We start from the raw sequence: 115343 nt of genomic DNA on the forward strand, positions 1-115343 counted from the left end.
GACGCGGTTTGGTGCGGCGGGGTTAAATTGCCGGTTCAGTAAATTTGGCAATGGCGGACTTTTGTCTTCGTTTACCCGGTAGTGATGTTTAACCGGCTGTCGACTTGTCAGCCCGCATTCCCGCATCAGTCGTCGTGCCAGCCACCGGCCTGCATCAACGCCACTCTGGCGCAACATCTGACTGATTGCCCGGCTACCGGCTGCGCCACGACTGAGAGCATGGAAAGCCCTCACCCGACTTCGTAATTCAATTCTTTGCACATTAACAGGACGCTTCACCTGCGCGTAATAAACGCTACGGTGAATACCGAATAAATGACAAAGAACCCGCACTGGCCACTTTGCTTTCAGCCGTGTGATTAGCGCGACGGCTTCCCGGGGATTTCGCTCATCAGCACGGCAGCCTGCTTTAGTATTTCTTTTTCCATCTCAAGGCGCTTTATCCGCGCTTTAAGCTGCTGAATTTCGCGTTGTTCAGGGGTAATAGCATTACCAGCGGGCTCAATACCCTGAAGTTCCTGCTTATACAACCGTATCCATTTACGCAAATGGTCAGGGTTGAGCTCGAGTGCCAGCGCGACTTCTCTGACATCACGCTGGTATTTAACCACCTGTTCGATAGCTTCAAGCTTGAACTCCGGGGAAAAGGTACGTTTAGTCCGACGAGTTTTGATCATGCATCACCTCATTTTCACTGTTTTAACATTAACAGGATTTCGAGGTGTCCTGAATTACCGATCCACTACACACCTAATAAGAGCGCATTCCCGGAGACCATCTGCGGCAGTGCGCTAAGCAGCGCTTCAATCCTGAATCTGTCATAGCACCGGACGGAATCCACAAAACGGGATCTGAACAGCGCGACGTACAGGTCCGCAATCACGCTGGCGGACATTTCTGCAAGGGGCCGGATTTCCCCGCCTGCACTTATAAAACGTTTTAGTTCACCATTTCGCTTCCGGGTCGTTTTCGTCGAAAACGACTCTTTAATTCGGTAAACCTCAGGCGCCTGGCCAAAGGCCGGAATGGAATTGAGCACGCATCCACGAAGGACCGACGAAAGTCGGTTAGTTTTCGTCGGGAGAATCACCTTATGTTCGGGAGCCGCAGGCAGAATGATTTCGTCATAGGATATGGGATAATCCTGCCAAACATTCAGGCCGGGATATTTTTTATTCGTCACGAAATATGCGGCAGTGATATCCCCATTGTTTTCGGTATGCCAGAAATCGAATGTTAGTATTTTTTCGTCCATAAAAAAGCGAACAACGTCTGGGTGCATATTCACACTGCCACCGTACTTCAGGTATGTTTCCTTGTAGAGGTCAAAATCCGAAGGTACCCATCCGCACAGCGCATGCTTTAATTTCATGTTTAATCACCCTTTATGCCGAGGTAACTATCGGTATTTTCGTCAGAAATAATCAGATAGCATCAGGTCCGTCTTTGTGTGCGCCGTCCGGGGCGATAAAAGCGAAGTAAACTGGCATTTCCATGACCGACTGCTGGTAGTAAAAAGCCGAATACTAATTCGGTAATATAGCGTTTACCAATTTACTGATCGTAGCCGGCTTAATTATGCTGTTATGAAGCTTATTCGCATAGTCAAATGTCCATGCTTCGCGGCTAAGTTCAGCTCTGAAAATAAACCATGACGTAGACCCTTATAGAAGGACGCCCCGGATAATAGGGTCACGCTATCTTTGCTGAGCGAGCGCGGTAGCGAATCCAGGACGCCTTCTTTATTCAAGGCTAATTCAATTTACTTTTATAGATCTGAACCAACTCGGTTATCATTTCGCGACACAGGATAGATGTCATCAGATGATCTTGCGCATGTACCATCACAAGCGTCATCGTAGTTTTCCCCATTCCTTCGTCTTCTTCAATCAGCTTAGTCTGTATGGCATGCGCTTCTTTACCCGCTTCAGCGGCCATCTCAAGTAATTTGCTGGCATGATCAAAATCACCTGATTTCGCATGATTTAATGCTTCATAGCATAAACTTCTTGAATGGCCGGCATTAACAATAATACCCATAACGACTTCTTCGGTATCTAACATACTATCCTCATCAAAATCCATTATTCACGGAAACTTCTGCAAACCATTCACCGCTCTGTTTCACGGTGCGAACTTGAGAATCCAGGTCCAGGCTAATGAAACCATATCGGTTTTTGTAAGCATTCATCCACGACCAGTTGTCAATAAAGGTCCATAAATGATATCCCTGGCATTGAGACCCTTCGCTAATAGCACGGTGTACCCACTTCAGGTGCTCCCGAATAAAATCAATTCGGTAATGATCTTTTACCTGCCCGTCATCAGCAATAAATCGGGTCTCGTTCTCAACACCCATGCCATTTTCAGAAATATAGCAAGGGATATTTCCATAGTTATCGCGTAGGTTGATTAAGATATCGTAAATACCCTGTTCATAAATTTCCCAGCCACGATATACGTTCATTTTACGGCCAGGCATTTCATAGTTTTCAAAAAACCAATCGGGCATGAACGGTGAATCAGGATTGATCATCGTTGCCCTGGCTTTGACTCTTCGCGGTTGGTAATAGTTAACGCCGAGGAAGTCAACCTTACCCTGCTGGATGATTTCCAGGTCTCCACTTTCGTATTCTGGCAACTGATCGTAGGTTTTTAAAATCTCTATTAGTTCGACCGGATAGATACCATTTATTGCTGGCTCCAGGAATGAACGGTTGAAGAATAGGTCAGCAATAAACGATGCTTTCAAGTCCTCTTCATTATTAGACCGAGGGTATGAAGGCGTCAGATTAAGCACTATGCCAATTTTACCGGACAGCCCCATGTCTTTATACGCTCGTACCGCTTTACTGTGTGCCAGCATGATATGAAACGCAACTTGCGCCGCGCTGCGGAAATTTACATTATTCGGGTAGTGGAAGTCGTATAAATATCCCCCTTCCACAACGACAACCGGCTCATTAAAGGTAACCCAGTGCTTAACTCTATCACCAAACAGTTCAAAACAAACTTTGGCGTAGGTTTCATAGGCTGCAACCGTTTCCCTGCTTTGCCATCCTCCTCGCTCCTGCCAGTATAGCGGCATGTCGAAATGGAAAAGCCCGAAAATCGGTTCAATGCCATTTTCGATTAAATCATCAATGACATTATTATAAAATTCGACGGCTTCCCGGTTGATTTTTTCGCCATCCGGCATCAATCGGGCCCAGGAGATAGATGTCCGGAAGCTGTTATGTCCAATACGCTTCATCAACAGAATATCTTGATGATAATTCTTGTAAAACGTGGATGTTTCAGCCGGACCAATTTGCTCATGAAATCTGTTCGGCTCAAGATTATACCAATGATCCCATATGTTTTTTGCTTTTCCATCGCCATCAACCGAACCTTCTGATTGCGTCGCAGATGAAGCGCTCCCCCACCAAAACCCATCCGGGAATTTATATTCCATACATCACCTCATGACTTAAAATATTTAAAATTAACGTATTAAACTTTTTCTGACTTTAATTCAAAACTTTCTTCATTTTTACTTTCAACGTTTGAATTATCGGCTGCCAGCAACGTTTTCTCGTATGCTTTGACGAACGGGTAATACATTAACGCGGCTATAGCCATACAGATAAAGCACAGTATTACCGGAGCAATAGCCCAGTTAGTTGCCCATGATGCGCCAATGGGGGCGGGAGTCGTCCATGCGGTCATCATAACCACTTTCTCTACCAGCCCCAGATCGATGGCATACCATGCAAGAATGGCGTTAATCACAGGGATAAACACAAACGGAATGAACAAAATCGGGTTCATGATGATCGGCGCGCCGAACAATATCGGTTCGTTGATGTTGAAAAGACCGGGTACAAAGCCCATACGGCCGATAGTCCGAAGATGAGCAGCTCTACTTCTGATCAGCAGAATTGCCAATGGTAAGGTTGAACCCACACCTCCTATAAACAGGAAATGATCCCAGAAGCCTTGTACAAAAGTATGCGGGATCGCTTCTCCTGCTGCCAATGCGGCCTGGTTAGACGCAAGGTTCGCCATCCAGAAAGGGTTCATGATCCCGGTAACAATCATCGTCCCATGTATACCCGCGAACCACAGGATTTGGCACAACAGCACGGCTAGAATCACCGCTAAAAGGCTATCCGATGCCGCGACTAAGGGCTTAAGTATCGCCATAATAGCTTCAGGTAAAATCATACCTGTAGCATGCTCAATGAAAAGATTCAGAGGATGTAAGGTAATCATAATAATAATGACCGGGATCAGCACCTCAAACGACCGGGAAACACCAGGCGGCACCTGCTCCGGTAATTTAATTGTAATATTCCGTTTTTTCAGCCAACGATAGACCTCTGTCGCATATATTGAACAAAGCAACGCGGTAAAGATACCTTGGCCAGAAAAATACTGCATTGACAGGGCGCCGTTCTTAAGGTCGGCGGCAACCAGCATAAACGACATCAGCGAAAGAAGACCCGTTGTTATAGGATCTAAAGAGTATTGTTTTCCTAAACTTGCCCCTACCCCGACTGAAATAAATATGGTCATTAACCCCATACTCATATTAAACGGTAACATCAACTGTTCGCGATAGTTTGCAGAGAAATTCAGCCAGGCTTTCGCAAATTGAAAAGTGGTATTAGTTGATATTGGAGGAAAGATAAAAACAAGCATAAAGCTGCCAACAATCATAAACGGCAGCGCGGCGATGAATCCATCACGTATTGCCAGGACATATCGTTGCTGAGCAATAACACCAGCCATCGGCGCAAGCCGTTTTTCAATGATGCCAACCAAAAAATTATAAAATGAGTTCATCTGCTGTTTCACCCTACCGTCATTTAGCCAGTTCTAATGCAATATCCAGAACCCGATCTCCGCGCAGCATCCCATAGTCCAGCATCTCGATAGGTTGGACTTTAATTCCATAAACGGACGCTTTAGACGATAAATTATTCTGCATATACTTAATTTGCGGTCCAAGCAGCACGACATGGTAGTTGGGCATGTTTTCATCAAATTCAGCCACGCCAAAAGCCTTGATTTCAACATCCAGGTTCTTCGCTTCCGCGGCTTCTTCCATTTTTTTTACCAGCAGGCTTGTAGACATACCTGCGGAGCAACAAAGCATGATCTTTTTCATTTTTAAATCTCCATATTGATAGTTCGAAGCAATATAAATCCATATCATTTTTTAGGAAATCGATTTCAAGCATAAATGCCGTAATCGTGACAGCGATCACTATCCTTATCATTAAGGCCTATATATATCAATGCGTTATAAAAATAACATTCAAATTTTATCGTTATAACCCTTTTAATTGCTCTAAGATACCGGTATCAAACACAATCTTTACCGCAGTCGTCACCGATGTAACCCACTGCGCCAGCCCGCCGTTCAGCGCAAACCTGTGGAAATTACCGATGGAGCTATCCGCTCTGCCTGCCGCTACGCCGCATGAAATCTCAAGCTGACATACCCTGACTGCTCGGTTGCTTTAGAGGTAAAACCACCAGGGTTTGAGCGCTACAGCTTAGGGAGCGAATGACTACAAGTCAGACCAATATGAAACCGATATCTAAAAATATAAAGAAAAAACCGAATTTTATGAAATGATAATATTGACGTATTTTCAATATAAAATCTATTATAATCAATATATTATCACATATTACCAAATGTGACGGAACGCACACTTCATGACAAAAGGTTAAAATTCAGTTGATCATGAAACCGATTTCTTAGAGAGTGAATGTCAACCGATGTCTAATGCTGATTTAAGGCTGCCTAAACGCCTTAAATGGAATCTAAGATGACACAAGCGAAACAGGGTCAGGTGAATACCCCTCTTATCTCATTGTGACTTTTTAATTATGCAAAACTTCGATGGAGATATGGCTCAGGAAATTAATTGATAACGGGATATCTTTGATACGCCAAAAGTGTAAATCAGCAGCAATCTCAGCGCCTGAAAACGAACGCTGTCGCAGCGTATTTAAATTCCCCTAGCATCTGGTATTAGTTTGCAGGTTAAGAATAGACAACGCGAGTCGAATTTATATAGAACAGTTATCGCTTTCACAGATACATCGCTGATGATCGGTAAAAGAATAGTCATTATTCTGTTCACTATTAAGCTATTAAGCTATTAAGCTATTAAGCTATTAACCCAAACGGTTGATCTCATCATTGATCAGCTGCGCCCCGACTTTCATTTTATTTCATGAAGCAAGGGGAGAACAGAATGCTAACAAAAAACAAAAGTAATGGGTTAATAACCCTTTGCTTTAATAGCACTACCCTCTGGATTAAAACTTTTTACTTAAAGACTTTTAACTTATCAATACATTTTGAAAAGGGATTGTTATGAAAAAGAACTACCTCGCAAGTTCAATTATGCTCTGCTGTGGAATGTTACTTTCCTCACAGGTAACGGCGAGTGAAACCATTGGTTTTCACGGCTATATAAGAGCCGGGTCCCTTTTTGATGCCAGAGATAACTTTAGCAAAGCGGGTTATGCAGATGAGATTGATAAAAACATGGGCCGTCTGGGGGCTGAAGTTGACAATAGCTGGGAAGGTCGGCTGAATAAATTATGGAATTTAAATGACGGTAAATCTGTCGATATTCATCTGACAATCGAGTCTAAAGGGGATGGTTTACAAACCCGTGCGGCACCGCGCGAAACAGGTATTTCAGAAAGCTACGTAGAACTCGGCGGCATTACCCCGACGGGTAAACTATGGGGTGGCCTGAGATACTACGATCGTGAAAACTATGTATTCACAACCGATTATTTCTATACCGATTACTCAGGTACCGGTATTGGGGTTAAAGACCTTGAATTGGGTGGTGGGAAATGGGATATGGCTTACATCGTCAGTAATGATGCTAACCATACTGAACGCCCGGATGGTAATTCGGCGATCATGCACACCGTGCACTCCAGCGCAAAATATGGCGCATGGGATTTTGAGATTGCCGCTAAACAGATGCCAGATAACTCATTTATTGGTGATGACCACAAATATGCAACTAAAGGCATAGAAGGAACCGTCATCTACTCCAGGGATGATTTCTTTACCGCCACTGGCGGTTTTTCAAAAGTCATTTTACAGGCAGGACGCGGACTGGGTTCCGGAGATCTCCTAGGCGCGACATTAACGGATACGTCGATGTATCGTAAAAGCTCTCTGTATCAGAAAACAATGCAGGATGTAAATAACGGCTATAAACCCTATCAAACTAAGGTCCAGGAGGGCGACCAGTCCTATCGTATGTTTGTATGGGGAGGCTGGTATGGTGCTAACGTCAATATTTTACCCACCTTCACCTACCAATATAATGACTATGAAGCAGGCCACCATGACTCATGGTATGCAGCATCATTACGCTCAGTTTTCCCGTTTAATGAGTTCTTCTCAATACAGACAGAAGTCGGCTACGTCGATAACGATCTTGTCGTGAATAATATGGACCAGAGCAGCCGCTCCAGTAAGATTAGCTTTGTTCCGACATTTACCGTTAACACCGGAATGGGGCCATCACCGGAGATTCGACTGCTCGCGACCTATGTCGATCGTAAATACAATGTGAGCTGGATGGACAGTCGTGGTGACTTCCTTGTAGGTGTCCAGGCCGATATGTGGTGGTAATGACGCCAGGTCGATAGTAAAGCGGATGTAACGATCCGCTTTACATCAGATGCAGCGCTCAGCCCACGATCACAATTTTACAATACGCAATCTTAAAACTTACTATCACCGAGTCTCTGTTAAGCATGAAACATAAAAAATCTTCGCTAAATCTCTCTCTGCTACTACTCAGCCTGATGGTTACTGGCTGTCATTCATTTGTAGCATCGACATCAGGCACAAGCGCTCATTCACTGCAGGAACAGGTGGCCATCGACCGGAATGCGCTTGCGGCAAAGTCAGCCATTGATAAGCTCAGCGATATTAAGTACACCCCTATCCAGGGTGATAACGTCATGGCCCAGATCAATGAAAATAGCCAGGTTTTTTCTTTTAACTCAGAGAAGAGTTATGTTGCGGCCTATTCTATCGAAGGTAAACAGGTGGGTCGGTCGGTAAAATTAAGTTCGCCACTCGATTTTAGCGTGTTCATCCCTTCCGTGATGATTTTAGATGAAAACTTTAACGTTGTTAATGTAATAAAAAGTAGCCACTTCCCCTACACCGAGGATTCATTCGGCGCCAACCTTTACAAAGGCACATTCTCATTACCGGATGGTTATACAAAACTGTATTTATTAATTTACACAACCGCTAAAGACGCTTCCGGAAGTACCGTTATTGACAATGAATTGTTACAAAATAGTATGCGTTACGACAGGGTTTCTGATGTCGGTAAATTTTCTAGGCTAGCCGTCCCCCATTCCACCACGGGACGTATAAAGCTTGAACTTATAAAAAGTGCTGATGACCGCTATGTTACAGAAGAGGCCCCGGTAAGGACGCCTGTGTGTCTGCAAAATAGGCCCAACACTGCTGCTGGTATAAGCGCACAGGAATATTATGAAAAAATAAGAAAACTATTATCTTTCAAAGACTATGAACAAGCTATTCAGTATGTTCGTGAAGCTGAGTGTTCAGGCTTTACAAAAGCCAGAGATGTTTTCTTTTCTGTGATTGAGGATAATGAAAGGAAAAATTTATAGTTGAGAACTCGCCATATCTATCGTAACCTTGCTCGATGGGTAACCATGATGATTCTATTGAACCATTAAATGTAATAGAGAGCCACGTGAAGAAAGCCAGGATGAAAAGCACGACAGTCTACGATATTGCTCGTGTCGCAGGTGTCTCTGCAAGTACTGTTTCTCGTATATTGACAGGATCGGCTAAAGTTGCTGAAGAGAAGCGTATTGCGGTCGAGCAGGCTATAAAGGAGTTAGATTTCCGGCCCAATCTCATGGCGCAATCATTAAAGAGCGGCCAGTCAATGACGCTTGGCGTGCTGACACAGCATCTTGATAGTCCGTTTTCTAATGAAATGTTGCGTGGTGTGGAAAAAACCCTTGAAGGTACCGGCTACGTACCTGTTGTCGTGAGCGGTCACTGGAAGTCGAAGCAAGAACTCGAACGTATGCAGTTACTGATTGACCGTCGCGTGGATGGAATAATTATATTAACAGGACACGTTAGCCAACAAAGTCTCATCGAGTTATCCCTTCAGGTCCCTATCGTAGCAGCCGGCCATGATATTAATACAGCGCAGGTTCGTTCATTTAATGTCAACAATAGCCTCGGCGGTTATATGGCGACGCAATACTTATTAGATCTTGGGCATCGAAAGATTGCCCATATTCTTGGCAAGATGGATCAAAAGGATGCGGTTGATCGTCTTAATGGCTACCGCCAGGCCCTGAGCATTGCAGGCATTGAGTATAATCCAGACCTCGTTGTACAAGGTGACTTCAGCGAAGAAGGTGGTCGCCAGGCGATTAAGCATCTGGTCTCCAATAATATTGATTTCAGTGCCGTATTTTGTGCCAACGATCAAACCGCATACGGTGCGATACTCGGCCTCAAAGAGGCTGATTTAGACGTGCCTGATGATATTTCCGTGATTGGCTTCGATGACCTGCCCTTTTCAACATATAGTAATCCTCCCCTTACCACCATCAAACAGCCCATTTATGAAACCGGCGTTAAGCTGGCGCAGACGCTGCTTAGCTTAATTAATGGTGGTGATGATGAAGTGACAAAAGAAAGTGAATCCCTGCTTCCTGAACTGCAGATTGTTAACCGGAAAACCGCCTTGGAATTCAAATGACTTACCCTTTATCCGTAAGCTTTTCCGAACAATATGATTTTACGGCAAGCTCACGGGAAGTTTAAATTCTCTTATTAATAATCCCGATGAAAAACCCTTGCCTTTATCGTTCGGAGGGTTTTGTCTGATGACGCCGGTCTACTCTCCTGCCCGCCTGAAAAATGAATACGGCTCTTTTCCCGGTCTGCACCCATCATTCGGTAATTGTTAAAGATATCAATTACTATAATAACCCTGTGCAATTATTATATCTTTGCAGCTACAGAGATCATGCTGTCTTTATGAAATAGCCCCGCAATACTCAGACAGCCGATATGGCGGCAATAACGGATAATCTGAATATGTGGTTTGTTGGCCAGTCGTGAGAGACCGGATCAGCGGCATTTAAGACCAGAAAAGCCGACTCGGCGCGGCTCAAGGAAATAGCGGGACTATAAACGGCGTATGGCTACCGGCGCTGCCGGCGAGGAGGTCTGAGATAGCATCCCCAGTGAACGCTCCATCGAAACGTAGTCCCGGGCGGACAAGAAAACACCAGCGGTTGGCTGACTTAAATGGCGGTGATGGTGCTGACCAATAAAACGAACAGGACATCCCCCTTCTTGCCAGAGAACGGCGAATAAGCACCCCGGTTACTGCCACCACTCAGCCCATTTCATGACCCGTCGGTCTTATTGTCAGCAATAAAAAAGGTGCGGCATATATCACAATGTCGCACCTCATATTATATCTTTAACTTTACTTATTCAGATAACCTTCATCTATATAGCTGGTTGTCCAGAAGAAAGGAGCATTCCAGTTGATAGTGACTTCATTCAGAGTCCATGCGCCAATTTCATCTTTCCAGCATGTTTGCCCGGTACAATGTCCTTTGAGACTGGCAGCGATAGGATCGCTGAAGCTGATCGAGTTTGGCCCACCGGACATCACGCCTGGCGGCACCAGCGGTGATGACGGATCGAGCTGCTGAGCCCAGAATCTATGGTGCGGATTCTTGAGCGGTCGGCTACCGTAACCCGACACATAGGATTGATCGAGCGGGTTGCGTCCAAGAACATAATCCATGGCGTCAGACATCGCCTGGACATATTTGCGGTCGCCGGTGAAATCATGCGCCAGCCCAAGGAAAATACTGCGGTTCATCAGGTTCGAGTTAGAACCCCATGGATACTCCACTGCAGAATAAGGAATCAGATACCCCTCAGTCTGTACGCTTTGCGCGTAGGCATTCGCAGTATTAATAATCGTCTGTTTGGCTTTTTTAACGTCTTCAGCAGGAAGATCGTTCGGAACCAGCGCCAGGGTAATAGTCCCGGCAGCAGAGACGTCCTGCCAGAAGAGATCGCCCGTAGCGTCTTTATCGCCTTTAGGGCTGGTTAGGTAGTAGCGTGAGTTTTTTATCGCATCGAGATATTCAGCTTTTCCTGTTGTGGTAAACAGTTCCGCCGCAGCCCAATAGAACTCATCATCCACTTTGGTATCATCATACGGGCCTGAACCGACAAAGTTGTCGTAGGCAAAAACATTTGGATGCTTATTAGCCGATTTCCATGCTTTCTCTGCCGCTGCGAGGCAGCGTTTCGCATAGGCTGCGTCCGTATCTTTCCAGACGCGCGCGCATTGCGCTGCAGTCGCCGCCAGATTTAAGGTCGCTGCAGTACTCGGCTGGCTTAAATAACGCGGCTGGGGATCTTTATGTGGCGGAAGCGGCATGCCAGTCCAGGCCTCATCGGCCACTTTATGAAACGCCATCCCTGAAGCATCGATCTCTGTCAGCTTGAGTGCCTCAAGATGACCGGACTGATCGCCGACGGGTACCCACGCCTTCTTGCCATCAGGAACCTGCATTGCCAGCATAAAGTCCATCATCCAGCGCGCTTCATCCAGAAGATCGTTCTTGCGATTGTTATTTTCGGGGATTTTTACTTTACCATCGCTAAATGCGCTTTCCTTAACGTTGCGAGAGTATTTCTCGTGTTCAAAGAAATTCATTAAGGTCCATGTGGAAATACCGCCATTCGCAACGTATTTACCCTGGTCCCCCGCATCGTACCAGCCACCGGTAACATCCAGCTTATAATCACAGCCAGGCCATTTATTGCCTTTGGCGTCGGTCTTATTAAAGCACGTTACTCGTTCTGACGGATGCCCTGCCGGACGGGCAAGATCGGGCCGTTGAACGTACTGTTTCTCGATAGGAATACCGCTACGCTGCTGATAGAAGAAAGAGAGCGCATCGTACTTCAGCTGTTGATAGAGTTTGCTGCTGATATTAAATGGGTGGCTCTTTTTATCACCCACCACCAACGTTAACTCGTCTGTTTCTTCCGTGTACTGGCTGAAATCGATAATATGCACATTTTCATTTGATGCACGGTTGATACCGAAGGGTTTAGTCTGACCCTCGGCCACTTTCGTCCCCATGCTATTGAGTAGAGTCCAGCTCAATGGCTGAGTCGAATCACTCACCATGGTTGCTCGCTTCAACGCGTGCGGCAAGTATCCGACCTGGTTTACCCTAATCGGCGCAAAGTTCGACGCGACTTTCAGCCGAGGCCCCTTCAAAGAAACGTTGCTGAGGCAAACCGTGGTCGGAGACTGAGTGCCCAGCTGTAGCTGGAACTGAGCCTTCTCGTCTGCTGATTTAGGGGTGAATTTAAAATTAAAGTCTTTCCGTGTTTCGTTTAATTCAACGTCCTGGGCGAAATAGTTCGTATATGGTGCGCCATCTTGTTGAACCAAAATTTTGGCATTAATTGGCTTCTTGGTTACCGCTGTAAAGCTAAGATTATAAGACTGGCCTTCCGCCAGAGGGATCCCGGACTGAGCAAAAATGACATCCCAGGGGTTCGCTCCACCGTTAGTGAAGGTAAAACAGCCCATATTGTCTACACGATCCAACTGGCCTCCTGCGGCCCACCAACCATCCGTCCCCGCGGCAAAACTCCCATTATTCACTAACTCCTCTGCCGGGCTGGCACTCTGTTGAGTGCTACTACCATCGCCGTTAATACAACCCTGTAAAGCAAAAAGACTTGAGAAAATGAGTGAGAACTTAACTGTTCTGCGTGTGTTCATTGAAAACTCTCCGAATTAAACACCCTAAACATAATGATTCCAAAAAATAGACAACAGAAAATAGATCACCGATGAAATAGATTGATACGGCAGCCACCATCGCCTTGTGATAAATCGACCTGTTTACGCTCTAAATGTTTTGTAGCTTATCTTGAGTGGTAAATTCTTATGCGTAGCCTATTCCAAAATAACGATCGGCGTGGTCGGTGTGACCGAAACGATAGTAACTCAATAGCGGTAAGAATAGCTGACATAGGATTTCCATCAGAAACTACATGTAATGCACCTTGGGTCATGTACGACTTCATTGCCATCATAGCCACATCACGATTCTTCTGAAATCGATTTCTAGTCAGCTGTGCGATTTTTGTGATTTCCATCTCTGTTTAGAAGATGAGCCTTGCTATTCCTTCATCAAGACATAGATCACAAAGGTTGTTCATGCTCTTATGGCTCACGGATACGGCATGCATAAAACATGAACACGTCACTAGCATGCACGTGAAATCGATTTCTATAAAACTTACTCTGGGGTTTGTGTATGAAAATCATGCTGGGGGCTAACTGCACATTGATTGCCTTATTGAGCGCAAATGTCGCGTTGGCATCTAATGAAGTTGCCGTTGCACCTTACTTTTCCGATTGGCCGGCAATACATAGCGTCATTACCAAAGACGAAACGATTGAGAATAGAGTCAAAGAGATTCTTGCAAAGATGACTCTTGATGAAAAAATTGGCCAAATGCTGCAGCCTGATTTTCGGGAAATCACCCCTGAGGAAGTGGCTCAATATAAAATTGGTTCGGTACTTAACGGTGGCGGTGGTTGGCCTGATAACAATAAACACTCTCTGGCTCGGAGCTGGGTCACTGAAGCAGATAAATACTGGATTGCAACGGATAAGGCCTTTGCTGGTCGTGGCTTCAGAATTCCCTTTATGTGGGCTACCGATGCGGTTCATGGTCATAACAACGTCTTCCAGGCCACTCTCTTCCCACATAATATTGGCCTGGGAGCCGCCCACGATCCTGATTTAATTTATAGAATTGGCCAGGCAACGGCTCTCGAAGTTGCCGCGACAGGTCTTGACTGGACCTTTGCTCCCACCGTCGCGGTGCCACGTGACGATCGTTGGGGACGCACCTATGAAGGTTATTCTGAGGATCCCTCCATCGTCTATGCCTATGCAAAAGAGATGGTCAGGGGCCTACAAGGTTCTGCATCTGATCTGAAGGGACAACATCATGTTATTTCAACCGTTAAGCACTTTGTTGGCGATGGCGGAACGCTGTACGGCGTTGATCGCGGTGATACTAATTATTCAGAGAATGACCTGCGTAATATTCACGCGGTAGGATATTTTTCAGGCCTAGACGCGGGCGCTCAGGCCGTAATGGCGTCGTTTAATAGCTGGAAAAACGATAAAAATTCCGCTATGGGAATTAAGGTCGGGAGCGAGTACAACGGCAAACTGCACGGCAGCTATTATATGCTAACGCAGGTACTTAAGGACAAAATGGGTTTTGATGGCATAGTCATATCTGACTGGAACGGCCATAGTGAAATCTCTGGTTGTAGTATGGGAGACTGTGAAGCTGCAGTGCTGGCTGGCATAGATATTTTCATGGTGACAGCAAGAAAGGACTGGATGTCATTTCGGACCAGCTTACTCGATAGTGTTAATGACAAAACCGTCCCAATGTCCAGAATTGACGACGCAGTCAGTCGCATTCTGAGAGTCAAAATGCGTGCTGGTATGTGGGACAAACCTATGCCGTCTCAGCGTACCCTTGCAGGGAAACAGAGCATTCTTGGGAATCCTGACCACCGCGCACTGGCAAGGGAGGCAGTTCGTAAGTCCCTAGTATTGCTGAAGAACAAAAATAACATTTTGCCTCTTAGCCGAGACCTCAACGTGCTGGTTGCCGGTAGCGCTGCGAATGATATCAGCAAGCAAATTGGCGGCTGGAGCCTCACCTGGCAAGGGACGGAAAATAACCTGTCTGATTTCCCTGACGCCGTTACCGTCGCAGGAGCCATTGAGAAAACCATTGGCAAACACAACGTAATGACACTCTCCTCAAGCCAGCTGGATCTTAAAGAACGGCCCGATGTGGCTATCGTCGCCATGGGCGAAGACTCATACGCAGAATGGTTAGGTGATATTCCTGATAATAAGACGCTATCCTACTCCGAGCTGAAGGCTGGCTATTCCGGAGATCTCAAGTTATTAAAACAACTAAATAAAGCCGGTATCCCGACGGTTGTTATTTTGCTTTCTGGCAGACCGCTCTACGTCAACGAAGAGATCAATCTTTCCGATGCATTCGTTGCCGCCTGGTTACCAGGCACCGAAGCAGAAGGCATTACCGATGTCATCTTCCGCGACACTAGCGGTACGATAAGTCATGATTTCCAGGGGGCTTTGTCGTTTTCATGGCCAGCACAGAAATGTGCGACCACAATCAACGCGGCACCAACCAATATCGCTGGCTGGCAGCGTCCGGAATTTGAACAGAAGCCGGATAAAGAGCATGTGTTATTTAATTTTGGTTACGGATTGACCTACAACCCGCCTTCACGAACGGCGGCTAATTATCAAGATTTGGATCGCTTACCGCTCGATAATCGTCGCCTGGGCTGCCGGGAGTTGAGCATGGAAAAATCGCCGGTGGCCACCACCCGACTCGAGCTGTTCGGTGAAAAAGCCTCCGATGAGCATCGTTTAAGAATGGGAGATGAGAGTAACTGGACCGGTACCGAGGTATCAATAAACGGTAAATCCGCGATGCAGTATATTAGCGTACGCCCTGTCGATTATAAACGTCAGCAGGATGCGCGCGAGGTAACATTTATGGGGACCAGCGAGAGTACCGGTGCATCTATCCAACTTCAGACAACCAATGTTAAAGGGATTAATCGGAATAATTATCTCAAGGCAAACAGTAACTTAATGGTGACTTTGCGCGTTAAGAAAAAACCAGATCGTAAAATGGAGATAGGTATGCAGTGCGGTTGGCCATGCGCTTCCTCTATCGCTATCAACGAGACCTTAAATACTCTCCCGTTAAATAAATGGGTCACCCTCAGCATTCCGCTAACTTGTTTCAAAGAAAATATGGATTTTTCTAAAACTAATACACCCTTTATTCTGACGACCACGGCGAATGCCAAACTCGATTTGGGATTAATTAACTGGACTCCAGCTGGCGTTAATCCGGAGATGGATAACCTCGTCCAGGTTACTTGTGATGGAACCCCGAGATAAATCCACGATGTAAATCACAGTGGCTAACCCTATTCGACAGTCTCTGTATATGGCTGTCGGATAGATAGCCTATCAGGAGCTCCTGCTATCCGCTTTCTACACCCGCAGAAATTAAGTAATGCTGGTGCGACTAATTTCTCCCTTTTCATTAAGCCCTGTAACATATTCCTTTCCCTCTTTAGCCTATTACATTATCTTGGCTATATCCTTATTTCTACCCTATATTCCAGAGCCAGAAGGCGTGCCTTGGTCAGGCTGAGAATAAAAGGTCAAGATTGTCTGAATCGCTGCTTGATTTCTGGCAGCAAGTGAGTTGCATAAGCTTCCTGGCGAATTCGCCTTATCGAGGCTATGGAAAGAATTCAGGGAGGAGATCATAGATACTTCTGAGCCGTCGATAATATTGATTTTCAAATTCCGTCGGTGGCATCTGATCACTCGAACCATGCCGACGCTTACTGTTATAAAACATTTCGATGTAATCAAAAATATCGCTGCGGGCTTCTTCCCGCGTTCCATAGATCTTTTTCTTTATCCGTTCACGCTTCAGCAACTGGAACAAGCTTTCTGCAACCGCGTTATCGTGGCAGTTACCGCGACGGCTCATGCTGCCCTCCAGGCCGTGTGATTTAAGGAACGACTGCCACTCATGGCTTGTGTACTGACTGCCCTGATCAGAGTGAACCAGCACCTGTTTTTGGGGATTACGCCGCCATACAGCCATCAGCAATGCGTTCAGGACAATGGCCTTTGTCATCCGGGATTGCATTGACCAGCCGATAATTTTGCGTGAGAACAGATCAACAACCACGGCAAGATACAGCCAGCCTTCGTGGGTCCTGATGTAGGTGATGTCCGTTACCCAACGTTCATCCGGAGCATCCGGATTGAACTGTCGCTGGAGCCTGTTGGGCGACACGATACTGGCCTCGCCTTTACGTGCTCGCGGGCTCCGGTATCCGACCTGAGCCTTTATCCCGGCACGTTTCATCAGTCGCCAGACTCTGTTGACTCCGCACTGTTGCCCGCTGTCCCGCAGATCCAGATGGATCTTGCGATAACCATAGACGCATCCCGATTCCAGTCAGAACTGTTTAATCTGTAGTGGATCACAAAATCAGGACACCGGGATAACCTGTTTCCACTTTTCTTCATGTAAGCAAGGCGGTAAACCATCGTTGTTCGTGTGAGGTCGATAAACGTTGTAATAACCATTAATCCACTGGCTTATATCGCGTACCGAATGGCTAAAATCACCATAACCACCTTTCGGAAGCCATTCACTTTTAAGGCTGCGAAAGACTCTTTCCATCGGCGAATTATCCAGGCAATTCCCTCTGCGACTCATACTTTGCATTACCCCATAACGCCAGAGTAACTTTCTGTATTTATTGCTTTTATACTGAACACCTTGATCTGAATGAAACAGCAGGCGGCCATCACGCGGTCGTGTTTCCAGTGCATTACGCAAAGCCCTACACACCAACTCAGCATCAGCGGTTAATGAGAGGGCTGAACCGATAATCCGCCGTGAATATAAATCAACAACGAGCGCGAGATAACACCATTTGTCCTGCAGGCGAATAAAACTGATGTCGCCGCACCAGACGCGGTTTGGTGCGGCGGGGTTAAATTGCCGGTTCAGTAAATTTGGCAATGGCGGACTTTTGTCTTCGTTTACCCGGTAGTGATGTTTAACCGGCTGTCGACTTGTCAGCCCGCATTCCCGCATCAGTCGTCGTGCCAGCCACCGGCCTGCATCAACGCCACTCTGGCGCAACATCTGACTGATTGCCCGGCTACCGGCTGCGCCACGACTGAGAGCATGGAAAGCCCTCACCCGACTTCGTAATTCAATTCTTTGCACATTAACAGGACGCTTCACCTGCGCGTAATAAACGCTACGGTGAATACCGAATAAATGACAAAGAACCCGCACTGGCCACTTTGCTTTCAGCCGTGTGATTAGCGCGACGGCTTCCCGGGGATTTCGCTCATCAGCACGGCAGCCTGCTTTAGTATTTCTTTTTCCATCTCAAAGCGCTTTATCCGCGCTTTAAGCTGCTGAATTTCGCGTTGTTCAGGGGTAATAGCATTACCAGCGGGCTCAATACCCTGAAGTTCCTGCTTATACAACCGTATCCATTTACGCAAATGGTCAGGGTTGAGCTCGAGTGCCAGCGCGACTTCTCTGACATCACGCTGGTATTTAACCACCTGTTCGATAGCTTCAAGCTTGAACTCCGGGGAAAAGGTACGTTTAGTCCGACGAGTTTTGATCATGCATCACCTCATTTTCACTGTTTTAACATTAACAGGATTTCGAGGTGTCCTGAATTACCGATCCACTACAATCTGTCCTGTCAGTCTCCGGTCTGCCTGATGGCGTTGTGAATGCGGCTACTGAAGCCAGGAGTAAAAGCCACTGGGATAAACATCCAGCACCCGACAGAGCAGGCGAACAGGCCAGCAACAGGTGTTGTCACGGATAAAGGCGTACCTCAGTCGGACAGCTTTGCGAAGTACTTTTAATATGTCCCGTTCGTCGGTAACCCGCTTCAGCTTTTTCTGGAGACGCGGATCTCAACCTGAGCATCTGACTGTTCTTTATTAGTGGAAGAATCCGGACCGTACTTCTTTATCCAGGCGTAAAGGCTGTGGGTGGTGATATCAAGACGTGTTGCAACGCTGGAAACAGAATAACCACGATCAACAACCTGTTTGACTGCTTCAATTTTAAACTCTTCGGGATAACGCTTACCGCTCATAGGCACCTCTCTTTAAGTCATCTTAAATGACTCCGAGGTGTCAGTTAAAACCGTGGCGATTCAAAAAATTGCAGAGCTGATTACTGTTTAGTTAATGCTCCCGTCCCATTTATCTGGTGTGCTCTTGAAGGCCAGATCTCTTTGATATCCACCCTCTTACTGACAGATTCTCATTTTTCCACATCAATTAAGGTGACATTTCTAACTGGCTGAATCAGGTGGCATTTTAAGCTTGCAATAAGGGGTCCGCTGCGTGCCAGAAGCGGACGTTATGAAAGAGTAATGCGTAATTGGTAGCTAATCGATCCTCATTATAGGCATATTCCATAAGCGGCCAAGACGTAAATCCCATTCTGCATGACTGAACTTCAGTTGACCACTTTCAGGAGTCAGCGTAATTTCACTGAAGTAGACCCTTTCGTTTTCAACCATAAGATCAACCCTGCAGTAATCAAGATCAGTAGCCAGTTTCGCTGCAATATCAAGAATGTCGTCTAGAGAGGAAGGACGATCAATGTTGTAAGGGGTGTTACCATATCCAAGCGTAAACGGCTGTAGCATCCAATTAGTGTCATAAATATTAACATATTCTCTGCCGTTCACGCAGGTAAAATCTGCTTCGATGTACATGGCTTTTTTGTGAAAACAATGTACCCGGAACATTTCTGGTGTTACATCCTGGTCTTTGCCATCAAAAACATTAAGTTTTCGCTCAACTAATATTTTAGGTTGTATATTTTTATATTGCCACTCGCGGTTTGTATAATAAGGGTTCATACGCAACCGTCGATTGAAGTGACTCACTACCCTCCTTTTATTGAGTTCACTCTTATCATGACAGATGATGGAACTTCCACTATCATGATTGCACTTAATGACAAAAGAAACTGGAAGAGCTTCAAAGTCGCGGATTTTTATTCTCTCAAAAACGGCAAGCAACGGAACCAGATGTTCATTACCTACCATCATTTCAACATAGTCCCGAACAGCAATTTTATCAGCAATAACACTCAAGAAAAGATCGCGATTAAAAACCATGCGATAGTTTATCTTCTCGTTCAGTGTTAAAGGTAGAGATAAATCCAGCTCCCGATTAAATAATTTCCTGAACTTCGTGCGTCGATAACTCTCATCGGAAACGAAAAGAGTCCGTAAGGCTCTGAACCTGTACTCAATTAACTTATATCTTTGTTTTAACATTATCATGCCCTATTGTGTTAAAGCAGTGAACATACAGGTTCAGTATCAATGAACAATCAAGTTTATATGAAGGTTATGTCGGTATGACCTTCATTTTATGTGGCATGACTCATCGTTAAGTTACAAACAAAAAAACCGCCATTAAATGGCAGGTTTTATTTTTGGCTTTCTGGTTTGACGATCAGAATGTATAGAACGCACCAATAGTGAAAGCCAGGTAGTCATCTTTTTCAACAATGGGACTATGACTTACGCGGTTTGCCAGTGTTGTATAGCGCAGGTCTGCATAACCAGACCAGTTGTCATCAAATGTGTGTTGCCAGTTGATACCGTAATCGACACTGGTTAACCCCGAGTCGGAGTTAAACTGTTTAAATCCTGTATTTGTACTTTGCTTTTCGCTCACTCCAAACCAGGTATTATTGTACCGTGCATCGCCATAATTACGAACGGTACTGACGGTAAGTGTGTCGCTGTCATTATTAAACAAAACAACATTGAGGCCGATGTTATACAGAACCCCCTGGCTTTCAGTCAGGGGGGCAATAATATTACCTTCAAATCCAATCCAGGATACCATCCACCAACCCAGCGTTGTCGTCGAGTTCAGCGCTGTTTTTATTTTACCCATTCCTTTGAGATGTCTGGAACCATCCTGTAGCCAGGAACCGTCATCATCCCTTCTCCCCCATGTATATCCCAGAGCCTGTCCCAAGTAAAAACCATTATCAAAGGAATATGTAAGCCCCGCCCCTTTTTCTGAATTCAAAAACAAGGTTCCGTCAGTCCATTCAAAGTAAGGCGCGACTGTTGAGTCAAATTTATCGGCCCCCATATATTGAGGAGCATATTGAGCTCCTATGCCAACGGTTACCTCAGATTTATGTACATCAGACGAGGCGTAGGTTGCAAACGGCAGTAAAAATATTGCCGACAGGATCGTATTTAATTCCTTCATAAAACTCCCGGAATGAATTATGCTGTCTTAACAGGTTCGGAAGTATGCCGACAAATAATCAAGAACGCTGCAAGGGTTTATCAAGGTTTAATCAAGGTGCTTATGTGAAACGTGTCTTAATCATTGAAGACGATCTGGATGCTGCGAATGTACTTGAGGCATATCTTAAAAGAGATCAGTTCAATACCTCGTTCGCCAGTGACGGGCAACACGGTCTGGATCTGGTCTTCAGCTGGAAGCCCAATATCATTCTTCTTGATGTTATGTTGCCATCCATGAGTGGTACTGATGTCCTGCTAGCGGTACGACGGCGTAGTGATATCCCGGTGATAATGATCACCGCCATCAGCGACGGGGCAGATAAAATCAGTGCGCTTCGTTACGGTGCAGATGACTATGTGGTTAAACCTTACAATCCCGAAGAAGTCGTTGCACGCGTTCATGCTGTCCTGCGTCGTTATGCCGGGCAACGTAGCGGAGATATCCTCCAGTTCAGAAATATAAAAGCCGATATGGACTCCATGATAGTCGTCGTGGAAAAAGAAGGCATACCCCCTCAGGCACTAGAGCTGACCCCAACAGAACTGTCACTTCTGATGACATTCTTGAAGTCGCCATCTAAAGCCTTTACGCGTCAGGCGCTACTGGAAGCCTGCCTTCCGGAAAGCGATGCTCTTGAGAGGGTGGTTGATACGCATATCTATAATTTGCGTAAAAAGCTGGAAGCTGCGGGTCAACCTGATCTTCTGATTAATGTCAGGGGCATTGGTTACAGGTTTGCTAACTCATGAACAGAAAATTGCGATTTCAGAAAAGTGAAAACAGCTCTCTGTGGAACTGGATATGCCGTAAGGTTATTTCGCTGGCAGTAGGCAGCATAATCCTGATTTCTTTCTGCATGTGGCTGCGCTTTTACATTGATAACAAGTGGCACGAGTACAGGATACCTGTTGAGGTCAGGGCCGAGCTCGCTGAGTTAATTAAAAACCCCTGGCTAAATATTAACCGCTATCACGCGATCATTGATCGATGGTATGGCGTGGACTACTGGAAGCCAGAATTAAGGATTACTGACTGGCTAATTCTGGCTGTACTCGTCCTAATCGTAATGCCCATCATTTTCACACTGACGCTGAGAACAGCACGCCCTCTATCAAAGCAGATAAGTGCCCTTGCTAATGCAGCTAAATCTGTTGCTCAGGGTAGCTTCGGCGCAAAAGTAAAAATCCCGGATAATCTTCCTCTGGAATTACGTAGTCTCAGCGAAAATTTTAATGGGATGTCGATGCAGCTTGAGCGTTATGAAAAGGATCTAAAAAAATCGCATGTTGCCATGGCCCATGAACTTCGTTCTCCGTTGACCGCAGCCACAGGAAGACTCCAGGGCATGATTGATGGTGTATTTGAGCCCAGCGAAACCCAGCTGAAAATGGTCATGCAGCAACTTAACGAACTGAATCGGCTGGTTGAAGACCTGCATTTGCTGAAGCTTGCTGATGCCGGTCAGTTAAATCTGAGCATGATATCCGCCGGTCTTAATGAGATTGTCAGGGAAAAAATTGCATGGATTACACCTTCTGCAGAGAAAGCGGGCGTATCCATCAGACACAACCAGAATATGATGCTGAGCGGAGTAGCAGACCCCTATCGTTTAGGACAGGTTTTCCTGATACTGATGGATAATGCATTACGCTATGCAGCTGATGGTGGCGTGCTTGATATCAGTTACGACGCCACTCCAGATACCGTTTCGGTTATTTTCAGGGACAAAGGGCCTGCCGTTCCGAATGAATTGCTTGAAGATATCTTCACACCATTTGTTCGTGAAGAGGTTTCACGCTCCAGGCATTCCGGGGGCTCTGGCTTGGGACTTTCTATTGCCCGGGCGATATGTGAAGCACATGGAGGGCAACTGGAGGTAGAGAAAAATAAAAAGGGTGGACTTGCCTTCAGGGTATCGTTGCGAAAATCTTAAATTTTTGACTATTGATGATCCCTTGACGCCAGACCAATAGAATCTTGATAATCCACTGATTAAATGCATGGTAAACGGGAGTATACCATGCAGTCATTTCTTGAGTGCGTCAGTTCTGTAGTTCATAAAATTGATGGACAAAACGCCTGCATAATAGCAGGCGCAATTTTCGGCTTTTTTATTCAGTTAATTATTATTGTTTTATGGGAGGCAAACTCGAACCGAGTCAAAAGAAAGTGAACTGGTAGATGAGTTATTAATACTTAAAAGCAGATAACTTTCCCTGTCTTCGCTGTATCGGCCCACCGTAATTTATATTCCCAGTCTTTCTCATAAAGCCCTATTGAAAATACCATTTCTTTATCCTGCGTAGTGCACAAGTCGCGCGCATCTGAAATATTGGCCCACATCAGCATGCTGCCCGGGCTGAATGCTGAATATTTAGGGTCAACACCGCCATTTGGCACGTCAAAATACACCATGTTGTCACTGTTCGCACTGAGTACCAGATCAATAGCGCAAGGCGTATCGGCATAAAACAATACGTTACCGAAAATCAGATGCGGTACAGCGGATATCAGCTCTTCAATCTTCTCTTCCTCATAGCAGCGGACAGAATCAGCAAACCGCAACTTGAACAGACGGACATACAGACTGGCTATATCTTTGGGTGACATGTCTGACAGGCGGTAACATTCCCCCCCCATGCCCATAAACTTCCTTAATTCACCGTTTCGCTTCTTGATGGTTTTACCTGAAAATGAAGTTTTAACCCGGCATATACTGCGCTTCGTTCTGTAGAAAAATGCAGAATTAAGGATGGTATCTCGGTGGCGTGATGACAAACGGTTTGTCTTATCAGGGAGCCAGATTTTTTGATCTGCAGATACCGGTAGCATGACTTCATCGAAGGATACTGGAAACTCCCGCCATACATTCAAACCCACTTCTTTATTATCAACAATGAAATAGGCAGCGACAACATCACCATTTTTACAATATTGCCAGAATGAAAATCCTCGCTGACCTTTCCTCATAAAGAACTCAACAATATCAGGATGCATATTAACGCTGCCACCAAATCTCTGGTATGTTTCAGCGTAAACGTCATAACTACAGGGCTTCCATCCTGATATTAAATGTTTCAGACTCATGGTAATAACCTGATATAAATATTAATTGTTAAATTGAATCATCCCCACCCAGGATGGTAAATACTTTCACCCCCTGAATAAGGTATTTGAGACGGGCATTAGCTTTTTGCTTACGAACAGCAAGCAGCTCATTGTTTTTTTCCAGTAGAGTTGTGTTGCTTATCTGTCCGGCGTTCCGCGTTGCTTCAGCCATTCGGTATTGTTCTTTGACAGTATCAAAGATACCGGATGTCTGGATGGTTTGCTTTTTCAGGGATGCCTGTCCGGCAAGAGCATCAGATGCATCCCTGAACGCCTGTTGTATTGCTTTCTGATAATTGACGATCTCAATTTTCTTATTCAGCTCGGCCAGACTGAGGTTGGCCTGGTTCTTACCCCCATCGAAAATGGGAAGATTGAGTGTAGGAATAAAGCTCCAGTTAGCAGTGCCACCCGCAAGCAATTTACCCATATCAGCCGTGGATGATCCGCCTTCAGCGGTGATAGAAATAGACGGGAAAAATGCCGCTCTTGCCGCGCCTATACTGGCATTGGCAGCTTTCAACTGGTACTCAGCAGCAATAATATCGGGACGTTTGAGCAGAACCTCTGATGGCGTTCCTGCTTTAATTAACGGAAAAGCCCAGTCATGCTCATGTGACACATTCAGCAGAGAGTCAGGTAGCGGGGTGCCGACAAGCAACTGAAGCGAGTTTAAATCCTGTTGTACCTGCAACTCTGTCTGGTTCAATTCTGACTGTGCGTCGTTTACCGCACTATCAGCGTCCATAAGCGCATTTTTAGTCATGTCTCCGGCATTATAGGCTTGCTGTTGCATGTGCCGGAGCTGCTGGAGATTGTCCAGTTTCTGACGGGCAATACTAATGTTTTCCTGGTCGGTGAAATAGATCAGATAGGCACTGACCACCTGCTCAATGAGGCTGATCTTCAGGGCTCTTGATGAAGCTCCCGCAGCAAGATATTCATTGAGGGATGCTTCCCTGAGGCTTCGCAAACGCCCCCAGAAGTCCACTTCCCAGGAAGCTGAGACCAGTTTAACGTTGTATTGATGATACGTTACCGAACCGGTATCAACGGTATCAAAGATCCCTGCAGGCTCATGAGCTGCGGTTTTTTCTGCGGTCAGGCTGACTGCTGGCAACCAGGATAGTCTTTCTACCCCATACTGAACACCTGATTTTTTCAGGTTCAGTGCAGAAAGTTCGAGGTCCTTGTTATTGTCGATGGTCAGTTTTATCAGTTGCTGCAGCTTGCTGTCTGTGAAAAAAGGCCCGTTTGCTGCCGTTGTATACATACCTTCAACAGAAGTGTCTTTATGTGACCAGGCTAATGGCACGGGGGCTTCCGGTCTCTGATATGCCGGTGCCATTGTGCAGCCTGAAAGTAGTAAAGAGGTCATCACCGTAATGGCTGACACACGAAGTTCTATTGATACCGGAAACACCATTTTTACTCCTGTTGCCTGTTAGGTTTTCTGCAGACCTCCAGGTGTGCCCGCCAGGATAATTATCCCGAACTCTGTCAATGAACAATCAAGGGCAATACAAGGGGGATGCAATACACCCCTGTTTTTTCGGGAAAAGAGACAGAATTGATAATTCCTTGATAATCTCTGAAATGTTCCTTGTTCTTTATGCGGTTAGATACGGTATGGAATTTACTGAGATCCCCCGTAATAACATTCCCGAATAACTCATCAAAAAGTCATCACCCTCTTTTAAACCGGTATCTGTAGTGGTCAACTAAAACTGGCCACTGTAGTGGTTTACTGAATTTGGCCACCTGAACAGAGGTGATATGCTCACCTCAGAACAACACAGGTGTCATAATGAAAAAAAGAAATTTCAGCGCAGAGTTTAAACGCGAATCCGCTCAACTGGTCGTTGACCAGAACTACACCGTGGCAGATGCAGCCAGCGCTATGGATGTCGGCCTTTCCACAATGACGCGATGGGTGAAACAATTACGTGATGAACGGCAGGGCAAAACACCAAAAGCCTCCCCCATTACCCCGGAACAAATTGAAATCCGTGAGCTCAGGAAAAAGCTACAACGTATTGAAATGGAAAATGAAATATTAAAAAAGGCTACCGCGCTCTTGATGTCAGACTCCCTGAACAGTTCTCGATAATCGGGAAACTCAGGGCGCGTTATCCTGTGGCCACTCTCTGCCATGTGTTCGGGGTTCATCGCAGCAGCTACAAATACTGGAAAAACCGTCCTGAAAAGCCAGACGGCAGACGGGCTGTATTACGCAGTCAGGTACTTGAACTGCATGGCATCAGCCACGGCTCTGCCGGAGCAAGAAGCATCGCCACAATGGCAACCCAGAGAGGTTACCAGATGGGGCGCTGGCTTGCTGGCAGACTCATGAAAGAGCTGGGGCTGGTCAGTTGCCAGCAGCCGACTCACCGGTATAAGCGTGGCGGTCATGAGCACGTTGCTATCCCGAATCATCTTGAGCGACAGTTCGCCGTAACGGAACCAAATCAGGTGTGGTGCGGTGATGTGACCTATATCTGGACGGGTAAGCGCTGGGCGTACCTCGCCGTTGTTCTCGACCTGTTCGCAAGAAAACCAGTGGGCTGGGCCATGTCGTTCTCGCCGGACAGCAGGCTCACCATGAAAGCACTGGAAATGGCATGGGAAACCCGTGGTAAGCCCGTCGGGGTGATGTTCCACAGCGATCAAGGCAGCCATTATACGAGCAGGCAGTTACTGTGGCGATACCGGATCAGGCAGAGTATGAGTCGGCGTGGAAACTGCTGGGATAACAGCCCAATGGAGCGCTTCTTCAGGAGTCTGAAGAACGAATGGGTGCCGGCGACGGGCTATGTAAGCTTCAGCGATGCAGCTCACGCAATAACGGACTATATCGTTGGATATTACAGCGCACTAAGACCGCACGAATATAATGGTGGGTTACCGCCAAACGAATCAGAAAACCGATACTGGAAAAACTCTAACGCGGTGGCCAGTTTTTGTTGACCACTTCACACATCATCCCAGGTGCGACGCACATGGATCTCTATGATGGTCAGGGTGCAACGGTTGCCGCGAGTAAGCTGGCTCCTTTCTTCAAAAAGAATCTCATTTAGGTATAACTATCCATGAAAAAACATCCACTTCTTGAAAAATTTACACTCGGTAAAGGTGTGACGCTGCGCAACCGTATTGTTATGGCACCCATGACGACGTGGGCGGGTAATGATGACGGCACAGTATCGCTTGATGAAGAAGCTTATTATCGTCGACGTGTTCAGGATATTGGGCTGGTAATTACCGGTTGTACTCATGTTCAGGAAAATGGCATCGGATTTTCAGGGGAATTTGCTGCATATGACGACAAATTTATTCCCGGTTTAAAGCGTCTTGCGGCGGCGGCAAAAAGCGGTGGAGCACCGGCAATCTTACAAATTTTCCATGCAGGTGTGAAAACCAGTCCTGAGCTGGTTTCAGATATCGTAGCTGCAAGCGCTGTTCCCGGTGATGCAGGGCCTTTCGCACCTTCCGTGACCCCTCGCGAACTTACATGCACTGAAGTTGAAACGGTTATTCAGGCTTTCGGTGAAGCAACTCGCCGTGCCATAGAAGCCGGATTTGATGGCGTTGAGTTACATGGTGCTCATGGTTTTTTACTTCAGAACTTTTTCTCACCTCATTCCAACCGAAGAGAAGATCAATGGGGCGGCTCTCTTGAAAACCGTATGCGTTTCCCACTCAGCGTCATCGAGAGTGTGCGTAAAACGATTACTGAGCATGCAACCAATCCCTTCCTGATGGGATACCGCATTTCACTGGATGAGCATTACGAAGATGGGTTGCGCATTGATGAGTCACTTCAGCTGGTTGACCGCCTGGTCGAGGAGGGTATTGATTATCTTCATATATCACTCGGTAATGCACTTGAAGCCAGACCCGTTGATGCACCGAATGGCCCGAAAGTCATCGAAATCGTGCGCGATCATCTGACCGGACGTATACCTCTGATTGTTGCCGGGCAGTTGCGAACAGCAGAGCAAGCGGAGGATGCTGTTAAAGCAGGTGTGTCTTTGGTGGCCATAGGCCAGGGAATGATTATGAACCCAGACTGGGTTAAGTTTGCAGACGGTAAAGCTGAAGGAAAAATTGCTCTCAATATTGCTGCATCTGACGCAGATCAACTAGGCTGTGTCCCTTAATTACGTAACCGTTGATAAAAGAGTCGGATGCAGCCCAGTTTCACCATGGCCAGATAATTTCTCGCCGTTTTGTCGTAACGAGTAGCGATGCGACGATATTCTTTCAGGCGACCAAAGCACCGTTCAACGACGTTACGATTTCGGTACGCATCACGATCAAGCTTCGCACGTCCATCCGATGCCATTTTCTCATTTGATTTTCGGGGGATAACTGCCTTTATGCCGTTGTTTTTCAGCTCATTGCGTAATGCGTGTCCGGAGTACGCTTTGTCGGCCAGTACTGTATGACCACGGCGTTTCATGCTGCCGTTCTGACGCTGAACGCCAATACCGTCCAGAAGTCGTTGCGTGAACAGGCTTTCATGAGCCTGCCCGGGGCTTAACACGATATTTAACGGGAGACCGCTTCCGTCTGTTGCCAGATGGATTTTGGTGCCGAAACCGCCGCGAGAGCGACCCAGCCCATTATCTCCGTCGATATCAGGATGTTTTTTTGAGCACCAGCGGCACATTTCAGCGCCCGGATATTACTGCCATCCAGCGCGGTGGCAGACCAGTCAACAAAGCCGTTCGCATCAAGTAGTGAAAGTAACCTGTTGAAAATAATGTTAATCACGCCTGACTTTGACCACCGGTTAAAGCGGTTATAAACCGTTTTCCATGGCCCATATCGTTCGGGCAAATCGCGCCATGGAGCCCCGGAACACAACACCCAGAACATGCCATTGATAATTTTACGATGCTCAGCCCATGGGCGTCCGGCTGGTCGTGTAGCAGGTTCAGGAGGCAACAGGGGCTTGATGATGGTCCATGCTTCATCAGGAAGGTCGTAGCGAGCCATAGTTCAATATGTCGTGGAAACAAACAGTTACTATAGCTCAGATGATAAAGGGACACAGCCTAGCTTATACAGTATTGCTTAACTTGAAGGCAATCGTAAGCCTTTAGTGGGTGCCATATTGCTAGTTATTTATCGGAAAAGCCAACGTCCACTGCAGGAGTTCATCAACTTAGTTGGCAGGCCTGTCGCCATAACGTAGCCAATAAACCAGTTGTAATCAATACTCGCAGGATATAAATATACTGTATCATATTCTTACATTTTTTTTGATGATATCGATAGTTTATCATTGACCATATCATTTTCAAGCTCATGAACGGTTAATATCCGGCATTTTTTTTCCGGTGCCATTTTTTCGTATTCAGTTAGATAAATATCACTATGAATATGTTCAGCCATGATTTTAACTAGTAATTTGTTATTGGTATATAAGCCATGTGTTTCTTCCCGATGGGAAAGCATTAGAGCATTTTTCATATCAATCACTAGCATGAAGCGATGTGATGGATAAATCTTTTCATCTATTTCAAATCGAGAGTACAATTCGATAGATTCATGTGGTAGCGCGAGTCGGTTAAATGAGAACACGATAATCCGAACCCCGCGCTCAACGGCATTAATGAGTTCTTGAGCAATGAGTTCAAGATGGAAGTCAGTGTTCAGGTAAACCTCGATTTGAGCCAGTTCGAGCATTTCCCTGGCTTTCTGTAGTGAATTATCAAAACCAGAGACGTTATATATGAACTCTTTCTCTTCCTGTAGCATCATACGTGAGAGTTCTTTTTTTAATACATTGATGTTTTCAATGGTTTGCTTTTCTATGTTGCTGAAAATAAGCTCGGGAGATTTTGCTTGATACTCTTTAGTATTGCCATCGGCCATAAAAATGAAGCCATTTTTATATAGACTATCAATTGATGAGTAGACGCTAGAACGTGATAATGATATTTCTTTTGCTATCTTATAGCCGCTAGAACGACCGTTTTTTAGCAAGTTGATGTATACATTGGCATCTGTCTTTGTAAAGCCAAAACCCATAAGTGTTTTTACCAGTTCGTTCATTAACATAACCTCACATGCAACATAGCCCGTCTGTTAGTTTATCATTACTTACAACGCAAGGGTAGAGGTGTATTGCGCCTTTTCCTTATTAGCCATCGCCGCATCATAGGCAAAACGATATTCTTCATAATTTAAGCGAATTATTTCTGGTAGATAATTATTTGGACAGTGTCGGCTTAATACACTTTTTAGACTTAACGGAAAGTCTGAGTGTATTGTTGCTAATCCACTGAGCACTAACAATCTAGGTTTAAAAACCATTATTGGATCAAGTAAGGCTCTGGCTAGTTGATCCATCCACATTCGGTAGACTTTTTGCGCCCATGCATCACTGCCATCAACTCCCTGAATTATTTCTAAGGCACTCTTCCGCTGAAGAGAGAACTGAAAATACTGTCTTTCGATCCCGGATGTCGAAATGAATTGATGAACGCATCCTATCCCGCAGCATTCGCAAACCGGAGATATACCATCAATGAGTGGCTGATAATTTTTCAATGGGAGATGAGCCCAGGAAACATTTATTGCATGGTCAAATACGCTATCATTGTTGTATTTATCGACTACACAAAGTTCACAGCCAAAATCAACGACAATACTCATAATATTACCTTTTAGCCCTGATAATAAGGACGTATCTAGGTTTTGTAAAACAACAAGTGCTGGGCCGAAAGACTGGCAATGAATACCAGTCTTCTTATCTATAGCCATTTCGAAAAAATTGGTTATTCTATCTAACGGCCCCCAGCGGGACACGTTGCTTTGCATAATGCTGATACCGACAAAGTCAATATTTCCATAGGTCCGCTGGATACTAAAAATCATATGTAATACGGTATCTACACTTTGCTGGCAGTCTATTGGTGTTAATACCTGAGTACGATAACAAACTTCACCATCGTCTATTAACACGCCACGTATCCAGTCAATCGCAAGTGAGATACCGAGTTTCATGATATGATGTCCTTATGGTCCAGACCGATAATATAAAACCCAAAAGGTGTCAGAGATAGTGTTCTGCCCTGATAATTAATAGCTAAAGATTCATCACTATTATTAAGGAGGAAATGTACTTCTCCTCTGCTAAAAGCGACAACTGCCGGATGGTCGACATTATTCCAGTGTATTTTAGGATCATTCCATTCGGAATATTTTTTCCTCCATAGAATAAGATCTTTAATAAATGACTTAAACTCTAAATCCTGCCTTTGTTCATCCCATATCATACATTTACGATTATCTTCCGATCCCATTGCTCTGCTGCCATTCATACCAACTTCGCTACCGTAATAAATACAAGGAGAACCCACCTGACTAAACATAAAGAGATAGGCTAACCGGGCTTTACGTTTATCATTACCACACAGACTTAATAAACGTGAAGTATCATGGCTTTCAAGAAGATTAAACATAACTTCATTAACGTTCCGTGGATAGCAAAGATAGGCATGGGTAACAATATCTATAAATGTTTTTTTGTCATATGCTTGTAAAGCGAAATAGTCAGTAGTTGCTTGCATTAGAGGATAGTTCATCAAGGAGTCAAACTGGTCTCCGCGCAGCCATGGCATGCCTTCATGCCAAATTTCACCGAGAATATAACAATCAGGTTTTATGCTTTTTACCGTTCTACGGAAAGCTCGCCAAAATTCGTGGTCGACTTCATTGGCAACATCAAGGCGCCAGCCATCAATATCAAATTCTTCAATCCAATATCTCGCCACCTGCAGCAGATAATCACGACAAGCGGGGTTTTCAGTATTAAGTTTAGGCATTTCAATAACATTACCAAAGGTTTCGTAATTGAAATTACGGAAATCCCACTCATTTTTATCACCAGATGGGTATACCGGGAATTTTTTAATCCAGAACCAGTCTGCGTAAGGTGATTTATCACCATTTTTTACAACATCTAACCATAATGGTGATTGATTACCAATATGATTAAACACTGCATCCAGCATGACCTTCATTCCTCGTTGGTGAGCTTTTTGCACCAATTCTTTAAACCGATCGTTGCCACCGAAATGGGGATCAACGTTAAAATAATCTACGGTATCATATTTATGGCTAGCGTTAGCCGTAAATATGGGACAAAGGTATAAACCGTTAACGCCAAGATCTTGCAAATAATCAAGTTTGTTAATAATGCCCTGCAAATCACCGCCCATAAAGTTTTTTGAATCTGGAGGCGTTCCCCACGGTTGTACGTTTTCTGGCGATATCGATGGATCGCCATTGCAAAATCGTTCAGGAAAGATCTGATACCATATTGTTTTTTTAACCCATTCTGGCGTAGAAAGTACATCACCTGGATTGATATAAGGGAAGCAAAAAAAGTTGGACAAGTTACTCAGTTCTGTCTCTGCTACAGGTGGTTTACTTATATCAACACAGCGTCGTTCACCAAATAATAATTTTTCCCCGTTATTTCCGTATAATATAAAACCATAGCGGCTACGTCGTTTGCACGGAGTAAATGCGGCAAACCAGTGGTCATAGCTCTCGCTTTGTCCCTCTTTTTCCATGTGAACTTCGTTGCCGCCGCTCCATCCATGCGCGTCGCTGCCGCCAAGGTTTCCACCATCTAGGCCACCTTCCTCCCATTGATAGGGATCGCCGATCCACAGAGAGACTTTCGCGACCTCGCCTTTGACTGTGCGAAACCTAATATGTAGGGTTTCTTTATTATAAGCGTAGCTATCGGCACTCTTTGCGGAGTGGCTTAATGAACTAATTGTAATCATATCTTATCCTAATCTTATTCTTTTACCGCACCGCTAACCAGTCCGGTAGTAATATGTTTCTGTGTAACAATGAAAAGTAACGTTATTGGTACAGCAACTAATAATGCACCAGCAGCAAATAGCGTAAAGTTTTCAGCTGAGTTGGAGGATATCCAGCTAAAGATACCAATTGCCAGAGTCATTTTATCTTCACTGCGTAAAATTAGAGTTGGTAAAATAAAGTCCATCCATGGGCCGGTGAATGAAACCAATGCCACAAATACGAGAATAGGTTTAGCAAGCGGTAATATAATTTCAAAAAATATAGTTAGATGCCCTGCACCATCAATTTTTGCTGCTTCATCCAATGACGTAGGGATTGCATCAAAATAACCTTTAACCAGCCATGTCATAAAAGGTAGGGAACCAGTAACGTAGACTAATAGCAAACCAATGTATGTATCAATTAGATTCATCTTTGACAATAAGATATAAATTGCGGTCATGGAAAGAAATGCCGGGAACATCTGTAACACTAAAATGCTCATGAGTATGTTTTTTTTGGCTTTGAAACGATATCTTGAAAAAATAAATGCCGTTATTGTTACTACTACCAAAGAAATAAGCATGTTACAGGTTGCGAGTATAAAGGTGTTTTTGTACCATTTTAAATAAGGCGTTCCCGTAAGTAGATTATGGTAATGTTCTAATGTAAATGATATTTCAGTAAAACCAGAACTAAAAAGATTGTTCCCAGGCTTTAGCGATGACATAACTGTCCATATTACTGGCCCAAGGACAACAAGTGCATTTAATAATAAGAAAAGATAGACTAAAATCGTCATTATCTTGCTAATAATGTTTCTCATTTACATCCCCACATCTTCTTTGAATGATTTCATTCGCCTAAATTGCCAGATCGCAAATATCGATAAGAACAGGAAAATAATGATTGAGATGACAGAAGCAATTTGATATTGCTGAAAATCAAGGGTTAATTTATAGATCCACGTAATCAAAATATCAGTATGTCCGGCAAAGCGATATTCCGGGTTTATCGGCCCACCTTCTGTTAGCAAGTATATTGCACCAAAGTTATTGAAATTATGTGCAAAGGTCATAACCAATGAAGGGGCGACCTGGTGCAGAACCATCGGTAACGTGATTTCACGGAACTGTTGGAATTTACTAGCACCATCCACCTCACTTGCTTCGTATAGGTCACGGGGAATATTGGTCATTGCTCCGGTGATTAGCAGCATAAAGTAGGGAGCGCCAACCCATACACTTACCGCAATTACAGTCATTTTAGCTATTAATGGATCGGAAAGAAAACCAATTGAATCAATACCCCAGCTATTTAATGTACTATTTACTGGACCAATTCCATTCAGAAGCAGACGGAAAATAAGCAGGGTAACGAACGCCGGGATCGCATAGGGTAAGATGAATACGACTCGCCAGGCTTTCTTAGCTATAATTTTTTTGTTTTCTAACGCGAGGGCTAACAGAAATCCAAAGCTACAAGTGCATAGAGTTGCAAAAAAAGCCCATAGCACAGTCCACACACCAATACCAACGAACGTTTTAGACCAGATCCGAAGCTCAAAGAGGGTAATGAAATTCTTTAATCCGACCCAATCAACAAGATTTTTAGGTGGGATATGATGAGGAGCCGAGTAGTTTGTTAGTGATACCAAAACGGTGATGATCATCGGCATAATAATAAAGGCAATGCAGGCAATAAATGCCGGAGCCAACATGATAGTAGCAAAACGATTATCGTAAATCGTTCGTAACTGTTCCGTAAAGCTCTGATGGCACTTTTCACATACCTGCGCATCCTTAATATTTAACCAATAAACAAAAATTGAAAAAAATAAAAAAATGAATGCAACAACACCTTCAACCAACATAAAAATTGAATTGTCACCAGCTACAATATCAAACCCACTACGTGTTTGGGCCACGGTGCCTAAAGTGATGAGTCCCTGCGTTGCGTTGAGTAATAAATTGATGTTGCTAATAACTACAATCTGGAATAATAAAAAAACGGAGCCTTTTATCCAATGACCAGAAATGAGCTGCGTAGTGCCCATAATAAGAAAAGATGCCGGAAATATACGCATGCTTTTTCCCTCAGACAATAACATAGTTACTCCTGAAATTTGATTTGCTCATCAATGATATTACGAGCACGGTCAAGTGCTGCTTTTGGCGTTTGGTCATTGATCCACATATCGGTAATCGCATTTGCCAGTGGGGACCATAAATAACCCATTTCCGGAATAGATGGCATGGCATCAGAGTGAAGCCCTTGTTTAATAATTGCGCTCGTCGCTTCATTTGCAGTTGGTAGGATTTTGTTCATCAGATTCGGTACCGGAGGTATAGATTCTGTCATCTCATAGCGTTTCATTAACATTTCATCAGATGAGAGATAGTCCGCGAAAAGTTGTGCCGCCTTAGGCGATTTACTATAAGAAGAGACGACCGCCAGGCGAACCGTAGAAAACGAACGTGGCTGTTTTCCTTCAAGAGTAGGTATGGGAACAACGCCAAAATTAATTTTACTGTTGTTATATCCCTGGATTGCCCATGGACCGTCGATGATGGCAGCTACTTTGCCTTCAGAAAATAAGCCTCGACGCACCTGTGGATTACGCATATCTACCGGATTAGATGGGTTTGCAGTTTTAAGTCGTTTCATCGCTGCAAGCCCTTTTTGGGCTAATTCGGAGTTGATTCCTAGGTCCTTGACGTTTGTCCCTTCCTGACCAAATTCGTAAGCACCATACAGGGTTAGAAACATTCTTGACTCATAATAGTTTTGTACATCCCATAACAAGGTATATTTATTTTCCTTAACATTATTAAATTCAGCACTTAGCTGGATCAACTCTTCAAATTTATCTGGCGGCAACCGAAGGATATCCTTGTTATAAAATAATGCGACGGTTGCATAACTTACTGGAAAACCATAATTTTTTCCTTCATAGCGTGAAGCATTTATTGCATTAGACATAAATTTTTTATTTATACGTTCTGACGAGATCAGATTTTCCATTACGCCACCGGCAACAACCAGTCGGCCTAAAAGATCGTGCTCGATTTCGGCAACGTCAGCAACGCGCGTGGATCCGCCATCCTGTATCATTCGCGAGGCGGTATCTATTGGCGCCAATCCCCTAAACGTAAATCTTACCTGGCTGTTATATGTTTTATTAAAGTTTTCAGCAGCATATTTCATATAATCTAGCGTAGAAATATCCGTCCATATTAGAAGATTTGCTTGTTTTTCAGGTGCAATACTCTCTCCCCAAGCTGCGGGAACAAGGGCCGTCAGACCGAAGAGCAGAACAGCGTCTAGCAATTTTATTTTCATAGTTACCCATTTTAGTAGTACGTAGTGTACCACTATGATGCATGCGTCCTTTTTTATGTCAACATGCGGTCTACCCAGACAGGTTTATTTGTGATGTTTGTCAAAAAACATCAGATGTTTGAACAATTTTTGTGATTCTGTTCTCCCTTTTATTAGGTATGAATCCAGTCCCTTATTGGCAGCAAAAAATAGGCTAAAAATGATATCCTGAATTTAAAAAAAACATAAAACGTGATTTTAGTCACAATTTTATCGAAAGATTAGTGACTTGCATCTCGTTTACGTTATTGCCATGAGGAAAAAAAAATTAAATGAGAGAAATTAAATAGGCGTCCATGAGGAACTACTAATCATGATAAAATTTAACGCTATCCCTCAGCATTCTCTTCCGATGTTGTGATAGCTGAATAAGGAAGTACTATGAAAAAAAAATTACTCTCTGCCTCTATTGCTCTTGCTCTCACAGCGCCCGTACATTCATTTGCAGCCAGCGATCAGCGTGGGTACAAACCTGAAGACGTCGCTTTTGATGAAAGCTTTTTTTCGTTTGGTGGCCATGTAGGGACTTCTGTTGAATATGAAGATAAGGTAACTCGTGGTTTCAATAACACGGATAAAAAGGAGAAGACGATTACCAATGAGGTTTTCAACTTTTTTTATAACAATCCACAATGGAATTTTATGGGTTTTTACTCTTTTAAAATAGAAAATAGAGAGCAAAAGGAGCCTGGTTATTATGAGAATGAAGATGGTATTAAGCAGCTTTTTTCATTGAATAAAGGTCATGATCTTGGTAACGGTTGGGCTACTGGTTTAATTTATGAGCTAGAATATACAAGAAGTAAAGTTTATTCTCCGTATGTTAGTGGTCTACGTAAAAACCTTGCTGAGCACAGTATTAGACCATATTTAACCTACTGGAATAATGATTATAATATGGGATTCTATTCTAATCTTGAATACCTTTTGAGTAAAGAAGATCGCAATGCATGGGGGAAAAGGCAAGAGCAGGGATATAGTGCATTGTTTAAACCCTACAAGCGTTTTGGTAACTGGGAGGTCGGTGTTGAATTCTATTACCAAATTAAAACTAATGATGAGAAGCAACCAGATGGAACCATTAATGAGAAAAGTGATTTTAATGAAAGATATATAGAGCCTATTGTTCAATATAGCTTTGATGATGCCGGCACGCTGTACACGCGGGTACGTGTCGGGAAAAATGAAACTAAAAATACTGATCGTAGTGGTGGCGGTAATGCTGGCATTAACTACTTCAAAGACATTAGAAAAGCTACCGTTGGTTATGAACAATCAATAGGTGAAAGTTGGGTAGCCAAAGCTGAGTACGAGTATGCTAATGAAGTTGAGAAAAAAAGTCGATTATCAGGATGGGAAGCTAGAAATAAGAGCGAGTTAACACAACATACCTTCTATGCTCAGGCACTATATCGCTTTTAGTCTTAACGTAAGGGGCGTTTATGTTCAGTGTTATGGAAATCGCCACTCTGTTATCCGGGAGCTATACCGGTGATGGAGCTATTCGGGTTAACTTTATACGGCCAATTCGCAGTCCTGATGTCGGCGGCCTGGCTATTGTTTTCGCCAAACAAGACTTGCAATTCTTATCTGGCTCACATGCTGACGTGCTGATAGGACCTGATGAAATACTGGATAGCCCAGCGAAGGCACATATTGTTATCTCACATTTGGATGTTGAGCGCCTTAATCTTTTTCTTCGTTCTTATAAAGTAAAAAGGTTTCATCTCAATGATCAAGGGAATACGTCGGCACTCTCAGATGTTTATATTGGAAAACATTGCCAAATTGGTGATGGCTGCATTTTTATGCCTGGTGTGAAGATCATGAATGGGGTTATTATTGGGGATAATGTTGCTATCCACTGCAACACTGTTATTAAAGAAGGAACTATCATCGGAAATAATGTAACTATCGACTCAAACAATTCGATTGGTAACTACAGTTTTGAGTATATGGCTTCAAGAAATGGTAAGTATCAACGAGTAGAAAGTGTGGGGCGAGTCATTATTTACGATGATGTAGAGATCGGGAGCAACAATACAATAGATCGTGGAACATTAGGTAACACGACGATTGGTCGGGGAACTAAAATAGATAATCAGATTCAGATTGGACATGACTGTCATATTGGTGAAAACTGCTTAATAGTATCACAGGCTGGGTTTGCCGGTCATACAACTCTTGGTGACCATGTTATCGTACAGGGACAGGTTGGGACCTCCGGCCATATAGCGATTGGTAGCCATTCTATTATCAAGGCAAAATCAGGTGTAAGTCACTCCTTCCCTGAGAATAGCGACTTATTTGGTTACCCGGCAAAAGATACCCGTGCTTATTACAAAAACATTGCCGTTCTTAACATTTTAACAAAAAATCATCAATTTAAAAAAAATCGATCTATATCGGACACATGGAGGGATCGTTTTTTTAATTTTTTAAACTCCTAAATTTTGAAGAGAATAGAATTTTATCGTGCCAGTACTTAGTCACTGACGTTTTTCGTCATTGTCCACTAAATTTTTGAAGGATGGTATTTGTTATGAAACGTTTAAATTTAATTATTGCTGCCGTATTCACTATGCTTTATGCCTCTGCTGTTTTTAGTACCTCAGTTAACGCACAGGGTTCCGCTGATAATCCTTTCTATAATTGTGCTCTGCCTTCCGTTGACGAGCGTGGACCGATTCGGCCTTCTTTATATGTTGTTGGTACCTTTCCTGAAGGACAATGGATTCAGCAAGAAAACCGTAAAATGCTCTATAAAGGCAATGGTATATATCAGTTAGTTATAGATGAAAAAGCCGGTAATCTTAGCGTTCAGTTCGCTACGATGAGCTGGAATCCGCAATTCACTGCAGCGGGTCTGGAGTTAACAGTTGGACAAGTTAAGGATCTGAAACGAGCAGGTTTTGCAAAAAATACAGCAGTAACGTTACCAGTTGCTGGCCGCTACGTCTGGACGGTCAAAATTGCTGAAGATAAAAAGCCACTTCAGGTTGCCGTTGCACAATGTAAATAATTAAGCTACTTCCAGCAGAATAGTAAACATACGTCGTGGCTAATATTTGGACGATGGTAAGTATAGTCTTGTTAGCCACAGATGTCTTTCTTCTTATGGGGTAAATCATGGCAACGGTTAGTTTGCGGAAAATTGAAAAAAGATATGAAAATGGCTTTAAGGCTGTCCATGGTATCGATCTCGAAATCCATGACGGTGAATTTATGGTTTTTGTCGGGCCTTCCGGTTGTGCGAAATCAACAACTTTGAGAATGATTGCCGGTCTTGAAGATATTAGCGGAGGCGAAATTTATATCGGAAATAGAAAGGTTAATGACCTTCCGCCCAAAGACCGTGGTATTGCCATGGTTTTCCAAAACTATGCACTTTATCCGCATAAAACCGTTTTCGACAACATGGCTTTTGGTCTCAAAATGCAGAAACGACCTAAGGATGAGATTAAACGCCGGGTTGAAGACGCGGCCGAAAAACTTGAAATTACCGAACTGCTTTATCGTAAGCCGAAAGAAATGTCAGGCGGACAGCGCCAGCGTGTCGCTGTTGGCCGGGCGATTGTACGTAAACCTGATGTTTTTTTATTCGATGAGCCTTTATCAAACCTAGATGCCAAGCTCAGGGTATCGATGCGGATGAAAATTGCCCAACTACATCGTTCTCTGAAAGAGGAGGGGCATCCTGCTACAATGATTTATGTTACTCACGATCAGACTGAAGCGTTAACTCTAGGAGATCGCATTTGTGTTCTTAACCATGGAAATATCATGCAGGTTGATACACCTACTGATCTTTATAATTATCCTAATAATAAGTTCGTTGCCAGTTTTATCGGTTCACCATCAATTAATTTGATAGATACTGCTATCCGTAAGAATAATGAGAGGTTGTATGTTGAAATTGCTCCTGGCGTTGAAATATTAATTCCACATAGTAAGCAAGTGTTGCTTGAAGGTTATATTAATAAGCCTGTGTGTTTTGGTATTAGACCAGAGCATATCTCTCTTGCTAGCGATGATGATGACCTTAATACCTTTGAGGGAGTTTTAACGGTGGTTGAAAATATGGGGAGCGAAAAATTTTTATATTTTATCGTTGGTGGGAAGGAACTTATTGCCAGAGTTAATACACAAGATATTAATCCATTTCATATAGGGAAAACTTTAAGATTTAATCTTAATACTGCCTTTTGTCATGTTTTTGATTTCTATAATGAGAACAATCTGACAAATGTAAGAGTGTAATTTTTTCTTAGCTCACCTCATCACAATATATCACCACTGCACTGCTAAATATACGTGTGTAGTGGTTCCTGAATTCACGATCCTTATGAAGTCGCTTTTATTGACGCTTCGATTATTTTCATCTCGCGTTGTAGTTGTAGTTGTAGTTGTAGTTATAGTTATTTTTCAATTTAAGTGGAGTTAATATAAAGTAAAACTAATATTTTCACTAACTTTATTAGGACTAGATAATGAAAAGAAACCGTTTTTTTAATACCTCGGCTGCTATTGCCATTTCGATTGCATTAAATACTTTTTTTTGTAGCATGCAGACGATTGCTGCTGAACCAGAAGAAACTTATCTTGATTTTCGTAAGGAGACGATATATTTTCTATTCCTTGATCGTTTCAGCGATGGAGATCCAAGTAATAATGCAGGGTTTAATTCTGCAACCTACGATCCTAATAATTTAAAAAAATATACTGGAGGAGATCTCCGGGGGTTGATTAATAAACTACCCTATTTAAAATCACTTGGTGTTACTTCAATCTGGATTACTCCCCCAATCGATAATGTGAATAATACTGATGCTGCTGGCAATACTGGATATCATGGTTATTGGGGAAGAGATTATTTTCGTATAGATGAACATTTTGGCAATCTCGATGATTTCAAAGAACTGACTAGTTTGATGCATAGTCCTGATTATAATATGAAACTGGTTCTTGATTATGCCCCTAATCATTCGAATGCTAATGATGAAAATGAATTTGGTGCACTATATCGTGATGGTGTGTTTATTACTGATTATCCTACAGATGTTGCCGCCAATACGGGCTGGTATCATCACAATGGTGGGGTAACGAACTGGAATGATTTCTTCCAAGTGAAGAATCATAATCTATTCAATCTATCAGACCTCAATCAATCCAATACTGATGTCTACCAGTACTTGTTGGATGGTTCTAAATTTTGGATCGATGCTGGTGTGGATGCTATCAGGATTGATGCCATCAAGCATATGGACAAGTCTTTTATACAGAAATGGACCAGCGATATTTATGATTACAGTAAGTCTATCGGCCGGGAAGGATTTTTTTTCTTCGGTGAATGGTTTGGTGCCAGTGCGAATACTACAACAGGTGTTGATGGTAATGCTATCGATTACGCCAACACTTCCGGGTCAGCGTTGCTGGATTTTGGATTCCGCGATACTTTAGAAAGAGTTTTGGTAGGACGTAGCGGAAATACAATGAAAACGTTAAATAGTTATCTGATAAAAAGACAAACAGTCTTTACCAGTGATGACTGGCAGGTTGTTTTTATGGATAACCATGATATGGCACGCATTGGTACCGCTCTGCGTTCAAACGCCACTACTTTTGGTCCTGGAAATAATGAAACCGGTGGAAGTCAGAGTGAAGCTTTTGCTCAGAAACGTATAGACCTCGGTCTGGTTGCGACAATGACTGTACGTGGTATTCCTGCCATTTATTATGGTACTGAACATTATGCCGCTAACTTTACCTCTAACAGTTTTGGTCAAGTTGGCAGTGATCCTTACAACCGAGAGAAAATGCCAGGATTTGATACGGAAAGTGAGGCTTTCTCCATTATTAAAACACTGGGTGACCTAAGGAAAAGTAGCCCGGCAATTCAAAATGGAACTTATACTGAACTATGGGTTAATGATGACATATTAGTATTTGAGCGGCGTTCTGGGAACGATATTGTTATTGTTGCACTTAATCGTGGTGAGGCTAACACAATTAATGTTAAAAATATAGCGGTTCCTAATGGGGTATATCCGAGTTTGATTGGGAATAATGGTGTTTCAGTAGCAAATAAACAGGCAACACTAACACTTATGCAAAATGAAGCTGTTGTCATTCGCTCACAATCAGATGATGCGGAGAACCCTACAGTACAAAGCATAAACTTCACATGTAATAACGGTTATACGATTTCAGGTCAAAGTGTTTATATTGTTGGTAATATACCTCAGTTAGGTGGTTGGGACTTAACTAAAGCGGTAAAAATATCACCGACACAATATCCACAATGGAGTGCGAGCTTAGAGCTTCCCCCTGACTTAAATGTTGAATGGAAGTGTGTGAAACGTAATGAAACCAATCCGACGGCTAATGTTGAGTGGCAGTCTGGTGCAAATAACCAGTTCAATAGCAATGACACACAAACAACGAACGGCTCGTTTTAATTAAAATTTAGTGGACCAGCGTTCCAATCGATGGTCCACTATTCGTACTCCGGCCATAATTATTTTTGACTAATACTCTTATAGATTTTCAACCTAGGCTGATGTGACTACATATTTTTGCTGTACGCGGACCTGATCGTCTGCGTCTATTTAGAGTGAAAATGTATATCCATTTCACCCTCACGAAATACTAAATAGCTGCGCCAAATAGTAGATCATTTTAAGGGAACTCAGCCCGGATTATGCGATCTGATCAATCGCCAAACCAACCATAATCACCAACCGGACTAAGCGATGTCGATCATAGCACCAATCCCCCGTACCGAACGACGCCTGATGCAAAAAACTATCCATAAAACTCGCGATAAAAATCATGCCCGCAGGCTGACCACTATGCTGATGCTGCACCGAGGAAGTCGTGTTTCCGACGTCGCCAGAATACTTTGCTGTGCCCGTTCGTCCGTGGGACGCTGGCTCAACTAGTTTACCCTGTGTGGCACTGAACGCCTGATATCACTGCGTACGGGCCGTGAACCCCAGTGGCCATTTGAGCAAATTTGTGCACTTCTGGTACAGCTTGTCAGCCGTTCTCCCGCTGATTTTGGCTATCTACCCGACCGCAGAGTGGTAGCCATTGGTGATAAGCTCCATCTGCATGACAACGCTCAGTTTATTCGTAAGCGTACAGCGAGAGCCGTCTGGTCATAACCTGATGTATTCGACAAAGTGGTGTATACCAAATAGTGGTGGGAACCAAAGTGTCAGATATGCAAGAAAAATGTGACTTCAGGCAGGCGTAAAGGCTACCCTAATTATCCTCCCTAAATTAAGCAACAGCTCGTTGCGGCTTCCTGTGAACCGGGCGTGTAGATATCAAAACTGGCGCTTAAAAACGGTATCAATGCCAATCTGTTATTTAAATGGCGTCAGCAGTGGCGCGAGGGTGACCTGCTCCCCGTTGATTAGTACACCCCGATGTTAGTAATGTCTTCATAAGCCACATGAGGACATCCCCATGAAGAAGCGTTTTTCCGACGAACAGATCATCAGTATTCTCCGCGAAGCCGAAGCTGGGGTACCCGCCCGTGAACTCTGCCGCAAGCATGCCATTTCCGATGCCACGTTTTACACCTGGCGTAAGAAGTATGGCGGTATGGAGGTGCCTGAAGTTAAGCGCCTGAAGTCGCTTGAGGAAGAGAACGCCAGACTCAAGAAGCTGCTTGCCGAAGCCATGCTGGATAAAGAGGCGCTTCAGGTGGCTCTTGGGCGAAAGTACTGACGACAGACCAGAAGCGGGAAGCCGTGATGCTGATGTGTGATGCGACCGGTCTGTCGCAACGTCGTGCCTGCAGGCTTACAGGTTTATCCCTGTCGACCTGCCGCTATGAGGCTCACCGTCCGGCTGCTGATGCGCATTTATCAGGGCGCATCACTGAGCTGGCACTGGAGCGCAGGCGTTTTGGCTACCGTCGTATTTGGCAGTTGCTGCGCCGTGAAGGGCTTCATGTTAATCATAAGCGCGTGTACCGGCTTTATCACCTCAGTGGCCTGGGCGTAAAACGCAGAAGACGTCGTAAAGGGCTGGCAACAGAACGTCTGCCGCTGCTCCGTCCGGCGGCGCCCAATCTGACCTGGTCGATGGATTTCGTCATGGACGCACTTTCCACCGGTCGCAGGATCAAGTGTCTTACCTGCGTCGATGATTTCACAAAGGAATGCCTGACGGTCACTGTTGCCTTTGGGATTTCAGGCGTTCAGGTCTCGCGTATTCTGGACAGCATTGCACTGTTTCGAGGCTATCCGGCGACGATAAGAACTGACCAGGGGCCGGAGTTCACTTGCCGTGCACTGGATCAATGGGCCTTTGAGCATGGTGTTGAGTTGCGCTTAATCCAGCCGGGCAAGCCAACGCAGAACGGATTTATTGAGAGCTTTAACGGACGATTTCGCGATGAATGCCTGAATGAGCACTGGTTCAGCGATATCGTTCACGCAAGGAAAATCATTAATGACTGGCGGCAGGATTATAACGAGTGTCGTCCACATTCAGCACTGAATTATCAGACGCCATCAGAGTTTGCAGCACGGTGGCGAAATGGAAAATGTGAAGGTAAACAAACCGACCTTACTAACTGACGGTTGTATCTAATCCTGGGGGCAGGTCAACTTGATTATGACCTCATTATCAATACTGGTAATGGTATAACGCCATACAGGAAAAGAGACCGTGCCTGCTCTGAGTTGTTCTCCATTTGCATCCACTTTTATAGGGGAATCTGATGCACCAACCTGAAAACTTGAGAGTAAAAGACTTGAAATTAAAAAACATTTACGAGCTGAAGATAGTACTTTCACGATAATATCCCTTACCTTTAACGGTATTAATTGTTAATATATTGTTCAATATTATTTTCAAAGGTGTCGCCATTTAACTTGATCTCGGTAATAAACTTATTCCCTTTCCAGACCTGAATAAATGGTCCGCCACGTAAATATTCACCTATCACATATCGATACTCACCATTGGGAATAGTGACACTTTGATCACCATTTCCAGACATACTGAACTCAACCTTTTCACGTGGAACATTAATTAAAATTTCAGGATTATCATCCTTCCCATACTCATAACGAATATTGCCGTATACGTAACACACACCAACATGTTTGCCATCCTTAGCGGTATAAGCATCAAAGATGGTTTGTTCACCGTCGCAGGAATTATCAGGATTGGCATAAACAGACATTGAGAACATGCCTACGGTTAACAGAATGGCACTACTGAGTAATTTTTTCATATAACTCCTTTAATGATAAAAACTCCTGAAATTCAAAAAATCTGAACAGGAGTCTTTACCTCCTGGTTTTATTAATCCGCTGATAACAGTTGTTTTGGAGTTTTTCACCACAACTGAAACAACGCTTGATCTATATCCCATCGGTCTCCTCTCCTTGCCAGCGACCTGCGACTAATCACTGAATAGCCTTTCCTGACCCACCACCGGTAATAACCTGATTAAAGGCAGGTTGATGTGATCTTTTCAGAAAGGTAATGAGGTGTAAAATTGTTAATACCGATCGAAATAGATAAACCGATCCGTTTTACCTATCGTTAAAAACGATCAATAAGATTAAAATGATAGTCATTGACTATTAAAATACTCAATACCGATCGGTCGTGCAGATCAAAAAGAAAAAGTATTTGAAAATATGAATGGGTTTTTACTGAGTTTTTTGGTGAGTTGATAGAAGGAAAACCAAAGCTAATTAGTCAAATGTATGTTCACAGTCACGACATTCATACTGATCGAACAGGACGCCATCAAGCGATGCTCCTGTTACCGCTCCAGTCGTCGCACCGGCGACAAATCTTCCCAGTATTGCGCCAATGACAGCCCCTGTAGCTGTTCCCACCACCGGAACAACAGAACCTATTGCTGCCCCCGTACCAGCACCACTAAGTGCTCCTGCCACTCCTCCTGCTATACCTCCTGCCTTCCTGCCAATATTTCGCTCACTTACACGGTCAGAACCACATTGCGGGCATATCGTAGTCATTTGTTATTCTCCTGATTTACGGTTGTTAAAAGCAAAAAGGCACCCTAACGTTAATGAACGGATGCCTTTCTATGAAATAACTCATGTTCAATCTAAGGGGTAATAGAGCCAGCAGTAGCACCTGTCATCTTGTCAGCATGGGGTTATTAATTTTCGCAAAATCAAACGGGCTGATAGTCTTCTCCCGGTTCGAATCCAGAAAATCCGCCCACCATTGCAGCATCAACTTGCGTTCATCCAGATGTTCCGCTTTATGGATATATGCTGCGCGTACCGAGTTACGTTCCATATGGCTCATCTGGCGCTCCACCGCATCCTTCGACCATAGCCCTGACTCAATTAACGAACTACAGGCCATTGTGCGGAAGCCGTGGCCGCAAACCTCGACCTTAGTATCATATCCCATCACCCGTAGCGCACTGTTTACGGTGTTTTCACTCATTGGCTTACGCGGATCATGATCGCCAATAAAAATCAGCTCATGCTTATCACCACAAAACTGTTTTATCTGCTTCAGGATCGCCTGTGCCTGCTTTGAAAGCGGCACCAGATGAGGTGTACGCATCTTTGATCCTCGCTGAGAATGTTTCACGCCGGGAATAGGCTCTCGCTCAGGCGGAATGGTCCACATTGACGTTTCAAAATCGATCTCTGACCAGCGAGCAAAACGTAGCTCACTGGAACGAATAAAGATAAGCAGAGTGAGTTCCGTTGCCCAGCGGGTTAGTGGCCTGCCGGTATAGCCATCTATTTTCTCAAGTAACTCAGGGATGCGCTTTAACTCCAGTGCCGGACGATGCTGCCGGTTACTGGAAGCTACCGCCCCCGCCATCTCCTGCGCCGGGTTGTAATCAATTAACCCGCTTTGCACTGCATAACGCATGATGGCCGTGGTGCGCTGTTGAAGACGGGAAGCCACTTCAAGACGTCCAGACATCTCTACGGCTTTAATGGGAATTAACAGATCGCGGGTACCCAGTTCAGTAATATTGCGAGTGCCAATTGCCGGGAAGATATTGTCCTCAAGGCTCCTTTTTACGCGATTAGCATGATCTTCCGACCATTTCTGATTGGTAATGAGCCACTCTCTGGCAACCTTCTCGAAAGTAATAATCTCTTTCGCCTGCTCTTCTTTCACAGCACGTTTATGCTCACGAGGATCAATACCAGCAGCTACCAGCTTTCTGGCTTCTTCCCTTTTCTTCCTGGCATCCGCCAGCGAAACATCCGGGTAAACGCCGAACGCCATCAAATGCTGTTTACCGCCAAAACGGAAACGAAATCGCCAATACTTTGAGCCGTTAGGTTTTACAAGTAAGGACATTCCGTCGCCGTCAACAAGTGAATACTCTTTCTCCTCAGGTTTTGCAGAACGAACTTTAGTATCCGTTAGGGCCATGATGGGCCTCCTTCCATTGGTATCTCGTGAGTATACAAACAATATCGAATCGGAAAATATACACATTAGTATACTCACAAGCTTGTTGATGTGGGTTGACTCAGGTTGACTTCAGTTGAGGAGAAAATCGTGGAAAGCCTTGTGTGGCGAGGATTTCAGACATAAAAAAAGACCTCAGTTGAGGTCTATTTACATGCTTTTGGTGCCGAAGGCCGGACTCGAACCGGCACGTATTTCTACGGTTGATTTTGAATCAACTGCGTCTACCGATTTCGCCACTCCGGCACGGAAAGGTATGCGGAAAACGTTGTGGATTATACCTGTCGCTGGCTGCTGCGCAAGCAGCAGAGTGCGATTGCCACGCTAAGTGTTGAAAAAAACAGCGCCAGCCGCATTTTGACTAACATTCAATACGTTCCCGATACAAACTACGCCCCCTTCCCTCTCCCACCAGCGACGTTCTTTTTCTCCGAGTCTGCTCGCAAAATCCTGCAAACGGCTCAATACGGTTTACATTTTCGCCAGTTTGTTATCAGATCCTGTTATTAGTACGCGTAATAACGCCTGTACTTTCCCAAACAGGATACCTGCAATGCGCTTCTATCAGATCGAACCGACGCTGGAGAACTACTGGCGCGGCATTATTCTTTTTGGCAAAAACGTCGCCTCCTATAAGTTCGCGCTGGCTCATGCGCTGTACGATATCCGTCGCGACGGTAGCGATCTGATACGCCTTGAGGATCTGGCTGTGCCGTTCAGCCAGCATCTGTGTCGCCATCTTAGGCACGCGCCCAAACAGATCACCTCGCCAAAAAGCCAGTATCTTAGTGCCTGTAACAGCTTCAATCGTAATGAAATAAACCAGGAGCAGCTCACCGCTGCGACGGTAAAGCTCGGCTTTAGCGTGGTGCTGGACAAGTTTCATAACGTCAATCAGGGTGAAATCGCCAAACGCTTTTTTCTCGACGAGCGCAAAACGCATAAAGGCATCCGTCTGACCGACAACTTTTATTATCTGACGGAACGCCAGCAGTACCAGAACCTGATCCACGAAACTGACGCACGCTGGCGTCTGGTGGAGCAGGCATGGGCCATGAGCATCGCCAGCAACCTGATCGCCATAGAATACGATGCCGCCGAACAGCAGCTATTTAGCACCCTGAATTCCCGACGGGTCGCTATCTCTAGCTGTCGCGACAGCCTGAACGGCTATCAGAAGGGGCGCTGCTTTTACTGCTATGCGCCGATTAGTCTTGAAACTGGGGATGAGAACCTGGCCGATGTTGATCACTTTATCCCCTGGGCGGCGCGTAGCGAGGTAGCAAATATCAATGGCGTCTGGAATCTGGTTCTCGCCTGTAAAAGCTGTAATCGCGGTGAAAAGGGCAAGTTTATGCGGGTACCGTCGGTAAAACTGCTGCGCCGCTTGCGCGACAGAAACGAATACTTTATTACCAGCCACCTCCCCTTGCGTGAAACCTTAATCCGTCAGACCGGTAACACGACCGCCCGGCGCGATGACTTTCTCGCCAAAATCTGGAACACTGCTCGTATAACGCTCCTTCATGAATGGGAACCTCAGGCCGCCGGAACGGATATTTTCTGATGACAATCAATTACTACCAGCAGAACGCTGACAACTTTGTAGCTTCAACCGTGGCTGTCGATATGACCTCTCTTTACGCGCCTTTTATCGGGGCGATTAAACCGAACGGACTGATCCTGGATGCCGGATGCGGCTCCGGGCGCGATGCAAAAGCCTTTGCGGATATGGGCTATCGGGTCGAGGCGTTTGATGCTTCACCAGCAATGGTTGAGCGAGCAGCGCAATTTAGCGGGCTGGCCGTGCGTCAGGCGACCTTTCAAAGCATCACGGAAAGTGCGCGTTATGATGGCATCTGGTGCTGCGCTTCGCTGTTGCACGTTCCCGCCGACGAACTCGACGGGGTGATGCGCAAACTGGCTACGGCCCTTAAACCGGGCGGCATCTGGTACGTCTCATTCAAATACGGTTCAGGCGAGCGAGAAAAGGAGGGTCGGCGTTTTACCGATCTCGACGAAGCGGGTCTGACGGCTCTGGTCGAACAGCAGGCGGATATCCGTATCGCCAAAATGTGGCAGACAGTGGATAAGCGCCCGGAACGGAACGAAATCTGGCTCAACGCGCTGTTGCTTAAAAGCTGAATTATCAAGATAACTTCTCCTTTGCGGAGAGGTCATCTTGCGCAATCTCAACCCCCTTCCCCCCTCCTTCTGCCAAGCGTCCCCTCGCCTCATGCTCTACACTTCCTTCTTAACGATGCCAAAACTACGCCAAACCCAAGGAATCTGTCATGAGCACTATTAAAAGTTACGCCGCCAAAGAAGCGGGCGCCGATCTGTCGCTGTGGGAGTACGATGCCGGCGACCTCAAGCCGGAAGATGTCGAAGTGCAGGTGGAGTACTGCGGGATCTGTCACTCTGACCTGTCGATGATCGACAACGAATGGGGCATGTCGAGCTATCCGCTGGTAGCCGGTCACGAGGTGATTGGTCGCGTGGCGGCGCTGGGCAGCGCGGCGCAGGAGAAGGGCCTTAAAATCGGCCAGAAAGTAGGTATCGGCTGGACGGCGCGCAGCTGCGGCCACTGCGATGCCTGCATCAGCGGCAACCAGATCAACTGTCTGGAAGGCTCGGTCCCTACCATCATTAACCGCGGCGGCTTTGCCGATAAACTTCGCGCCGACTGGCAATGGGTGATCCCGCTGCCGGAAAACATCGATATCGAATCCGCCGGACCGATGCTCTGCGGCGGCATTACCGTCTTCAAACCGCTGCTGATGCATCACGTCACGGCAAACAGCCGCGTCGGGGTGATCGGCATTGGCGGCCTCGGCCATATTGCCATCAAGCTGCTGCACGCGATGGGCGCGGAAGTCACCGCCTTTAGTTCAAACCCAGCGAAAGAGCAGGAAGTGCTGGCGATGGGCGCCGATCGCGTCGTAAACAGCCGCGATCCTGAAGCCTTAAAAGCGCTGGCCGGGCAGTTCGACCTGATCATCAACACCGTTGCCGTCGACCTCGACTGGCAGCCGTACTTTGAAGCGCTGGCGTACGGCGGTAACTTCCACACCGTCGGTGCGGTAATGAAGCCTTTCCCGGTCCCCGCCTTTACCCTGATCGGTGGCGACCGCAGCATATCTGGTTCGGCTACCGGTAACCCGTCCGAGCTGCGCAAGTTGATGAAATTTGCCGGACGCAGCAAAGTCGCGCCGACCACCGAGCTGTTCCCGATGTCGCAAATCAACGAAGCGCTGAAGCACGTTCGCGAGGGCAAAGCTCGCTACCGCGTGGTGCTAAAAGCCGACTTCTCATGATATCCGTGACAGGGGCGTGACCTGAACGCTCCTGACTCAGGACTTCACCGCCGGGCGGCCCGTGTGCCCGGCATTTAGCCCTCTGGTCATTAAACCGTCATCTCCCCGCCATCCTTTTGCAGTCAATCCTTCTCAAAATCCGGGCTTCTACAAACGCCTGAACGAGACGTCTGCCACCATGAGAAAAACCTGGCTGCCCTGGCTGATACTGTCGCCTTCCCTGTTGTTTTTATTGCTCTTTACCTGGTTCCCGCTGGGGCGTTCGGTCTATGACAGCCTGTTCGATACCCGCATGGTCAGCGATGGCGGCCAGTATGTCGGGCTGGAGAACTTCAGCCGCCTGTTCGCCGATAGCGTCTTCTGGCAATCGCTGGTGAATAACCTGCTTTATATCCTGCTGACGGTAGTGCCGGGCGTAACGCTCGCCCTGCTGCTAGCGGTCGCCCTGACCGAGAACCACCGCGTCAACCGCTGGCTGCGCACCGCCTTCTTCTTCCCGATGATTATCCCGATGGTCAGCGCCGCCGCGCTATGGCTGTTTATCTTTATGCCCGGCCTCGGCCTGCTTGATCACTATCTGGCAAGACTGTTCGGCCAGTTGAACAACAACTGTCTGGGGCGCAGCAATAGCGCGCTGCTGGCGCTGTCGCTGATTGGCGTATGGAAGTTCGCCGGTTACTACATGCTGTTTTTCCTTGCCGGACTGCAAAGCATCCCGGCATCAACGCGCGAAGCGGCGATAATGGAAGGCGCTACCCGAACGCAGGTGTTCTTTAAAGTGACGCTGCCGCTGCTGCGCCCGACCCTGAGCTTCGTCATTACCACAGCGCTGATTTATTCCATCACCCAGATCGACCACGTAGCGGTGATGACCCGCGGCGGGCCGGATAACGCCACCACCGTGCTGCTCTACTACATCCAGAATCTCGCCTGGGATACCCATGATTTAGGTAAAGCCTCCGCCGCCACCTTCCTGACGCTGGCCGGACTGTTCGCCTTCTCGCTGATTAACCTCAAACTGCTGGAGAAAGGAGCGCACTATGAGCGCTGAAATCTCGTCGCTGGTGTTGCGTTCACAAAGCGCATCACACCCGCTATGGCTGCGCCTGCGCCGCTCGCAGCCCTTTACGCTCACGGTATTAATGTGCTGCCTGGCGCTACTGTGGGTGAGCCCATTTTTATGGATGCTGGCGACCTCGTTCAGCGCCACTACCTTCGGCGAGGATATGGCCTCCCTGCTGCCCCGGTTACCGCTGACGCTGGATAACTTTCGCGATGCCTGGGCCAGCGCCGACTGGCTAAGCCTCTACGCCAACACCATTATCTTCGCCTTCGGCACCTTCTTTGTGCAGCTGTTGACCATCACCACCGCCGGCTACGTCTTCGCCTGCCACGAATTTCGCGGCAAGAAGACGCTATTCCTGATGTTCCTCGTCCAGTTGATGATCATGCCGGTGGTGATGATGGTGCCGAACATGCTGACCCTGAAAACCTTCGGCCTGCTCAATACCCTTACCGGGGTGATGATGCCCTACTTCACCTCGGCGTTCGGCGTGTTCCTGATGCGGCAGGCGTTTCTCGCCATTCCTAAAGAGCTGGAGGAGGCGGCGCTGATGGAGGGCTGTCGCTGGTGGCAGGTGCTGTTTCGCGTGCTGCTGCCGATGTCCTGGCCGTCGGTACTGGCCTTCGCCACCGTTAGCATTACCTACCACTGGAACGAATATCTGTGGCCGCTAATGATGCTGAACGACCCGGATAAACAGGTGCTGACCGTAGGGCTGGTCTCTTTCGCCATGGGCGCAGAATCCGGTGGTCAGTGGGGCATCATCGGTGCCGGAACGCTGATGGTCTGCCTGCCGCTGATGCTGGCATTCATCCTTTTCCAGAAACAGTTCCTGCGAAGCTTCGGCTTCTCCGGGATCAAATAAGGAGTTATTCATGCTGTTAGCGCAAATTTCCGATACTCATTTCCGCAGCCACGGTCAGAAGCTGTACGGCTTTATTGACGTTAACGCCGCCAACGCCGACGTGGTTTCCCAGCTAAATGCCCTGCAGGAGCGCCCGGATGCGGTGGTGGTGAGCGGCGATATCGTCAACTGCGGCCGCCCGGAAGAGTATCAGGCCGCTCGCCAGATCCTCGGCAGCCTGAACTATCCGCTGTATCTCATTCCCGGTAACCATGACGATAAAGCGCTGTTTCTGGAATACCTGCATCCGCTGTGCCCGCAGCTCGGCACCGACGCGCAAAACATGCATTACGCAGTAGATGACTTTGCCACTCGCCTGCTGTTTATCGACTCCAGCCGGGCGGGGACGTCGAAAGGCTGGTTGACCGACGAAACCATCAAATGGCTGGAAGCCCAGCTGTTCGACGGCGGCGATAAACCGGCGACGGTGTTTATGCATCATCCGCCGCTGCCGCTGGGCAATGCGCAGATGGACCCTATCGCCTGTGAGAACGGCCACCGTCTGCTGGGGCTGGTTGAGCGCTTCCCGTCGCTGACGCGCATTTTCTGCGGCCATAACCACAGTCTGACCATGACGCAGTATCGCCAGGCCATCATCTCCACCATTCCGGGAACCGTCCACCAGGTGCCCTATTTTCATGAAGATACCCGTCCGTATTACGACCTCTCCCCGGCGTCGTGCCTGATGCATCGCCAGGTGGGCGAACAGTGGGTGAGCTACCAGCATCCGCTGACCCACTACGCCGGACCGTGGATGTACGACGAAAATATCAGCTGCCCAACGGAAGATCGCTAATCGCCATGCTTAGTCTGCAAAACATCAGTAAACAGTTTGACGGTAAACCGGCCCTCAGCGCCCTGTCGCTGGATATTCACGACGGGGAATTCGTGGTGCTGGTAGGCCCGTCCGGCTGCGGTAAAAGCACGCTATTGCGTCTGCTTGCCGGACTGGAGCCGGTCAGCGAGGGGGAGATCTGGCTGCATGATGAGAACATCACCGAAATGTCGCCCAGAGAGCGCAATTTCGCGATGATCTTCCAGAACTATGCCCTGTTTCCGCATCTGTCGGTACGCGACAACATCACCTTCGGCATGAAGGTGCGCAAAGAGGAGAAAACCAGCTGGCAGCCGCGGGTGGATAAAGTCGCGCAAATGCTGCAACTGGATACCTTGCTGGAGCGCAAACCGGCGAAACTTTCCGGCGGCCAACGGCAGCGGGTAGCGATGGCGCGGGCGATTGTGCGCAATCCGCGCCTGTTCCTGATGGATGAGCCGCTCTCCAACCTCGATGCCCGCCTGCGCAGCGAAGTGCGCGACAGCATTATGGACCTCCACCAGCAGCTCAAAACCAGCACCGTCTATGTGACTCACGACCAGACGGAAGCGATGTCGATGGCCGACCGTATTGTGGTGATGAACGGCGGCCTCGTGCAGCAGGTCGGGCGACCGGAGTATCTCTACGCCAACCCGGCCAATCTGTTTGTTGCCGGGTTTATCGGCTCCCCGGCGATGAATCTGCTCTCACTGCCCTGCGCTGACGGCGAGGTACTGCTCGGCGAACAGCGTCATCCGCTGCCGCCGCGCTGCCGCGAAGAGTCCCAGGTATGGTTAGGCATTCGTCCTGAACATATCAGCGATCGCGTGGAGGAGAGCCATTTGCGCCTGCCTGCCACCGTACTGCAACGAGAACTGATGGGAGCAGATTATCTGCTCCACGTCAGCACCCCCATCGGCACTTTACGCTTTAGCCGCCGCCATCGCGGCGCGGTGCCGGAGAAAGGCGATTCACTGCTCCTCGGCTTTTCGCCCGGTGATATTCATCTTTTTCATGCTGAGAAACAGCATAATTTACTCCAGGAGATTGACCATGTTTAGGCCCTTGGCGACCATCACCGTCAGCCTTAGCCTCGCCCTGAGCGGCGCGGCGCTGGCGAAAGAGAAGATCGATTTCATGTTTCCAGCGCCGGTGGACGGCAAGCTGACCATGGAGATGACCCGCGTCATTAAGCAATTCAACGAGTCGCAACAGGACGTGGAAGTGCGCGGGATCTTTACCGGCAACTATGACACCACCAAGATCAAAGCCGAATCCGCGCAGAAGGCCGGGCAGCCGCCTGCGCTGGTGATTATGTCCGCCAACTTCACCACCGATCTGGCGCTGAAAGATGAGATCCTGCCGATGGACGAACTGTTCCAGTATGGCGATCAAAAAGCGGGAGATTTTCTGGTGAAGGAGTTCTGGCCTGCGATGCATAAAAACGCCCAGGTCATGGGTACCACCTATGCGATCCCGTTCCATAACTCGACGCCGATCCTTTATTACAACAAAACGATGTTCGATCAGGCCGGGATCAAACAGCCGCCGCAAACCTGGGCCGAGCTGCTGGCTGACGCCAAAAAGCTGACCGACGAGAGTAAAGGCCAGTGGGGGATCATGCTGCCGTCGACTAACGATGATTACGGCGGCTGGATCTTCTCGGCGCTGGTTCGCGCCAACGGCGGTAAATACTTTAATGAAGATTATCCGGGCGAAGTGTATTACAACTCGCCGACCACCATCGGCGCCCTGCGCTTCTGGCAGAACCTGGTTTATAAAGACAAGGTAATGCCTTCCGGCGTGCTGAATTCGAAACAGATCAGCGCCAGCTTCTTCTCCGGCAAAGTCGGGATGGCGATGCTGAGCACCGGCGCGCTGGGCTTTATGCGCGAGAACAGCAAAGATTTTGAGCTGGGCGTGGCGATGCTACCGGCCAAAGAGCAGCGGGCAGTGCCAATCGGCGGTGCCAGCCTGGTGAGCTTTAAGGGCATCAACGATGCGCAAAAGAAAGCGGCGTATCAGTTCCTGACGTATCTGGTTAGCCCGCAGGTTAACGGTGCCTGGAGCCGTTTTACCGGCTACTTCTCGCCGCGCAAGGCCGCCTACGATACGCCGGAAATGAAGGCGTATTTGCAGCAGGATCCGCGAGCGGCTATTGCTCTGGAACAGCTAAAGTATGCCCATCCGTGGTACTCCACCTGGGAGACCGTTGCCGTACGTAAGGCAATGGAAAACCAGCTGGCGGCTGTGGTGAACGATGCAAAAGTCACCCCGGAAGCAGTCGTGCAGGCGGCGCAGAAAGAAGCCGATGCGCTGATGAAACCGTATGTGGATAAGACCGCGCTGGCAGAAGTGAAGTAAGTCTTTCCCCTCACCCTAACCCTCTCCCCGATGGGGAGAGGGGACAGTTCAGCGCAGCTTATTCGGATCAGCGCGGTTGAGCAATTTACGAAAGGATTCAGGATGTGGGACGGGAAAAAAAGCAGGCCAGATTGCTGACAAAGAGCACCTGGCTGGAATTGCCCGGTGGCGGCTAGCGCCTTACCGGGCCTACGAAAAACGCACAATTTATTGATATTGTGGGTTTTGTAGGCCGGGCAAGGCGTCAGCCGCCGCCCGGCAGAAACGCGAGCACAATCTTTAAACCTGGATTGTCATCTGTCTCAGGCCATACGAGGTATGGCCTGTAAGTGAAACAACGATTATATTCCTGCCGTTTCGCGGATATATTTACGTGCTTTTACTGCGTATTCGAATGGGTTAGCCAGCGCCGGATCCTGCTCGGCCTCAACCACCATCCAGCCTTTGTAGCCATGCTCGTCCAGCAGTTTGAACACCGGACGGAAATCAATCACGCCATCACCCGGAACGGTGAAGGTGCCTTTCTTCACGCCATCGAGGAAAGAGAGCCCTTCGCGGCGCACCTGCTCAATCACCGGCGGACGCACATCTTTCAGGTGCACGTGGTTAATGCGCGGCAGATATTTTTTCAGGATCGCCAGCATCGGCTCCTCGCCGCCTTCTGAATACCAGGCGTGGCCGGTGTCGTACAGCAGGAAGACTTTGTCATCCACCAGCGACATAAACTTGTCGATCTCTTCTGTCGTCTGGATGCCGGTGCCCATATGGTGGTGCAGGCAGACCTGCATGCCTTTTTCTGCCGCCAGGCGACCAAGCGTGTTGTAGCCTTCTGCAACCTGCTGCCACTCTTGTTCGCTGAAGCACGGTTTCGCATTGCCAAGAATCGGTTTTTCCAGACCCTGGATGCTGCCGCTCTGCTCAGAACAGCCAATCACTTTTGCACCCATCGCATGGAGGAAGTTCATGTGGTTGACGAATTCATCAATGGTTTTTTCCCGCTGCCCGTCGGCAAAAAAGGTACTAAACCAGGCGTTGCAAATCTGAATACCGCGGAGATCCAGCATCGGCTTGAGAACCGCCGGATCGCGTGGATATTTGCTGCCAACTTCACTACCGGTAAAGCCTGCCAGCGCCATTTCGCTGACGATTTGCTGGAAAGTATTCTCGCTGCCCAGCTCCGGCATGTCGTCGTTAGTCCAGCCAATCGGGGCGATAGCCAGTTTCACGTTATCTTTGTTCATAGTAGGGGGCTCCTGCCGCTACGCCTTATCGGCGCAGCAATTCATGTTCGATGAGTTCACGGGTTTCCACTGCCTGGTATTTCATTTTTTCCGGGTAGCCAAACAGCGAGGTAGCCACAATCGGCTCACCACCGACCTTGAAGGTCTGCTCGGCAAATTTCATATCGCGCAAGGTACGGAACAGCGCGTCGAAATCGACATCCCCTTCCCCGACGCCCACATGCTGGTGAACGACGGCATCCACTCCCGGCGGATTAACGATATAGCGGCAATGTTTTGTATGGTTGCGGGTATCAGCAATCAGCACATGAGAAAGATCGCTTCCCGCGTAGCGCAGCATCTTCTCAACGTCACCCACACCTTTGTCATAGAAGAAGGTATGCGGAACGCTGTAGACGTACTTAACGTTATCGCTACGGAACGACTTCACAATATCGACGGTTTCGTTGTTCTCTTCGCAGAAGTCCCACGGATGCGCCTGGATTTCAACGCGGATACCTTCACGTTCGAAAATCGGCAATAGCTCTTCCATGGAGCGATAGAACATCTCATCGCAAATCTCTGGCTGATTAGGATCGCCGGAGAACTCGGTGTTGATCACCTGTACACCCATTTCAACCGCAATTTCGATCAGTCGTTTCCAGTTTTTCACTGCCGCCTGACGGCGCAGCTCATCCGGACCGGACCAGCGATAAACGCAGATAAATGAAGAGAGCTCTACGCCGGTTTCACGCAGCGCCTGCTTGTACTCAGCCATAATCTCCCGGCTGGCACGCGGGTGCTTGTAGAACGGGTTGATCTGCGGATGCGGCGATTGCTCAATGTACTTGTAGCCCCACTCCGCCACCTGGTGAACCATTCGGGTGACCCCGAGGTCTTTAATTACATCAACATCAAAGGCAATTTTCATCGTCGTTACCTGTGCAAAGAAATTCCGTCAGCGAAGCGTGCTTAGCTTTTGTAGAAGGCCGGGCACTCCGGTAGCGTCACTTTCACCGGCTCGCTGGTACTCTGTGCCTTGATGCAGGCATCGGCGGCAACGGATGCAGCATAGCCATCCCAGGCCGATGGGCCATGCAGCTGGCCTGCCTGAACATCATTGATGAAGGCTTGCAATTCAACGTCATAGGCTTTGATAAAGCGGTCTTTCCAGTCGACCAGAATGGCGGTCGACAGGTTAGCGGATTTACGCATCTGCACCGCTGACGGCTCAGGCAGGCGAGCAATACCGGTTTCCCCGACCACTTCACACTGAATGTCATAGCCGTACTGGCAGTTCACAAACACTTCAACATCGATCAGGGTGCCTTTCTTAGTTTCGAACGACACAATCTGCGGGTCTTTCAGGCGCGCGTGAGTGTGTGAGGTCGAGCGCGGGAAGCGCACCTGCACCGAAAGATAATCATCGTCCAGCAGCCAGCGCAGAACGTCCAGTTCGTGGATCAGGGTGTTAGTTATCGCCATATCGGTGGTGTAATTCTCGCCCACTGACTGGTTACGGTGCGCACAGCGCAGCATCAGTGGCGCGCCGATATCACCGTCATCGATCACTTTTTTCAGCGCCAGATAGCCTTCGTCATAAGGGCGCATAAACCCAACCTGCACCAGACGACGACCGGCTTTCATTTCCGCATCAACAATACGACGGCAGCCTTCAGCGCTCATCGCCAGCGGCTTCTCGCAGAACACAGGCTTACCGGCGGCGATAGCGGCCAGAGTGTACTCTTCGTGGGTTGGGTCCCAGGACGTGACCAGAATGGCGTCCACATCGCTGGCTTTAATGACGTCATGGCCGTCGGCGTACACTTCTGCGTGTACGCCCGGCAGTGCGACCGAAGCACGCGCGTTCTCTTCGTTGATATCCGAAACCGCTACCACCGTAGCGCCCTGTAATACCTGAGTGCAGCGGCGGATATGTTCTTTACCGATAGCGCCGGCACCGATGACACCTAATTTGAGTGACATAGTTGGTTTTCTCCCGAGATTTGTAGGGTTCAGGGTTTGTGTTCTGTTTTAGTAATCCCGCGCCTGAGCGCGTTTTTCATTAATCATTTCGGCCACTTTGCGGATCCGCTCGGACAGCGCTGACTGCGCGACGCCGACGTTCCACCAGCTGCCGTATTTATGCACCATGGTTTTCGGCAGCACTTTTATGTCGATCAGGGTGCTGACGGTTTCGCGGCGCGCGGCATCCAGCGCATGGCGTAGTTCATCCAGCGTCGTGACGCGCCAGGTTTTGCAGCCGTAGCCGGAGGCGACGGTGGCGAAATCCACCGGTACCAGGCCGCCCTGCAGCTGACCAGACTCGGCGCAGCGGAAGCGGAATTCGGTGCCGAAGCTGTCCATTCCATGTTCCATTTGCAGGTTGTTAATGCAGCCGTTAGCCATGTTGTCGAGCAGCACGATATTGATCTTCGCGCGCTCCTGCAGGGAGGTCACCAGCTCGGAGTGCAGCATCATGAACGAGCCGTCGCCGACCAGTGAATAGACCTCACTTTGCGGCTGCGCCAGCTTCACACCCAGCGCGGCGCTGACTTCATAGCCCATGCAGGAATAGCCGTATTCCACGTGATAAGTGTTGGTTGCCCGGTTACGCCAGACGCGCTGCAGGTCTCCCGGCAGGCTTCCCGCCGCCGCCACAATCACTGCATCCGCCGGTAGCGTTTCATTTAACACGCCGAGAACGCTGCTTTGCGTCAGGGTGGAGTCGGTTATCTGGCGGAATTCGCGATACACCGACTCACGATCCAGATGGTCGTCAATTTCCGGTACAAAAGATTTTTCCTGCCACACCGCCTGGTAAACGCGCTGAGTCTCTTTCAACTGGCGGCTCTGTACGCTTTCGATCTGCTCGCCCCACGCGGCCTGCCAGGTGTCGCCGGACAGGGCGTCATCCAGGGCGTCGAGGGCTTCACGAGCATCCGCCAGCATCGGAATACCATCGAGCTTCCAGGCATCGAAGTTGCTGACGTTAATATTGAGGAAGCGCACGCCCGGATGCTGGAAAATCCATTTCGACGAGGTGGTGAAATCGCTGAAACGCGTGCCGAGGCCAATCACTAAATCTGCCTCTTTCGCCAGCAGGTTCGCCGCCAGGCAGCCGGTTTCACCGACGCCGCCAACGTTAAACGGATGCGAAGAGACCACGCTGCCCTTCCCGGCCTGGGTTTCGGCAAATGGAACGCCATAACGCTCGGCAAAACGGGTCAACGCCTCACCTGCACCGGAGTATTTCACCCCGCCGCCGCAGACGATTAGCGGCTTACGGCTGGCTTTAATCGCCGCAACCGCATCCGCCAACTGCGCGGCGCTGGCCGGGCGACGGTCAAGACGATGTACGCGACGGGTGAAGAAGGACTCTGGATAATCCCAGGCTTCCCCCTGGACATCCTGCGGCAGGCAGAGCGTCACCGTGCCGGTTTCCGCCGGGTCGGTCAGCACGCGCATCGCGCTCACGCAGGCGCTCATCAGCTGTTCCGGGCGGGTAATGCGATCCCAGTATTTGCTCACTGCACGAAACGCGTCGTTGGTGGTAATGCTCAGGTCATGACTCTGTTCAATTTGCTGTAAAACAGGATCCGGCTGGCGAGTGGCGAACACATCGCCTGGCAGCAGCAGCAGAGGGATACGGTTGGCGGTAGCGGTTGCAGCAGCGGTAATCATGTTCGCCGCGCCGGGGCCGATAGAAGAGGTGCAGGCAATTATCTGACGGCGCAGAGACTGTCTGGCAAAACCGGTCGCGGCATGCGCCATCCCTTGCTCGTTACGCCCCTGATAGACCCGCATTTCACCGCTGTCTTGCTCCAGTGCCTGACCCAGCCCCAGAACGTTGCCGTGACCAAAGATAGCAAAGATGCCTTTTACGAATTTATGCTCTTCGCCATCAACTTCCAGGTACTGGTTATCCAGGAACTTCACCAGCGCCTGCGCCATTGTCAGTCTCAGTTTGCCCATGTTGCCCAATCCTTATTGTTCAGTATTTGTGTGTGGGTTAGCGCCTTGACCCTGTGCAACAATACGGCTGATGACAGAGCGAAATCGTTAACGTCACTGGAATACTTTTGGATTATAGGCAAACATTTTTTTCATTAAATAGAAATACAGAAAAAATATTTCATTTTGCGAGAGGGATCAAACTCTCCATGCATTTCACCCGTTTCATTGCCATTATTCATATGGGGTGACGCCCGACCAACGGGGCTTCGCGTTTAATATCCCTTTAAAAATCATAGATAAAGAAACACGACACCCGTATACCCTCGCAAACTTCAGTCACAGCACAGGATCCACAGTAGAATGAGGCTCAGCGCGGCATAGTGGTAGATCCCTCACATTTTTGGTTTTTTAATTTCGATCTAGTTTGCAAATGAAATATTTATTTCTCAAACTAGGGGTAACCAATAACCCTCAGGCTGTTTTCGGAGACGCTGTCGGCATTCCGACCCTTCCGTACAGCAGAAATGCAAAAGGAAACCCTAGCTATGAATGCAGCAGTAAAGCGACTCGACGTCATCTGTATTGGCCGGGTGGCAGTCGATCTCTATGCCCAGCAGATTGGCGCGAGGCTAGAAGATGTTGCCAGTTTTTCTAAATACCTGGGCGGCTCTTCCGGCAACGTTGCCTTCGGCACAGCCATTCAGGGATTAAAATCCGCGATGCTCGCTCGCGTAGGCGATGAGCATAATGGGCGTTTTTTACGTGAAACGCTGAGTCGTGCTGGCGTCGATACCGAATATTTAATAACAGATGAGCAGCGTCTGACGGCGTTAGTGATGCTGGGTATTAAAGATCAGGAGACGTTCCCGCTCATTTTTTACCGCGATAACTGCGCTGATATGGCTCTTGCGCCAGACGATATTAAAGAAGAGTACATTGCCTCTTCCCGGGCGCTGGCGATTACCGGCACTCACCTTTCGCACGCGAATACCCGTGAAGCGGTACTGAAAGCGCTGGAATATGCTCGCCGCCACGGCCTGCGTACCGCGCTGGATATCGATTATCGTCCGGTGCTGTGGGGACTCACCTCCTTGGGCGATGGTGAAACGCGTTTCGTTGAATCAGGCCAGGTGACCAGCCAGCTTCAGGAAGTGCTACATCTGTTCGATTTGGTGGTCGGTACAGAAGAAGAGTTTCATATTGCCGGAGGCAGCACCGACACTCTCACGGCGCTGAAAAACGTGCGCAATGCCACCAAAGCGACGCTGGTTTGCAAACGTGGTCCGATGGGCTGCGTGGTGCTGGAAGGCGCCATTCCTGATAGCTGGGATAGCGTACCGTTACAGCAGGGCGTGCGGGTCGATGTACTCAACGTGCTGGGCGCTGGCGATGCCTTTATGTCCGGCCTGCTGCGCGGTTGGCTGAATGATGAAGGCTGGGTGCAGGCCTGCCGTTACGCTAACGCCTGCGGTGCGCTGGTCGTCTCTCGCCACGGCTGCGCGCCGGCAATGCCAACCAAAGTCGAGCTGGATGATTACCTGTCGCGGGCAGAATCCGTTCCGCGCCCGGATATCGACGACCGTCTCAACCATCTCCATCGCGTCACCAGCCGCCGTCAGGCATGGCCGGAGCTGTGCATCTTCGCCTTTGACCATCGCAAGCAGTTGGCAGATCTGGCGCAGGAAACCGGGCGCGATGTCGCCTGCATCCCACAGCTGAAGCTATTGCTGTTGGCGGCCGCGGAAAGCGCAGCTAAAGAAGCCGGTCTTGATGGACGCAGCGGCATCCTCGCCGACGGTACCTACGGTCAAAGCTCGCTGAATGCCATCACCGGCAAGGGCTGGTGGATCGGTCGGCCGATTGAGATGCCGAGCTCGCGCCCGCTGCGCCTGGAACACGGCAACATCGGTTCCCAGCTGATCGACTGGCCGCTGGAGCACGTGGTGAAATGCCTGGTCTTCTATCATCCGGCTGACCCGGCTGAGCTGCGCGCCGAGCAGGATGCGCTGCTGATGGAAGTCTGGCAGGCATGCAACAAGTCCGGACATGAACTGCTGCTGGAAATTATCCTACCGGAGAACGGCCCGGATAAAGATGAGCGTCATTACCACGATATGCTAGAGCACTTCTATAAGTTGGGTATTCAGCCAGACTGGTGGAAGCTGCCGCCACTATCGAGCGCTCAGTGGGAGAAAATCAGCAAGCTGATCGAACGTGAAGACCGCTGGTGCCGTGGGATCCTGATCCTCGGTCTGGATGCGCCATCGGATCGTCTGCGCGCTGGTTTTGCCGAAGCCGCGAAGCACCCGATGATCAAAGGCTTTGCCGTCGGTCGCACCATCTTTGGCCAACCTTCACGCCGCTGGATGCAGGGAGAGCTCAGCGACGATGCGCTGATTGATGAAGTGAAACGTAACTACCTCACGCTTATCGGCTACTGGCGCAAAGCCCGCGGCTGATTCTGACCCGGCCCGCATTTTCTCTCGAAGATGCGGGCTTTTTTCTGGATCTTCGTGAAATGAATCGCGTATTTCATTGCAACGAATGAAAAATTCGCTTCATTTGATACACTGGAAATAATATTCCTTTTATTTTCTTAGAGCGCAATCTATGGCCAATAATCCGACCCAACTTACCATCTTGCAGGATGAAATCAGGCGTCGCTACGACACATTAAGCAAACGCCTGAAACAAGTAGCCCGTTATATTCTGGATAACAGCAATAGCGTGGCTTTCGACACCGTGGCCTCTATCGCGCAACAAGCTGACGTTCCTCCTTCAACGCTGATTCGCTTCGCTAACGCCTTCGGTTTCAGCGGCTTTAACGAAATGAAGCAGATGTTCAAGCAGCATCTGATGGAAGAGACGGCTAACTACACCGAGCGTGCCCGTCTGTTCCGCCAGACCACGACGGATGATTCTTCCCCGCCGGAAACACCGACCGAAATCCTCAATATGTTCACGATGGTTAATACGCAGGCGCTACAGCAGCTGGCGATGCAGACCTCCGGTGACGATTTGCAGCGCGCGGTGGCATTGCTGGCGGAAGCAGAAAATATCTACGTTATCGGCCTGCGCCGTTCCTTTAGCGTCGCCTCCTACCTGACCTACGCGCTGCGCCATCTGGATCGTAAAGCGTTTCTGATCGATGGCCTGGGCGGCATGTTCACCGAGCAGTTAAGCCTGGTAGGGCCGAAAGATGTGGTTGTCGCAGTGAGCTTCTCGCCTTATGCCCGTGAAGTGGTTGAGCTGGTTGAGCTCGGCGCTCAGCGTAAAGCCCGGCAGATAGCGATTACCGACAGTCAGGTCAGCCCGCTGGCGGCCTTCAGCGACGTGTGCTTTGTGGTGCGCGAGGCGCAGGTTGATGGTTTCCGTTCACAGGTGGCATCGCTGTGTCTGGCCCAGACGCTGGCGGTTTCTCTGGCGCTAAACAGCAGCAAAGATTCAGAAACGAAACAGCTGGCCTAGGTTTTTTGCCTTTTCCCGGGGGCGGCGCGCTGTGCCTGCCCGGGCTACCAAACCTCATTTTCACGGGCCGGCAACAATGGCTAAATTTAAGGCCGGTTAGCATCGCTAACCGGCCTTTTTATCATCGACTGTCATCTACAGATATCAATCGTGGCTAGGATACTCAGGGCCGTTGATCCATGCGTGATCCTCTTCCCAGGTAAACAACCACTTGCGGTCCGGCCCGGCCATGACGTTCAGATAATAGCTGTCATAACCGGCGATGGTGGCGACCGGATGATAGCCTCGCGGTACCATCACCACATCGTGGTTGTAAGGGGCCATGCAGGCATCCAGGCTGCGGTCATCGGTGTAAACGCGCTGGAGCGCAAAACCCTGCGGCGGATCGAAACGGTGATAATAGGTCTCTTCCAGGTGGGTTTCCTGGCCCGGCAGCGCCGTATCGTGCTTATGCGACGGCCATGAGCTGGTGGCACCCTCATCGGTATACACTTCCACCACCAGCAGGCAGTCCGCCTGCGCGTTGTCCGGCAGAATGTTGTGCACCAGACGCTGGTTGCGCCCTTTGCCGCGGTGCTCCACACCCACATCCTGCGGGGAAATCACCCGCGCGGGAAGCGTGCCTTTACCCGGTGCGCTGCATACGGCCAGCTCAAGATCGGAATCGGCCGTCACTTCAACTTTATCCTGCGGCGGCACATAGACTGACCACGGCGGCGTGCGCTCAAACGGCGACATACGCTGGCCGAGATTCGGAAAATCAGCCTTCGTGGTTTTTACCGAAGCCAGCCCGGCGACCAGCACCAGGCACAGCTCGCGATCGCTGCTTTCCAGCGTAATGGTTTGCCCTTTTTTTAACATCCAGGCATCAAAGCCAACGTAGCGCCACCCCGCGCTCTGCGGGGTGATATGTTGGATTTGCCCTTCTTGTTTTGCTTTAGCCAGTAAAGACATGGCGTTCTCCTTCGCCGATTAACCTAACGTCGGCATGCTGAACTCAGATACGGTTTGCTGACCTTGCGGCCAACGGACGGTGGCGGTTTTCATTCGAGTATAGAAACGCACACCATCCGGCCCATGCACGTTCAGTGCACCAAATACGGAGCGTTTCCAGCCGCCAAAACTGTGGAAGGCCATCGGAACAGGAACCGGGACGTTGACCCCGACCATTCCGGCCTGGACATCATGTACAAACTCGCGCGCGGTGTGGCCGTTGCTGGTAAAGACGGCGCTGCCGTTGCCGAATTCATGGCTGTTCACCAGCTCAAGCGCACTGTGGTAATCCGCCACGCGAACAATACCCAACACTGGCCCAAAGATCTCTTCACGCCAGATAGTCATCTCCGGCGTCACGTGGTCGAACAGCGTTCCGCCAACGTAGTAACCCTCTTCAAACCCGGGAACCCGCAGCTTACGACCGTCGACGACCAGCGTTGCCCCTTCACTGGCACCTTTATCGATATAGCCCAGCACTTTTTTCTGATGAGTGTCGGAGACAACCGGCCCCATTTCGTTCTCTTCTTTGCCGCGCATACAGCCAGGTCCGACCTTCAGCGATTCCACCAGCGGCGTCAGGCGCGCAATCAGCTTATCTGCCGTTTCATCGCCTACAGCAACGACGACCGGCAGCGCCATGCAGCGCTCGCCTGCGGAACCAAATGCGCCGCCCATAATGGCATTGACGGTGGCATCAATGTCCGCGTCCGGCATGACGATAGCGTGGTTTTTCGCCGCGCCAAATGCCTGAACCCGCTTACCATAAGCGCTGGCCGTTTTATAAATATGCTCTGCCACGCCGGAAGAGCCGACAAAGCTCACCGCCGCAATACGCGGGTCCCTATACAGCTGCTCGGCATCTTCATTGCTGCAGTGCACCACGTTAAAGACGCCATCCGGCAGGCCCGCTTCCTTCAGCAGTTCCGCCATGCGCACCGCAGCAGTAGGCGCCAGGGCCGGCGGCTTGAGGATAAAGCTATTTCCGCAGGCCAGCGCCAGCGGGAACATCCACATTGGCACCATCGCCGGGAAGTTAAATGGTGTGATCCCTGCCACCACGCCAAGCGGCTGCATCAGAGAGTAACAGTCTACTCCGGTACCTACATCTGATGAGAACTCGCCCTTAATCAGATGCGGAATGCCGCAAGCAAACTCGACGACTTCCATACCGCGAGTCAGTTCACCCATAGCGTCAGAGAACACTTTACCGTGTTCACTAACGATAATCCCCGCCAGCTCTTCAGCATGCTGTTCAAGCAGCATTTTAAAATTGAACATCACGCGGGCGCGGCGCAGTGGTGTGGTACGCGACCAGCTTTCGAAAGCATCACGCGCAACCTGAATGGCATCAGAAACTTCCTGCGCGGTCGATAACGTGACTTCGCGGACCACTTTGCCCGTTGCGGGGTCGAATACCGGCATCGTCTTATTGCTGCCGCTGGTAACGGTTTTCCCGCCAATAAAGTTTCCTGTGATAGTCATGCTCTCGCCTCATAGTATGGGGTGTCGGGGCCAACGCAGTACGGCCCATTGCTGGATCTGCTGTGCTATAACCGTAGTAAAATGAAATTAATATTTCAATATTTGCGTATAATGAAATTCTATTTTGGTGATGGTGGTCGCACTTTCTTGTAAGAAAATGTCGCCTTACAGGCTAAACCACAACTGAAAGAGATTAGACGTAGAGCGTCCTGGAAACAGAAGTCATAAAAACACACCAGGAAACTATTTTGCGAGTCGGCTCAAAAAACCACCATTTCACTCATTGCTAATTTTGGAATAAACGTTTTGACTAAGGGGCAATCGAACGAACCCGATCCATCTTGTGTCAGGAGAGTCAAATGGCTATCGCACAGCAGCGTTTCTGTATCAATCGCAAGATCGCCCCCTCACTCAGTATTGAAGCCTTCTTCCGCCTGGTGAACAGCCTGGGGTTGAATAAGGTCGAGCTACGTAACGATCTTCCCAGCGGAAAAGTGACCGACGATCTCACCCCTCAGCAGGTTCGTGAACTGGCGGATCGCTACCATATTGAGATCCTCACCATCAACGCAGTCTACCCTTTCAACTGTCGCACCGAAGAGGTTCGCAGCCTGACGGAGTCGCTGTTGAAAGAGGCGAAAGCCGTTGGCGCGAAATCGCTGGTGCTGTGCCCGCTGAATGATGGCACCGAGGTTCCGGCGAGCGAGACGCTCAACGCCCTGCGCGATCTGGCGCCGTTATTTGCCTTCTACGGTATTCACGGCCTGGTTGAACCACTCGGCTTCCCGCAAAGTTCGCTGCGTTCATCGGCGCAGGCACAAACGCTGATTCACGATGCGCGCGTGCCGTTTAAGCTGCTGATCGATACCTTCCACCACCATCTTTATCCTCAGGCTGATGAAGAGTTCGCTCAGGTAGATATGGCAGAGATTGGCCTGGTACATCTTTCCGGCGTTGAGGACACCCGCCCCCGCGAGACGCTCACGGATAACGAACGCATCATGCTGACGCCGAAGGATCAGCTGCAAAGCTGCGAGCAGGTGAAGAATCTGGAAGCGCGCGGCTACCAGGGCGTGTATGCCTTCGAACCTTTCTCGCCTGAGCTGGCAAACTGGAGCGAAGACGACATCCGCCGCGAAATAGAACAGAGCATCGACTTAATTCAGCGCCACTGCGCCTGAAGTGAGTCAATGCCAGCGCGTGTGATTTCTCCCTCCATTTGTGGTCAGGTTGCCTATACTCGCAGCAGGATAAATGGAGAAATCGATCATGAGTTCACCTCTGCTGATTGCACGCACGCTGGAAAAACAGCTGCATTTATTGCCCGCGATGGCCAACCGTCACGGCCTGATTACCGGCGCCACCGGGACCGGTAAAACCGTCACCCTGCAAAAGCTGGCGGAGTCTTTCTCAGAAATTGGCGTTCCGGTGTTTATGGCCGATGTGAAAGGCGACCTTACCGGTATTGCCGAATCAGGCCAAAGCTCGGAAAAACTGCAGGCGCGGCTGGAGAAAATAGGCGTGACGGACTGGCATCCGCACGCTAACCCGGTAGTGGTCTGGGACATCTTTGGCGAAAAGGGTCATCCGGTTCGCGCTACGGTTTCTGACCTCGGACCGCTGCTGCTGGCCCGTCTGCTCAACCTCAACGAGGTTCAGTCCGGGGTGCTGAATATTATCTTTCGCATCGCCGACGATCGTGGTCTGTTGCTGCTCGACTTCAAAGATCTGCGCGCCATTACCCAATATATTGGCGACAATGCCAAAGCGTTTCAGAACCAGTACGGCAATATCAGCAGCGCTTCTGTCGGGGCGATTCAGCGCGGTCTGCTCACTCTGGAGCAGCAGGGCGCAGAGCACTTTTTTGGCGAACCGATGCTCGATATTCAGGACTGGATGCGAGTCGATGCCAACGGTAAAGGGGTGATTAATATCCTCAGCGCCGAGAAGCTCTACCAGATGCCGAAGCTGTACGCCGCCAGCCTGCTGTGGATGCTCTCCGAGCTTTATGAACGGCTGCCGGAGGCCGGCGATCGGGAAAAGCCAAAACTGGTCTTTTTCTTTGATGAAGCGCATCTGCTGTTTAACGATGCGCCGCAGGTGCTGCTGGACAAAATCGAGCAGGTGATCCGCCTGATTCGCTCCAAAGCCGTCGGCGTTTATTTCGTTTCGCAAAACCCGGCGGATATCCCCGACGCGGTGCTTGGCCAGTTGGGTAACCGCGTACAGCACGCCCTACGCGCGTTTACGCCAAAAGATCAGAAAGCGGTAAAAACCGCCGCGCAAACCATGCGCGCCAACCCGGCATTCAGTACTGAACAGGCGATCCAAGAGCTGGGTACCGGGGAGGCGCTGATCTCCTTCCTCGATGAAAAAGGCAGCCCCTCAGTGGTTGAACGCGCGATGGTTATCGCCCCCTGTTCACGTATGGGGCCGGTCACCGACGATGAACGCAACGGGCTGATTAATCACTCGGTGCTATATGGCAAATACGAAGAAGAGATTGACCGCGAATCGGCGTTTGAAATGCTGCAAAAAGGCGTACAGGCTACCACTGACATGCAGGAAGCACCGCCAGCGAAAGGCCAGCAAAACAGTGATGACGGCCTTCTCGGCGGGTTAAAAGACATTCTGTTCGGCACCACCGGGCCACGCGGAGGTAAGCGCGATGGCATCGTGCAAACTGCAGCCAAAAGCGCGGTGCGTCAGGTGACGAATCAGATAGTCAGGGGAATGCTGGGAAGCTTACTTGGCGGGCGAAAACGATAAAAAATGCCCCCTTTCTGATTCAGGAAGGGGGCGTTAACATCAGGATTTGTGCATCATCAGCCAGAGGCTCAGCAGGAAGAAGCTGGCGCTCGGCAATAGCGCACCGATTATCGGCGGAATGCCGTAGACCAGAGTTAACGGGCCGAAAATCTGGTCCAGCACGTAGAAGATAAAACCGAAGCTAATCCCGGTTACCACCCTCACGCCCATCGCCACGCTACGCAGCGGGCCAAAGATAAACGACAGCGCCATCAGCATCATCACCGCCACCGACAGCGGCTGGAAGATCTTGCTCCACATATTGAGCTGATAACGACCGGGGTCCTGACCGCTGGACTTCAGATAGGTGACGTAGTTATGCAGGCCGCTGATCGACAGCGCATCCGGGTCCAGCGCCACCACGCCGAGTTTGTCCGGCGTCAGATTGGTTTTCCAGGTCCCGCTGACCATCTGCGTACCGGTGACCTGTTTCGGGTCAGTGAGATTAGACTCATCCACCTGAGACAGACGCCAGAGCTTATTCTCGGTATCAAACTTCGCCGATGCGGCATAGCGCACAGACTGCAAGCGACGCTGATCGTTAAAGGCGTAAATGCTCACGCCGCCCAGCTCATCGCTGCCTTTTACCCGTTCGATATAGACAAAGTTATGACCATCTTTCGCCCACAGCCCCTGCTGGGTTGAAAGCAGCGAACCGCCATACATCTGCTGAGCACGATAGTTACGCGCCATCTGCTCGCCCTGTGGCGCAACCCACTCGCCCATCGCCATAGTCAGCAGCACCAGCGGGATAGCGGTTTTCATCACCGACAGCGCCACCTGCAAGCGAGTAAAGCCGGAAGCCTGCATCACCACCAGCTCGCTACGCTGTGCCAGCATCCCCAGCCCCAGTAGTGCGCCAAGCAATGCCGCCATCGGGAAGAAGATCTGGATATCTTTTGGGACGCTAAGAATCGTGTAGATCCCGGCCCCCAACGCATCATAATTGCCCTGCCCGGCCTTTTTCAGCTGGTCAACAAACTTGATAATGCCCGAGAGGGAGACCAGCATGAACAGCGTCATCATGATGGTGTTGAAAATCGTCTTACCGATATAACGGTCAAGTACGCCAAACGCCTGCATCACGCCGCTCCTTTGTTAAAACGGGCACGGAAGCGGCGCATCGGCACCGTATCCCACAGGTTCAACAGCACGGCCAGCGCGAAATAGAGCAGATTGACCGTCCACATCCAGAGCATCGGGTCCATTTTGCCTTTACCGCCGCTCGATTTAATCGACGTTTGCAGCAGGAAGAACACCAGATACAGCAGCATCGCCGGCAGCATCGACAGCACGCGCCCTTGACGCGGGTTGACCACGCTGAGCGGTACAACCATCAGCGCCATAATGAATACCGTCGCCACCAGGGTGAAGCGCCAGTGCAGCTCCGCGCGGGCACGATCGGTATCGGTACGCCATAGGGTGCGCATGTCCATCTGCTCGGTATCATTAGGGTCAGATGCGACGGCCTGATGGCCGACAACTGCCTGATAATTTTTAAAATCGGTAATGCGGAAGTCGCGCAGCATCGCGGTACCTTCAAAGCGGGTACCCTGATTCATGGTCACCACCTGCGAGCCGTCTTTACGCAATGAGAGCTCGCCGGTATCCGCCACCACCACCGATGGACGGGCATTGCCTTTCGGCCTGAGTTGCGCAAGGAAGACATCGTTGAAGCGGTTGCCGTTGACGTTTTCGATAAACAGCACCGCGCTACCGTCGCTGGCCTGCTGGAACTGACCCTGAGCCAGGGCCGCCATGCCGGGGTTGGCTTTCGCCTCCGCCAGTACTTCATCCTGGTGACGAGATGACCAGGGGCCGGCCCACATGACGTTGACTGCCGCGACGATGCCGGTAAAGAGTGCGAGGATCATGGCGGCTTTCACCAGAACAGCCTTACTCAGGCCGCAGGCGTGCATCACCGTGATTTCACTTTCGGTATACAGTTTGCCCAGCGTCATCAGCAGCCCAAGGAATAAACTCAGGGGCAGAATGAGCTGCGCCATTTCAGGTACGCCCAGCCCTAACAGCGAGAGCACCAGATTTGTCGGGATATCGCCATCAACAGCGGCACCGAGGATCCTGACCAGTTTCTGACAAAAGAAAATGAGTAGCAGGATGAACAGGATCGCCAACTGGCTTTTCAGCGTCTCACGAACCAGATATCTTATGATTATCACTATAAATACGCCCGTAAAAACCCGTTTTATTGCAGGAAAATAGCTTGTTTCATGGCTTAAACGTCATTTATTCTCTTTGGTCGTCGAAAACATCGCTAAGATTAAATGACTTGCTGGTTCTGCGTATCAGGATCTTTTCTGACGAACCAAGGCCGTAATAACGTTAAGATTAACACGAAGTCACCACAACAGCGGACATGAGTTACGAAAGCTTTCAATTTCTATACTCTATGGATTTCGAGTTGCAGACAGGCGACAAGACTGTGAAGCCCCGGAGCTTACATCAGGTAAGTGACAGGGGTGAGCAGGCGCAGCTAACGCATCTGCAACTTGAAAGACGACGAGTATAGCTGTAGCCACCATTGTTGTCTTTAAGATTCAGGAGCATAGTGCATGGAGTTCAGTGTAAAAAGCGGTAGCCCGGAAAAGCAGCGGAGCGCCTGTATCGTGGTCGGCGTCTTTGAACCACGTCGGCTCTCCCCCATCGCCGAACAGCTCGATAAAATCAGCGACGGTTATATCAGCGCCCTGCTGCGTCGCGGCGAACTGGAAGGTAAACCTGGCCAGACGTTATTGCTGCACCATGTGCCGAACATTCTCTCAGAGCGCATTCTGCTTATCGGCTGCGGTAAAGAACGCGAGCTGGACGAGCGTCAGTACAAACAGGTCATTCAGAAAACCATCAATACTCTGAATGATACCGGCTCAATGGAAGCCGTCTGTTTCCTGACCGAACTGCACGTCAAAGGCCGCAATAACTACTGGAAAGTGCGTCAGGCGGTTGAGACCGCAAAAGAGACGCTGTACAGCTTTGATCAGTTGAAAACTAACAAAAGCGAGCCGCGTCGTCCGCTGCGTAAAATGGTCTTCAACGTCCCAACCCGTCGCGAGCTGACCAGCGGCGAACGCGCAATCCAACACGGTCTGGCGATTGCCGCCGGTATCAAGGCCGCGAAAGATCTCGGCAATATGCCGCCGAACATCTGTAATGCCGCCTACCTGGCTTCTCAGGCGCGCCAGCTGGCCGATACCTACAGCAAGAACGTCATTACCCGCGTTATCGGCGAACAGCAGATGAAAGAGCTGGGGATGAACTCTTATCTGGCAGTCGGCAACGGTTCGCAAAACGAATCGCTGATGTCAGTTATCGAATACAAAGGCAATCCGGCAGAAGACGCACGTCCTATCGTGCTGGTTGGCAAAGGCCTGACCTTTGACTCCGGCGGTATCTCTATCAAGCCTGCCGAAGGCATGGACGAGATGAAATACGACATGTGCGGTGCGGCGGCGGTGTATGGCGTGATGCGCATGGTTGCAGAACTTCAGTTGCCGTTAAACATTGTCGGCGTGCTGGCCGGATGTGAAAACATGCCGGGCGGTCGCGCCTATCGTCCGGGTGATGTGTTGACCACTATGTCCGGTCAAACGGTTGAAGTGCTGAACACCGATGCCGAAGGGCGTCTGGTGCTGTGCGATGTGCTGACCTACGTTGAGCGCTTCGAGCCAGAAACGGTTATCGACGTAGCGACCCTGACCGGTGCCTGCGTGATTGCGCTGGGCCACCACATCACCGGCCTGATGTCGAACCACAATCCACTGGCCCATGAGCTGATTGGCGCGTCCGAACTGGCGGGCGATCGCGCATGGCGTCTGCCGCTTGGTGACGAGTTCCAGGATCAGCTGGAATCTAACTTTGCCGACATGGCGAATATCGGCGGCCGTCCTGGCGGCGCGATTACCGCAGGTTGTTTCCTGTCGCGCTTTGCGCGTAAGTACAACTGGGCGCACCTGGATATCGCCGGTACCGCATGGCGCTCCGGTAAAGCCAAAGGTGCAACCGGTCGCCCGGTGGCTCTACTGTCGCAGTTCCTGCTCAATCGCGCCGGGTTTACTGGCGAAGAGTGATGTAAAATGCCGGGTGGCGGCTTTGCCTTACCCGGCCTACAAACGGCATTTAACCGTAGGCCCGGCAAGCGCAGCGCCGCCGGGCAAATCGTTTAAATCCACCACAAGAAGCCCCATATTATGAGAAACGCAACGTTCTACCTTCTGGACAATGAAACCACCGTTGATGGCTTAAGCGCCGTCGAGCAACTGGTGTGTGACATTGCCGCAGAACGTTGGCGCAGCGGCAAGCGGGTGCTTATCGCTTGCGAAGACGAGCAGCAGGCGATTCGTCTGGATGAAGCGCTATGGGCAAGACCCGCGGAAAGTTTCGTCCCGCATAACCTGGCAGGGGAAGGTCCGAGAGGCGGTGCGCCAGTGGAAATCGCCTGGCCGCAAAAGCGCAACAGCAGCCCGAGGGATATTCTGATTAGCCTGCGGCTCAACTTTGCAGATTTTGCCACCGCTTTCACAGAAGTGATAGACTTCGTCCCTTATGAAGATTCTTTGAAACAACTGGCGCGCGAACGCTATAAGGCGTACCGCATGGCTGGTTTCAACCTGAACACGGCAACCTGGAAATAATGGAAAAGACATACAACCCCCAAGATATCGAACAGCCGCTTTACGAGCACTGGGAAAAGCAGGGCTATTTCAAGCCTAACGGCGATGAAAGCAAAGAGTCCTTCTGCATCATGATCCCGCCGCCGAACGTCACCGGCAGTTTGCATATGGGTCATGCCTTCCAGCAAACCATCATGGATACCATGATTCGCTACCAGCGCATGCAGGGTAAAAATACCCTGTGGCAGGCCGGTACCGACCACGCGGGTATTGCTACCCAAATGGTGGTTGAGCGTAAGATTGCCGCCGAAGAAGGTAAAACCCGCCACGACTACGGTCGCGACGCCTTTATCGACAAAATCTGGCAGTGGAAAGCGGAATCCGGCGGCACCATCACCCGTCAGATGCGCCGCCTTGGCAACTCCGTGGACTGGGAGCGCGAGCGCTTCACCATGGACGAAGGCCTGTCTAACGCCGTGAAAGAAGTCTTTGTTCGCCTGTACAAAGAAGACCTGATTTACCGCGGCAAGCGCCTGGTCAACTGGGACCCGAAACTGCGCACTGCCATCTCTGACCTGGAAGTGGAAAACCGCGAGTCTAAAGGCTCGATGTGGCACATCCGCTATCCTTTAGCCGACGGCGCGAAAACCGCCGACGGTAAAGATTACCTGGTGGTCGCCACCACGCGTCCAGAAACTGTTCTGGGCGACACCGGCGTGGCCGTGAACCCGGAAGATCCGCGTTATAAAGATCTGATCGGCAAATTCGTGATTCTGCCGCTGGTTGACCGCCGCATTCCGATCGTTGGCGATGAACACGCCGATATGGAAAAAGGCACCGGCTGCGTGAAAATCACCCCGGCGCACGACTTTAACGACTATGAAGTCGGTCGTCGTCACGCCCTGCCGATGATCAACATCCTGACCTTTGACGGCGATATCCGCGAAAGCGCGGAAGTCTACGACACCAAAGGCGAAGAATCTGACGTTTACCCAAGCGACATCCCGGCAGAGTTCCAGAAGCTGGAGCGTTTTGCTGCGCGTAAAGCCGTGGTTGCCGCTGTCGACGCTCTGGGTTTACTGGAAGAAGTTAAACCGCACGACCTGACCGTACCTTACGGCGACCGTGGCGGCGTGGTTATCGAGCCAATGCTGACCGACCAGTGGTACGTCCGTGCCGACGTGCTGGCGAAACCGGCGGTTGAAGCGGTTGAGAATGGCGACATTCAGTTCGTGCCTAAGCAGTACGAAAACATGTACTTCTCCTGGATGCGCGATATTCAGGACTGGTGTATCTCCCGTCAGCTGTGGTGGGGTCACCGTATCCCGGCCTGGTACGACAATGACGGCAACGTCTACGTGGGCCGAACCGAAGACGAAGTGCGTCAGGAAAATAACCTCGGTGCTGAAGTCGCGCTGCGTCAGGACGAAGACGTTCTTGATACCTGGTTCTCTTCCGCGCTGTGGACCTTCTCTACCCTCGGCTGGCCGGAGAACACCGACGCGCTGCGTCAGTTCCACCCGACCAGCGTGATGGTTTCAGGTTTCGACATCATCTTCTTCTGGATTGCCCGCATGATCATGATGACCATGCACTTCATCAAAGATGAAAATGGCAAGCCGCAGATTCCGTTTAAGACCATCTACATGACCGGTCTAATTCGTGATGACGAAGGCCAGAAGATGTCCAAGTCCAAGGGTAACGTGATTGACCCACTGGATATGGTTGACGGTATCTCTCTGCCGGACCTGCTGGAGAAACGTACCGGCAACATGATGCAGCCGCAGCTGGCTGAGAAAATTGCCAAACGTACCGAGAAACAGTTCCCGGACGGCATCGAGCCGCACGGTACCGACGCCCTGCGCTTCACCCTGGCGGCGCTGGCCTCGACCGGCCGCGATATCAACTGGGATATGAAGCGTCTGGAAGGTTACCGTAACTTCTGTAACAAGCTGTGGAACGCCAGCCGCTTTGTGCTGATGAACACCGAAGAGCAGGATTGCGGCTTTAACGGCGGCGAAATGACCCTGTCGTTGGCGGACCGTTGGATCCTCGCGGAATTCAACCAGACCATCAAAGCATACCGCGAAGCGCTGGATAACTTCCGCTTCGACATCGCCGCGGGCATTCTGTACGAGTTCACCTGGAACCAGTTCTGCGACTGGTATCTGGAGCTGACCAAGCCGGTCATGACCGGTGGTTCCGAGTCTGAACTGCGCGGTACCCGCAATACGCTGGTGACCGTTCTGGAAGGTTTGCTGCGCCTGGCGCACCCGATCATTCCGTTCATCACTGAAACCATCTGGCAGCGCGTGAAGGTTATCTCCGGCATTACCGCTGACACCATCATGCTGCAGCCATTCCCGGAATACGATGCGGCCCAGGTTGATGAAGCCGCGCTGGCCGACACCGAATGGCTGAAGCAGGCGATCGTTGCCGTACGTAATATCCGCGCGGAAATGAACATTGCGCCGGGCAAACCGCTGGAGCTGCTGCTGCGTGGTTGCAGCACCGACGCGATGCGTCGTGTGAACGACAACCGCAGCTTCCTGCTGAACCTGGCACGTCTGGAAAGCATCACCGTGCTGCCTGCTGATGATAAAGGTCCGGTTTCCGTGACCAAAATTATCGATGGCGCCGAGCTGCTGATCCCGATGGCTGGCCTCATCAACAAAGAAGATGAGCTGGCGCGTCTGGCAAAAGAAGTGACCAAAATCGAAGGTGAAATTGGCCGCATCGAAAGCAAGCTCTCCAACGAAGGCTTTGTGGCCCGCGCACCGGAAGCGGTTATCGCCAAAGAGCGTGAGAAGCTGGAAGGTTATGCACAAGCGAAAGCGAAGCTGATTGAACAGCAGGCCGTTATCGCCGCGCTGTAATTTCTGGTTAAAGAAAATAAGGCCGGAGCTCGCTCCGGCCTTTTGCATTTTTGCATTAGAGGAACGGCAGCATCGGGAAAAATCCGCCGCACAGTTTTTCGGTCACCTTAGGCTGAGGTGCCGCATCCGGCTCCATATTCAGAGAATCAAGCTCGCCGATCGCCGCAGTATTGGCAGCGATATAGCGCATCAAATTAATCTTTAACCATGGATACGTCAGCCCCAGCGTGAATAGAGGGAGAAACGTCAGGCCCAATAAACGCGGCGCAAGACCAGAAAACGTCAGGGTTGAACGGAATTGAATACCGTCTCCCAGTACCAGATTATTCAAAGCATGATTGCGCAGAGCTGCCCAGGCATATGCCGTAGATAGCACGATACCAATAGCAAGAAAGAAATATCCCCCTATCACTGCCCCAAGATGCTGTAAGGCCATAAGCAGCGCCGTACTTTCAGTGCACAGGCCAAACATACAGCCGGTAATCATCTGTGAGAATGCGGAAAATAAAAAAACAATGAAAAGTAGAAAAAATGGCAATGAAATTACCGTTGCCCATAAAAATATAACCACACAACGTTTAGTACTGATATGGATATTAAAATTACCATTCCCCAGAGTTGCACCTTTAGCAATTAGTTCAAGCCAATGGCTATAAACCACTCCGTTAGTGATACCAATAATAAACAGCGCCAGCAAAGCAAGGAAAACGATACTCAGTATCATACTATTGATGCCATAGTAGAAACCAAGGGTGATGCTTCCAATTAGTAGAACATGTGTTTTTCAATAAACGTCCCGATGACTTTTTCGTGGATCTCTACTGAACGCGAGAAGCAGATTGTTTTACGAGCCAAGCGCTTAATGCGGGTGCGCAGCGTCAGGTTATTGCGCTCAATCCGTTGGGTGAATATTTTTCCGGTCAGATGCTTATCCTTCGGCACCTCCCGGCCATAGCTGCCCCAGTCGTCGCTGGTGATCATGCCGATGTTGAATGGCGTAAGCAGTGCCAGTAGTTCCCGGCAGGTTTCATCGGTACGGGGACCAAAAGTGTAGGCCAGTACACCCCCTGTTTTGGTGTTATACGCGTACCAGAGCCAGTGTTGCCGGGCTTTACTGCCAACGAAACTCCATTGCTCATCAAGTTCGCAGATAAGCGCCACATCAGCATGAGCAACGGGCGAAGACGTTATTCGCTTTGGCGTGAGTTTTTTAAAGTCCGGATGACGGTGTTAATGCCAATTTTCAGTGTTCTGGCGGTATCGCGAACCCCGGCGCCATTGAAGGCCATTTCAGTGATCAGCTCTTTAATGCCCGGCTTACGGGCCTCATAAGTGTAAGTGAGCTGAAAAACGCGGTGGCAGTCACGGCAGCGAAATCTGTCATGGCCTTTAGGGTTCTGACCATGGCGGTAGACCTGTGCAGACTGACAACGAGGACAATGAATGTTAACGCTGGCCATGAAAGAACCTCAAAAGCCCGCATTATACATCAGATTCAACTAATTAGAGGCATCACCAAACCAAGATTGCTTCCGAGCATTGAGAACAATACGACCATTAGCACGTAAATCAGTACAGGCATACCGAGCATAACCCACCACGCGCGAAGCGGGTGGCACTGAAATCCAAAACGAGTTTTACCAAAAGAGGTCATCATTGCGTGATAGCTTAGCCCCTTTGTTATCATTACAGGCAACAGGAGGAGGAACAGCAGCATCTCCCCCCCCTTCACTTCCGGGATAAAATATGGCTAACGCTAAACCGAGTATGACTAGTACGATAAATATCATCATCCAGCTGAGTAAAATCGTAATACCGCGACCATGGTATCCAAAACGAGTACCGTTTAACTCCATATTCTCGCAAAGATAGCGACGACTACGCACCCAGGCCCACGGAATAAATATCCCGCAAGTAATGATAGACAATATGATATTAACCAAACAAATAACAAAATAGGGCCATATCTGACCATGAAAAACAAAACGATAGCTATGGCTTTGTTGCTGCCCTGAGATCATACTCATAAATACGTCGTCCTTGTCATTTAAACCATATATAAAAATAATAAATCAAGCGCATCTGAAATAAACAAACAGAATATATTATCTTTTCATTGTTCGGCAATGCATTTAACGCTCTCCTTGCGCCAGTAAAAAAATAGTGGTATTAAAGCAGCGTATAGTTATTTAAGTTAAAATTGAGTGATTCTATGAATCTTGCCGCGCCACAGACCTTCACTTTACGCCGCATCTCTGCGCATGATAATGCTGCGATAGCAGCCGTTATCCGCCAGGTCTCCGCAGAATATGGCCTGACCGCCGATAAAGGCTACACGGTGGCCGACCCTAATCTGGATGAGCTTTTCCAGTTGTATAGCCAGCCGGGCTCCGCCTATTGGGTGGTCGAGCAAAACGGTCTTGTCGTTGGCGGCGGTGGGGTTGCGCCATTAACGTGTAGCGAATCCGATATCTGCGAGCTGCAGAAAATGTATTTTATGACCTCTGCGCGTGGTCAAGGGCTGGCGAAAAAGCTGGCGCTAATCGCGCTGGATCATGCCCGCGAATACGGGTTCAAACGCTGCTATCTGGAAACGACCGCCTTCCTGAAAGAAGCGATTGGATTATATGAGCATCTCGGCTTCGAGCATATCGACGGGCCGCTGGGCTGTACCGGACATGTCGACTGCGAAGTCACGATGCTAAAGACCCTGTAGTTCCCGTTAAGACACCCCTATACTACCTATCGAAAAACTAAATGAATTTAATGCAAAAAGAGCATTATTCATGGCAAATTTTCGGTAATACACTGCCTGAGCATTGGATCTTTTTCCCTTTTAGCCTGTCGCCACGACAGGCGTTGCTCAGGATAGAACATCATGACAAAAGCCCCCTTCCTGCTGGCCAGTAGCCTGATCCTTGGCGGCATAGTTGCCAGCGCTTACGCCAACGAACTTCCCGGTAATACCGAAGGTGCCCTGGTTATCCGCGTGGAAAAAACGCAGGGCCGCATCGATGCGCTGAACGATATTGTTTATAGCCAGGTGAAAAGCACCGTTGCCGTGCGTCAGCTGCATATGTCGCTGCTGGTGCCGCGTAATGGCAACCTGAAACCGGCAATCGTCTATTTCCCCGGCGGCGGTTTCACCAGCGCGGCATGGAATAAGTTTATCGAAATGCGTATGGCGCTGGCAGATGCAGGATTTGTGGTCGCCGCAGCGGAATACCGCACGGTTCCCGATACCTTTCCGGCTCCGGTTGTTGATGGTAAAGCGGCAATTCGCTACCTGCGCGAGCATGCGACGGAATACGGCATCGATCCGGCCCGCATTGGCGTTCTGGGCGACTCTGCCGGAGGCTATATGGCGCAGATGCTGGCACTGACCAATGGCGATAAAACGTTCGAGCGCGGCGATAATATGGCCCAGTCCTCAGACGTACAGGCCGCCGCAACGCTGTACGGCATTTCAAACCTGCTGAACATCGGCGAAGGCTTTCCGGAGGCGATACAAAAAGTGCATCAGTCACCGGCGGTCACTGAAGCGCTTCTGGTTCACGGCAGCGCCTTTCGCGACTGGCCGGGCGCGACTATCGGCAGCGATAAGCAAAAAGCGCTGGCGGCCAGCCCCATGGGCCATATCAGCGGTAAAAAACCACCTTTCTTAATTATGCACGGTAGCGCCGACACGTTGGTTTCGCCGCTACAAAGCAAACAGCTCTATAACGCGCTGAAAAAAGAGGGTAACCAGGCGGACTACGTGTTGCTTGAAGGCGCGGAGCATGGCGATGACAGCTGGTATCAGAAGCCAGTTATTGAGCGAGTGGTGAACTGGTTTAAAGCGACTCTCGGCGCACCGAAAGCCGCCGCTGCTGCGGAAAAAGATAAGAACGCGAATCTATAGTGATTGTCAGGCCGCAATAGCTAAACGGCGGCCTGAACTTTTTAAGCAGGCACGCCGCTGTGAAAACGAAATTCCGCTTCGGTTGCGTTAATAAGCGCCGCTTCCGCCTCGCCAAGCTGTCGCACGCGTTCGCTAATATCGTCTTCGGCAATTCTCTGCGCTAAATCCAGATAGTCTTGATAGTGACGCGCTTCGGAACGCAGTAACGACAGGTAAAACTTCTGCAGATCATCATCCAGCCATGGCGCCAGCGCGGCAAAACGCTCGCAGGAGCGGGCTTCAATATAGGCACCGCAGATTAACTTATCGATCAGCATCACCGGTTCGTGAGAACGTACTTCCCGGCGCAGCCCGCGGGCGTAGTTGCTGGCGGTGATTTTGACGTAAGGTATGTCGCGGGAGATCATGATTTCGCGCACCTGCCAGAAGTGATGTAGCTCTTCTTTGATCAGCAAAATCATACTGTCGAGCAGTTGACCTCCCCAGGGATCGTCGGTCTGCGGCATGGCGCTTTTATTTATCTGCTTATGCAGCGCGACAAAATCCGGCTCCGGACCCCAGCGATAGGTGAAGTCCTCATAGGGTTTCAGGCAGGCCAGCAGTTCATCCGCACCTTCTTTATCCGCCACGTACCGACGCACCAGCAGCATGGCGTTCTGCGCCGCTTTCAGCTCGCACACCATATGATCGGTGAGCAACAACGGCAGATTTTCCGGCTTCCGGGCTTCATCAATCCACGCCTGAGGAGTTGGGCAGTGCAGAAAATCTAAAATCGGGGAGAGTATGTGCGGGTAATCCATTGAAGTTCCTTGCTATACGGCGGCATACCGCGCCGCCGTATATCTCTGCGGCTTAGTGGCGAACGCCGTCGTCGTCTTCATCAACGAGATCTTCGTCGTCGTCACCTTCTTCATCTTCACCGTTAGGATCTTCGTAGTAGGTGCCCCAGCCGTCGTATTCAACTTCATATTTTTCTGCCAGCGTCATCAGTTGCTCAACCTGAGTATCGATCAGCTCAGCATTCAGCGCGGACTCACTGAGGATATCGCAACAAATAACAGTATCACCTTCTTCGACTTCCAGCTCTTCTGGCTCGGTCACTTCATAACCCAGTTTGAAGGCTTCTACCGCCACTTTCTCCAGCGTTTCGAAGTCGTCGGCAGAGAGATGATGCTCAATGGTGTACAGCGCGTCCGGATCGCTGCCATCTTCAAGCAGCTCTTCGATAATCAGACGCGTTTCTTCACGCTGTTCTTCCAGTAGTTCCGGGTTTGCCATGGCTCGTTCCTCATAATGTGTCGCAGATACTTCTATTGTCACATACCGCCGTGATTGCCTCCACCTTCTGAGAGAAAGATTTATGACACGGGGTTGCAAATGAATATTCATACATATAAAGTGAATTTTAATTCAACAAATGGCCTGAGCCATGTGAGGGAAACATGTCTGCGTTTTATCAGAAGCATTTTTTAAAGTTGCTTGATTTTACTCCTGCCGAAATCACCGCCCTGCTTGAGCTGGCGGCCAGACTGAAAGCTGATAAGAAGAACAATATCGAAATTCAGCATCTCACCGGTAAAAACATCGCGCTCATCTTCGAAAAAGACTCTACCCGCACCCGATGCTCTTTCGAAGTTGCCGCATTTGACCAGGGCGCTCGCGTCACTTACCTCGGGCCGAGCGGCAGCCAGATTGGCCATAAAGAGTCGATCAAAGACACTGCCCGCGTGCTAGGCCGGATGTATGACGGCATTCAGTACCGCGGTCATGGCCAGGAAGTGGTGGAAACGCTTGCCGAATATGCCGGTGTTCCGGTCTGGAACGGCCTGACCAACGAATTTCACCCAACCCAGTTGCTGGCAGATCTGTTAACTATGCAAGAACACCTGCCGGGCAAAGCCTTTAATGAGATGACCCTGGTCTACGCCGGCGACGCGCGTAACAATATGGGTAATTCGATGCTCGAAGCCGCCGCGTTGACCGGGCTGGATCTGCGTCTGGTGGCCCCGACGGCGTGCTGGCCAGAAGAGAAGTTGGTCGCACAGTGTCAGGCGCTGGCGAAGAAAAATGGCGGTAACATCACCCTGACCGAAGATATCGCTGCGGGCGTGAAAGGCGCTGACTTTATCTATACAGACGTGTGGGTATCGATGGGCGAAGCCAAGGAGAAATGGGCCGAGCGCATTGCGCTGCTGCGTGATTATCAGGTGAACAGCAAGATGATGACGCTGACCGGCAATCCGCAGGCGAAATTCCTCCACTGCCTGCCCGCGTTCCACGATGACCAGACCACGCTCGGCAAACAGATGGCGGCGGATTACGGCCTGCATGGCGGAATGGAAGTAACCGATGAGGTGTTTGAATCCCCGGCGAGCATTGTTTTCGACCAGGCGGAAAACCGTATGCATACCATCAAAGCGGTGATGGTCGCGACGCTGGGAAAGTAACTCTTCTTTAGCGATATTTTCCCGGAGGCGGCGCTTGACGCGCCTGTCCGGGCTACCAAACCGCACCAAACCGTATCCCCGGCAGGCGCAGCAGCGCCACCGGGGATTTTTTACGCCATCAGCATCTTCACAACAGCTTTGCGCACTTTTGCCGGTGCGCCGACGGCGCACAGCGGTTTATGCACTTCGCCAGGATAAAACACGACAAAATCCCCTTCGCTGAGGATCACGGTTTTCTCCTGCTCGCCTGCCGCCAGAAATGCGATATCTTTGTCCGCCAGCCAGTCGGTATCCGGCGCACCAGCAGGCAGGTTGCTGAAGGTCATTCCTTCCTGCCCGTTCAGGACAATCTGGATATCCAGATAGCGGGCGTGATACTCAGCACGACGGTCGGCCATCGGCTCGGTAGTATCTTCAGAAATCAGATAAAACAGGTTATTGCCGTCAATATCATGCTTGCCGAGCGGTGTCGCATCAGTGACATGAGCTTTAACGTGGTCGATAGCCTCGCGCAGAGACTCCGGCAGCCAGCTTTGTAGATGGTGAATGTTTCCAACAATCATAATAACCCTCGAATATAAAACAGCTTTTCATTTTCCGTTTTTATACCCCCCTTCCCGCTGCCATACCACTCCTTTTTTGTGGTTTTTTGCGCTGACGCAACGTTATCCAGGCAAACGTTTACCTGTTTGTGGATTAATCGCTTGATCCGAAATATGAGCTGCGTATAATGCCACCCGTTTTGCCGGGAGGAATTATGGTTCAGTGTGTACGACATCGCGTCTTACCGCGTCTGAAAACAGACGCTGGCCTGCCGTTTTTCCTTTCCGTTGCATCCGTATTCGTAAAGCCCCTTATTTAAGGGGCTTTTTTTTTGCCCAGGCGTCAGGAGATAAACATGGCTAACCCGCTATTTCAAAAACATATCATTTCCATAAACGATCTCAGCCGCGAAGACCTTGAACTGGTACTGGCGACCGCTGCAAAACTGAAAGCCAATCCGCAGCCGGAGTTGCTCAAACATAAAGTGATTGCCAGCTGCTTCTTCGAAGCCTCCACCCGTACCCGCCTGTCATTTGAGACCGCGATGCACCGCCTCGGCGCCAGCGTGGTCGGCTTCTCAGACAGCAGCAACACTTCGCTGGGCAAAAAAGGCGAAACTCTGGCCGACACCATTTCAGTGATTAGCACCTACGTCGACGCCATCGTCATGCGCCATCCGCAGGAAGGAGCGGCGCGCCTGGCGACCGAATTCTCCGGTGGCATTCCGGTTCTCAACGCCGGTGACGGCGCGAACCAGCATCCGACGCAAACGCTGCTGGATCTGTTCACCATTCAGGAAACCCAGGGTCGCCTCGAAAACCTGAGCATCGCCATGGTCGGCGACCTGAAATATGGTCGTACCGTCCACTCACTGACCCAGGCACTGGCGAAATTTAGCGGCAACCGCTTCTACTTTATCGCCCCGGACGCGCTGGCCATGCCGCAGTACATTCTCGATATGCTCGACGAAAAAGGCATCGCCTGGAGCCTGCATAGCGCCATCGAAGAGGTGATGGAAGAAGTGGACATTCTGTACATGACCCGCGTGCAGAAAGAGCGCCTCGACCCATCGGAATACGCCAACGTGAAAGCGCAGTTTGTTCTGCGCGCCGCCGACCTGGAAGGCGCACGAGCAAACATGAAAGTGCTGCACCCGTTGCCTCGCATTGATGAAATCACCACTGATGTCGATAAAACGCCGCACGCCTGGTACTTCCAACAGGCCGGTAACGGCATCTTCGCCCGCCAGGCGTTACTGGCACTGGTACTGAATAGCGATCTGGCACTGTAAGGGGAAAAAGAGATGACACATGATAATAAATTGCAGGTAGAAGCCATCAAACGCGGCACCGTTATCGACCACATCCCGGCGCAGGTCGGCTTTAAGCTGCTGACGCTGTTCAAACTGACCGAAACGGATCAGCGCATCACCATCGGCCTGAATCTGCCGTCAGGTGAAATGGGCCGCAAAGATTTAATCAAAATCGAGAACACTTTCCTGACCGATGAGCAGGTTAACCAGCTCTCCCTGTACGCACCGCAGGCTACGGTGAACCGTATTGATGAGTATGAAGTGGTGGGTAAATCTCGCCCGAGTCTGCCGGACCGTATCAACAACGTGCTGGTGTGCCCGAACAGCAACTGTATCAGCCACGCTGAGCCGGTCTCTTCCAGTTTTGCGGTGAAAAAACGCGAAAACGATATCGCGCTGAAGTGCAAATATTGTGAAAAAGAGTTCTCGCACAATGTGGTTCTGGCGAACTAATTGAGGTTGGTATTGTGTACCCGGCTCCCTATAATGGCCGGGTCTCTTACCCCCTCATCTTTCAGGCTATCGTGCAGTTAGCGATGTAAAAGATGGGGCGTAACTACTTCATTATGCTGTTATTCAGGAGAAATCATGTCTAAAACTATCGCGACGGAAAATGCACCAGCAGCCATCGGCCCGTACGTTCAGGGTGTTGATCTGGGTAGCATGATCATCACTTCCGGCCAAATCCCGGTCGACCCGAAAACCGGCAGCGTGGCGGAAGACGTTGCCGCTCAGGCACGCCAGTCTCTGGACAACGTGAAAGCTATCGTTGAAGCCGCGGGCCTGAAAGTGGGCGATATCGTTAAAACTACCGTTTTCGTGAAAGATCTCAACGATTTCGCCACCGTTAACGCCGCTTATGAAGCGTTTTTCACCGAGCATAACGCCACCTTCCCGGCGCGTTCCTGTGTAGAAGTGGCGCGCTTGCCGAAAGACGTGAAAATTGAGATTGAAGCGATCGCTATTCGTCGCTGATATCTGGCAGAAAGATAATCCAGAACGGCTTTCTGGATTATCTTTGCTATTCGCCACGGAGGGCCGGTAATGGCAAAAGCACGCTTTACCGATGAACAAATCGCTGATTTTCTTCAGCAGTCTAAAGACGGCGTCCCCAACAAAGTCCTGTGCGAAAAATATGAGTTTAGCGTCAGCACCCTGCGGCGCTGGCAAGAGCTGCACGCCGAAAATGTACGTGCCGAGTTGAAACAATTAGAGTCGACGGGCGCAAAGGTATTCCTGTGCTTCGTCATTACAGCCCTAATCCTCGCCATTATGTTCTCTAAATCCATCGGCGCATGCGTAATGTCCGTTTTCCTGGTGTACTGCGTTGGCTACATCCGCCGCTTTCGCCAAATATCGGCAAAACACATCCGGGAAGAAAATATCTTTCTCTCCCGCTCCGGACGCGGAGCGAGAAATGCATTTTATCAATTCAGTTGGGCCTTCATCGCCCTTTTTGTCTTTAGCGTTGGCTATATGATCGTACGCATGGCCTGAGAAATTATCGGCCTGGGTAAAAACGCGCCAGGCCGATAATGAGCGAAGAAATTACTGCCAGCCGTAGCGGCGGCTGTAAAAGCCCTTAACCATCTGGGTCAGCGTCATATAGCCCGCCAGAATGGCAATCAGCCACGGGAAGTAGCTCAGCGGCAGCGCCTGAAGCTGCAAATAGCCCGCCAGCGGCGAGAACGGTAGCGCAATCCCCACCACCATCACCAGCAGCGTCATCACGATCAGCGGCCAGGCCGCGCGGCTCTGAATAAACGGGATCCGCCGCGTGCGGATCATATGCACAATCAGCGTCTGCGACAGTAGACCGACCACAAACCAGCCGGACTGGAACAGGGTCTGGGTTTCCGGTGTATTGGCATGGAATACCCACCACATCAGGCAGAACGTCAGAATATCGAATATCGAGCTTATCGGCCCAAAGAAGACCATAAAGCGCCCGAGATCCGCCGGATTCCAGCGCTGCGGTTTACGAATCTGCTCGTCGTCCACGTTATCAAACGGAATCGCTACCTGGGATACATCGTACAGCAGGTTCTGAATCAGCAAGTGCAGCGGCAACATTGGCAGGAACGGCAAAAAAGCGCTGGCGACCAGAACGCTGAAGACGTTACCGAAGTTAGAGCTGGCGGTCATTTTGATGTATTTGAGCATGTTGGCGAAAGTCCGGCGGCCTTCGATAACCCCCTCTTCCAGCACCATCAGGCTCTTCTCCAGCAGAATAATATCCGCCGCCTCGCGGGCGATATCCACCGCGCCGTCAACGGAAATACCGATATCCGCCGCGCGCAGCGCCGGTGCGTCGTTAATGCCGTCGCCCATAAAACCCACCACGTGCCCTTCACGTTTGAGCAAGGTGACAATCCGCTCTTTATGCAGCGGCGCCAGGCGGGCAAACAGGGTGGTGCGTTTTGCCAGTTCGGCCAGTTCATCATCGCTCAGCGCTTCAATCTGGCTGCCAATCACCACGTCGCCCGCATCCAGCCCCACTTCATGGCACACTTTTGCCGCCACCAGCTCGCTATCGCCAGTGAGGATTTTCACCGTGATGCCGCTGGCCTTCAGCGCTTTTAGCGCCGGGGCGGTGGTCTCTTTCGGCGGGTCAAGGAAGGCAATGTAACCTTCGAGGATCAGGTCTGACTCATCCGCGCGCTGGTAGTCGCCCTCGCGTGCGGGTAGATATTTGGTCGCCACCGCCACCACGCGCAATCCCTGACGGTTTAGGGTATCGGTAACGCGACGGATGCGCCGCAGCATGGTGTCGTCCAGCGGTACGATGTCACCGTTGTAGCGCACCTGGGTCGAGACGTTGAGGATCTCCTGCAATGCCCCTTTGCAGATCAGTTGATGGACGTTGTCCTTCTCCTGCACCACCACCGACATGCGGCGGCGCTCAAAATCGAATGGGATCTCATCCACTTTCTGCCAGCGCTCCGCCAGCCCGCGCGCCGACTCCAGCTCGACGCCTTCCAGCACCGCAGTATCAAGTAAATTCTTCAGCCCGGTCTGGTAGTGGCTGTTGAGCCAGGCGCTATGCAGCACACGTTCGCTCACCTTGCCGGAGACATCGGTATGGTTCTCCAGCACGATTTTATCCTGAGTCAGGGTGCCGGTTTTGTCGGTGCACAGAATGTCCATCGCGCCAAAGTTCTGGATGGCATCGAGGTGTTTGACAATGACTTTCTGTTTCGACAGCTTCACCGCCCCGCGCGCCAGCGTCGAGGTGACGATCATCGGCAGCATTTCAGGAGTCAGGCCGACAGCGACAGAGAGCGCGAACAGCGCCGCTTCCCACCAGTCGCCCTTGGTATAGCCGTTAATCAGCAGCACTATCGGCGTCATCACCAGCATAAAGCGGATCAGCAGCATGCTGACCCGGCTGATGCCTTTCTGGAAGGCGTTCGGCTCACTTTCCTGCTCGCTGACTCGCCCGGCCAGTTGACCAAACCAGGTGCCGCCGCCGGTGGCGAAAACAATGGCTTGCGCCGAGCCGCTCACCACGTTGGTGCCCATAAAGCACAGGGTGTCACACTCTAGCGGGTTCGTTTGCAGCGGATCGCGGGTGCGAGCGACTTTCTCAACCGGCAACGATTCGCCGGTCAGCGAAGCCTGGGCGACAAACAGATCGCGCGCCTGAAACACGCGCAGATCCGCAGGGATCATATCTCCCGCCGACAGCTTGACGATATCGCCCGGCACCAGTTGATCGATCGGCAGCTCACACCAGCGGCTTTCACCCTGCTCATTCACCACTCTCAGCACCGTCGCGGTGTTGCTGACCATCGCCTTCAGGGCATCCGCCGCCCTGGTCGAGCGGGCTTCCTGAATAAAGTTAAGCAGCGTAGAGATCCCCACCATCAGGGCGATAACCGCCGCGGCGAACAGATCTTCCGTTGAGTAGGAGACAATCCCCAGAACGGTCAGCAGCAGGTTGAAGGGGTTGCGGTAACAGCTCCACAAGTGTACCCACCACGGCGAGGGTTTCTGCGCCGGGATCTGGTTTTCGCCGTGCTGGGCGATTTTCTGCGCAACTTCGCCTTCATTCAGCCCTTCAGGATGGCTGGCAAAAGCGCGCCAGACTTCATTTTCGTCCATTGCCGCGACGTTCAGACACTGCTTACCAAGCGAATCCGGAATCGGCGCGCTCGCCAGATTGCGGGCATCGGGCAGCGGATCGCGCTGCACCAGGCGACGCGGTAAATGGCGGCCAAGCTGAGCAAATAGCTGGCGGGTAAAATTTTTCAGCATAAACAGTCCCTCCGCGCTCGCGCGAGCGAACGCAGAATAACCAACAGGCGCGAGCAAGCTCTACCTGTCAGGTATGTTATTTTTATGGCAGGGACATCAAAGACATCACTGCTTTACGCTTTCCGGTAAAGCAGTGCTAAGCAGGCTTACCGGAAAGAAAGGTGACTCCATCGAGGATGAGGAGTGGGATCGGGGTCCATAAAATCTCCGGTAAGTGAATACAAACGGCGCGGATTATAACGCTACCAATAATCTATTTGTGGCTATTATGGCGATGATACCCCCCAGAAACTAAACCAGACGTAAACCAGACTTTGCTCATTGTGGTTTCGTTGAGTAGCATTAGGCTCACTTTAATCGGACCACGACGAGAACCCTGCATGCAAAACCGGCTGACCATCAAAGATATCGCCCGCTTAAGCGGCGTCGGGAAATCAACGGTATCGCGCGTACTCAATAACGAAAGCGGCGTTAGCGAGCGCACCCGCGAACGCGTAGAAGCGGTGATGCAGCAACAAGGGTTCTCTCCTTCGCGTTCCGCCAGGGCGATGCGCGGCCAGAGCGACAAAGTGGTGGCGATCATCGTCACTCGTCTGGATTCGCTGTCGGAAAACCTCGCCGTGCAGACCATGCTTCCCGTCTTTTATGAGCAGGGCTACGACCCGATTATGATGGAAAGCCAGTTCTCTCCGGCGCTGGTCGAAGAGCATCTCGGCATACTCGCCCGGCGCAATATCGACGGCGTGGTGCTGTTTGGCTTTACCGGCATTCATGAAGAGATGCTCACTCCGTGGCGAGAAACGCTGGTGCTGCTGGCCCGCGACGCGCCGGGGATAGCTTCCGTGTGCTATGACGATGAAGGATCCATCAAAATGCTGATGCAGCGTCTGTACGATCTCGGGCATCGCCATATCAGCTTTCTCGGGGTGCCGCATAGCGACATCACCACCGGGCAACGCCGTCACCAGGCCTACCTCCATTTCTGCCAGAAAAAACATCTCACTCCCCTCGACGCGCTGCCGGGTTTGGGAATGAAGCAAGGTTATGAGAATGTCGCCAGCGTGCTGTCGTCTGACACCAGCGCGCTGGTCTGCGCCACCGATACCCTCGCCCTTGGGGCCAGCAAATATCTCCAGCAGCAGGGAATCGACAATCTCCAGCTTGCCAGCGTCGGCAGCACGCCGTTAATGAAGTTTCTTCACCCGGAGATCCTCACCGTCGATCCCGGCTACGCCGAGTCCGGACGACGGGCGGCGCAGCAGTTGATCGAGCAGATCGCCGGGAGCAGTGAACCCCGCCAGATAGTGATTCCTGCCGTACTGAATTAAGCCTGTCTTAACGATTTATGTGATCTTCGCTGCGTTTCGGGAACGTTCCCATTTTGCAATTCAAACGGAGCGGTTAGGATTCAACCCAAGTTAAAACACAACCTCTCCCTCGGTCATGAGGCCTCATCATGAGTAAAGTGAATCAGCAGGACATCGATAAACTTATCGAGCTGGTGGGCGGGCGCGACAATATCGCCACCGTTAGCCACTGTATTACCCGTCTGCGCTTTGTGCTGAATAATCCAGCCATCGCCAAACCCAAAGAGATTGAACAGCTGCGCATGGTGAAGGGTTGCTTTACCAACGCCGGACAGTTCCAGGTGGTGATCGGCACGGAAGTCGGCGATTACTACAAAGCGCTACTGGCCACTACAGGGCAAGCCAGCGCCGACAAAGAACAGGCCAAAAAGGCCGCGCGGCAGAATATGAAGTGGCATGAACAGCTCATTTCACACTTTGCCGAGATCTTCTTCCCGCTGCTGCCTGCGCTGATCAGCGGCGGCCTAATCCTGGGTTTTCGCAACGTGATCGGCGACCTGCCGATGAGCAACGGCCAGACGCTGGAGCAGATGCACCCGTCGCTGAAATCCATTTATGACTTCCTGTGGCTGATTGGCGAAGCGATCTTCTTCTACCTGCCAGTGGGGATCTGCTGGTCAGCGGTGAAAAAAGTGGGCGGCACGCCGATCCTCGGCATCGTCCTGGGCGTCACCCTCGTCTCTCCACAGCTGATGAATGCTTATCTGCTAGGCCAGCAGGTACCGGAAGTGTGGAACTTCGGCCTGTTTACCATCGAGAAAGTTGGCTATCAGGCGCAGGTTATCCCGGCCTTGCTGGCGGGACTGGCGCTCGGCTTTATCGAGACTCGCCTGAAGCGCATCGTGCCTGACTACCTCTACCTGGTAGTAGTGCCAGTGTGTTCGTTGATCCTGGCGGTATTCCTCGCGCACGCCTTCATCGGCCCGTTTGGCCGCATGATTGGCGACGGCGTGGCCTGGGCCGTGCGCCACCTGTTGACCGGCAGCTTCGCGCCGATTGGCGCCGCGCTGTTCGGCTTCCTGTATGCGCCGCTGGTGATTACCGGGGTCCATCAGACCACCCTGGCTATCGACATGCAGATGATTCAAAGCATGGGCGGCACGCCGGTATGGCCGCTGATTGCCCTGTCCAACATCGCTCAGGCGTCGGCAGTGGTGGGGATCATCATCGCCAGCCGTAAACAGAATGAACGCGAAATCTCCGTTCCGGCAGCCATTTCCGCCTACCTCGGGGTCACGGAACCGGCAATGTACGGTATCAACCTGAAGTACCGCTTCCCGATGCTGTGCGCGATGGTCGGTTCCGGGCTTGCCGGACTGCTGTGCGGGCTCAACGGCGTAATGGCCAACGGCATTGGCGTCGGTGGCCTGCCGGGCATCCTCTCTATTCAGCCGAGCTACTGGCAAGTCTTCGCGCTGGCGATGGTCATCGCCGTGGTGGTGCCGATTGTCCTGACGACGGTCGTCTACCAGCGCAAGTTCCGCCAGGGCACCTTACAGATTGTCTGATTTCTTATTTTCGGGGCGCGCTATCGCCCCCTTTTTGCAGCAGGAACGCGATATGAATACCCTTCCCCTTTGGTGGCAAAACGGCGTTATTTATCAAATCTATCCGAAGAGTTTCCAGGACACGACCGGTAGCGGTACCGGCGATTTACGCGGCGTCACTTCACGCCTCGACTATCTGCAAAAGCTCGGCGTTGACGCCATCTGGCTGACGCCATTCTACGTCTCGCCGCAGGTCGATAACGGCTACGACGTGGCCAACTACACCGCTATCGACCCGGCCTACGGCACGCTGGACGACTTCGACGAACTGGTGGCTCAGGCGAAGGCGCGAGGCATGCGTATCGTGCTGGATATGGTGCTAAACCACACCTCCACCGCGCACGCCTGGTTCCAGGAATCACTCAACAAAGAGAGCCCGTATCGCCAGTTTTATATCTGGCGCGATGGCGAACCGACCACCCCACCGAATAACTGGCGTTCCAAGTTTGGCGGCAACGCCTGGCAGTGGCATGCGGAAAGTGAGCAGTATTACCTGCACCTGTATGCCGTTGAGCAGGCGGACCTGAACTGGGAAAACCCAGAGGTGCGCGCGGAGCTGAAAAAGGTCTGTGAGTTCTGGGCCGATCGCGGCGTCGACGGCTTGCGCCTTGATGTAGTGAACGTAATTTCCAAAGGGCAATCCTTCCCGGATGACCACCAGGGCGATGGTCGCCGCTTTTATACTGATGGTCCCCGCGCTCATGAGTTCCTGCAGGAGTTCAGCCGCGATGTGTTTACCCCGCGCGGCCTGATGACCGTTGGCGAGATGTCCTCCACCTCACTGGAACACTGCCAGCAGTACGCCTCGCTCGACGGCAAAGAGCTGTCGATGACCTTTAACTTCCATCACCTCAAAGTGGACTATCCCAACGGCGAGAAGTGGACGCTGGCACGCCCGGACTTTGTGGAGCTGAAGTCGTTGTTCAGCCACTGGCAGCAGGGGATGCACAATCGGGCCTGGAACGCGCTGTTCTGGTGTAACCACGATCAGCCGCGCATCGTTTCCCGCTTCGGCGACGAAGGCGAGTACCGCGTCCCGGCGGCGAAAATGCTGGCGATGGTGCTGCACGGTATGCAGGGCACGCCGTATATCTATCAGGGCGAAGAGCTAGGTATGACTAATCCGCACTTCACGCGCATCACCGATTACCGCGATGTGGAGAGCCACAATATGTTTATCGAACGCGCGGCGCAGGGTCAGGATGCCGATGAGCTGCTGGCGATTCTGGCGAGCAAATCGCGTGATAACAGCCGTACGCCAATGCAGTGGAGTAGCGATGAAAACGGTGGTTTCAGCGCAGGCGAGCCGTGGATTGCGCTGAGCGATAATTATCGCCAGATCAACGCCGAAGCGGCGCTGGCCGATCCGCAGTCGGTATTTTATGCCTACCAGCAGCTGATTGCGCTGCGCAAAAGCACACCGGTGCTGACCTGGGGTGATTATCAGGATCTGTTGCCAGAGCATCCATCGCTGTGGTGCTATCGCCGCCAGTGGCAGGGGCAAACCCTGGTTGTCGTCGCTAACCTGAGTCGCGAGTTCCAAAGCTGGCAGCCGGAAGGCATTGACGGCGACTGGCGGGTGCTGATGAGCAACTATGCAGAAGCCGCTAACCGCCCATCCGACATGACCTTGCGCCCGTTTGAAGCAGTGTGGTGGTTGCAGGAGTAAGTGAGCTCCAGGCTACCAGGGTTGCCGAATCGAGTGATCGGGTAGCCCGGGTAAGGCGTTTACGCCGCAACCCGGGAAAAACCTTCCCCCGCTCGCGCTACGCTTAGCGGGGCTACAACTGCCGGACAGCACCCGCTGGTTTTCGGTAGCCCGGACAGGCGCGTCAAGCGCCGCCTCCGGGAAGAAGACGGTAGAAACATTAGATGCGGTCCGCCGCTGACAACGTCGCACTGGCTTCCGTCGGCGTTGAAGCCTGCTCCTCTTTCGCCTTCAGGCGATCCCATGTGCGGAAGAACGGATAATAGATAACCAGCGAAATCGCCAGGTTCACCACCTGTAGCACCGCGCCGGAAATATGCCCTCCCGTCGCCAGGTACCCGCTCATAAAAATAGGCGTGGTGAACGGCAGCGCTATCCCCGCAGGCTTGACCACCAGTCCGGTCGCCATTGCGGTATAAGAGACAATCACCAACAGCACTGGCGTCAAAATAAACGGCAGGAAGAAGTACGGGTTCATCACCAGCGGAATGCCGAACACCATGGGCTCGCTGATATTAAACAGCGCACCCGGCGCGGCGATTTTCCCCAGCTGTTTCATCTGCTGACTGCGGCTGCGCAGCAGCATAAAGATCACCAGCCCCAGCAGCGCCCCGGTACCGCCTGGGGCAATCCACAAATCATAAAACTGCTGAGTAATGATATGCGGGATCGGCAGCCCGTTCTGAAACGCTTCAAGGTTCTCCGACATATTCGACAACCAAACCGGGCGAATAAACACCAGCACGATAGTGTCGCCGTGCAGCCCCAGGGTCCACAGAATACCAATCAGGATCACCGAGATAATCATCCCCGGCAAAGATCCGCCGACGTGCGACATTGGAATACCAATCAGCGTGGTGATCATGCTATTGATATCGCCGAACGGCGAAGCTTCGACAATCAAACGCAGCGCCAGCACAACGGCCAGCACACAGAAACCGGGGATCAGGGCGAGGAAAGATTTCGCCACCGCAGGCGGTACGCCATCCGGCATGCGGATCACCAGATTACGGCTGGCTACCAGACGGTAGATTTCAGTGGAGAGCAGCGAAATCACAATCGCCACAAACAGCCCCTGACTGCCAATCATCCCCACCGGCAGCACGCCTTTAACGATTTGCGCCGCCGAGCCATCTACGGGGGTAAACAGCGTCACCTGCGGGATGGTCATGACAAACGCCACCAGCGACATCGCTCCGGCGCTTAGCGGATCCAGGGTACGATATTTTTCCGCCAGTCGGTAAGCAATCCCGAAGGCTGAGATCAGCGCCATAATGTCGTAGGTCGCTTTGACGGGGTACAGCATCTTGTCGCGCCAGGCATCACCAAACATGCTGGCCATCATCTCGCCGTAACCCGGAATCGGCAGATAAGCAAAAATCAGGAAAAACGAACCAATCAACATAAACGGCATATTGAGAATGATGCCGTCACGTACCGAAAGGACGTGCTTCTGGCCGCCGATTTTCAGCGCGGCGGGCATGACATAACGTTCAATAAATGAAGTACGAGACATAATGGTATCCCCGAAGGCGGAAAAGTTTAGTTAAACTGCGTTAACCAGGGGCGGTTGAGGGTTAACACCTCATCAAGCAGCGCCTGGGCATCGGTCACATTGCCGACCAGTGGATTACTCACCAGCGCCAGCAGCGCGCTATCGCGACAGCCATGGACCGCCGCCTCAATCGTCAGCCGCTCAAACGCCTTCACCTGTTGGGTTAGCCCGTTCATCACCGGGGGCAGCGCGCCAAAAGCCAGCGGACGTGCACCTTGCGCATCAATGATGCTATTAATCTCCACTACCGCATCATCGTCAAAACCATGAATCGCACCGTTGTTACGGGTATTCACCACCATCTCTTTGCCAAGATTATTGTGGATGGCGTTAATCAGCTCCACCGCCACTTCGGAGTAATAAGCCCCGCCGCGAAAGCTCAGCTGTTCGGGCTTTTCATCCAGCTCGGGCCGGGCGTAAATATCAAACAGCTCCTGTTCCACCTTCATCACCTGCTCTGCACGGGTGCCTTTGGTTTTCGCCGCTTCAATCTCTTCCGCCAGCATGGTCGGGGTTAGCCAGAAATAGCGATGATACGGACACGGAATCGCCTTCAGCGCCCGGAGAAACTTCGCAGGCCACGGCAGCGATTTGATATTGTTCATCGACAGCGACTGACCATCGCACAGCATGTCGAGCACCTTGCCGGTCACATCTTCCCGCCCCTGCATCACCTTATGTACCCAGACCATATGATTCAGCCCGGCGAAACTCAGCCTGACCTCCTCTTCTTTCGCCTCCAGCATGCCGGCAATCATGTGCTGCATATTGATCGGCACGTTACACAGGCCGATGATTTTCGCTTTGCTGTAGCGGCTGACCGCTTCCGTCACTATCCCTGCCGGGTTAGTAAAGTTGAGGATAAAGGCATCAGGCGCCAGCTCTTCAACCTTGCGCGCGACCTGCAAAATCACTGGAATGGTGCGCAGGGCTTTGGCAAATCCGCCGACGCCCGTGGTTTCCTGGCCGAGCAGGTTGTACTTCAACCCCAAACGCTCATCCGCCGCTCGCGCCGCCAGCTGCCCGACCCGCAGCTGGGTCAGCACAAATTTAGCGCCGCGGATGGCCTCATCCAGAGCAAAATGCACGCTGACCTTCACCTGTTCAAGACCGTTACGTTTTAGCATGCGCTGGGTCAGCGCGGCGATAATCGCCACTTTCTCGCGCCCGGCCTCAACATCGACCAGCGCCAGCTCCGTCACCGGGATCTGCTGATGGCGAAGGATAATCCCTTCAATAAGTTCCGGCGTATAGCTGCTGCCGCCGCCGATAACGGCAATTTTCAATGCTTGCATGATGGCCTCATTTTTGGCGTACAGATCCCCGCACGCAGCCGCAGTGGCTTCGTGAAATGAACGCGGTGATGGGAAAGAGTTAGTGGTTCAGTAGCGCGAGCGCTTTATCCAGAACGGCGGCCCCACGCATCATGCCGTAATCCGCCATATCGATCACCGCAACGGCTTTACCGTGCGGCGCGGCAAGTTCCGTCAATCTGGCCGCTTCATATTTCACCTGTGGCCCCAGTAAAATCACATCAGCATTCGCTAACTCGCGTTCAAACTCGGCGACGGGAACGGCATAGATCTCCAGCGTCAGCGCGCGCTGTTGCGCCTCGGCCTTCATTTTGTTGACCAGCATACTGGTGGACATTCCGGCGGCGCAGCACAGTACAATACGTTGCATCATTCCTCCCGTTGGGTTTTGCTTGAGCGATCGCTAAATAGACACCATCGACTATATGACGAGGTGAGGTATGGGTGAAGGCTATATGAAAATTTTTTTCATGTACGTGATCGGAACGTAACTTTTCACCCTTTTACTCATGCAAAAAAAGCAAAGTTGATAATAAACCCAGGCATCACGAGTGATTAAGTGGTATAAAAAGCCATCATTAATTGAAAAATATTTTCATTCCGGTGATGACGGAGATAAGGGCTGAGACCATGGATATCGTAGGGCAGTTGCAGGAAGGGATGACTCGCTTTAGCGCTCAGGAATCGAGAGTCGCGGCGTTTATTCTGGAGAATTTAAGCTTTACCGCCAGCGCATCAATTGATGAACTGGCGATACGCGCTGGCGTCAGCCCGGCGACCATTACCCGCTTTGCTCGCTCCGTGGGCTGCGATGATATCCGCGATTTGCGCAAACAACTGGCGCAGGCCTGCGAACGTCGCACCAGTTGGCTCAGCGAAGACAGTGCAACGCTGCCCGCCGCATGGCGCGATAAGCTCAGCCTGATTAACGAAAATCTGGAGCAGCAGCTGGTTGGCACCCCGGAAGCCACGCTGCAAAAATTGCGTACCCGTCTGCAGAATGCCCGCGCCGTACACTGTTTCGCCCTTGGCGCTCAGGACATCGCGCTGGCGACGCTGCTTCAGCATCAGCTGCTGTCGATAGGGATCGTGATTAATCTGTGTCAGGACAGCGCCCTGATGCGCATGATAGCCAGCTCGCTCAGCGACGATCATCTACTGCTGGTGCTGGCAACCGGCGAAGCTGATGCTATTTTGCAAGGCGCTACCCTGCTGGCCCGCGTACAGGAAGCGACGATTTTTGCCCTCACCCCGGCTAATCATGCGTTGAGCAATATGGCTTCCGCCCTGCTGCCGTTGCCTGAAAATGCGCAGGCCGCGCGCTACGCTATGCTGCTGCTGGTCGACCTGCTTAACGATACGCTAATCGCCTGAAATCCCTCTTATCGGCCTGAGCAATAGCTGTTCAGGCCCAATTTTTGCTTATTAAATAGGCAGATAAATTTACATTAAGCGCTAGCGCCCATCATTGCTACTCTCCTCTTTTTACTTTGTTCTGCATCAATAAAATTGCAAACATCTTTGATGCAAAGCACTACATATAGAACTTAAAATGCGCCCCGGCCCTACATATTGTATTAATAGTCTATTATGTCACCACAACCCATCGTACTCTGGCGGTGATGGGATGTGGATAAAAAGGGCCGGAATCGAAGGGAAGCGGCGGCAGCTGTAGCGTCTCATGACTTCGGTTGACCTTCCGCCACTGTGGATAACCTGTTCTATAAAAAAGTATGGAGTGATCATGACACCGCATGTGATGAAACGCGATGGCTGTAAAGTGCCGTTCAAGTCAGAGCGCATTAATGAAGCAATTCTACGTGCAGCTAAAGCAGCGGGAGTCGATGACGCAGACTATTGCGCCACCGTCGCAGAAGTCGTTAGCCAGCAAATGCAGGGCCGCGCCCAGGTTGATATCAACGAGATCCAGACCGCCGTTGAGAACCAGCTGATGTCCGGTCCGTACAAACAGTTAGCGCGCGCCTACATTGAATATCGCCACGACCGCGATAGCCAACGTGAAAAGCGCGGTCGTCTGAACCAGGAAATTCGCGGCCTGGTTGAGCAGACCAACTCGGCGTTACTCAACGAAAACGCTAACAAAGACAGTAAAGTCATCCCGACCCAGCGCGACCTGCTGGCGGGTATCGTCGCCAAGCACTACGCGCGTCAGCACCTGCTGCCCCATGACGTGGTGATGGCCCACGAGCGCGGCGTGATCCACTATCACGACCTCGACTATTCGCCGTTCTTCCCGATGTTTAACTGTATGCTGATCGATCTGAAAGGCATGCTGACCCAGGGCTTTAAGATGGGCAACGCCGAGATTGAGCCGCCGAAGTCTATCTCTACCGCAACCGCGGTAACGGCGCAGATTATTGCTCAGGTCGCCAGCCATATTTATGGCGGCACGACCATCAACCGTATTGATGAAGTGCTGGCGCCGTTCGTTGCCGAAAGTTTTAACAAGCATCGCAAAATTGCCGAAGAGTGGCAGATCCCGGATGCCGAAGGCTATGCCCGTTCTCGTACCGAGAAAGAGTGCTACGACGCCTTCCAGTCTCTGGAATATGAAGTGAACACGCTGCATACCGCTAACGGGCAGACGCCGTTTGTAACCTTCGGTTTCGGCCTCGGCACCAGTTGGGAATCGCGTCTGATTCAGCAGTCCATTCTGCGTAACCGCATCGCGGGCCTCGGTAAAAACCGCAAAACGGCGGTGTTCCCGAAGCTGGTATTCGCGATTCGCGACGGCCTGAACCACAAGTTTGGCGACGCTAACTACGATATCAAACAGCTGGCGCTGGAGTGCGCGAGCAAGCGCATGTACCCGGATATCCTCAACTACGATCAGGTTGTGAAGGTAACCGGTTCGTTCAAAACTCCGATGGGCTGCCGCAGCTTCCTCGGCGTGTGGGAAAACGAAGACGGCGAGCAGGTTCACGATGGCCGTAACAACCTCGGCGTTATCAGCCTCAACCTGCCGCGCATCGCGCTGGAAGCGAAAGGCGATGAAACTGCGTTCTGGAAACTGCTGGACGAACGTCTGCAGCTGGCGCGTAAAGCGCTGATGACCCGTATCGCCCGCCTCGAAGGGGTGAAAGCTCGCGTTGCACCGATTCTGTATATGGAAGGGGCCTGCGGCGTGCGTCTGAAAGCGGACGATGACGTTTCTGAAATCTTCAAAAACGGTCGTGCGTCGATTTCTCTTGGCTATATCGGCATCCATGAAACGATCAATGCGCTGTTCGGTGACGAACATATGTACGACAGCGCTGCGCTGCGCGAAAAAGGCGTCGCCATCGTTCAGCATCTGCGCGAAGCAGTAGACCAGTGGAAAGACGAAACCGGCTACGGCTTTAGCCTGTACAGCACACCGAGCGAAAACCTCTGCGACCGCTTCTGCCGTCTGGATACCGCCGAGTTTGGCGTGATTAAAGGCGTGACCGATAAAGGTTATTACACCAACAGCTTCCACCTCGACGTGGAGAAGAAGGTGAACCCGTACGACAAAATCGATTTTGAAGCAGCCTACCCGCCAGTGGCTAGCGGAGGTTTTATTTGCTACGGCGAGTACCCGAATATTCAGCACAACCTGAGAGCGCTGGAAGACGTGTGGGATTACAGCTATCAGCACGTGCCGTATTACGGGACCAATACGCCAATCGATGAGTGTTACGAGTGCGGCTTTACCGGCGAGTTTGAGTGTACCAGCAAAGGCTTCACCTGCCCGAAATGCGGCAACCACGATGCCTCCCGCGTGTCGGTGACCCGTCGGGTGTGCGGTTATCTCGGCAGCCCGGACGCCCGCCCGTTCAACGCCGGTAAGCAGGAAGAAGTGAAACGCCGCGTTAAGCACCTGGGTAACGGGCAGCTCGGTTAATTCTTCCCCTCACCCTAACCCTCTCCCCAAAGGGGAGAGGGAATCGCCCAGTCGCTGTTTGACCATTCGGAAGCCGTTCCCTTTACAAATGCAAAACACGCCCAACGTTTTCGCAAAGCAATTAGCGTCAGAGCAAGGCGGCAAACGAGGGAATCCCCGGGAGCGTACATTAAGTACGTGACCGGGGTGAGTGAGCGCAGCCAACGCGGCTATGGCGTTAATTGAGAAGCGAAAAATGAATTATCATCAATACTATCCCGTTGACATCGTCAATGGCCCCGGCACCCGCTGCACCCTGTTTGTCTCCGGCTGCGTTCACGAATGCCCCGGCTGCTACAACAAGAGCACCTGGCGGCTAAATTCCGGCATGCCGTTTACTGCCGAAATGGCCGATCGCATCATTGCCGACCTCAATGACACCCGCGTTAAGCGCCAGGGGATCACGCTTTCCGGCGGCGACCCGCTGCATCCGCAGAACGTGCCGGAGATCCTCAAGCTGGTTCAGCGCGTCCGCGCCGAGTGTCCCGGCAAAGACATCTGGGTATGGACCGGCTACAAGCTGGACGAACTCAACGCCGCGCAGATGCAGGTGGTGGATTTAATCAACGTGCTGGTTGATGGTAAATTTGTGCAGGATTTAAAAGACCCGGCGCTGATCTGGCGCGGCAGCAGCAACCAGGTTGTGCATCATTTACGTTAATTCCAGCATGTCGCTCATCAGTTAATCCTCACCATCCCGCCTTTGATGGTCAGCATCCCGCCACCATCCACGGTTTGCATCGCGCTGGCTTTGCTGGTCAGAGTCGCCTTAGCTTCATGGCTGATAGTTGCGGCTTTCTGGGTCAGCGAGGCTTTGGCTTCACTGGCGATGTTGGTGGCATCCAGCTTCATGCTGCCCAACGCGCTGGCGTTAAGACCCGCCCCGCTCTTGATGTCCAACGTTTTACCGCTCTCCAGGGTGAGCGTGCCGCTGACCTTAATCGTCAGATTGCCGTCGACGTTCAGGGTGTAGTTGCCCTTCACTCTATGCGTCTCGTTGCCGTCGATGGCATGTTCCTGATCGCCCTTCACCGTCACGCTGCGTTTATTTTTCACACTCAGGATCTCATCATGGCCAACGGTGGTTTTGCTGTCGTTAAGCACGGTGAGCTGGAAATCCTTCTGCGCCTGCATCGCCAGCAGTTCGGCGTCTTTTTTGTCGTCGAAGCGCAGCTCGTTAAAGCCTTCTTCGCTGTGAGTTTTGATGCCGGACTGGGTTTGATTGTCCGGGAGCGCATACGGCAAGGCATTCGCGCCGTTGTACACGCAGCCGGTAATTAACGGCTTATCCGGGTCGCCGTCGATAAAGCTCACCACCACTTCCTGACCGATGCGCGGGATAAACTGTGCGCCGAAGCCGTTGCCGCTCCAGGCTGTGGCGACCTGCAGCCAGCAGGAGCTGGATTCGTCGTTTTTGCCTTCCCTGTCCCATGGAAACTGCACCTTTACCCGGCCCAGGTTATCGGTCCAGATCTCCTCCCCCTGCTTGCCGACCACCGTCGCCGTTTGCGTATGCATAAACGGCTTCGGCGTGGCGCACTGCGGGCGATACGGCGTGGCCTTCGGGATGGCGGTAAAGCGGTTGCGATAGCGCTCGCCGTCGTACTCGTGGCTAACGGTGGTGATTAGCCAGTTGATGTTTAGCGCCTTGTCGTCGTGATCGGTTAACGTGAACCAGTGCCCGGCCATCAGCGCCGCGCAGTCGCTTTCACCGACCAGCCGTTTGGCCTGCGCGAACAGCGCCGCTTTCGGCTGCTCATAGCTGAAATCGCTGGTCTGGCCCCCCTGCAAAGTCGCCTGCAAACGCAGCTCTGCCGAACGAATCATTCCGCTTTCTCGTGCGCTGCTTGATGCTGCCTGATACTTCACCTTTTTATCACCAGTAATCGGCGGGAAGGCGCTGTTATCATCCGCCAGCACCAGCGTGTGCTTGCCTTCTTTATGGGTAAAGAACCAGAAAATTCCCTCCTGCTCCAGCAGCCGCGAGACAAAATTAAAATCGCTTTCGTTATATTGCAGGCAATATTCACGTTTTATTGGTTTGCTTTTCAGCTGGAATTTATAGTCGCTAAATCCAGCGTCCTTAAACACCTTCTCGACGATCTCCTGCACGCAGAGGTTCTGAAACACACGATCATGGCTGGCAAGCGTCAGCCACCACAGCCAAGGGCGCAGGACAAACTGGTAGCGGTCGGCGTTACTGGTCGCCGGAAGCTGGTGCACCTCGGCAATCAGCCCGTCGTAATCAGCGTTGTTGATGGTGGCGGTAAGATGGGTTGCCAGCGCGGTGTCAAGGGTTAGCGGCGCGGAGGTGGTTCCCGCGACGGTGGCGGCGGTCAGGCCGTTAAGTTGGGAATCGGTATGGGCGGTCGCAGCGGTAAGGCCGGCTAGAGTTGGGGCGGTGAGTTTTATGATGGTGGAATCTGGCATGGGGAATTCCTTTTATTTTTGAGTGTCTTTTAATATTTTTTCATCCGGCACGCGATACACCACCGTGGTCATCCGTGCTAAAAACGCCGGACGAAAATGACGCAACAGTTCCTCTCGCAATTCCTCATTAAACCGCTCGCTATTTAATTCAGAAGCCAACGTGTCGAGAACCAGCTCCGCGCCGACATTGCTGGTCACCAGCATTACCGTATTTTTGAAATCAACGATCAGCCCGGTGCCATCTTCCATCACGCCTCTGTCGAAAACGTTATAGAACGCTTCCAGCACGTCCGGGTGCGCTTTTTCGATTTCATCAAGCAGCACCACCGAATACGGGCGGCGGCGCACGGCTTCGGTTAACGCTCCGCCGCTGCCGTAACCGACGTAGCCCGGCGGCGCGCCTTTCAGCTGACTGACGGTATGCGCTTCCTGGTATTCAGAAAGGTTGATAGTGATCAGATTGCGTTCGCCGCCGTACAGGGCGTCGGCCAGCGCGTAGGCAGTTTCGGTTTTGCCGACGCCGGTTGGCCCTACCAGCAGGAACACGCCGACCGGCTTTTGCGGATCGGTCAGGCCGCTGCGGTAAGCACGCAGCCGCTGGGCAATGGTTTCCAGCGCGGTTTGTTGCCCCTTCACCCGCTCGCTCATCCGTTCGACCAGCGTACGCAGGGCGTGGGCTTCATCAGTCAGCATCTGGCTGAGCGGGATGCCGGTCCAGCCGCCGATCACCGCCGCAACGGTGGCGGGATCCACGCAGTCCGGCACCTCGTCATGCTGCACCAGCGCCACTCGCGCACAGGCGGTGTCGAGCACGCTGATGGCTTTATCCGGCAGCTGACGTCCGGAGATGTAGCGCTGGGAGAGGTGCACCGCCTCGCGAATAGCGGTATCGAGGATCTGCACCCCGTGTTGCGCCTCCAGCTTGTCGGCCACCGCCCGCAGCATAAGCACTGCGCTGTTCTCATCCGGCTCTTCAATCTGGATGCGCTGAAAACGCCGGTCCAGCGCCGGGTCTTTCTCAAAGTACTTTTTGTACTCCAGCCAGGTGGTGGCGGCGATAGTGCGTAATTCACCGCGCGCCAGCGCTGGTTTCAGCAGGTTGGCGGCATCGCTGTCACCCGCGCCAAGAAGCGTGTGGGCTTCGTCGATAAACAGAATAATCGGCTGCGGGGATTTTTTGACCGCCTCAATCACCCCTTTCAGCCGCTGCTCAAATTCCCCCTTCACCCCCGCACCGGCCTGCAACAGACCGAGATCGAGGGCCAGCAGCGATACGTCACGCAGCGGCGGCGGCACGCTGCCTTCGGCAATGCGTCGCGCCAGCCCCTCAGCGACGGCGGTTTTCCCCACGCCTGGCGCGCCAACCAGAATCGGGTTGTTTTGCCTGCGGCGCAGCAGGATGTCGATACACTGACGGATCTCCGCATTGCGCCCGATGATCGGATCGATCCGCCCTTCCCGCGCGTCCCGGGTCAGATCGTGGGTGTATTGATCCAGCACGCCACCTTCCCGCTCCGGGTTTTCTCCCGTATGCGTGTCGCTTACTTCTTCAACGGAGCCACGACACCAGCTTTGCCACTGGCTTTCCATCACCCCAGCCGGAAGCTGCAACAGCAGCGGCATCCCTTGCGCCAACTGGGCGCGCAGACGTTCTCGGGTGAGTAAGGCTTGCAGCAACAACGCTGAACGGACCTTCAACAGGCGCTGAAAAGCCGCCAACAAAACCGCCCCTTCCAGCAATTCCACCAGTTGCACGGAAAACACCGGCATCCGCGTGCAGCCGGTTTTAAACTGCGCCTGGGCGCTGCGGATCTCTTCACGCAGCGTATCGACGGAAATCGCCGCGCCGCTCAGGCAATACGCGAGGTCGCAGTGTTCATCATCCAGTAGCGCCAGCAGCAGATGCTCCGGCTCAACAAACCAGTGTCCCTGCGCCCGGCTGCGTTCGGCGGCCTGCTCCAGCGCACGAAAGCAGACCGGATTGAGTCGTTGTACCAACGCTTTTAAATCCATTTTTGATTCTCCTCAAGATGCTGTTGGCGGCGCGAGTCGAATGAATGACTTCACCATCAGCGACCTTTCTGGTCCATCGCCATATCCCAGACCGAAGAGACGTTGCCTTTTTTCTCACCATCCAACTTCTGAGCAACGATTTCCCATTTAATTTTGGTAAAGTTCAGCGACATCGTTTCGATCGGCTTGCCGCCGGAACCGCCGCTGACGCTCAGGTGGGAGATGATCACGTTGGTTAAGGTGTAGACGATAAACGGCAGCATTTTACCGTCATCATTACGGCACAGCGTTAATATCGCCGTGGGGATATTTTTTCCGCTACAGCAGTACTCATTGAGCACCGGCGTGGAGAGATCGATAAATTTGGTCAGCGACATTTCACCAACATGCACTCGCCCCGAGGTGCGCTCAGTGTTACTGACGTCGTTGGTAACCTGCATTGCCACGTTATGGCTGAAGGACATTATTTCTATCTGATCTTTAAATCCATCAGCCTGGCTTTCGCCTTTAATGCCATCGCTCAGCTTTAAAAAAATCGCATCCATGGCCTATCTCCTTACTTGATCAGATGGGGATGTCGATTGGCTGGATAAATCAGCTAAAAGACCCACCATCAACGGAAGTTCTTTTTCTTAATCATGCTACCTATTTTCCTGGCACAGATTATTTTTATGCACAGATTCCTAATGCAGCTGACTTTATGCTGAATGTTCCCTGCATATTTAATATTTTTTTAATGCAATAGTATTCCTTATGCTACTTCTGTCGTACTCTCATTCTCAAAAAAATATTTACGAATAGTTATATGCAATATAAAAAACACAACCAAAAATAAATATCAACTTTATTTTTCACTTTTCACACCAAATCAATACATTTGATAAAAATCAATTAACTAAAAATTAACCAATAAAAATCAACAGTATAACCAACGGAAAATAAAAATTATTATATTTACATGCAAAATCATTCACCAAATCAATTTATGATATGTTAAAATTTTTATTCTGTAATATGTAATGAATAATGATTTGAATCAAAAAACAAACCACCGTCATTAATTATCTTCTTTATAGTGACATCCCCCTAAATAAATCAGAGAGATATTAAAATAATTTCACATATCGCCAGAATAATATCTCTCATTTTTTAATTTTACTGAATAGCCGCTTTTCATTCTGGCAAAACTGCTGTCCGAACAGGAATAATCAGGAGGAAAACGATGGAGCATCTTCAGGCATCACCAGCCACGATTCAGACGGATAACCTCAGTGCAGACGCGATCCGCTGCTCACCGGAGATGGACAACACCACCGCATTTGCCCATCGGGAGCAGGCGTATCAGATGATTAAACAGGTGGCGGATTATCTGGCGCGCACCGAGCCGCACAGTCCGGTACCATATTTGCTGTACCGCGCTTTTGCCTGGGGGCACACGCCGCTACCGGAGCTGCTCTCAGAACTGATTACCGGCGATGAATCCGCCCGCCGATTGTGGCGGCAACTAGGGGTATTACCATGAGTTGTCCAGGAGTCTGTACCGGCGCATTGTTGCAGTGCTCATTTGGCGTTGCGCCCTCAACACTGATGGTTATGCCTATCAACCGCACACTCGTCAGCGGCCTGCCGATGGCGAATATTATGGATAACAAACCGTTTGTGAACATTATGCCATTCGGGATGTGCCTCAGTATTGCCAACCCGACGGTTGCCGCCGCCACCGCAGCAGCGCTTGGCGTCCTGACGCCGATGCCCTGTATTCCTGCAACGCCCGCACCATGGATGCCCGGTTCGCCAACGGTGCTGGTAGGAAATATGCCCGCCCTCACCGCCCAGTCGCAGTTAATCTGCATGTGGGGCGGGGTAATTCAAATTAGTTTTCCGGGACAGGTGACGACGGTCGTGGCGTGATTTTGTGAACGGTGACAGATGCATAAAACGTGGCGAAGGGCCGTACGGTAAAAATCAAAACCGGCTGACGCACTCCATCGCCACCGTTTTAAACTCATCAAAACTGCGGGTGGCGGCAAGGCGGGCCATGGCGCGTTCGCGCAGGAAAGTGACGAAAATATCGTAGATCGCCATCGCTTCTTCATACTCGCTTTTACTGATCGCGAGCAGGAAGATGATATGTGCGGTTTCATCGCCCCAGGCGATACCGTGCGGAGCGATCACCGTATAGACCACGGTCTTTTTCGCCAGTAGTCCAAGGGCGTGGGGTAACGCAATACCGTCGCCAAGCATGGTGCTGACAATAGCCTCACGCTCCACTACCGAATCATGAAATTCCGCATCAACAAACCCCTCCTGCTGTAGCTGTTGGCACAGGGTGGCAAACAGCGTTTGCTGGTCCATCGGCGTATCAATCACCTGAAAATGAGCTTCATCGAAATACTTGTCCAGCATCCACGGGCGGGTCCTGTCCACCAGCACCAGCTTGCCGATTTGATCGAGCTGATAGTCGGTAGGAAACGGCGCGATGGTCACCACCGGCTTATCTTTTTCGCTGATGCGTACGGTGGAGATCACAAAATCTTCTGCGATCTCTTGTCGTTGCTCATACTCGCGCTGCGACAGCGTGGCGGCGATCTCCAGTTGCGGATACTTACGTTGCAGAATGGCTTCAATCATCCGCACCATCGCGTTGCTGGTATCGCACACCAGCAGCACCTGCGGCTGACGCTGATAGCCAATATTGTAGTGGCGCTCCAGCCCGACGCCGATATGCAGCACCAGAAAGCCAATCTCGTTTTCGCTGATGGCATAGGGTGTATATTTCCCCCAGCTGGACACCGCCGCCAGCGTCATATCCCACGCCATCGGATAGTGCTGCTTGATGTTATCAAGCAGCGGGTTAGGGATCATTATCTGGTAGCGCACGCGGGTGATCATGGTCTTAATATGCGTCAGCAGGTCGGCATGCAGCTGGTCGTCATTCAACAGGTTGTAGTTATATTGCTGATTGATATAACGCAGGATGTAGTTCACCAGCGCTTCATCATCATCAGCGCTGATGGTCCCCGGATCGACGTCTTGTACCTGACGCGCGGCTAAGTGCACGCACAGCCACTCCTCTTCCGCTGGCGCAAGCGGTTTATCCGCCAGTTGCTGCATGGCATTTGCCAGCTCCCGCGCGGCATCACGAACGTTATGCGCCACATCATCGGCGCTGAAATCCGCCAGCGGATACCCTTCGCTCACGCGGCGCACCACTACTGCGCCGTACAGGCAGACAAAACGCTCGCCCACGTCGGTCAGGCGGATCTGGTGGCGGGTCAGCGTCTCTTGCAGTATCTGCTCCAGCCGCTCCGGCACGCCGGGAGTCAGCGCTTCTTCGCTGAGCTGCGGATTCAGCGCTCCCTGCTGCGTCAGCTCCCACAGCAGATCGGTCAGACAAGCGCGAATCGACACTTCGCTGCCAAACAGCTTCATACCGTGGCGTGGACGCGTCTCCAGAGTCAGCTGATAACGCTGAAAACGTTCGCGCACCTCGGCCATGTCGCCTTGCAGCGTCGCCCGGCTAACGAACCACTCATCGGCCAGATCTTCCAGCTTGATAGAGAAGGCCGAAGTCAAAAAGCGCACCAGCAAAAAGTGGATCCGATCTGCCGCTGTGCGCGGAATATGCTGCGCTTTTGGCGCGCTCTCTTCCAGGGTCTGATAGCGCAACGGATCGTTAATGACCAGTTGATAACCGCTGCCGCGGCTAAGAGTAAACTGCGCCCCATAGTGCAACAGCAGCTCGTTCAACGCGGTGATATCAGCGCGTACCGTCCGGGTAGAAACCGACAGCCGCTGCGCCAGCTCATCCTGCGGCAGCGTTTCGTTTTGCAGCAGGGTAAACAGCTGCGCTAAACGTGGGTTGGGAAATCGCATGTCGGTTCCTTTTTCTTACGGCTCAGGGTTGAGCAGATATCACCATCTGAGACGGGCTGCCCACCGGGGTATAGTCTGGCGAAAACGTCAGCTTGCCGTCCTTCGGCGCGACGCTAAAGCGGGTGATGTTGTCGCTACGCTGGTTCATGACGTACAGCCACTGGCCCTGGTTATCCAGAGTTAAGGTGCGCGGATAGTCGCCGCGGGTCCAGATATCCTCCTGATGGCTCAGGCTACCGTCGGCCATCACCGTAAAGTGGGCGATGCTGTTATGCAGGCGGTTGGCGACGTACAGCTGTTTACCATCCTGACTGAGGACCAGCCCGGCGGCAAAGCTGGTGCCTCTATACTCTTTGGGCAGCGCGGAGACCGTTTTCCCCTCGCGTAACAGTCCGCTTTGCTTATCAAGATGATAGAAGGTGAGCGTCGAGGCTTCTTCGTTAATCAACCATAGTCCATCACCCTGCGGTGTAAAGACAAAGTGGCGCGGGCCAGCGCCAGGGGACGACGCGGCGATAAACGGCGGATCGTTCGGTGTCAGCTTGCCGCTGGCGTTATCCATCCGGTATTGGTAGATCCTGTCCAGCCCCAGATCGGTAGAGTAAACATATTTACCGCTGGGATCGGCGGCGATCATATGAGCATGTGGGCCGTTATGATCGCTAATGGCAAAGCTGCCTTCGACGGCTGCAGCTGGACGTTCAGCCCCCGCTGGCCCTTGATCCTGGTGGACATCTACCGATTCGCCCAGGCTGCCATCTTCTTTCACCGGCAGCACCGCGATGGTACCGCTAACGTAGTTCGCCACCAGTAGATGACGGCTATCGGGAGTCAGGGAGAGATAAACCGGCCCGGCCCCGCCGGAAGCCACCTGATTCAGCTCGCTCAGTTCACCATTGCTGGCGATACGCCACGCCTGCACCACGCCCTTTTCTACTTCGCTGGCGGCGTACAGGGTTTTACCATCTGCCGAGACGGTAAGCTGGGCGAGGTTCGGCAGCGTGCTAACCAGGGTTTTGTCACTCAATACGCCGGTTTGGCTATCGACTGTAAAACGGTATAGACCTTCCCCGTTAGGGTTGTAGGTGCCGACCCAGGCGTAGTGGGTTTGCGCAGCGGCGCTAGCGGCGAGCAGGGACAGTGAAGCAACAAGCAGGTGACGGGCGGTAGGCATGGTGACTCCTTGATGGTTCGGTGGGGGTTTCCCCTCACCCCGGCCCTCTCCCCAAAGGGGCGAGGGAGAAAACCGAGCGGTCCCCTCTCCCCTTTGGGGAGAGGGTTAGGGTGAGGGGCAATCGACGCTATTTAACTAACTGCTTCGTCATCTCCAGCAACTGACGCACATCTGCCGGACGAGTATTGCCACTGGCTTTATCGATAATTGAACTGTAGATATGCGGGATAATTTTACTCACCCCTGCGTCCAGCGCAATTTTCAGGATTTCGCCGTAGTTTTCCAGATCGATCCCACCGGTTGGCTCCAGCCAGAAATCATGGCGAGCGCAGGCCTCAGCTACCGCAATAAACTCATCGCGATGCTTTAACCCACCCATCGGGAAGTATTTAATCGAGCTGCCGCCCATATCCTTCAGCAGAGCAATTGCGGTTTCTAGCGGCACAATGCCGTCCGGCGCGCCGCTGCTCAGCGGGCCGGTTGAGATCTTCACCATGCCCGGCGTGCCGGTTGGCGACACCAGACCGTTGACCACGGTTTCGTTCTGCCCCAACAGTGCGCGGCTGGTGCCCACGCCAGTAAAGACCTGATTCACGTGCTGCGGCTGCACCTGACGCGAAATTTCGCTGACCATCGCCGACTGGTTTGGATCGCCCGCCCCCAGCCCCACGGAAAGCGCGTTATCAATCAGCTGCGCGTACTCGCGCATATCGGCCACCGCGCTGGCGATATCGGGATAGTTTTTAGAGAGCACGCCGACCAGCACATGACCTTCCGCCGCTTCATAAATCTCGCGAGCGTTGTCTTTACTGCCCGCCAGCACGTTCAGGCAGACGCGGTCACGGTAAAAGTTAGGGGTCAGTTTCATGCGTTTTTCTCCTGGTTCAGAACCTCAGCGATGCGACGGGAGACAATCTCCAGTTGCTGCGCGTTGACGCTGCGCACATCGGCTTCAATAATCCCTTCGTTAGCCTTATAGCCGCGGAAGTAAATAGCGTATTCACCCTGCTTCAGTGCGTTCACCAGCTCGCTGGTGTCCACGCCGGTCACGGCTTCATCAAATTTAATTTCAGCACGCGCGATATCACGACCGGCACTATCCCAGACGACTCGCGCAGTCACGCCGTTGAGGGTATTGAGCTGGTTAATAAACGGTGTCATCTTCTCCACCATCTCTTCACCGCTCTCTTTGGTCGCCGTCAGGTAGTGTTCGATGGCGCAGGTCAGGCCAAGGATCCCCTCTTTGCCGACCTTCATCGCCCGGCCAATACCCATCGACTGGCGTTTGACCCACTCAACGTACTGAGTTTTGCCAATCACCAGTCCGCTGGTTGGCCCTTCGATGGCCTTAGCGCCGCTGTAAATAACCAGATCCGCACCCGCGCGGTAGTAAGCCTGTAAATCCTCTTCTGCCGCCGCATCAACGATCAGCGGCAGATTATGGAGCCGCGCCACCGCTGCCGCCTGCGCCACATTGAGCATGCTTTTCTGCACGCAGTGGTGAGATTTGATATACAAAATCGCCGCGGTACGCGGAGTGATCGCCGCCGCCAGCTGCTCGGCGGAACATTCGTTGGCGTAGCCCGCTTCCACCAGCCTGCCGCCGCCCAGCGCCACCATGGTACCCACCGGCGCGCCAAAGTTGACGTTATGGCCTTTCGGCAACACGATTTCGTTGTTTTCAATCGGCGTCACGTGCAGGTTTTCCAGCAGCCAGTCGCTGTCTTTCACCAGCACCGCCGCCACCGACTGGGCAATGCCTGCTGATGCGCAGGAGACGACGGTCGCCCCTTCCACGTCCAGCAGTTTCGCAATGTAAGCTCCCGTTTTATTCACCAGATCTTTCATCTCGAAGTACTGGTTCATGCCCGCCATCGCGGCTTCAACCACTTCCGGACGCGGAGTGGATACGCCCAGCGCCGTCATGCGCCCGGAGGTATTAATCACCTGTTTTAAATCGTATTTCTCAAAAATCGAAGGCATTTTCCGCGCTCCCTTGTTCGGTCAAATAGCCCTTGCCCGCGCGAATCGCGGCAAGCGGCAGCAGAATCTTGTCGGCCTGAAGACTCTCTTTTTCGGCATCCACCAGCACCGTTGGCGTCTGCGCGAGGGTGAACAGCGTGAGATCGGCGTCATAGCCCACGTCAAGCTGCCCTTTGTGCGCCAGGTGAAGACCGTCGGCGACATTTGCCGTCACGCAGTCGATAACCTGCGGTAGCGACATACCGATAGCGAGGAATTTGGACATCACCAGCGCCAGCGAGCGCACCGGGCCGTCAATACGGTTGCGGCAGTAGATATCGGAGCTGATAGTGTGCGGCAGAATGCCCATCGCAATCGCCCGGCGCGCGACTTCAAAGCTGAAGCTGGCAGTACCGTGACCGACATCGAGGCACACCCCGCGCTGTAAAGCCCGGGTAATCGAGCTTTTCAGCTCGCCGGACGGCGTCAGGATGCGGTTGGGTTTGCCGTTGTAGCAATGGGTAATAATGTCGCCAGAAGTCAGCAGGTCGGCGATTTCATCGAGGTTCGGCGGATTATTGCCGATATGCACCATCAGCGGCAGGTCACCATTTTCCTGCTGGATAGTCTTCGCACGCTCCAGCGGCGTAATGCCGTTTTCGCCCACCACGCTGCTGCTCATCCGCGCCTTCAGGCCGACGATGAAATTCGGGTAGCGGTTGACCGCCTGCTTCACCGCATCAGCATCAATATTCGCCATATTGGCCAGTTCGTTCTGAGCAATCAGCCCGACGCGGGAAATGTTGAGCAGCGCATAAACCTCGGTCGCCGCTTTGCGGGTTAACTGATAGAAATCGTCAACGTCGTCAGCGCCGGTGCTGCCTGCGTCAACCACGGTGGTCACGCCGGTGGCAATGCCCACGCTGTCCGGCTCATCGTGATAAATCGGTGAGTTCGGGTAGCAGTGGACGTGAGAGTCAATCCAGCCTGCGCTGACGTAATAGTTGCCGTCCAGCTCGACGGTTTTTCGCGAGGGCGCGCTAATCTCGCCCAGCGCCGCGATCTTTCCGTCCCGAATGGCAATATCCGTGATGGTATCGTCAACGAGGCGCGCGCGGCGCAGGAGTAAATCAAACATAGCTATCTCCTGTTAGAGCGGGCGCAACGGCGCCCGCAGGACTTAACTAATCGCAATCGGGAAGAGGGTACCGAGGATCATCGCGCCAAGGATCGCGCCGCCGGTAATCGGCTTCTGCCAGATATAGAACAGCAGCGCGCCCAACAGAGAACCGATACCGATAGGAATCGATGCGCTCATCGCGCTGAGGATAATCAACGGTCCAAGGAAGCGGCCGGAAGCATTACCCGCGCCCATCATGACGTCGGCACCGTAGGTAGAGTCACTCTGGTTGATGGTGAATTTACGCGCCAGAATGATGATGTAGCCAATCGCCAGGCCAATGACCAGACCGGTAACCAGGGAAGCAATAAAGTTGGTCACCGGGAACATGATGCCCGCGCCGAGCAGCAGCGCTGGAACGCCCAAGCCGACGCCGGTCTGAATCGCCCCGCCGATATCCAGAATCCCCACCAGCGAGCCTTCAATAATACGAGCAAACAGGAAGCTGGCGCCGAACGCCGCCACCGCACCGTAGGCTCCGGTATCAATTCCCGCCTTCAGCATCGCCACGAAAGCTACTTCGTTAAACGCGCCGATGCCGTAGAGGTAGTACATATGCGTCCCGGCGAAAACACCGGAAGAGAGAAGACCAACAAAGATCGGGAACGACCAGTCGGCATACCAAAAACCTTTATTTTGTTCCATTGCGAGGCTCCTGTTATTTACCGCTGAGCGAGTTGTGGATCAGTTCCAGCCAGTTCGGCACGGTCATATGGAAGGATTCAATCATCTTCATATCGAAGCCGCGGAAGAAGCCGCTCAGAACAAACAGCGCGACAATAGCGACCATCATCACCTTAGTGACGCGATGCCAACCGCTCTCTTCCACACCCTTACCAATCAGGATACCCAGCACCAGCCCCGGTACGGCATTGCCCATAATCAGCTGCGCCGCACCGCCGAAAATCGTCGCCCAGAAGCCCGATTTCTTACCCGCATCAATCGCCGCCAGCCAGAAGATAACCGGCATCACGATGTTCACCAGCAGGTTTGCCGCCGGTACCAGCACTTTGACTGCAGTTACCTGCAGCGCTTCCGGTA

The 115343-nt window shown here is 50.8% G+C and carries 97 protein-coding genes, 1 tRNA gene and 3 pseudogenes (2 of these 101 only partly in view); 47 read left to right on the forward strand and 54 right to left on the reverse strand.

All coding sequences use genetic code 11. The features are described from left to right. The 6 genes from AC07P6_RS26760 to AC07P6_RS26785 all read right to left on the reverse strand — a co-directional run. Positions 1 to 677, reverse strand: a protein-coding gene (locus AC07P6_RS26760; RefSeq protein ID WP_478315063.1) for an IS3-like element ISKpn37 family transposase whose coding sequence is annotated in 2 segments (ribosomal slippage) — positions 1 to 413 and positions 413 to 677 — 1167 coding nt in all (it extends 489 nt beyond the left edge of the window). Because the reading frame shifts where the segments join, the coding sequence is not laid out codon by codon here. A 65-nt stretch (positions 678 to 742) separates the two neighbouring features. Then, positions 743 to 1372: a GNAT family protein gene (locus AC07P6_RS26765; RefSeq protein ID WP_228728080.1), complete on the reverse strand. Its 630-nt coding sequence runs from the start codon at positions 1370 to 1372 to the stop codon at positions 743 to 745. 380 nt (positions 1373 to 1752) lie between these two features. After that, entirely contained in the window at positions 1753 to 2064 is a 312-nt protein-coding gene (locus tag AC07P6_RS26770) for a PTS lactose/cellobiose transporter subunit IIA (protein WP_049594032.1), read from the reverse strand. Positions 2065 to 2074: 10 nt separating this feature from the next. Continuing rightward, positions 2075 to 3454 carry a glycoside hydrolase family 1 protein gene (locus AC07P6_RS26775; protein ID WP_049594011.1) on the reverse strand — a complete coding sequence of 460 codons (1380 nt, stop codon included), beginning with the start codon at positions 3452 to 3454 and terminating at the stop codon, positions 2075 to 2077. A gap of 38 nt (positions 3455 to 3492) precedes the next feature. Then, on the reverse strand, positions 3493 to 4827 hold the full coding sequence (locus AC07P6_RS26780) for a PTS sugar transporter subunit IIC (protein ID WP_478317103.1): 1335 nt from the start codon (positions 4825 to 4827) through the stop codon (positions 3493 to 3495). Between the two features lie 19 nt (positions 4828 to 4846). After that, positions 4847 to 5152, reverse strand: a complete 306-nt coding sequence (locus tag AC07P6_RS26785; RefSeq protein ID WP_012540235.1) for a PTS sugar transporter subunit IIB — start codon at positions 5150 to 5152, stop codon at positions 4847 to 4849. A gap of 1224 nt (positions 5153 to 6376) precedes the next feature. Between AC07P6_RS26785 and AC07P6_RS26790 the strand changes: the two genes are divergently transcribed. The 3 genes from AC07P6_RS26790 to AC07P6_RS26800 all read left to right on the forward strand — a co-directional run bounded on the left by AC07P6_RS26790 (position 6377) and on the right by AC07P6_RS26800 (position 9809). Beyond that, positions 6377 to 7666: a carbohydrate porin gene (locus AC07P6_RS26790; RefSeq protein ID WP_049594013.1), complete on the forward strand. Its 1290-nt coding sequence runs from the start codon at positions 6377 to 6379 to the stop codon at positions 7664 to 7666. 125 nt (positions 7667 to 7791) lie between these two features. Continuing rightward, positions 7792 to 8691, forward strand: a complete 900-nt coding sequence (locus AC07P6_RS26795; protein WP_224360808.1) for a MalM family protein — start codon at positions 7792 to 7794, stop codon at positions 8689 to 8691. 101 nt (positions 8692 to 8792) lie between these two features. Beyond that, complete coding sequence (locus AC07P6_RS26800) at positions 8793 to 9809, forward strand: LacI family DNA-binding transcriptional regulator (protein ID WP_228708494.1); 1017 nt, start codon at positions 8793 to 8795, stop codon at positions 9807 to 9809. 738 nt (positions 9810 to 10547) lie between these two features. On the opposite strand, the gene AC07P6_RS26805 is transcribed toward AC07P6_RS26800, so the two are convergent. Continuing rightward, entirely contained in the window at positions 10548 to 12887 is a 2340-nt protein-coding gene (locus tag AC07P6_RS26805) for a glycoside hydrolase family 9 protein (RefSeq protein WP_134897172.1), read from the reverse strand. 541 nt (positions 12888 to 13428) lie between these two features. Here AC07P6_RS26805 and AC07P6_RS26810 point away from each other — a divergent pair. Further along, positions 13429 to 16155, forward strand: coding sequence for a glycoside hydrolase family 3 protein (locus AC07P6_RS26810; RefSeq protein WP_115197782.1), 2727 nt, complete (start codon positions 13429 to 13431; stop codon positions 16153 to 16155). A gap of 349 nt (positions 16156 to 16504) precedes the next feature. On the opposite strand, the pseudogene AC07P6_RS26815 reads toward AC07P6_RS26810, so the two are convergent. From AC07P6_RS26815 to AC07P6_RS26835, 5 genes and pseudogenes are all read right to left on the reverse strand, one after another. Continuing rightward, positions 16505 to 17239: pseudogene (locus AC07P6_RS26815) on the reverse strand (IS3 family transposase); the annotation flags it as partial. 33 nt (positions 17240 to 17272) lie between these two features. Next, a protein-coding gene (locus AC07P6_RS26820; protein WP_478315073.1) for an IS3-like element ISKpn37 family transposase occupies positions 17273 to 18438 on the reverse strand; the annotation gives its coding sequence in 2 pieces (ribosomal slippage) (positions 17273 to 18174 and positions 18174 to 18438; 1167 coding nt in all). A gap of 120 nt (positions 18439 to 18558) precedes the next feature. Continuing rightward, positions 18559 to 18923: pseudogene (locus AC07P6_RS26825) on the reverse strand (transposase); the annotation flags it as partial. A 297-nt stretch (positions 18924 to 19220) separates the two neighbouring features. Then, positions 19221 to 20123, reverse strand: coding sequence for an ATP-grasp fold amidoligase family protein (locus AC07P6_RS26830; RefSeq protein ID WP_023320120.1), 903 nt, complete (start codon positions 20121 to 20123; stop codon positions 19221 to 19223). A 181-nt stretch (positions 20124 to 20304) separates the two neighbouring features. Continuing rightward, positions 20305 to 21081: a MipA/OmpV family protein gene (locus AC07P6_RS26835; protein WP_134897174.1), complete on the reverse strand. Its 777-nt coding sequence runs from the start codon at positions 21079 to 21081 to the stop codon at positions 20305 to 20307. A gap of 104 nt (positions 21082 to 21185) precedes the next feature. Between AC07P6_RS26835 and AC07P6_RS26840 the strand changes: the two genes are divergently transcribed. Together AC07P6_RS26840 and AC07P6_RS26845 are read left to right on the forward strand one after the other, a co-directional pair. Then, entirely contained in the window at positions 21186 to 21872 is a 687-nt protein-coding gene (locus AC07P6_RS26840; RefSeq protein ID WP_058675737.1) for a response regulator, read from the forward strand. Beyond that, positions 21869 to 23056 carry a sensor histidine kinase gene (locus AC07P6_RS26845; protein ID WP_219676275.1) on the forward strand — a complete coding sequence of 396 codons (1188 nt, stop codon included), beginning with the start codon at positions 21869 to 21871 and terminating at the stop codon, positions 23054 to 23056. The genes AC07P6_RS26840 and AC07P6_RS26845 overlap by 4 nt, the downstream gene beginning before the upstream one ends. 263 nt (positions 23057 to 23319) lie before the next feature. On the opposite strand, the gene AC07P6_RS26850 is transcribed toward AC07P6_RS26845, so the two are convergent. Together AC07P6_RS26850 and AC07P6_RS26855 are read right to left on the reverse strand one after the other, a co-directional pair. Beyond that, positions 23320 to 24210 carry a GNAT family protein gene (locus tag AC07P6_RS26850; protein ID WP_058675663.1) on the reverse strand — a complete coding sequence of 297 codons (891 nt, stop codon included), beginning with the start codon at positions 24208 to 24210 and terminating at the stop codon, positions 23320 to 23322. 28 nt (positions 24211 to 24238) lie between these two features. Beyond that, the gene (locus AC07P6_RS26855) at positions 24239 to 25657 is read right to left on the reverse strand and encodes an efflux transporter outer membrane subunit (RefSeq protein WP_134897176.1); all 1419 of its coding nucleotides are present in this window, start codon (positions 25655 to 25657) and stop codon (positions 24239 to 24241) included. Positions 25658 to 26038: 381 nt separating this feature from the next. Between AC07P6_RS26855 and AC07P6_RS26860 the strand changes: the two genes are divergently transcribed. After that, a protein-coding gene (locus AC07P6_RS26860) for an IS3-like element ISEc52 family transposase (RefSeq protein ID WP_478315074.1) occupies positions 26039 to 27198 on the forward strand; the annotation gives its coding sequence in 2 pieces (ribosomal slippage) (positions 26039 to 26288 and positions 26288 to 27198; 1161 coding nt in all). 122 nt (positions 27199 to 27320) lie between these two features. After that, positions 27321 to 28391, forward strand: coding sequence for an NADH-dependent flavin oxidoreductase (locus AC07P6_RS26865; RefSeq protein ID WP_478315075.1), 1071 nt, complete (start codon positions 27321 to 27323; stop codon positions 28389 to 28391). Here the strand turns inward: AC07P6_RS26865 and AC07P6_RS26870 are convergent. The 7 genes from AC07P6_RS26870 to AC07P6_RS26900 all read right to left on the reverse strand — a co-directional run bounded on the left by AC07P6_RS26870 (position 28388) and on the right by AC07P6_RS26900 (position 36405). Next, positions 28388 to 29232 (reverse strand): IS5 family transposase gene (locus AC07P6_RS26870; protein ID WP_134897178.1). Its coding sequence is split into 2 segments (ribosomal slippage): positions 28388 to 28890 and positions 28890 to 29232, totalling 846 coding nucleotides; the frame shifts between segments, so codons are not numbered across the junction. The two genes, AC07P6_RS26865 and AC07P6_RS26870, sit on opposite strands and share 4 nt — an antisense overlap. A gap of 255 nt (positions 29233 to 29487) precedes the next feature. Then, a complete protein-coding gene (locus AC07P6_RS26875) occupies positions 29488 to 30294 on the reverse strand; it encodes a TrmB family transcriptional regulator (RefSeq protein ID WP_134897179.1) in 807 nt (268 codons plus the stop codon). A 48-nt stretch (positions 30295 to 30342) separates the two neighbouring features. Continuing rightward, the gene (locus tag AC07P6_RS26880; RefSeq protein WP_134897180.1) at positions 30343 to 31248 is read right to left on the reverse strand and encodes an ROK family protein; all 906 of its coding nucleotides are present in this window, start codon (positions 31246 to 31248) and stop codon (positions 30343 to 30345) included. After that, complete coding sequence (locus AC07P6_RS26885) at positions 31245 to 33041, reverse strand: glycoside hydrolase family 13 protein (protein ID WP_134897181.1); 1797 nt, start codon at positions 33039 to 33041, stop codon at positions 31245 to 31247. The genes AC07P6_RS26880 and AC07P6_RS26885 overlap by 4 nt, the downstream gene beginning before the upstream one ends. 14 nt (positions 33042 to 33055) lie before the next feature. Next, positions 33056 to 33889: a sugar ABC transporter permease gene (locus AC07P6_RS26890; protein ID WP_219676266.1), complete on the reverse strand. Its 834-nt coding sequence runs from the start codon at positions 33887 to 33889 to the stop codon at positions 33056 to 33058. Continuing rightward, on the reverse strand, positions 33890 to 35173 hold the full coding sequence (locus AC07P6_RS26895) for a carbohydrate ABC transporter permease (RefSeq protein ID WP_134897183.1): 1284 nt from the start codon (positions 35171 to 35173) through the stop codon (positions 33890 to 33892). A gap of 2 nt (positions 35174 to 35175) precedes the next feature. Beyond that, positions 35176 to 36405: a sugar ABC transporter substrate-binding protein gene (locus tag AC07P6_RS26900; protein ID WP_134897184.1), complete on the reverse strand. Its 1230-nt coding sequence runs from the start codon at positions 36403 to 36405 to the stop codon at positions 35176 to 35178. A 420-nt stretch (positions 36406 to 36825) separates the two neighbouring features. Here AC07P6_RS26900 and AC07P6_RS26905 point away from each other — a divergent pair, with 420 nt between their 5' ends. The 7 genes and pseudogenes from AC07P6_RS26905 (at position 36826) to AC07P6_RS26935 (ending at position 45038) form a co-directional block, all read left to right on the forward strand. Next, complete coding sequence (locus AC07P6_RS26905) at positions 36826 to 37866, forward strand: porin (RefSeq protein ID WP_070596162.1); 1041 nt, start codon at positions 36826 to 36828, stop codon at positions 37864 to 37866. A 20-nt stretch (positions 37867 to 37886) separates the two neighbouring features. Then, on the forward strand, positions 37887 to 38894 hold the full coding sequence (locus tag AC07P6_RS26910) for a UDP-3-O-(3-hydroxymyristoyl)glucosamine N-acyltransferase (RefSeq protein ID WP_134897185.1): 1008 nt from the start codon (positions 37887 to 37889) through the stop codon (positions 38892 to 38894). A gap of 92 nt (positions 38895 to 38986) precedes the next feature. After that, a complete protein-coding gene (locus AC07P6_RS26915; protein WP_004136080.1) occupies positions 38987 to 39466 on the forward strand; it encodes an early set domain-containing protein in 480 nt (159 codons plus the stop codon). 107 nt (positions 39467 to 39573) lie between these two features. Further along, positions 39574 to 40704, forward strand: coding sequence for an ABC transporter ATP-binding protein (locus AC07P6_RS26920; protein WP_134897186.1), 1131 nt, complete (start codon positions 39574 to 39576; stop codon positions 40702 to 40704). A gap of 230 nt (positions 40705 to 40934) precedes the next feature. Continuing rightward, entirely contained in the window at positions 40935 to 42902 is a 1968-nt protein-coding gene (locus AC07P6_RS26925) for an alpha-amylase family glycosyl hydrolase (RefSeq protein WP_134897187.1), read from the forward strand. A gap of 294 nt (positions 42903 to 43196) precedes the next feature. Next, positions 43197 to 43523: pseudogene (locus tag AC07P6_RS26930) on the forward strand (helix-turn-helix domain-containing protein); the annotation flags it as partial. A gap of 394 nt (positions 43524 to 43917) precedes the next feature. Further along, positions 43918 to 45038, forward strand: a protein-coding gene (locus AC07P6_RS26935; protein WP_088765928.1) for an IS3 family transposase whose coding sequence is annotated in 2 segments (ribosomal slippage) — positions 43918 to 44176 and positions 44176 to 45038 — 1122 coding nt in all. Because the reading frame shifts where the segments join, the coding sequence is not laid out codon by codon here. A gap of 245 nt (positions 45039 to 45283) precedes the next feature. Here AC07P6_RS26935 and AC07P6_RS26940 read toward each other — a convergent pair. The 3 genes from AC07P6_RS26940 to AC07P6_RS26950 form a co-directional block, all read right to left on the reverse strand. Beyond that, positions 45284 to 45700, reverse strand: coding sequence for a hypothetical protein (locus AC07P6_RS26940; RefSeq protein WP_134897188.1), 417 nt, complete (start codon positions 45698 to 45700; stop codon positions 45284 to 45286). Between the two features lie 884 nt (positions 45701 to 46584). Next, on the reverse strand, positions 46585 to 47859 hold the full coding sequence (locus AC07P6_RS26945; RefSeq protein WP_016946344.1) for a tyrosine-type recombinase/integrase: 1275 nt from the start codon (positions 47857 to 47859) through the stop codon (positions 46585 to 46587). Between the two features lie 200 nt (positions 47860 to 48059). Further along, positions 48060 to 48144, reverse strand: a tRNA-Leu gene (locus tag AC07P6_RS26950). A gap of 307 nt (positions 48145 to 48451) precedes the next feature. On the opposite strand from AC07P6_RS26950, the gene AC07P6_RS26955 reads away from it, so the two are divergent. The 8 genes from AC07P6_RS26955 to AC07P6_RS26990 all read left to right on the forward strand — a co-directional run bounded on the left by AC07P6_RS26955 (position 48452) and on the right by AC07P6_RS26990 (position 56360). After that, entirely contained in the window at positions 48452 to 49465 is a 1014-nt protein-coding gene (locus AC07P6_RS26955; protein ID WP_478315076.1) for an HNH endonuclease domain-containing protein, read from the forward strand. After that, the gene (locus AC07P6_RS26960) at positions 49465 to 50043 is read left to right on the forward strand and encodes a class I SAM-dependent methyltransferase (protein WP_181483829.1); all 579 of its coding nucleotides are present in this window, start codon (positions 49465 to 49467) and stop codon (positions 50041 to 50043) included. The genes AC07P6_RS26955 and AC07P6_RS26960 overlap by 1 nt, the downstream gene beginning before the upstream one ends. A gap of 149 nt (positions 50044 to 50192) precedes the next feature. Continuing rightward, positions 50193 to 51215, forward strand: a complete 1023-nt coding sequence (ahr, locus tag AC07P6_RS26965) for an NADPH-dependent aldehyde reductase Ahr (protein ID WP_478315077.1) — start codon at positions 50193 to 50195, stop codon at positions 51213 to 51215. A gap of 178 nt (positions 51216 to 51393) precedes the next feature. Next, entirely contained in the window at positions 51394 to 52266 is an 873-nt protein-coding gene (locus AC07P6_RS26970; RefSeq protein ID WP_478315078.1) for a carbohydrate ABC transporter permease, read from the forward strand. Then, positions 52256 to 53143, forward strand: a complete 888-nt coding sequence (locus AC07P6_RS26975; protein ID WP_478315079.1) for a carbohydrate ABC transporter permease — start codon at positions 52256 to 52258, stop codon at positions 53141 to 53143. The genes AC07P6_RS26970 and AC07P6_RS26975 overlap by 11 nt, the downstream gene beginning before the upstream one ends. A 10-nt stretch (positions 53144 to 53153) precedes the next feature. Continuing rightward, complete coding sequence (locus AC07P6_RS26980; protein ID WP_478315080.1) at positions 53154 to 53978, forward strand: phosphodiesterase; 825 nt, start codon at positions 53154 to 53156, stop codon at positions 53976 to 53978. 5 nt (positions 53979 to 53983) lie between these two features. After that, positions 53984 to 55057 (forward strand): ABC transporter ATP-binding protein, encoded by a 1074-nt coding sequence (locus tag AC07P6_RS26985; RefSeq protein ID WP_304255502.1) that lies wholly within the window; start codon positions 53984 to 53986, stop codon positions 55055 to 55057. Beyond that, entirely contained in the window at positions 55050 to 56360 is a 1311-nt protein-coding gene (locus tag AC07P6_RS26990; protein ID WP_478315081.1) for an ABC transporter substrate-binding protein, read from the forward strand. Before AC07P6_RS26985 ends, AC07P6_RS26990 begins: the two co-directional genes overlap by 8 nt. Positions 56361 to 56701: 341 nt before the next feature. On the opposite strand, the gene iolE is transcribed toward AC07P6_RS26990, so the two are convergent. From iolE to iolD, 4 genes are read right to left on the reverse strand one after another with little or no spacing between them, the layout of a single operon-like run. Then, positions 56702 to 57601: a myo-inosose-2 dehydratase gene (iolE, locus tag AC07P6_RS26995; RefSeq protein ID WP_478315082.1), complete on the reverse strand. Its 900-nt coding sequence runs from the start codon at positions 57599 to 57601 to the stop codon at positions 56702 to 56704. Positions 57602 to 57626: 25 nt separating this feature from the next. After that, the gene (locus tag AC07P6_RS27000; RefSeq protein WP_478315083.1) at positions 57627 to 58511 is read right to left on the reverse strand and encodes a sugar phosphate isomerase/epimerase family protein; all 885 of its coding nucleotides are present in this window, start codon (positions 58509 to 58511) and stop codon (positions 57627 to 57629) included. A gap of 41 nt (positions 58512 to 58552) precedes the next feature. Then, complete coding sequence (iolG, locus tag AC07P6_RS27005; protein WP_478315084.1) at positions 58553 to 59566, reverse strand: bifunctional inositol 2-dehydrogenase/D-chiro-inositol 1-dehydrogenase; 1014 nt, start codon at positions 59564 to 59566, stop codon at positions 58553 to 58555. 48 nt (positions 59567 to 59614) lie between these two features. Next, complete coding sequence (gene iolD / locus AC07P6_RS27010; RefSeq protein WP_478315085.1) at positions 59615 to 61555, reverse strand: 3D-(3,5/4)-trihydroxycyclohexane-1,2-dione acylhydrolase (decyclizing); 1941 nt, start codon at positions 61553 to 61555, stop codon at positions 59615 to 59617. A 527-nt stretch (positions 61556 to 62082) separates the two neighbouring features. On the opposite strand from iolD, the gene AC07P6_RS27015 reads away from it, so the two are divergent. Together AC07P6_RS27015 and AC07P6_RS27020 are read left to right on the forward strand one after the other, a co-directional pair. Next, positions 62083 to 63996, forward strand: a complete 1914-nt coding sequence (locus AC07P6_RS27015) for a bifunctional 5-dehydro-2-deoxygluconokinase/5-dehydro-2-deoxyphosphogluconate aldolase (protein ID WP_478315086.1) — start codon at positions 62083 to 62085, stop codon at positions 63994 to 63996. A gap of 151 nt (positions 63997 to 64147) precedes the next feature. After that, complete coding sequence (locus tag AC07P6_RS27020) at positions 64148 to 65005, forward strand: MurR/RpiR family transcriptional regulator (RefSeq protein ID WP_110276618.1); 858 nt, start codon at positions 64148 to 64150, stop codon at positions 65003 to 65005. A 144-nt stretch (positions 65006 to 65149) separates the two neighbouring features. On the opposite strand, the gene iolB is transcribed toward AC07P6_RS27020, so the two are convergent. Both iolB and AC07P6_RS27030 read right to left on the reverse strand, forming a co-directional pair. Further along, positions 65150 to 65959 (reverse strand): 5-deoxy-glucuronate isomerase, encoded by an 810-nt coding sequence (gene iolB / locus AC07P6_RS27025; protein ID WP_478315087.1) that lies wholly within the window; start codon positions 65957 to 65959, stop codon positions 65150 to 65152. A gap of 18 nt (positions 65960 to 65977) precedes the next feature. After that, positions 65978 to 67483, reverse strand: a complete 1506-nt coding sequence (locus AC07P6_RS27030) for a CoA-acylating methylmalonate-semialdehyde dehydrogenase (protein ID WP_478315088.1) — start codon at positions 67481 to 67483, stop codon at positions 65978 to 65980. 359 nt (positions 67484 to 67842) lie between these two features. Here AC07P6_RS27030 and AC07P6_RS27035 point away from each other — a divergent pair, with 359 nt between their 5' ends. Continuing rightward, positions 67843 to 68664, forward strand: coding sequence for a TIM barrel protein (locus tag AC07P6_RS27035; protein WP_478315089.1), 822 nt, complete (start codon positions 67843 to 67845; stop codon positions 68662 to 68664). Positions 68665 to 68752: 88 nt separating this feature from the next. After that, positions 68753 to 70252 (forward strand): helicase HerA-like C-terminal domain-containing protein, encoded by a 1500-nt coding sequence (locus AC07P6_RS27040; protein WP_478315090.1) that lies wholly within the window; start codon positions 68753 to 68755, stop codon positions 70250 to 70252. 39 nt (positions 70253 to 70291) lie between these two features. Here AC07P6_RS27040 and lptG read toward each other — a convergent pair whose 3' ends face one another. Further along, the gene (lptG, locus tag AC07P6_RS27045; protein ID WP_478317105.1) at positions 70292 to 71374 is read right to left on the reverse strand and encodes an LPS export ABC transporter permease LptG; all 1083 of its coding nucleotides are present in this window, start codon (positions 71372 to 71374) and stop codon (positions 70292 to 70294) included. After that, positions 71374 to 72471, reverse strand: a complete 1098-nt coding sequence (lptF, locus tag AC07P6_RS27050) for an LPS export ABC transporter permease LptF (protein WP_110276612.1) — start codon at positions 72469 to 72471, stop codon at positions 71374 to 71376. The genes lptG and lptF overlap by 1 nt, the downstream gene beginning before the upstream one ends. Positions 72472 to 72864: 393 nt before the next feature. On the opposite strand from lptF, the gene pepA reads away from it, so the two are divergent. From pepA to AC07P6_RS27065, 3 genes are all read left to right on the forward strand, one after another. After that, positions 72865 to 74376: a leucyl aminopeptidase gene (pepA, locus tag AC07P6_RS27055; RefSeq protein WP_181483840.1), complete on the forward strand. Its 1512-nt coding sequence runs from the start codon at positions 72865 to 72867 to the stop codon at positions 74374 to 74376. Between the two features lie 120 nt (positions 74377 to 74496). Beyond that, positions 74497 to 74940, forward strand: a complete 444-nt coding sequence (holC, locus tag AC07P6_RS27060) for a DNA polymerase III subunit chi (RefSeq protein ID WP_182235909.1) — start codon at positions 74497 to 74499, stop codon at positions 74938 to 74940. After that, positions 74940 to 77795 (forward strand): valine--tRNA ligase, encoded by a 2856-nt coding sequence (locus AC07P6_RS27065; RefSeq protein WP_434660402.1) that lies wholly within the window; start codon positions 74940 to 74942, stop codon positions 77793 to 77795. The genes holC and AC07P6_RS27065 overlap by 1 nt, the downstream gene beginning before the upstream one ends. A 55-nt stretch (positions 77796 to 77850) precedes the next feature. Here the strand turns inward: AC07P6_RS27065 and AC07P6_RS27070 are convergent, their stop codons facing one another. From AC07P6_RS27070 to AC07P6_RS27085, 4 genes are all read right to left on the reverse strand, one after another. Then, a complete protein-coding gene (locus tag AC07P6_RS27070) occupies positions 77851 to 78519 on the reverse strand; it encodes a DUF898 family protein (protein WP_478315091.1) in 669 nt (222 codons plus the stop codon). A 41-nt stretch (positions 78520 to 78560) separates the two neighbouring features. Further along, positions 78561 to 79255 (reverse strand): IS1-like element IS1N family transposase gene (locus AC07P6_RS27075; RefSeq protein WP_087786203.1). Its coding sequence is split into 2 segments (ribosomal slippage): positions 78561 to 79009 and positions 79009 to 79255, totalling 696 coding nucleotides; the frame shifts between segments, so codons are not numbered across the junction. A gap of 35 nt (positions 79256 to 79290) precedes the next feature. After that, positions 79291 to 79512 (reverse strand): DUF898 family protein, encoded by a 222-nt coding sequence (locus tag AC07P6_RS27080; RefSeq protein ID WP_478315092.1) that lies wholly within the window; start codon positions 79510 to 79512, stop codon positions 79291 to 79293. After that, positions 79433 to 79822 (reverse strand): DUF898 family protein, encoded by a 390-nt coding sequence (locus tag AC07P6_RS27085; protein WP_478315093.1) that lies wholly within the window; start codon positions 79820 to 79822, stop codon positions 79433 to 79435. The genes AC07P6_RS27080 and AC07P6_RS27085 overlap by 80 nt, the downstream gene beginning before the upstream one ends. Positions 79823 to 80007: 185 nt before the next feature. Between AC07P6_RS27085 and AC07P6_RS27090 the strand changes: the two genes are divergently transcribed. Further along, positions 80008 to 80511 carry a GNAT family N-acetyltransferase gene (locus AC07P6_RS27090; RefSeq protein ID WP_478315094.1) on the forward strand — a complete coding sequence of 168 codons (504 nt, stop codon included), beginning with the start codon at positions 80008 to 80010 and terminating at the stop codon, positions 80509 to 80511. A 162-nt stretch (positions 80512 to 80673) separates the two neighbouring features. Further along, on the forward strand, positions 80674 to 81696 hold the full coding sequence (locus tag AC07P6_RS27095; RefSeq protein WP_478315095.1) for an alpha/beta hydrolase fold domain-containing protein: 1023 nt from the start codon (positions 80674 to 80676) through the stop codon (positions 81694 to 81696). Between the two features lie 41 nt (positions 81697 to 81737). Here AC07P6_RS27095 and miaE read toward each other — a convergent pair whose 3' ends face one another. Next, positions 81738 to 82496 carry a tRNA isopentenyl-2-thiomethyl-A-37 hydroxylase MiaE gene (gene miaE / locus AC07P6_RS27100; RefSeq protein WP_434660410.1) on the reverse strand — a complete coding sequence of 253 codons (759 nt, stop codon included), beginning with the start codon at positions 82494 to 82496 and terminating at the stop codon, positions 81738 to 81740. Positions 82497 to 82548: 52 nt separating this feature from the next. Then, the gene (gene rraB / locus AC07P6_RS27105) at positions 82549 to 82974 is read right to left on the reverse strand and encodes a ribonuclease E inhibitor RraB (protein WP_110276605.1); all 426 of its coding nucleotides are present in this window, start codon (positions 82972 to 82974) and stop codon (positions 82549 to 82551) included. A 99-nt stretch (positions 82975 to 83073) separates the two neighbouring features. Here rraB and argL point away from each other — a divergent pair, with 99 nt between their 5' ends. Together argL and argF are read left to right on the forward strand one after the other, a co-directional pair. Continuing rightward, positions 83074 to 83169 (forward strand): putative translational regulatory protein ArgL, encoded by a 96-nt coding sequence (gene argL, locus AC07P6_RS27110; protein WP_375538842.1) that lies wholly within the window; start codon positions 83074 to 83076, stop codon positions 83167 to 83169. Continuing rightward, positions 83139 to 84143 carry an ornithine carbamoyltransferase gene (gene argF / locus AC07P6_RS27115; RefSeq protein WP_478315096.1) on the forward strand — a complete coding sequence of 335 codons (1005 nt, stop codon included), beginning with the start codon at positions 83139 to 83141 and terminating at the stop codon, positions 84141 to 84143. The genes argL and argF overlap by 31 nt, the downstream gene beginning before the upstream one ends. Before the next feature lie 110 nt (positions 84144 to 84253). Here the strand turns inward: argF and AC07P6_RS27120 are convergent, their stop codons facing one another. Further along, positions 84254 to 84706, reverse strand: a complete 453-nt coding sequence (locus AC07P6_RS27120; RefSeq protein WP_182235890.1) for a YhcH/YjgK/YiaL family protein — start codon at positions 84704 to 84706, stop codon at positions 84254 to 84256. Between the two features lie 194 nt (positions 84707 to 84900). On the opposite strand from AC07P6_RS27120, the gene AC07P6_RS27125 reads away from it, so the two are divergent. The 5 genes from AC07P6_RS27125 (at position 84901) to AC07P6_RS27145 (ending at position 87495) form a co-directional block, all read left to right on the forward strand. Continuing rightward, a complete protein-coding gene (locus AC07P6_RS27125) occupies positions 84901 to 85005 on the forward strand; it encodes a pyrBI operon leader peptide (protein WP_072351778.1) in 105 nt (34 codons plus the stop codon). A gap of 36 nt (positions 85006 to 85041) precedes the next feature. Continuing rightward, entirely contained in the window at positions 85042 to 85977 is a 936-nt protein-coding gene (pyrB, locus tag AC07P6_RS27130; protein ID WP_182235888.1) for an aspartate carbamoyltransferase, read from the forward strand. A 12-nt stretch (positions 85978 to 85989) separates the two neighbouring features. Then, positions 85990 to 86451, forward strand: a complete 462-nt coding sequence (pyrI, locus tag AC07P6_RS27135; RefSeq protein WP_110276600.1) for an aspartate carbamoyltransferase regulatory subunit — start codon at positions 85990 to 85992, stop codon at positions 86449 to 86451. Positions 86452 to 86586: 135 nt separating this feature from the next. Beyond that, the gene (gene ridA, locus AC07P6_RS27140; protein ID WP_112216261.1) at positions 86587 to 86973 is read left to right on the forward strand and encodes a 2-iminobutanoate/2-iminopropanoate deaminase; all 387 of its coding nucleotides are present in this window, start codon (positions 86587 to 86589) and stop codon (positions 86971 to 86973) included. Positions 86974 to 87042: 69 nt separating this feature from the next. Then, complete coding sequence (locus AC07P6_RS27145) at positions 87043 to 87495, forward strand: transposase (RefSeq protein WP_478315097.1); 453 nt, start codon at positions 87043 to 87045, stop codon at positions 87493 to 87495. A gap of 51 nt (positions 87496 to 87546) precedes the next feature. Here AC07P6_RS27145 and mgtA read toward each other — a convergent pair whose 3' ends face one another. Both mgtA and mgtL read right to left on the reverse strand, forming a co-directional pair. After that, positions 87547 to 90255, reverse strand: a complete 2709-nt coding sequence (mgtA, locus tag AC07P6_RS27150) for a magnesium-translocating P-type ATPase (protein WP_478315098.1) — start codon at positions 90253 to 90255, stop codon at positions 87547 to 87549. A gap of 146 nt (positions 90256 to 90401) precedes the next feature. Further along, on the reverse strand, positions 90402 to 90455 hold the full coding sequence (gene mgtL, locus AC07P6_RS27155; protein WP_220138900.1) for a mgtA regulatory leader peptide MgtL: 54 nt from the start codon (positions 90453 to 90455) through the stop codon (positions 90402 to 90404). A gap of 180 nt (positions 90456 to 90635) precedes the next feature. On the opposite strand from mgtL, the gene treR reads away from it, so the two are divergent. The 3 genes from treR (at position 90636) to treC (ending at position 94838) form a co-directional block, all read left to right on the forward strand. Further along, positions 90636 to 91583, forward strand: a complete 948-nt coding sequence (treR, locus tag AC07P6_RS27160; RefSeq protein WP_182235884.1) for a trehalose operon repressor TreR — start codon at positions 90636 to 90638, stop codon at positions 91581 to 91583. A 128-nt stretch (positions 91584 to 91711) separates the two neighbouring features. Beyond that, a complete protein-coding gene (treB, locus tag AC07P6_RS27165; protein ID WP_478315099.1) occupies positions 91712 to 93130 on the forward strand; it encodes a PTS trehalose transporter subunit IIBC in 1419 nt (472 codons plus the stop codon). 52 nt (positions 93131 to 93182) lie between these two features. Continuing rightward, the gene (gene treC, locus AC07P6_RS27170; protein WP_478315100.1) at positions 93183 to 94838 is read left to right on the forward strand and encodes an alpha,alpha-phosphotrehalase; all 1656 of its coding nucleotides are present in this window, start codon (positions 93183 to 93185) and stop codon (positions 94836 to 94838) included. 199 nt (positions 94839 to 95037) lie between these two features. Here treC and celB read toward each other — a convergent pair whose 3' ends face one another. The 3 genes from celB to AC07P6_RS27185 all read right to left on the reverse strand — a co-directional run bounded on the left by celB (position 95038) and on the right by AC07P6_RS27185 (position 98070). Then, complete coding sequence (celB, locus tag AC07P6_RS27175) at positions 95038 to 96393, reverse strand: PTS cellobiose transporter subunit IIC (protein WP_478315101.1); 1356 nt, start codon at positions 96391 to 96393, stop codon at positions 95038 to 95040. 26 nt (positions 96394 to 96419) lie between these two features. Beyond that, positions 96420 to 97727, reverse strand: a complete 1308-nt coding sequence (locus tag AC07P6_RS27180) for a 6-phospho-beta-glucosidase (RefSeq protein WP_478315102.1) — start codon at positions 97725 to 97727, stop codon at positions 96420 to 96422. A gap of 79 nt (positions 97728 to 97806) precedes the next feature. Next, positions 97807 to 98070 (reverse strand): PTS sugar transporter subunit IIB, encoded by a 264-nt coding sequence (locus AC07P6_RS27185; RefSeq protein WP_249421906.1) that lies wholly within the window; start codon positions 98068 to 98070, stop codon positions 97807 to 97809. 305 nt (positions 98071 to 98375) lie between these two features. On the opposite strand from AC07P6_RS27185, the gene AC07P6_RS27190 reads away from it, so the two are divergent. From AC07P6_RS27190 to nrdG, 3 genes are all read left to right on the forward strand, one after another. After that, positions 98376 to 99119, forward strand: a complete 744-nt coding sequence (locus AC07P6_RS27190) for a MurR/RpiR family transcriptional regulator (protein ID WP_182235880.1) — start codon at positions 98376 to 98378, stop codon at positions 99117 to 99119. Between the two features lie 370 nt (positions 99120 to 99489). Then, on the forward strand, positions 99490 to 101628 hold the full coding sequence (nrdD, locus tag AC07P6_RS27195) for an anaerobic ribonucleoside-triphosphate reductase (RefSeq protein ID WP_110276594.1): 2139 nt from the start codon (positions 99490 to 99492) through the stop codon (positions 101626 to 101628). Between the two features lie 235 nt (positions 101629 to 101863). Continuing rightward, positions 101864 to 102328 (forward strand): anaerobic ribonucleoside-triphosphate reductase-activating protein, encoded by a 465-nt coding sequence (nrdG, locus tag AC07P6_RS27200; protein ID WP_014227659.1) that lies wholly within the window; start codon positions 101864 to 101866, stop codon positions 102326 to 102328. Positions 102329 to 102345: 17 nt separating this feature from the next. Here the strand turns inward: nrdG and AC07P6_RS27205 are convergent, their stop codons facing one another. From AC07P6_RS27205 to AC07P6_RS27215, 3 genes are read right to left on the reverse strand one after another with little or no spacing between them, the layout of a single operon-like run. Continuing rightward, on the reverse strand, positions 102346 to 104097 hold the full coding sequence (locus tag AC07P6_RS27205; protein WP_478315103.1) for a type VI secretion system Vgr family protein: 1752 nt from the start codon (positions 104095 to 104097) through the stop codon (positions 102346 to 102348). Between the two features lie 12 nt (positions 104098 to 104109). Then, positions 104110 to 106110, reverse strand: a complete 2001-nt coding sequence (locus AC07P6_RS27210) for an AAA family ATPase (protein WP_478315104.1) — start codon at positions 106108 to 106110, stop codon at positions 104110 to 104112. Positions 106111 to 106166: 56 nt separating this feature from the next. Next, on the reverse strand, positions 106167 to 106655 hold the full coding sequence (locus AC07P6_RS27215; protein ID WP_478315105.1) for an Hcp family type VI secretion system effector: 489 nt from the start codon (positions 106653 to 106655) through the stop codon (positions 106167 to 106169). Positions 106656 to 107332: 677 nt separating this feature from the next. Here AC07P6_RS27215 and AC07P6_RS27220 point away from each other — a divergent pair. Beyond that, positions 107333 to 107632, forward strand: coding sequence for a hypothetical protein (locus AC07P6_RS27220; protein ID WP_434660432.1), 300 nt, complete (start codon positions 107333 to 107335; stop codon positions 107630 to 107632). Continuing rightward, positions 107629 to 108021 carry a DUF4280 domain-containing protein gene (locus AC07P6_RS27225; RefSeq protein WP_478315106.1) on the forward strand — a complete coding sequence of 131 codons (393 nt, stop codon included), beginning with the start codon at positions 107629 to 107631 and terminating at the stop codon, positions 108019 to 108021. The genes AC07P6_RS27220 and AC07P6_RS27225 overlap by 4 nt, the downstream gene beginning before the upstream one ends. A gap of 54 nt (positions 108022 to 108075) precedes the next feature. Here the strand turns inward: AC07P6_RS27225 and AC07P6_RS27230 are convergent, their stop codons facing one another. The 7 genes from AC07P6_RS27230 to AC07P6_RS27260 all read right to left on the reverse strand — a co-directional run. Continuing rightward, on the reverse strand, positions 108076 to 109986 hold the full coding sequence (locus AC07P6_RS27230; RefSeq protein ID WP_181483863.1) for a BglG family transcription antiterminator: 1911 nt from the start codon (positions 109984 to 109986) through the stop codon (positions 108076 to 108078). Positions 109987 to 110008: 22 nt separating this feature from the next. Next, positions 110009 to 111160 (reverse strand): lactonase family protein, encoded by a 1152-nt coding sequence (locus AC07P6_RS27235; RefSeq protein ID WP_478315107.1) that lies wholly within the window; start codon positions 111158 to 111160, stop codon positions 110009 to 110011. 127 nt (positions 111161 to 111287) lie between these two features. Beyond that, positions 111288 to 112028, reverse strand: coding sequence for a 2-dehydro-3-deoxy-phosphogluconate aldolase (gene dagF / locus AC07P6_RS27240; protein WP_182235861.1), 741 nt, complete (start codon positions 112026 to 112028; stop codon positions 111288 to 111290). After that, a complete protein-coding gene (locus tag AC07P6_RS27245) occupies positions 112025 to 113143 on the reverse strand; it encodes a DgaE family pyridoxal phosphate-dependent ammonia lyase (RefSeq protein ID WP_181483866.1) in 1119 nt (372 codons plus the stop codon). The genes dagF and AC07P6_RS27245 overlap by 4 nt, the downstream gene beginning before the upstream one ends. Then, entirely contained in the window at positions 113127 to 114260 is a 1134-nt protein-coding gene (locus tag AC07P6_RS27250; protein ID WP_478315108.1) for an amidohydrolase/deacetylase family metallohydrolase, read from the reverse strand. Before AC07P6_RS27250 ends, AC07P6_RS27245 begins: the two co-directional genes overlap by 17 nt. A gap of 42 nt (positions 114261 to 114302) precedes the next feature. Further along, on the reverse strand, positions 114303 to 114947 hold the full coding sequence (locus tag AC07P6_RS27255; RefSeq protein ID WP_112216249.1) for a DUF4310 family protein: 645 nt from the start codon (positions 114945 to 114947) through the stop codon (positions 114303 to 114305). Between the two features lie 13 nt (positions 114948 to 114960). Continuing rightward, a protein-coding gene (locus tag AC07P6_RS27260; protein WP_112216248.1) for a DUF4311 domain-containing protein crosses the window boundary here: on the reverse strand, positions 114961 to 115343 show its 3' portion. The gene runs 394 nt beyond the window's last position; only the last 383 of its 777 coding nucleotides appear in the window; the start codon falls outside the window, past its right edge; its stop codon occupies positions 114961 to 114963.

The sequence above is a fragment of the Klebsiella sp. GFKo11 genome (assembly GCF_056490265.1).

Coding starts and splice junctions, on each gene's coding strand:
- AC07P6_RS26765 (WP_228728080.1), bottom strand. CDS start 1,372: ATGAAATTAAAGCATGCGCTGTGCGGATGGGTACCTTCGGATTTTGAC.
- AC07P6_RS26770 (WP_049594032.1), bottom strand. CDS start 2,064: ATGTTAGATACCGAAGAAGTCGTTATGGGTATTATTGTTAATGCCGGC.
- AC07P6_RS26775 (WP_049594011.1), bottom strand. CDS start 3,454: ATGGAATATAAATTCCCGGATGGGTTTTGGTGGGGGAGCGCTTCATCT.
- AC07P6_RS26780 (WP_478317103.1), bottom strand. CDS start 4,827: ATGAACTCATTTTATAATTTTTTGGTTGGCATCATTGAAAAACGGCTT.
- AC07P6_RS26785 (WP_012540235.1), bottom strand. CDS start 5,152: ATGAAAAAGATCATGCTTTGTTGCTCCGCAGGTATGTCTACAAGCCTG.
- AC07P6_RS26790 (WP_049594013.1), top strand. CDS start 6,377: ATGAAAAAGAACTACCTCGCAAGTTCAATTATGCTCTGCTGTGGAATG.
- AC07P6_RS26795 (WP_224360808.1), top strand. CDS start 7,792: ATGAAACATAAAAAATCTTCGCTAAATCTCTCTCTGCTACTACTCAGC.
- AC07P6_RS26800 (WP_228708494.1), top strand. CDS start 8,793: ATGAAAAGCACGACAGTCTACGATATTGCTCGTGTCGCAGGTGTCTCT.
- AC07P6_RS26805 (WP_134897172.1), bottom strand. CDS start 12,887: ATGAACACACGCAGAACAGTTAAGTTCTCACTCATTTTCTCAAGTCTT.
- AC07P6_RS26810 (WP_115197782.1), top strand. CDS start 13,429: ATGAAAATCATGCTGGGGGCTAACTGCACATTGATTGCCTTATTGAGC.
- AC07P6_RS26830 (WP_023320120.1), bottom strand. CDS start 20,123: ATGTTAAAACAAAGATATAAGTTAATTGAGTACAGGTTCAGAGCCTTA.
- AC07P6_RS26835 (WP_134897174.1), bottom strand. CDS start 21,081: ATGAAGGAATTAAATACGATCCTGTCGGCAATATTTTTACTGCCGTTT.
- AC07P6_RS26845 (WP_219676275.1), top strand. CDS start 21,869: ATGAACAGAAAATTGCGATTTCAGAAAAGTGAAAACAGCTCTCTGTGG.
- AC07P6_RS26850 (WP_058675663.1), bottom strand. CDS start 24,210: ATGAGTCTGAAACATTTAATATCAGGATGGAAGCCCTGTAGTTATGAC.
- AC07P6_RS26855 (WP_134897176.1), bottom strand. CDS start 25,657: ATGGTGTTTCCGGTATCAATAGAACTTCGTGTGTCAGCCATTACGGTG.
- AC07P6_RS26865 (WP_478315075.1), top strand. CDS start 27,321: ATGAAAAAACATCCACTTCTTGAAAAATTTACACTCGGTAAAGGTGTG.
- AC07P6_RS26875 (WP_134897179.1), bottom strand. CDS start 30,294: ATGAACGAACTGGTAAAAACACTTATGGGTTTTGGCTTTACAAAGACA.
- AC07P6_RS26880 (WP_134897180.1), bottom strand. CDS start 31,248: ATGAAACTCGGTATCTCACTTGCGATTGACTGGATACGTGGCGTGTTA.
- AC07P6_RS26885 (WP_134897181.1), bottom strand. CDS start 33,041: ATGATTACAATTAGTTCATTAAGCCACTCCGCAAAGAGTGCCGATAGC.
- AC07P6_RS26890 (WP_219676266.1), bottom strand. CDS start 33,889: ATGAGAAACATTATTAGCAAGATAATGACGATTTTAGTCTATCTTTTC.
- AC07P6_RS26895 (WP_134897183.1), bottom strand. CDS start 35,173: ATGTTATTGTCTGAGGGAAAAAGCATGCGTATATTTCCGGCATCTTTT.
- AC07P6_RS26900 (WP_134897184.1), bottom strand. CDS start 36,405: ATGAAAATAAAATTGCTAGACGCTGTTCTGCTCTTCGGTCTGACGGCC.
- AC07P6_RS26905 (WP_070596162.1), top strand. CDS start 36,826: ATGAAAAAAAAATTACTCTCTGCCTCTATTGCTCTTGCTCTCACAGCG.
- AC07P6_RS26910 (WP_134897185.1), top strand. CDS start 37,887: ATGTTCAGTGTTATGGAAATCGCCACTCTGTTATCCGGGAGCTATACC.
- AC07P6_RS26915 (WP_004136080.1), top strand. CDS start 38,987: ATGAAACGTTTAAATTTAATTATTGCTGCCGTATTCACTATGCTTTAT.
- AC07P6_RS26920 (WP_134897186.1), top strand. CDS start 39,574: ATGGCAACGGTTAGTTTGCGGAAAATTGAAAAAAGATATGAAAATGGC.
- AC07P6_RS26925 (WP_134897187.1), top strand. CDS start 40,935: ATGAAAAGAAACCGTTTTTTTAATACCTCGGCTGCTATTGCCATTTCG.
- AC07P6_RS26940 (WP_134897188.1), bottom strand. CDS start 45,700: ATGAAAAAATTACTCAGTAGTGCCATTCTGTTAACCGTAGGCATGTTC.
- AC07P6_RS26945 (WP_016946344.1), bottom strand. CDS start 47,859: ATGGCCCTAACGGATACTAAAGTTCGTTCTGCAAAACCTGAGGAGAAA.
- AC07P6_RS26955 (WP_478315076.1), top strand. CDS start 48,452: ATGCGCTTCTATCAGATCGAACCGACGCTGGAGAACTACTGGCGCGGC.
- AC07P6_RS26960 (WP_181483829.1), top strand. CDS start 49,465: ATGACAATCAATTACTACCAGCAGAACGCTGACAACTTTGTAGCTTCA.
- ahr (WP_478315077.1), top strand. CDS start 50,193: ATGAGCACTATTAAAAGTTACGCCGCCAAAGAAGCGGGCGCCGATCTG.
- AC07P6_RS26970 (WP_478315078.1), top strand. CDS start 51,394: ATGAGAAAAACCTGGCTGCCCTGGCTGATACTGTCGCCTTCCCTGTTG.
- AC07P6_RS26975 (WP_478315079.1), top strand. CDS start 52,256: ATGAGCGCTGAAATCTCGTCGCTGGTGTTGCGTTCACAAAGCGCATCA.
- AC07P6_RS26980 (WP_478315080.1), top strand. CDS start 53,154: ATGCTGTTAGCGCAAATTTCCGATACTCATTTCCGCAGCCACGGTCAG.
- AC07P6_RS26985 (WP_304255502.1), top strand. CDS start 53,984: ATGCTTAGTCTGCAAAACATCAGTAAACAGTTTGACGGTAAACCGGCC.
- AC07P6_RS26990 (WP_478315081.1), top strand. CDS start 55,050: ATGTTTAGGCCCTTGGCGACCATCACCGTCAGCCTTAGCCTCGCCCTG.
- iolE (WP_478315082.1), bottom strand. CDS start 57,601: ATGAACAAAGATAACGTGAAACTGGCTATCGCCCCGATTGGCTGGACT.
- AC07P6_RS27000 (WP_478315083.1), bottom strand. CDS start 58,511: ATGAAAATTGCCTTTGATGTTGATGTAATTAAAGACCTCGGGGTCACC.
- iolG (WP_478315084.1), bottom strand. CDS start 59,566: ATGTCACTCAAATTAGGTGTCATCGGTGCCGGCGCTATCGGTAAAGAA.
- iolD (WP_478315085.1), bottom strand. CDS start 61,555: ATGGGCAAACTGAGACTGACAATGGCGCAGGCGCTGGTGAAGTTCCTG.
- AC07P6_RS27015 (WP_478315086.1), top strand. CDS start 62,083: ATGAATGCAGCAGTAAAGCGACTCGACGTCATCTGTATTGGCCGGGTG.
- AC07P6_RS27020 (WP_110276618.1), top strand. CDS start 64,148: ATGGCCAATAATCCGACCCAACTTACCATCTTGCAGGATGAAATCAGG.
- iolB (WP_478315087.1), bottom strand. CDS start 65,959: ATGTCTTTACTGGCTAAAGCAAAACAAGAAGGGCAAATCCAACATATC.
- AC07P6_RS27030 (WP_478315088.1), bottom strand. CDS start 67,483: ATGACTATCACAGGAAACTTTATTGGCGGGAAAACCGTTACCAGCGGC.
- AC07P6_RS27035 (WP_478315089.1), top strand. CDS start 67,843: ATGGCTATCGCACAGCAGCGTTTCTGTATCAATCGCAAGATCGCCCCC.
- AC07P6_RS27040 (WP_478315090.1), top strand. CDS start 68,753: ATGAGTTCACCTCTGCTGATTGCACGCACGCTGGAAAAACAGCTGCAT.
- lptG (WP_478317105.1), bottom strand. CDS start 71,374: ATGCAGGCGTTTGGCGTACTTGACCGTTATATCGGTAAGACGATTTTC.
- pepA (WP_181483840.1), top strand. CDS start 72,865: ATGGAGTTCAGTGTAAAAAGCGGTAGCCCGGAAAAGCAGCGGAGCGCC.
- holC (WP_182235909.1), top strand. CDS start 74,497: ATGAGAAACGCAACGTTCTACCTTCTGGACAATGAAACCACCGTTGAT.
- AC07P6_RS27065 (WP_434660402.1), top strand. CDS start 74,940: ATGGAAAAGACATACAACCCCCAAGATATCGAACAGCCGCTTTACGAG.
- AC07P6_RS27070 (WP_478315091.1), bottom strand. CDS start 78,519: ATGATACTGAGTATCGTTTTCCTTGCTTTGCTGGCGCTGTTTATTATT.
- AC07P6_RS27080 (WP_478315092.1), bottom strand. CDS start 79,512: ATGCTGCTGTTCCTCCTCCTGTTGCCTGTAATGATAACAAAGGGGCTA.
- AC07P6_RS27085 (WP_478315093.1), bottom strand. CDS start 79,822: ATGAGTATGATCTCAGGGCAGCAACAAAGCCATAGCTATCGTTTTGTT.
- AC07P6_RS27090 (WP_478315094.1), top strand. CDS start 80,008: ATGAATCTTGCCGCGCCACAGACCTTCACTTTACGCCGCATCTCTGCG.
- AC07P6_RS27095 (WP_478315095.1), top strand. CDS start 80,674: ATGACAAAAGCCCCCTTCCTGCTGGCCAGTAGCCTGATCCTTGGCGGC.
- miaE (WP_434660410.1), bottom strand. CDS start 82,496: ATGGATTACCCGCACATACTCTCCCCGATTTTAGATTTTCTGCACTGC.
- rraB (WP_110276605.1), bottom strand. CDS start 82,974: ATGGCAAACCCGGAACTACTGGAAGAACAGCGTGAAGAAACGCGTCTG.
- argL (WP_375538842.1), top strand. CDS start 83,074: ATGAATATTCATACATATAAAGTGAATTTTAATTCAACAAATGGCCTG.
- argF (WP_478315096.1), top strand. CDS start 83,139: ATGTCTGCGTTTTATCAGAAGCATTTTTTAAAGTTGCTTGATTTTACT.
- AC07P6_RS27120 (WP_182235890.1), bottom strand. CDS start 84,706: ATGATTGTTGGAAACATTCACCATCTACAAAGCTGGCTGCCGGAGTCT.
- AC07P6_RS27125 (WP_072351778.1), top strand. CDS start 84,901: ATGGTTCAGTGTGTACGACATCGCGTCTTACCGCGTCTGAAAACAGAC.
- pyrB (WP_182235888.1), top strand. CDS start 85,042: ATGGCTAACCCGCTATTTCAAAAACATATCATTTCCATAAACGATCTC.
- pyrI (WP_110276600.1), top strand. CDS start 85,990: ATGACACATGATAATAAATTGCAGGTAGAAGCCATCAAACGCGGCACC.
- ridA (WP_112216261.1), top strand. CDS start 86,587: ATGTCTAAAACTATCGCGACGGAAAATGCACCAGCAGCCATCGGCCCG.
- AC07P6_RS27145 (WP_478315097.1), top strand. CDS start 87,043: ATGGCAAAAGCACGCTTTACCGATGAACAAATCGCTGATTTTCTTCAG.
- mgtA (WP_478315098.1), bottom strand. CDS start 90,255: ATGCTGAAAAATTTTACCCGCCAGCTATTTGCTCAGCTTGGCCGCCAT.
- treR (WP_182235884.1), top strand. CDS start 90,636: ATGCAAAACCGGCTGACCATCAAAGATATCGCCCGCTTAAGCGGCGTC.
- treB (WP_478315099.1), top strand. CDS start 91,712: ATGAGTAAAGTGAATCAGCAGGACATCGATAAACTTATCGAGCTGGTG.
- treC (WP_478315100.1), top strand. CDS start 93,183: ATGAATACCCTTCCCCTTTGGTGGCAAAACGGCGTTATTTATCAAATC.
- celB (WP_478315101.1), bottom strand. CDS start 96,393: ATGTCTCGTACTTCATTTATTGAACGTTATGTCATGCCCGCCGCGCTG.
- AC07P6_RS27180 (WP_478315102.1), bottom strand. CDS start 97,727: ATGCAAGCATTGAAAATTGCCGTTATCGGCGGCGGCAGCAGCTATACG.
- AC07P6_RS27185 (WP_249421906.1), bottom strand. CDS start 98,070: ATGCTGGTCAACAAAATGAAGGCCGAGGCGCAACAGCGCGCGCTGACG.
- AC07P6_RS27190 (WP_182235880.1), top strand. CDS start 98,376: ATGGATATCGTAGGGCAGTTGCAGGAAGGGATGACTCGCTTTAGCGCT.
- nrdD (WP_110276594.1), top strand. CDS start 99,490: ATGACACCGCATGTGATGAAACGCGATGGCTGTAAAGTGCCGTTCAAG.
- nrdG (WP_014227659.1), top strand. CDS start 101,864: ATGAATTATCATCAATACTATCCCGTTGACATCGTCAATGGCCCCGGC.
- AC07P6_RS27205 (WP_478315103.1), bottom strand. CDS start 104,097: ATGCCAGATTCCACCATCATAAAACTCACCGCCCCAACTCTAGCCGGC.
- AC07P6_RS27210 (WP_478315104.1), bottom strand. CDS start 106,110: ATGGATTTAAAAGCGTTGGTACAACGACTCAATCCGGTCTGCTTTCGT.
- AC07P6_RS27215 (WP_478315105.1), bottom strand. CDS start 106,655: ATGGATGCGATTTTTTTAAAGCTGAGCGATGGCATTAAAGGCGAAAGC.
- AC07P6_RS27220 (WP_434660432.1), top strand. CDS start 107,333: ATGGAGCATCTTCAGGCATCACCAGCCACGATTCAGACGGATAACCTC.
- AC07P6_RS27225 (WP_478315106.1), top strand. CDS start 107,629: ATGAGTTGTCCAGGAGTCTGTACCGGCGCATTGTTGCAGTGCTCATTT.
- AC07P6_RS27230 (WP_181483863.1), bottom strand. CDS start 109,986: ATGCGATTTCCCAACCCACGTTTAGCGCAGCTGTTTACCCTGCTGCAA.
- AC07P6_RS27235 (WP_478315107.1), bottom strand. CDS start 111,160: ATGCCTACCGCCCGTCACCTGCTTGTTGCTTCACTGTCCCTGCTCGCC.
- dagF (WP_182235861.1), bottom strand. CDS start 112,028: ATGAAACTGACCCCTAACTTTTACCGTGACCGCGTCTGCCTGAACGTG.
- AC07P6_RS27245 (WP_181483866.1), bottom strand. CDS start 113,143: ATGCCTTCGATTTTTGAGAAATACGATTTAAAACAGGTGATTAATACC.
- AC07P6_RS27250 (WP_478315108.1), bottom strand. CDS start 114,260: ATGTTTGATTTACTCCTGCGCCGCGCGCGCCTCGTTGACGATACCATC.
- AC07P6_RS27255 (WP_112216249.1), bottom strand. CDS start 114,947: ATGGAACAAAATAAAGGTTTTTGGTATGCCGACTGGTCGTTCCCGATC.